General features: G+C 71.8%; 104 protein-coding genes (2 of these 104 cut by a window edge). 52 read left to right on the top strand and 52 right to left on the bottom strand.

What is annotated here, in order from left to right; translation table 11 throughout:
* Positions 1–1,805, top strand: partial view of a right-handed parallel beta-helix repeat-containing protein gene (locus BKA14_RS19880; protein WP_184952428.1) — the 3' portion only. It extends 163 nt beyond the left edge of the window; the window shows 1,805 of its 1,968 coding nt (coding positions 164–1,968); its start codon lies off the left edge, out of view; the stop codon is at positions 1,803–1,805.
* Between the two features lie 7 nt (positions 1,806–1,812).
* On the opposite strand, the gene BKA14_RS19875 is transcribed toward BKA14_RS19880, so the two are convergent.
* On the bottom strand, positions 1,813–2,337 hold the full coding sequence (locus tag BKA14_RS19875; protein ID WP_184952427.1) for a DUF4262 domain-containing protein: 525 nt from the start codon (positions 2,335–2,337) through the stop codon (positions 1,813–1,815).
* A gap of 128 nt (positions 2,338–2,465) precedes the next feature.
* A complete protein-coding gene (locus tag BKA14_RS19870; protein WP_184952426.1) occupies positions 2,466–3,131 on the bottom strand; it encodes a TetR/AcrR family transcriptional regulator in 666 nt (221 codons plus the stop codon).
* Positions 3,132–3,233: 102 nt separating this feature from the next.
* On the opposite strand from BKA14_RS19870, the gene BKA14_RS19865 reads away from it, so the two are divergent.
* Entirely contained in the window at positions 3,234–4,136 is a 903-nt protein-coding gene (locus tag BKA14_RS19865; protein WP_184952425.1) for an SDR family NAD(P)-dependent oxidoreductase, read from the top strand.
* Here BKA14_RS19865 and BKA14_RS19860 read toward each other — a convergent pair.
* Complete coding sequence (locus BKA14_RS19860) at positions 4,095–4,580, bottom strand: hypothetical protein (RefSeq protein WP_184952424.1); 486 nt, start codon at positions 4,578–4,580, stop codon at positions 4,095–4,097. The genes BKA14_RS19865 and BKA14_RS19860 overlap by 42 nt on opposite strands.
* Before the next feature lie 164 nt (positions 4,581–4,744).
* On the opposite strand from BKA14_RS19860, the gene BKA14_RS19855 reads away from it, so the two are divergent.
* The gene (locus tag BKA14_RS19855; RefSeq protein ID WP_184952423.1) at positions 4,745–6,085 is read left to right on the top strand and encodes an FAD-binding oxidoreductase; all 1,341 of its coding nucleotides are present in this window, start codon (positions 4,745–4,747) and stop codon (positions 6,083–6,085) included.
* A 23-nt stretch (positions 6,086–6,108) separates the two neighbouring features.
* Positions 6,109–7,701, top strand: a complete 1,593-nt coding sequence (locus tag BKA14_RS19850) for a Na+/H+ antiporter (protein ID WP_184952422.1) — start codon at positions 6,109–6,111, stop codon at positions 7,699–7,701.
* Here BKA14_RS19850 and BKA14_RS19845 read toward each other — a convergent pair.
* Positions 7,673–8,299 carry a TetR/AcrR family transcriptional regulator gene (locus BKA14_RS19845; RefSeq protein ID WP_184952421.1) on the bottom strand — a complete coding sequence of 209 codons (627 nt, stop codon included), beginning with the start codon at positions 8,297–8,299 and terminating at the stop codon, positions 7,673–7,675. The genes BKA14_RS19850 and BKA14_RS19845 overlap by 29 nt on opposite strands.
* Positions 8,300–8,373: 74 nt before the next feature.
* On the opposite strand from BKA14_RS19845, the gene BKA14_RS19840 reads away from it, so the two are divergent.
* Positions 8,374–9,678: a serine hydrolase domain-containing protein gene (locus BKA14_RS19840; RefSeq protein ID WP_184952420.1), complete on the top strand. Its 1,305-nt coding sequence runs from the start codon at positions 8,374–8,376 to the stop codon at positions 9,676–9,678.
* A gap of 13 nt (positions 9,679–9,691) precedes the next feature.
* Here BKA14_RS19840 and BKA14_RS19835 read toward each other — a convergent pair whose 3' ends face one another.
* The 6 genes from BKA14_RS19835 to BKA14_RS19810 all read right to left on the bottom strand — a co-directional run bounded on the left by BKA14_RS19835 (position 9,692) and on the right by BKA14_RS19810 (position 13,900).
* Entirely contained in the window at positions 9,692–10,366 is a 675-nt protein-coding gene (locus tag BKA14_RS19835; protein WP_184952419.1) for a DUF998 domain-containing protein, read from the bottom strand.
* A 113-nt stretch (positions 10,367–10,479) separates the two neighbouring features.
* On the bottom strand, positions 10,480–11,457 hold the full coding sequence (locus tag BKA14_RS19830; RefSeq protein ID WP_184952418.1) for a CU044_5270 family protein: 978 nt from the start codon (positions 11,455–11,457) through the stop codon (positions 10,480–10,482).
* Positions 11,457–12,050 (bottom strand): RNA polymerase sigma factor, encoded by a 594-nt coding sequence (locus BKA14_RS19825; protein WP_203722397.1) that lies wholly within the window; start codon positions 12,048–12,050, stop codon positions 11,457–11,459. Before BKA14_RS19825 ends, BKA14_RS19830 begins: the two co-directional genes overlap by 1 nt.
* Positions 12,051–12,228: 178 nt before the next feature.
* On the bottom strand, positions 12,229–12,453 hold the full coding sequence (locus BKA14_RS19820) for a hypothetical protein (RefSeq protein WP_184952417.1): 225 nt from the start codon (positions 12,451–12,453) through the stop codon (positions 12,229–12,231).
* A gap of 62 nt (positions 12,454–12,515) precedes the next feature.
* Complete coding sequence (locus BKA14_RS19815) at positions 12,516–13,055, bottom strand: hypothetical protein (protein ID WP_184952416.1); 540 nt, start codon at positions 13,053–13,055, stop codon at positions 12,516–12,518.
* 11 nt (positions 13,056–13,066) lie between these two features.
* Positions 13,067–13,900, bottom strand: a complete 834-nt coding sequence (locus tag BKA14_RS19810) for an aminoglycoside phosphotransferase family protein (protein ID WP_184952415.1) — start codon at positions 13,898–13,900, stop codon at positions 13,067–13,069.
* 56 nt (positions 13,901–13,956) lie between these two features.
* On the opposite strand from BKA14_RS19810, the gene BKA14_RS19805 reads away from it, so the two are divergent.
* The 5 genes from BKA14_RS19805 to BKA14_RS19785 all read left to right on the top strand — a co-directional run bounded on the left by BKA14_RS19805 (position 13,957) and on the right by BKA14_RS19785 (position 17,449).
* Positions 13,957–14,388: an SRPBCC family protein gene (locus BKA14_RS19805; protein WP_184952414.1), complete on the top strand. Its 432-nt coding sequence runs from the start codon at positions 13,957–13,959 to the stop codon at positions 14,386–14,388.
* Positions 14,381–14,707, top strand: a complete 327-nt coding sequence (locus BKA14_RS19800) for an ArsR/SmtB family transcription factor (RefSeq protein ID WP_184952413.1) — start codon at positions 14,381–14,383, stop codon at positions 14,705–14,707. Before BKA14_RS19805 ends, BKA14_RS19800 begins: the two co-directional genes overlap by 8 nt.
* Before the next feature lie 88 nt (positions 14,708–14,795).
* Positions 14,796–15,788, top strand: coding sequence for an alpha/beta hydrolase (locus tag BKA14_RS19795; protein ID WP_239092988.1), 993 nt, complete (start codon positions 14,796–14,798; stop codon positions 15,786–15,788).
* Positions 15,788–16,762 (top strand): helix-turn-helix domain-containing protein, encoded by a 975-nt coding sequence (locus tag BKA14_RS19790; protein ID WP_184952412.1) that lies wholly within the window; start codon positions 15,788–15,790, stop codon positions 16,760–16,762. The genes BKA14_RS19795 and BKA14_RS19790 overlap by 1 nt, the downstream gene beginning before the upstream one ends.
* Before the next feature lie 45 nt (positions 16,763–16,807).
* Positions 16,808–17,449, top strand: coding sequence for a hemerythrin domain-containing protein (locus BKA14_RS19785; protein WP_184952411.1), 642 nt, complete (start codon positions 16,808–16,810; stop codon positions 17,447–17,449).
* On the opposite strand, the gene BKA14_RS19780 is transcribed toward BKA14_RS19785, so the two are convergent.
* On the bottom strand, positions 17,409–21,041 hold the full coding sequence (locus tag BKA14_RS19780) for an ATP-binding protein (RefSeq protein ID WP_184952410.1): 3,633 nt from the start codon (positions 21,039–21,041) through the stop codon (positions 17,409–17,411). The genes BKA14_RS19785 and BKA14_RS19780 overlap by 41 nt on opposite strands.
* A 113-nt stretch (positions 21,042–21,154) precedes the next feature.
* The gene (locus BKA14_RS19775) at positions 21,155–22,978 is read right to left on the bottom strand and encodes a sensor domain-containing diguanylate cyclase (protein WP_184952409.1); all 1,824 of its coding nucleotides are present in this window, start codon (positions 22,976–22,978) and stop codon (positions 21,155–21,157) included.
* Between the two features lie 132 nt (positions 22,979–23,110).
* Here BKA14_RS19775 and BKA14_RS19770 point away from each other — a divergent pair, with 132 nt between their 5' ends.
* The gene (locus BKA14_RS19770; protein WP_184952408.1) at positions 23,111–25,399 is read left to right on the top strand and encodes a putative bifunctional diguanylate cyclase/phosphodiesterase; all 2,289 of its coding nucleotides are present in this window, start codon (positions 23,111–23,113) and stop codon (positions 25,397–25,399) included.
* 1,790 nt (positions 25,400–27,189) lie between these two features.
* Positions 27,190–28,452, top strand: a complete 1,263-nt coding sequence (locus BKA14_RS19765) for a putative bifunctional diguanylate cyclase/phosphodiesterase (protein WP_184952407.1) — start codon at positions 27,190–27,192, stop codon at positions 28,450–28,452.
* Between the two features lie 693 nt (positions 28,453–29,145).
* On the opposite strand, the gene BKA14_RS19760 is transcribed toward BKA14_RS19765, so the two are convergent.
* On the bottom strand, positions 29,146–29,820 hold the full coding sequence (locus BKA14_RS19760; protein ID WP_203722399.1) for an NUDIX domain-containing protein: 675 nt from the start codon (positions 29,818–29,820) through the stop codon (positions 29,146–29,148).
* Positions 29,821–29,865: 45 nt separating this feature from the next.
* On the opposite strand from BKA14_RS19760, the gene arfA reads away from it, so the two are divergent.
* On the top strand, positions 29,866–31,359 hold the full coding sequence (arfA, locus tag BKA14_RS19755) for an arabinosylfuranosidase ArfA (RefSeq protein WP_239092991.1): 1,494 nt from the start codon (positions 29,866–29,868) through the stop codon (positions 31,357–31,359).
* 268 nt (positions 31,360–31,627) lie between these two features.
* Here arfA and BKA14_RS19750 read toward each other — a convergent pair whose 3' ends face one another.
* Positions 31,628–32,218 carry an endonuclease domain-containing protein gene (locus BKA14_RS19750; protein WP_184952406.1) on the bottom strand — a complete coding sequence of 197 codons (591 nt, stop codon included), beginning with the start codon at positions 32,216–32,218 and terminating at the stop codon, positions 31,628–31,630.
* A 320-nt stretch (positions 32,219–32,538) separates the two neighbouring features.
* Here BKA14_RS19750 and BKA14_RS19745 point away from each other — a divergent pair, with 320 nt between their 5' ends.
* Positions 32,539–32,754 (top strand): hypothetical protein, encoded by a 216-nt coding sequence (locus BKA14_RS19745; protein ID WP_239092992.1) that lies wholly within the window; start codon positions 32,539–32,541, stop codon positions 32,752–32,754.
* Between the two features lie 130 nt (positions 32,755–32,884).
* On the top strand, positions 32,885–33,433 hold the full coding sequence (locus BKA14_RS19740) for a nucleotidyltransferase family protein (protein WP_184952405.1): 549 nt from the start codon (positions 32,885–32,887) through the stop codon (positions 33,431–33,433).
* Here BKA14_RS19740 and BKA14_RS19735 read toward each other — a convergent pair.
* Positions 33,430–36,411, bottom strand: a complete 2,982-nt coding sequence (locus BKA14_RS19735) for an MGH1-like glycoside hydrolase domain-containing protein (protein ID WP_239092994.1) — start codon at positions 36,409–36,411, stop codon at positions 33,430–33,432. The genes BKA14_RS19740 and BKA14_RS19735 overlap by 4 nt on opposite strands.
* A gap of 195 nt (positions 36,412–36,606) precedes the next feature.
* Between BKA14_RS19735 and BKA14_RS19730 the strand changes: the two genes are divergently transcribed.
* Entirely contained in the window at positions 36,607–37,029 is a 423-nt protein-coding gene (locus tag BKA14_RS19730) for a hypothetical protein (RefSeq protein ID WP_184952404.1), read from the top strand.
* A gap of 233 nt (positions 37,030–37,262) precedes the next feature.
* Here BKA14_RS19730 and BKA14_RS19725 read toward each other — a convergent pair whose 3' ends face one another.
* The 8 genes from BKA14_RS19725 to BKA14_RS19690 form a co-directional block, all read right to left on the bottom strand.
* The gene (locus BKA14_RS19725; RefSeq protein WP_184952403.1) at positions 37,263–38,513 is read right to left on the bottom strand and encodes a beta propeller repeat protein; all 1,251 of its coding nucleotides are present in this window, start codon (positions 38,511–38,513) and stop codon (positions 37,263–37,265) included.
* Positions 38,506–39,027 (bottom strand): sigma-70 family RNA polymerase sigma factor, encoded by a 522-nt coding sequence (locus BKA14_RS19720; RefSeq protein ID WP_184952402.1) that lies wholly within the window; start codon positions 39,025–39,027, stop codon positions 38,506–38,508. The genes BKA14_RS19725 and BKA14_RS19720 overlap by 8 nt, the downstream gene beginning before the upstream one ends.
* A gap of 97 nt (positions 39,028–39,124) precedes the next feature.
* A complete protein-coding gene (locus BKA14_RS19715; RefSeq protein WP_184952401.1) occupies positions 39,125–40,087 on the bottom strand; it encodes a LacI family DNA-binding transcriptional regulator in 963 nt (320 codons plus the stop codon).
* The gene (locus tag BKA14_RS19710; protein WP_184952400.1) at positions 40,084–40,233 is read right to left on the bottom strand and encodes a hypothetical protein; all 150 of its coding nucleotides are present in this window, start codon (positions 40,231–40,233) and stop codon (positions 40,084–40,086) included. Before BKA14_RS19710 ends, BKA14_RS19715 begins: the two co-directional genes overlap by 4 nt.
* A gap of 17 nt (positions 40,234–40,250) precedes the next feature.
* Positions 40,251–42,251, bottom strand: coding sequence for a glycoside hydrolase family 2 protein (locus tag BKA14_RS19705; RefSeq protein ID WP_184952399.1), 2,001 nt, complete (start codon positions 42,249–42,251; stop codon positions 40,251–40,253).
* A 19-nt stretch (positions 42,252–42,270) separates the two neighbouring features.
* On the bottom strand, positions 42,271–43,119 hold the full coding sequence (locus tag BKA14_RS19700) for a carbohydrate ABC transporter permease (protein ID WP_184952398.1): 849 nt from the start codon (positions 43,117–43,119) through the stop codon (positions 42,271–42,273).
* Entirely contained in the window at positions 43,112–43,981 is an 870-nt protein-coding gene (locus BKA14_RS19695) for a carbohydrate ABC transporter permease (protein WP_184952397.1), read from the bottom strand. Before BKA14_RS19695 ends, BKA14_RS19700 begins: the two co-directional genes overlap by 8 nt.
* Positions 43,981–45,318: an ABC transporter substrate-binding protein gene (locus tag BKA14_RS19690; protein ID WP_184952396.1), complete on the bottom strand. Its 1,338-nt coding sequence runs from the start codon at positions 45,316–45,318 to the stop codon at positions 43,981–43,983. The genes BKA14_RS19695 and BKA14_RS19690 overlap by 1 nt, the downstream gene beginning before the upstream one ends.
* 152 nt (positions 45,319–45,470) lie before the next feature.
* On the opposite strand from BKA14_RS19690, the gene BKA14_RS19685 reads away from it, so the two are divergent.
* Entirely contained in the window at positions 45,471–46,487 is a 1,017-nt protein-coding gene (locus BKA14_RS19685; RefSeq protein WP_184952395.1) for a LacI family DNA-binding transcriptional regulator, read from the top strand.
* Between the two features lie 192 nt (positions 46,488–46,679).
* A complete protein-coding gene (locus BKA14_RS19680) occupies positions 46,680–47,507 on the top strand; it encodes a glycoside hydrolase family 16 protein (protein WP_239092996.1) in 828 nt (275 codons plus the stop codon).
* Here BKA14_RS19680 and BKA14_RS19675 read toward each other — a convergent pair.
* Positions 47,497–48,276, bottom strand: a complete 780-nt coding sequence (locus BKA14_RS19675) for a class I SAM-dependent methyltransferase (RefSeq protein ID WP_184952394.1) — start codon at positions 48,274–48,276, stop codon at positions 47,497–47,499. The genes BKA14_RS19680 and BKA14_RS19675 overlap by 11 nt on opposite strands.
* Before the next feature lie 82 nt (positions 48,277–48,358).
* Here BKA14_RS19675 and BKA14_RS19670 point away from each other — a divergent pair, with 82 nt between their 5' ends.
* Both BKA14_RS19670 and BKA14_RS19665 read left to right on the top strand, forming a co-directional pair.
* Entirely contained in the window at positions 48,359–49,039 is a 681-nt protein-coding gene (locus tag BKA14_RS19670; protein ID WP_184952393.1) for a hypothetical protein, read from the top strand.
* Between the two features lie 120 nt (positions 49,040–49,159).
* On the top strand, positions 49,160–49,522 hold the full coding sequence (locus BKA14_RS19665) for a hypothetical protein (RefSeq protein WP_184952392.1): 363 nt from the start codon (positions 49,160–49,162) through the stop codon (positions 49,520–49,522).
* Between the two features lie 2 nt (positions 49,523–49,524).
* Here BKA14_RS19665 and BKA14_RS19660 read toward each other — a convergent pair whose 3' ends face one another.
* The gene (locus tag BKA14_RS19660; RefSeq protein ID WP_184952391.1) at positions 49,525–51,435 is read right to left on the bottom strand and encodes a putative bifunctional diguanylate cyclase/phosphodiesterase; all 1,911 of its coding nucleotides are present in this window, start codon (positions 51,433–51,435) and stop codon (positions 49,525–49,527) included.
* Between the two features lie 171 nt (positions 51,436–51,606).
* On the opposite strand from BKA14_RS19660, the gene BKA14_RS19655 reads away from it, so the two are divergent.
* Entirely contained in the window at positions 51,607–52,017 is a 411-nt protein-coding gene (locus BKA14_RS19655; RefSeq protein ID WP_184952390.1) for a hypothetical protein, read from the top strand.
* A 22-nt stretch (positions 52,018–52,039) separates the two neighbouring features.
* Here the strand turns inward: BKA14_RS19655 and BKA14_RS19650 are convergent, their stop codons facing one another.
* Together BKA14_RS19650 and BKA14_RS19645 are read right to left on the bottom strand one after the other, a co-directional pair.
* Positions 52,040–52,501: a GNAT family N-acetyltransferase gene (locus tag BKA14_RS19650; RefSeq protein ID WP_239092998.1), complete on the bottom strand. Its 462-nt coding sequence runs from the start codon at positions 52,499–52,501 to the stop codon at positions 52,040–52,042.
* Between the two features lie 56 nt (positions 52,502–52,557).
* Positions 52,558–53,556 (bottom strand): aldo/keto reductase, encoded by a 999-nt coding sequence (locus tag BKA14_RS19645; RefSeq protein ID WP_184952388.1) that lies wholly within the window; start codon positions 53,554–53,556, stop codon positions 52,558–52,560.
* A gap of 102 nt (positions 53,557–53,658) precedes the next feature.
* Here BKA14_RS19645 and BKA14_RS19640 point away from each other — a divergent pair, with 102 nt between their 5' ends.
* Both BKA14_RS19640 and BKA14_RS19635 read left to right on the top strand, forming a co-directional pair.
* On the top strand, positions 53,659–54,501 hold the full coding sequence (locus BKA14_RS19640; protein ID WP_184952387.1) for a helix-turn-helix transcriptional regulator: 843 nt from the start codon (positions 53,659–53,661) through the stop codon (positions 54,499–54,501).
* 29 nt (positions 54,502–54,530) lie between these two features.
* On the top strand, positions 54,531–55,256 hold the full coding sequence (locus tag BKA14_RS19635; RefSeq protein WP_184952386.1) for a CPBP family intramembrane glutamic endopeptidase: 726 nt from the start codon (positions 54,531–54,533) through the stop codon (positions 55,254–55,256).
* On the opposite strand, the gene BKA14_RS19630 is transcribed toward BKA14_RS19635, so the two are convergent.
* On the bottom strand, positions 55,253–59,230 hold the full coding sequence (locus BKA14_RS19630) for a WD40 repeat domain-containing protein (RefSeq protein WP_184952385.1): 3,978 nt from the start codon (positions 59,228–59,230) through the stop codon (positions 55,253–55,255). The genes BKA14_RS19635 and BKA14_RS19630 overlap by 4 nt on opposite strands.
* A gap of 374 nt (positions 59,231–59,604) precedes the next feature.
* Here BKA14_RS19630 and BKA14_RS19625 point away from each other — a divergent pair, with 374 nt between their 5' ends.
* The gene (locus tag BKA14_RS19625) at positions 59,605–60,279 is read left to right on the top strand and encodes a hypothetical protein (protein ID WP_184952384.1); all 675 of its coding nucleotides are present in this window, start codon (positions 59,605–59,607) and stop codon (positions 60,277–60,279) included.
* Positions 60,279–63,473: a helicase HerA domain-containing protein gene (locus tag BKA14_RS19620; protein ID WP_184952383.1), complete on the top strand. Its 3,195-nt coding sequence runs from the start codon at positions 60,279–60,281 to the stop codon at positions 63,471–63,473. Before BKA14_RS19625 ends, BKA14_RS19620 begins: the two co-directional genes overlap by 1 nt.
* 102 nt (positions 63,474–63,575) lie before the next feature.
* On the opposite strand, the gene BKA14_RS19615 is transcribed toward BKA14_RS19620, so the two are convergent.
* Positions 63,576–63,872 (bottom strand): hypothetical protein, encoded by a 297-nt coding sequence (locus tag BKA14_RS19615; protein ID WP_184952382.1) that lies wholly within the window; start codon positions 63,870–63,872, stop codon positions 63,576–63,578.
* Between the two features lie 55 nt (positions 63,873–63,927).
* Between BKA14_RS19615 and BKA14_RS19610 the strand changes: the two genes are divergently transcribed.
* Positions 63,928–65,208, top strand: a complete 1,281-nt coding sequence (locus BKA14_RS19610) for a cytochrome P450 (RefSeq protein WP_184952381.1) — start codon at positions 63,928–63,930, stop codon at positions 65,206–65,208.
* On the opposite strand, the gene BKA14_RS45140 is transcribed toward BKA14_RS19610, so the two are convergent.
* Positions 65,143–66,651: a GGDEF domain-containing protein gene (locus BKA14_RS45140; RefSeq protein ID WP_184952380.1), complete on the bottom strand. Its 1,509-nt coding sequence runs from the start codon at positions 66,649–66,651 to the stop codon at positions 65,143–65,145. The two genes, BKA14_RS19610 and BKA14_RS45140, sit on opposite strands and share 66 nt — an antisense overlap.
* A 405-nt stretch (positions 66,652–67,056) precedes the next feature.
* Here BKA14_RS45140 and BKA14_RS19600 point away from each other — a divergent pair, with 405 nt between their 5' ends.
* The 4 genes from BKA14_RS19600 (at position 67,057) to lexA (ending at position 70,004) form a co-directional block, all read left to right on the top strand.
* On the top strand, positions 67,057–67,620 hold the full coding sequence (locus BKA14_RS19600; protein WP_184952379.1) for an ANTAR domain-containing protein: 564 nt from the start codon (positions 67,057–67,059) through the stop codon (positions 67,618–67,620).
* Between the two features lie 185 nt (positions 67,621–67,805).
* Positions 67,806–68,600, top strand: coding sequence for a SigB/SigF/SigG family RNA polymerase sigma factor (locus BKA14_RS19595; protein ID WP_438861892.1), 795 nt, complete (start codon positions 67,806–67,808; stop codon positions 68,598–68,600).
* 19 nt (positions 68,601–68,619) lie between these two features.
* Positions 68,620–69,315: a GAF and ANTAR domain-containing protein gene (locus tag BKA14_RS19590; protein WP_184952378.1), complete on the top strand. Its 696-nt coding sequence runs from the start codon at positions 68,620–68,622 to the stop codon at positions 69,313–69,315.
* Positions 69,316–69,362: 47 nt separating this feature from the next.
* Entirely contained in the window at positions 69,363–70,004 is a 642-nt protein-coding gene (gene lexA, locus BKA14_RS19585) for a transcriptional repressor LexA (RefSeq protein ID WP_184952377.1), read from the top strand.
* A 10-nt stretch (positions 70,005–70,014) separates the two neighbouring features.
* Here lexA and BKA14_RS44160 read toward each other — a convergent pair whose 3' ends face one another.
* The 6 genes from BKA14_RS44160 to BKA14_RS19560 all read right to left on the bottom strand — a co-directional run bounded on the left by BKA14_RS44160 (position 70,015) and on the right by BKA14_RS19560 (position 77,069).
* Positions 70,015–70,143, bottom strand: coding sequence for a hypothetical protein (locus BKA14_RS44160; RefSeq protein WP_260416544.1), 129 nt, complete (start codon positions 70,141–70,143; stop codon positions 70,015–70,017).
* A gap of 168 nt (positions 70,144–70,311) precedes the next feature.
* Entirely contained in the window at positions 70,312–72,573 is a 2,262-nt protein-coding gene (locus BKA14_RS19580; protein ID WP_184952376.1) for a putative bifunctional diguanylate cyclase/phosphodiesterase, read from the bottom strand.
* On the bottom strand, positions 72,570–73,007 hold the full coding sequence (locus BKA14_RS19575) for a hypothetical protein (protein ID WP_184952375.1): 438 nt from the start codon (positions 73,005–73,007) through the stop codon (positions 72,570–72,572). Before BKA14_RS19575 ends, BKA14_RS19580 begins: the two co-directional genes overlap by 4 nt.
* A 123-nt stretch (positions 73,008–73,130) precedes the next feature.
* Positions 73,131–75,557, bottom strand: coding sequence for a transglycosylase domain-containing protein (locus BKA14_RS19570; protein WP_184952374.1), 2,427 nt, complete (start codon positions 75,555–75,557; stop codon positions 73,131–73,133).
* Between the two features lie 774 nt (positions 75,558–76,331).
* Positions 76,332–76,712, bottom strand: a complete 381-nt coding sequence (locus BKA14_RS19565; RefSeq protein ID WP_184952373.1) for an SRPBCC family protein — start codon at positions 76,710–76,712, stop codon at positions 76,332–76,334.
* Complete coding sequence (locus BKA14_RS19560; protein WP_184952372.1) at positions 76,713–77,069, bottom strand: hypothetical protein; 357 nt, start codon at positions 77,067–77,069, stop codon at positions 76,713–76,715.
* Positions 77,070–77,112: 43 nt separating this feature from the next.
* Between BKA14_RS19560 and BKA14_RS19555 the strand changes: the two genes are divergently transcribed.
* The gene (locus BKA14_RS19555) at positions 77,113–77,688 is read left to right on the top strand and encodes an NAD-dependent epimerase/dehydratase family protein (RefSeq protein WP_184952371.1); all 576 of its coding nucleotides are present in this window, start codon (positions 77,113–77,115) and stop codon (positions 77,686–77,688) included.
* Here the strand turns inward: BKA14_RS19555 and BKA14_RS19550 are convergent.
* Positions 77,678–78,178: a YbhB/YbcL family Raf kinase inhibitor-like protein gene (locus BKA14_RS19550; protein ID WP_184952370.1), complete on the bottom strand. Its 501-nt coding sequence runs from the start codon at positions 78,176–78,178 to the stop codon at positions 77,678–77,680. The genes BKA14_RS19555 and BKA14_RS19550 overlap by 11 nt on opposite strands.
* Before the next feature lie 79 nt (positions 78,179–78,257).
* Here BKA14_RS19550 and BKA14_RS19545 point away from each other — a divergent pair, with 79 nt between their 5' ends.
* From BKA14_RS19545 to BKA14_RS19525, 4 genes are all read left to right on the top strand, one after another.
* Entirely contained in the window at positions 78,258–78,896 is a 639-nt protein-coding gene (locus tag BKA14_RS19545) for a GntR family transcriptional regulator (protein ID WP_239093000.1), read from the top strand.
* 1,031 nt (positions 78,897–79,927) lie between these two features.
* Positions 79,928–81,082: a GAF domain-containing sensor histidine kinase gene (locus BKA14_RS19535; protein ID WP_184952367.1), complete on the top strand. Its 1,155-nt coding sequence runs from the start codon at positions 79,928–79,930 to the stop codon at positions 81,080–81,082.
* Between the two features lie 61 nt (positions 81,083–81,143).
* Positions 81,144–81,482, top strand: coding sequence for a PRC-barrel domain-containing protein (locus BKA14_RS19530; protein ID WP_239093016.1), 339 nt, complete (start codon positions 81,144–81,146; stop codon positions 81,480–81,482).
* 39 nt (positions 81,483–81,521) lie between these two features.
* Positions 81,522–81,797 (top strand): SCO0607 family lipoprotein, encoded by a 276-nt coding sequence (locus BKA14_RS19525; RefSeq protein WP_184952365.1) that lies wholly within the window; start codon positions 81,522–81,524, stop codon positions 81,795–81,797.
* A 15-nt stretch (positions 81,798–81,812) separates the two neighbouring features.
* Here the strand turns inward: BKA14_RS19525 and BKA14_RS19520 are convergent, their stop codons facing one another.
* From BKA14_RS19520 to BKA14_RS19510, 3 genes are read right to left on the bottom strand one after another with little or no spacing between them, the layout of a single operon-like run.
* Positions 81,813–83,261: a PEP/pyruvate-binding domain-containing protein gene (locus BKA14_RS19520; RefSeq protein ID WP_184952364.1), complete on the bottom strand. Its 1,449-nt coding sequence runs from the start codon at positions 83,259–83,261 to the stop codon at positions 81,813–81,815.
* The gene (locus tag BKA14_RS19515) at positions 83,258–83,800 is read right to left on the bottom strand and encodes a transcriptional regulator (RefSeq protein WP_184952363.1); all 543 of its coding nucleotides are present in this window, start codon (positions 83,798–83,800) and stop codon (positions 83,258–83,260) included. Before BKA14_RS19515 ends, BKA14_RS19520 begins: the two co-directional genes overlap by 4 nt.
* Positions 83,797–84,858 carry a TetR/AcrR family transcriptional regulator gene (locus BKA14_RS19510; RefSeq protein ID WP_184952362.1) on the bottom strand — a complete coding sequence of 354 codons (1,062 nt, stop codon included), beginning with the start codon at positions 84,856–84,858 and terminating at the stop codon, positions 83,797–83,799. The genes BKA14_RS19515 and BKA14_RS19510 overlap by 4 nt, the downstream gene beginning before the upstream one ends.
* 103 nt (positions 84,859–84,961) lie before the next feature.
* Between BKA14_RS19510 and BKA14_RS19505 the strand changes: the two genes are divergently transcribed.
* Complete coding sequence (locus tag BKA14_RS19505) at positions 84,962–87,175, top strand: putative bifunctional diguanylate cyclase/phosphodiesterase (RefSeq protein WP_184952361.1); 2,214 nt, start codon at positions 84,962–84,964, stop codon at positions 87,173–87,175.
* Between the two features lie 32 nt (positions 87,176–87,207).
* On the opposite strand, the gene BKA14_RS19500 is transcribed toward BKA14_RS19505, so the two are convergent.
* Together BKA14_RS19500 and BKA14_RS19495 are read right to left on the bottom strand one after the other, a co-directional pair.
* Entirely contained in the window at positions 87,208–87,360 is a 153-nt protein-coding gene (locus BKA14_RS19500) for a hypothetical protein (RefSeq protein ID WP_184952360.1), read from the bottom strand.
* A gap of 29 nt (positions 87,361–87,389) precedes the next feature.
* Entirely contained in the window at positions 87,390–88,205 is an 816-nt protein-coding gene (locus tag BKA14_RS19495) for an SAM-dependent methyltransferase (RefSeq protein ID WP_184952359.1), read from the bottom strand.
* A gap of 143 nt (positions 88,206–88,348) precedes the next feature.
* Between BKA14_RS19495 and BKA14_RS19490 the strand changes: the two genes are divergently transcribed.
* The 3 genes from BKA14_RS19490 (at position 88,349) to BKA14_RS19480 (ending at position 91,218) form a co-directional block, all read left to right on the top strand.
* Positions 88,349–89,026, top strand: a complete 678-nt coding sequence (locus BKA14_RS19490) for an SDR family oxidoreductase (RefSeq protein ID WP_184952358.1) — start codon at positions 88,349–88,351, stop codon at positions 89,024–89,026.
* A gap of 96 nt (positions 89,027–89,122) precedes the next feature.
* A complete protein-coding gene (locus BKA14_RS19485; RefSeq protein ID WP_184952357.1) occupies positions 89,123–90,952 on the top strand; it encodes a trypsin-like serine peptidase in 1,830 nt (609 codons plus the stop codon).
* On the top strand, positions 90,937–91,218 hold the full coding sequence (locus tag BKA14_RS19480) for a carboxypeptidase regulatory-like domain-containing protein (protein WP_184952356.1): 282 nt from the start codon (positions 90,937–90,939) through the stop codon (positions 91,216–91,218). The genes BKA14_RS19485 and BKA14_RS19480 overlap by 16 nt, the downstream gene beginning before the upstream one ends.
* On the opposite strand, the gene BKA14_RS19475 is transcribed toward BKA14_RS19480, so the two are convergent.
* The gene (locus BKA14_RS19475; protein ID WP_184952355.1) at positions 91,202–92,155 is read right to left on the bottom strand and encodes an RNA polymerase subunit sigma-70; all 954 of its coding nucleotides are present in this window, start codon (positions 92,153–92,155) and stop codon (positions 91,202–91,204) included. The genes BKA14_RS19480 and BKA14_RS19475 overlap by 17 nt on opposite strands.
* A gap of 77 nt (positions 92,156–92,232) precedes the next feature.
* On the opposite strand from BKA14_RS19475, the gene BKA14_RS19470 reads away from it, so the two are divergent.
* A complete protein-coding gene (locus BKA14_RS19470; RefSeq protein WP_184952354.1) occupies positions 92,233–92,862 on the top strand; it encodes a maleylpyruvate isomerase family mycothiol-dependent enzyme in 630 nt (209 codons plus the stop codon).
* Between the two features lie 407 nt (positions 92,863–93,269).
* Here BKA14_RS19470 and BKA14_RS19465 read toward each other — a convergent pair whose 3' ends face one another.
* Positions 93,270–94,121, bottom strand: a complete 852-nt coding sequence (locus tag BKA14_RS19465; protein ID WP_438861891.1) for a phosphatidylinositol-specific phospholipase C/glycerophosphodiester phosphodiesterase family protein — start codon at positions 94,119–94,121, stop codon at positions 93,270–93,272.
* A gap of 67 nt (positions 94,122–94,188) precedes the next feature.
* On the opposite strand from BKA14_RS19465, the gene BKA14_RS19460 reads away from it, so the two are divergent.
* Positions 94,189–94,749, top strand: a complete 561-nt coding sequence (locus BKA14_RS19460) for a hypothetical protein (RefSeq protein ID WP_184952353.1) — start codon at positions 94,189–94,191, stop codon at positions 94,747–94,749.
* On the opposite strand, the gene BKA14_RS19455 is transcribed toward BKA14_RS19460, so the two are convergent.
* Positions 94,727–95,545 (bottom strand): helix-turn-helix transcriptional regulator, encoded by an 819-nt coding sequence (locus BKA14_RS19455; RefSeq protein ID WP_184952352.1) that lies wholly within the window; start codon positions 95,543–95,545, stop codon positions 94,727–94,729. The two genes, BKA14_RS19460 and BKA14_RS19455, sit on opposite strands and share 23 nt — an antisense overlap.
* A 110-nt stretch (positions 95,546–95,655) precedes the next feature.
* Here BKA14_RS19455 and BKA14_RS19450 point away from each other — a divergent pair, with 110 nt between their 5' ends.
* The 8 genes from BKA14_RS19450 to BKA14_RS19415 all read left to right on the top strand — a co-directional run bounded on the left by BKA14_RS19450 (position 95,656) and on the right by BKA14_RS19415 (position 104,939).
* Positions 95,656–96,366, top strand: coding sequence for an SDR family oxidoreductase (locus BKA14_RS19450; RefSeq protein ID WP_184952351.1), 711 nt, complete (start codon positions 95,656–95,658; stop codon positions 96,364–96,366).
* 840 nt (positions 96,367–97,206) lie between these two features.
* On the top strand, positions 97,207–97,938 hold the full coding sequence (locus BKA14_RS19445) for an ATP-binding protein (RefSeq protein ID WP_184952350.1): 732 nt from the start codon (positions 97,207–97,209) through the stop codon (positions 97,936–97,938).
* Between the two features lie 75 nt (positions 97,939–98,013).
* The gene (locus tag BKA14_RS19440) at positions 98,014–98,508 is read left to right on the top strand and encodes a VOC family protein (RefSeq protein WP_184952349.1); all 495 of its coding nucleotides are present in this window, start codon (positions 98,014–98,016) and stop codon (positions 98,506–98,508) included.
* Complete coding sequence (locus BKA14_RS19435) at positions 98,475–99,116, top strand: alpha/beta hydrolase (protein WP_203722409.1); 642 nt, start codon at positions 98,475–98,477, stop codon at positions 99,114–99,116. Before BKA14_RS19440 ends, BKA14_RS19435 begins: the two co-directional genes overlap by 34 nt.
* 180 nt (positions 99,117–99,296) lie before the next feature.
* Positions 99,297–100,997 (top strand): AAA family ATPase, encoded by a 1,701-nt coding sequence (locus BKA14_RS45135; protein WP_184952348.1) that lies wholly within the window; start codon positions 99,297–99,299, stop codon positions 100,995–100,997.
* A 45-nt stretch (positions 100,998–101,042) separates the two neighbouring features.
* On the top strand, positions 101,043–101,669 hold the full coding sequence (locus BKA14_RS19425) for a TetR/AcrR family transcriptional regulator (RefSeq protein ID WP_184952347.1): 627 nt from the start codon (positions 101,043–101,045) through the stop codon (positions 101,667–101,669).
* A gap of 28 nt (positions 101,670–101,697) precedes the next feature.
* On the top strand, positions 101,698–104,049 hold the full coding sequence (locus BKA14_RS19420) for an MMPL family transporter (RefSeq protein WP_184952346.1): 2,352 nt from the start codon (positions 101,698–101,700) through the stop codon (positions 104,047–104,049).
* Positions 104,046–104,939, top strand: coding sequence for a DUF5996 family protein (locus BKA14_RS19415; protein WP_184952345.1), 894 nt, complete (start codon positions 104,046–104,048; stop codon positions 104,937–104,939). Before BKA14_RS19420 ends, BKA14_RS19415 begins: the two co-directional genes overlap by 4 nt.
* Positions 104,940–104,967: 28 nt before the next feature.
* Here BKA14_RS19415 and BKA14_RS19410 read toward each other — a convergent pair whose 3' ends face one another.
* From BKA14_RS19410 to BKA14_RS19385, 6 genes are all read right to left on the bottom strand, one after another.
* Positions 104,968–105,318 (bottom strand): hypothetical protein, encoded by a 351-nt coding sequence (locus BKA14_RS19410; protein ID WP_221477840.1) that lies wholly within the window; start codon positions 105,316–105,318, stop codon positions 104,968–104,970.
* A 219-nt stretch (positions 105,319–105,537) separates the two neighbouring features.
* Complete coding sequence (locus tag BKA14_RS19405) at positions 105,538–106,143, bottom strand: YdeI/OmpD-associated family protein (protein WP_184952343.1); 606 nt, start codon at positions 106,141–106,143, stop codon at positions 105,538–105,540.
* Positions 106,144–106,533: 390 nt separating this feature from the next.
* On the bottom strand, positions 106,534–106,995 hold the full coding sequence (locus BKA14_RS19400) for a hypothetical protein (RefSeq protein ID WP_184952342.1): 462 nt from the start codon (positions 106,993–106,995) through the stop codon (positions 106,534–106,536).
* A 9-nt stretch (positions 106,996–107,004) separates the two neighbouring features.
* A complete protein-coding gene (locus BKA14_RS19395; protein WP_184952341.1) occupies positions 107,005–107,679 on the bottom strand; it encodes a 2-phosphosulfolactate phosphatase in 675 nt (224 codons plus the stop codon).
* Positions 107,680–107,688: 9 nt separating this feature from the next.
* Positions 107,689–108,330, bottom strand: coding sequence for a hypothetical protein (locus BKA14_RS19390; protein ID WP_184952340.1), 642 nt, complete (start codon positions 108,328–108,330; stop codon positions 107,689–107,691).
* A 70-nt stretch (positions 108,331–108,400) separates the two neighbouring features.
* A complete protein-coding gene (locus tag BKA14_RS19385) occupies positions 108,401–109,054 on the bottom strand; it encodes a DUF3632 domain-containing protein (RefSeq protein ID WP_184952339.1) in 654 nt (217 codons plus the stop codon).
* 102 nt (positions 109,055–109,156) lie between these two features.
* On the opposite strand from BKA14_RS19385, the gene BKA14_RS19380 reads away from it, so the two are divergent.
* Together BKA14_RS19380 and BKA14_RS19375 are read left to right on the top strand one after the other, a co-directional pair.
* On the top strand, positions 109,157–110,956 hold the full coding sequence (locus tag BKA14_RS19380; protein ID WP_203722418.1) for an immune inhibitor A domain-containing protein: 1,800 nt from the start codon (positions 109,157–109,159) through the stop codon (positions 110,954–110,956).
* 76 nt (positions 110,957–111,032) lie between these two features.
* Positions 111,033–112,658 (top strand): hypothetical protein, encoded by a 1,626-nt coding sequence (locus BKA14_RS19375; RefSeq protein ID WP_184952338.1) that lies wholly within the window; start codon positions 111,033–111,035, stop codon positions 112,656–112,658.
* Here the strand turns inward: BKA14_RS19375 and BKA14_RS19370 are convergent, their stop codons facing one another.
* The gene (locus BKA14_RS19370) at positions 112,659–114,140 is read right to left on the bottom strand and encodes a gluconokinase (RefSeq protein WP_184952337.1); all 1,482 of its coding nucleotides are present in this window, start codon (positions 114,138–114,140) and stop codon (positions 112,659–112,661) included.
* On the opposite strand from BKA14_RS19370, the gene BKA14_RS19365 reads away from it, so the two are divergent.
* A protein-coding gene (locus BKA14_RS19365; RefSeq protein ID WP_184952336.1) for a hypothetical protein crosses the window boundary here: on the top strand, positions 114,139–114,422 show its beginning. Its footprint extends 697 nt past the window's final position; the window shows 284 of its 981 coding nt (coding positions 1–284); it begins with the start codon at positions 114,139–114,141; the stop codon falls past the right edge of the window. The two genes, BKA14_RS19370 and BKA14_RS19365, sit on opposite strands and share 2 nt — an antisense overlap.

Below are 114,422 nucleotides of genomic sequence, written 5' to 3'. Positions count from 1 at the left end.
GCGGGCTCAGCGACGCGCGCCGCATCACCTACCAGGCCGCCGAGGGCGAGCACGTCGTCATCAAGGGCTCCGAGCGCATCACCGGCTGGGTGCAGGAATCGGGAACGGTGTGGCGGGCCGAGGTGCCCAACTCGCTGTTCGGCGACTTCAACCCGTACGCGGAAGAGGTCGGCGGCGACTGGATCGTCTATCCGGAGGGTGCCGCGCACAAGCACCTGGGCGACGTCTACCTCAACGGCTTGAGCTTCTACGAGGCCGACTCGCCGGAAGCCGTCGCCGCCCCCGAGGCCCGTACGGAGGTCGTCGACAACTGGACCAGGACGACCGATCGGGTCCGCAACGTCGAGCAGACGAAGCTCGTGTGGCACGCGTCGGTCGGCGCGGACACGACCACGATCCGGGCCAACTTCCAAGGCGCCGACCCCAACGCCGAGCTGGTCGAGATCAACGTACGCCGGTCGGTCTTCTACCCCCTCGTGCCGCACCTCGACTACATCACCGTGCGCGGCTTCGAGCTCGCCCAGGCCGCCACGCCGTGGACGCCGCCGACCGCCGACCAGCCCGGCCTCATCGGGCCCAACTGGTCGAAGGGCTGGATCATCGAGGACAACGTCATCCACGACGCCAAGACCTCGGCCGTCTCGATCGGCAAGGAGGCCTCGACCGGCCACAACTACGCCACCGAGCGCGGTGACAAGCCGGGCTACCAATATCAGTTGGAGTCGGTCTTCTCGGCGCTGCAGATCGGGTGGGACAAGGAGCACATCGGCTCGCACGTGATCCGCCGCAACACCATCTTCGACTGCGGGCAGAACGGCATCGTCGGTCACCTGGGCTGCGTGTTCTCCACCATCGAGGACAACCACATCTACAACATCGCCCTCAAGCGCGAGTTCTACGGCTACGAGATCGGCGGCATCAAGCTGCACGCGGCGATCGACGTGGAGATCCGGCACAACCGCATCCACGACTGCTCGCTCGGCACCTGGCTGGACTGGCAGACGCAGGGCACCCGGATCTCGCGCAACGTCTTCTACAACAACAGCCGCGACATCTTCATCGAGGTCTCCCACGGGCCCTACCTGGTCGAGCACAACGTCTTCGCCTCGCCCGCCGCGATCGAGCTGTTCAGCCAGGGCGGCGCTTTCGTCAGCAACCTGATCGGCGGCACCGTCCGCGTCGAGGCCGTCATGGACCGGGCCACCCCGTACCACCGCCCGCACAGCACCCAGGTCGCCGGCTACGCGTACATCCGGGCCGGCGACGACCGCTGGGTCAGCAACCTGTTCGTCGGCGGTGACCCCGCCCGCGCGTACGGGCCCGGCGCCGAAGGCGAAGCCCCGGCGCTTCCGGGCACCTCGGCCTACGACGGCTACCCGTCCTCGTTCGAGGCCTACATCGAGCGCATCCAGTCCCAGCCGCCGGGCGACCACCAGCGCTACCTCGACGTGGTGCAGGCCGTCTACGCCCGGGGCAACGTCTACACGGCGGGCGCCCGCCCCTTCGACGGCGAGACCGACCCGCTCGTCACGGCCACGGCGACGGCCACCGTGACCGACGAGGGCGACGGCGTCTACCTGGTGACCGACCTGCCCCCGGAGTTCGACGACGCCCGCCTGGCCCCCGTCACGGGCCGCGACCTGGAACGGGTCCGCTTCGCCGACGCCGAGTTCGAGGAGCGCGACGGCACCCCCGCGATCATCGACGTCGACCTGCTGGGCGCGCGGAAGGCCGCCGACGGCCGGTTCACCGCGGGCCCGATCGCCACCCTGACGTCCGGCGAGTCCCGCACCCGCATCTGGTAGCCCGGGTCTACACGTCCTGGGTCCAGACGCCCGGGACGTGCTCGCCCGGCTCCAGCCACAGGTGGGGCTGGGCGAGGCTGCCGTTCTCCCACGGGAACGTGCCGTCGCGGTCCGGCCAGACCACTTCGAGGAACGGGATCGGCGGGCGGCGGTAGAACCAGATGCCGTGGCCGAAGAACGCCTTGTACCAGCCCGGCTGAACGGTCCGCAGCCGGACGGGATAGCCGTTGACGACGTCGTCGTGCGACTGGCCGTCGGCCAGGCCGTCGCGTTTGCCCAGGATGTTGAGGCAGGACTGCATGACGGCGAGGTCCCTGAGCCCGAACATGGCCAGCTCCGGCTCGCCCCGGCTGTGCCAGCGGCCGATCGTGTAGGCCCAGCCGGGGCCCTTGTCGTCGGCGGGCACACCGGTGACGCTCCACTCGAACGTCTCGACGTTGCCGAGCACACCCCGGTCGGCGGCGTCGTACTCGTCGCGGTCGCCGTAGTCGTGGCAGATGACGCAGCGGCAGATCCGCGAAGATTCGTACACGGGCCGAGCGTAAAGGGTCACCGCCGGGCGTCGTGGACCGGTGCTGCCATGGTCGAGGGCCGCCCGCTGCCGCCGGAGCAGACCGGGCCTTGCGGTCGGCGGCCCCCACCCGTACGGGTCAGCGCACGTCAGTCGCGGGGCAGCGCGCCCACCGTCGTCATCGTGACGGCGAGGTGCAGCGCCTCGTGCAGGGTGGCCCGCATGGCGGCCAGCTCCGGTTCGGCCTCGTAGACCGCGAGCACGCTCGGTGGCGCCGGAAGGTAGGCCGCCAGCGCGCCCGCCAGCACCAGCACCTGCAGGCAGTACGCCCGGGCGCTGTCGCCGAGCTCGGGCAGGTGCTTGCGGATCAGCGTGGTCGCGACGGCCAGGCTGTCGAGCGATTCCCGTTTGTGCTGCCGGACCACCTCGTACGAGACGTTCTGCTCCAGGACGCTGCCCTGCGCGTTGAACAGGCCGCACAGCACCGGCCGGTCGGCCAGGGAGCGGCTGAGGACGCCGGTCAGCAGGCGGGCCCGATCGGCGGCGGGCAGACGCGGGTCGACACCGGCCTCCAGCTCCTCGGCCAGCGCGGTCAGCCATTCCCGGATGAACCGGTTGAGCAGCTCGAGCAGCACCGCCTCGCGCGTCTCGAAATATCGCAGCACGTTCGACTTGGCCAGGCCGACGCGACGGCTCAGCTCGTTGAGGCTGATCTCGGCCACGGGCATCTCGTCGAGCATCGCCGCGGCGGTGTCCAGGATCGCGCGGCGGCGGATCTCCCGCTGCTCCTCGCTCCGGGCTCGTTGGAACGTCACGGTCGGATCCTACATTACGAACCACCGGTCTCTTGACATCAGACCGGCGGTCTCTTAGCGTTGGCGCAGTAAAAGACCGGCGGTACTTTAGAGGAGAGCGACATGAGCGAGAACTGGACCGAACGGAACATCCCCAGCCAGCGGGGGCGGGTCGCGGTGGTGACCGGCGCCAACACCGGGCTGGGCTACGAGACCGCCCGGGCGCTGGCCGAGCACGGAGCGACGGTGGTCATGGCCGTGCGCGACGTGGAGAAAGGCAAGCAGGCCGCGAACCGGATCGCCGGCGACGTGACCGTGCAGGAACTCGACCTGAGCTCGCTGGACTCGGTGCGCGCCGCCGCCGCCACGCTGCACGTCACCCACCCGCGCATCGACCTGCTGATCAACAACGCGGGTGTCATGTACACCCCGAAGCTGACCACCCGCGACGGCTTCGAGCTGCAGTTCGGCACCAACCACCTCGGCCACTTCGCGCTCACCGGCCTGCTGCTCGACCTGATCCTGCCCGTCCCCGGCGCGCGGGTGGTGACGGTCAGCAGCACCGGCCACCGCATCCAGGCCGCGATCCACTTCGACGACCTGCAGTGGGAGCGGTCGTACAGCCGGGCCGGCGCTTACGGGCAGTCCAAACTGGCCAACCTGATGTTCACGTACGAGCTGCAACGCCGCCTCGCGGCCCGCGGCACCACCCCGATCGCGGTCGCCGCGCACCCCGGCACGGCGAACACCGAGCTGGCCCGCAACACCCCCGCCTGGCTCCGCCTGCCGCTGGGCCTGCTCGCGCCGCTGCTCACCCAGCCACCCGCGATGGGCGCCCTGCCGACGCTGCGCGCCGCCACCGGCCCCGAGGTGCTCGGCGCTCAGTACTACGGCCCCGACGGCCGCGCCGAGGCACGCGGCTACCCGCGCCTCGTCGCCTCCAGCCCCGCCTCCCACGACACCGACGTCCAGCGACGCCTGTGGTCAGTCTCCGAAACCCTCACCGGCGTGACGTTCCCCGTCTGAGCGGCCCGGGCCGTCCACGCCGGCCATCGCCCGCCCGGCCCGCAACAGCAGCCGGGCGGTGTGGAGCAGCAGCAGAGCGAGCACCACCTCCAGGCCCAGGCCGGTGCCGACGCCCAGGGCCTCACCCAGCGAGAAGTCGGCGAAATGCGTCACGTGATAGGCGAAATGCGTGGCCGCGTAGACCAGATAGCCGGTCAGCGCGGCCAGGGCCACCCTGGTGTCGACCAGCCAGGCGGCGATCGCCAGCGTCGCGGCCAGGGCCAGCCCGAGCCCACCGACGTCGGTCAGAAGGTGCTCGTTGTACGGCGGGTCGAGCTTCACGGTCGGAAAGTCGTCGAAGAACGAGCGCGGCAGGAAGTACTGCCAGAGCGAGACAAACGTCTGCAGGGCGGCCAGCGTGTACAGGCCACCCCGCAACCACCGGCGGGCCGATTCGAGGTTCATGCCACAGTGACAGCCGGCCACGCCAGTTTGTGACAGCCCGGGTGGGCGCCGGCCGGACGGTTCGCGCGAGCCGGGAGTCGTGGGAGTCGTGCGGCAGGGCCGGCGGTCGGGGCGGGCGTAGGGTCGCTGGTACTGACCGACGCCGCGATCCTGGAGTTCCTCAAGTGAACGTCATCGACGACCCCGATGTGCTGGAGAGCCTCAGCCACGACGACGCGGAGTGGGCCCCGTACGGGCGGCCGGTCGGCGCGGTGCGCCCGCTGACCACGGCGGACGTGCAGGAGGTGGTGGCCCACTGCGCCGAGCGGGGCATCCCGATCGTGCCGCGTGGCGCCGGCACCGGGTTGTCGGGCGGGGCCAACGCGGTCGACGGGGCGATGATCCTCGACCTGTCGAAGATGAACCGGATCGTGGAGATCGACACCGAGAACCTGACCGCCACCGTGCAGCCGGGGGTGATCAACGACGATCTGAAGAAGGCCGTCGCCGCGCACGGGTTGTGGTATCCGCCCGACCCGGCCAGCGCGCCCTGGTCGACGATCGGCGGCAACGTGTCGACCAACGCGGGCGGCCTGTGCTGCCTCAAGTACGGCGTGACCCGTGACTACGTGCTCGGGCTGGAAGCCGTCGTGGGCGGGCCCGCCGGGGCGTACGGGACGGTGGTCAAGCTCGGCCGGCGGACCACCAAAGGCGTCGCGGGCTACGACCTGGCCGGTCTCTTCACCGGCTCGGAGGGCACGTTCGGGGTGATCACCGAGATCACCGTACGGCTGCGGCCCGCCCGCAAGGAGGCGCCGCGCACCGTGGTCGGCGCGTTCGGCAGCGTGGTGGCGGCGGGGGAGGCGGTCGCCGCGATCACCCGGGCCGGGTTGGTGCCGGCCGCGCTGGAGCTGCTCGACCGCACCTGTCTGCGGGCCGTCGAGGAGTGGAAGCACCTGGGTCTGGAGGCCGACGCCGCGGCGCTGCTGCTGGCCCAGCTCGACACCCCGGGCGACGAGGAGGCCACCGCGGTGGCCGAGGTGTTCCGGGCCGCGGGGGCGCTGTGGGCCGAGCAGTCCACCGACGAGGTCGAGGCGGAAGCGCTGTTCGCCGCGCGCCGCCTGGCCTACCCGGCCCTGGAGCGGTTGAGCCCGGTGCTGACCGAGGACATCTGTGTGCCCCGCTCGAAGGTGCCGCGGATGCTCGCGTCGATCGAGGAGATCGCGGCCCGGCACGGTTCGACGATCGCCACCATCGCGCACGCCGGCGACGGCAACCTGCACCCGCTGATCCTGGCCCCGGCCGGTGACGAACAGGCCAAGCGGGCCGCGCAGGCCGCCTTCGAGGACATGCTGAGCGCCGCCATCGCGCTCGGCGGCACGGTCACCGGCGAGCACGGTGTCGGCCTGCTCAAGCGGGCCGGCATGCGGCAGGAGCTGTCGCCCGCGGTGCTGGCCATGCAGGTCGCCGTGAAGCAGACGCTCGACCCGTTGAATCTGTTCAATCCGGGAAAGGTTATCGGCTGACCCGTACGGGGTAGCGTCGCCGCGTGCTCAGTCTGCTGCTCGCGGTCTCGGTCGGGGTCGCCGTCCTGGTCTGCACGAGCGTCGCCCGGCAGTTCCGGATCGCGCCGCCCGCGCTGCTGCTCCTGGCCGGGGTGCTGCTCGGCTTCATTCCGGCGCTGCGGTCGGCGCACCTGCCGCCCGAGGCCGTGCTGCTGCTGTTCCTGCCGGTGCTGCTCTACTGGGAGAGCTTCACGTCGTCGCTGCGCGAGATCCGCACCAACCTGCGCGCGATCCTGCTGCTCAGCACGGTGCTGGTGGCCGCCACGGCCGCCGTCGCCGCGACCGCCGCGCATCTGCTGGGCATGCCGTGGGGTCCGGCCTGGGTGCTGGGCGCGGCCGTCGCGCCGACCGACGCCACCGCCGTCGGGGTGCTGGGCCGCTCGCTGCCCCGCCGGATCGCCACCACGCTGCGGGCCGAGAGCCTGGTCAACGACGGCACGGCGCTGGTCATCTACGCGCTCGCGGTCGGTGTCACCCTGGGCGAGGAACACGTCGGGCTGGCCAGTGTGTCCGGCCGGTTCGTGCTGGCCTACGTGGGCGGCATCGCGATCGGGTTCGCGCTGGCCTGGCTCAGCGTGCAGGCCCGCAAGCGGCTCGACGACCCCTTCCAGCACAACATCGTCGCGCTGGCCACGCCCCTGGCCGCGTATCTGGTCGCCGAGGAGGCCGGGGCCTCGGGGGTGCTGGCCGTGGTGGTCAGCGGCCTGTGGGTGAGCCGGGCCTCGCCCCGCCTGTTCACGGCCGACGCCCGGCAGTACGTGCAGACCGTGATGGCCTTCCTGACCGCGCTGGCCAACGCGGCGCTGTTCGTGCTGGTCGGCCTGGAAGTGCAAGCCGCCGTACGGGATCTGAGCACGGTCGGCCTGGCGCAGGCGCTCGTGGCCGTGGTCGCGGTGTCGGCGGCGGTCATCGGGGTGCGCTTCGCCTGGCTGTTCACCAGCCCGTACGTGATCCGCCTGATCGACCGCAGGCCCCGGCAACGCGAGCTGCGGCTGGGCGCCCGGCCCCGTACGGTCGTGGCCTCGGCCGGTTTCCGGGGCGCGGTCTCGCTGGCCGCCGCGCTGGCCGTGCCGGAGAGCCTGCCCGGCCGCGACGTGATCGTCTTCGTGACCGCCGGGGTGATCGCGGTGACGCTGGTCGTGCAGGCGCCGCTGCTGCCGCGGATCGTGCGCTGGGCCCGGCTGGCCGACGACGGCGAGGCCGAGCGGGAACGGCACCGGGCCGAGATCACCGCGGGCGAGGAGGCCATGGCCGCGCTGCCCGAGCTGGCGGGTGAGGTCGGCGCGGACCGCGAGGTGGCCGACGAGTTGCGGCACGAGTTCAGCCGGCGGCTGGGCATCCTGCGCTCCGACGGGCCCGACAACGGCGACGGCGCGCGCCGCCGCGAGGAGCAGGACCGGCGGCTGCGGCTGGCCGCGATCGCGCACAAGCACGCCACCGTCGTCCGGCTGCGCGACGAGGGCGTCATCGACGACGAGGTGCTGCAGAGCATCCAGACCACGCTGGACTTCGAGGAGGTCCAGCTGCGCCACCACACCTTCGGCAGCATCAGTCCCGGTGATGACACTCGCCGGTGAACACGCGGGCCAGCTCGCCGGCCAGCGCGGCCCGGGCGGCGTCGGCGGTCATGGTCGCGGGCTCGGTGTAGGCGTGCAGTTTGAGCCCGTCGAGCACGGCCAGCGTACGGGCGGCCTCGGCCTGTTCGTCGGTGCTGGCCGGGACCTCGCCGCACTCCTTGCCGTTGCGGATCGCCCGGGCCAGCGTCGCCCGCAGGTGGGCGTTGCCCCGGCCGAGCGCCTCCGCGACCCGCGGGTTGTCCACCGCGCGCCCGGTGAAGGCCAGCTCGACCCGGCACTCGCGGCGGCGGCGGTCGTCCAGCGGCAGCAGCTCGGTCAGCGCGCCCAGCAGGATCTGCTCGATGCGCGCGCCGGCCTGGTCGGCCCGCTCGGCGTCGGCCAGCACCCGGCGCTCGGTGCGCTCGCGGACGTGCGTGAAGGCGTGCAGCAGCATGTCGTCCTTGCTGGGGAAGTAGTGCTGCACCAGCCCGACCGAGATGCCCGCGGCGGCCGCGGTCTTGGCCACGGTGACGGCGTCGTAGCCCTCGGACGCGACTAGACGCTCGACCGCCTCGGCCACTTGCTGCCGGCGGGCGTCGTGATCAGCGGTGCGTGCCATTGCATAACCATATCGCGATACGGTATACCTCGATAACCATACAGCCATACGATTATTGGGGTGATGATGTGCCGATGTTCCTGACGGCTCTCCTGGCGGCCTTCGCGCTGGTGCCGGCTCCACCCAGCGGGATCGAGGACTATCTCCGCCGCGAGCAGGCCGGACTGCGCATACCCGGGCTGGCGTATGCGGTGGTCAGCCCGCATGGGGTGATCGAGCAGGGTGCCTGGGGCGTCGGGACCGGCACGCCCTTCCTGATCGGGTCGGTGTCCAAGCCGATCACCGCGCAGGCGGTCATGCGGCTGGTCGAGTCGGGCCGGGTCGATCTCGACGATCCCGTACGGCGGCACGTGCCCTGGTTCGACCTGGCCGACGACGACGCCGCGGCCCGGATCACCGTGCGGCACCTGCTCACCCACACCAGCGGGCTGGCCCAGTGGGCGAGTCGCACCGACCGGTTCGACAACAGCGCCGACGGCCTGGCCCGATCGGTGCGCGACCTGGCCGGCGTCGAACCGGCCCGCCCGCCCGGCACGGCCCACGAGTACAGCGACGCGAACTACATGGTGCTGGGTGCGCTCGTGGAAACCGTGTCCGGGAAGCCGTACGGGGAATTCCTGCGCTCGGAGATCTTCCAGCCGCTCGGCATGACCCACGCCGCCGCCACCGAGGCCGACGCCGAGCGGGTGGGGCTGCCCGCCGGGCATCGCTACTGGTTCGGCCACCCGCGCCCCTTCGACCGTGGTTACGACACGTCCGGGGTCCCGTACGGCTATGTCGCGGCGAGCCTGGACGACATGGCCCGGTTCGCACGGGACCACCTGGGCGGACGGCACAGCGAGATGCACACCGGGCAGACCGCGGGCGGATACGGCCTGGGCTGGCGCGACACCCGGACGGACGGCACCCGAACGGTGTGGCATGCCGGCGCCACCCCCGGCTTCTTCGCGCACGTCGTGCTGCTGCCGGACGCCGACCTCGCCGTGGTGGTGCTGGCCGACAGCTACAGCCTGGCTCGGGACGGCGCGCTGACCGGCCTGGGCTTCAACGTGGCCCGGATGATCCAGGGCAAAGCCGTGCAACCGGCCGGTGGCGACCCCCTGTTCGGCCTCACGCTGCTCGTGCTGGTGGTGGTGGCCGTGCTGCTGGTGGCCCTCCTGGTGCGCCCGGTCGCGAGTGTCCTGGCCGTCGTCGGATGCCTCGGGCTGGCCGGCGCCGTCACGCTGGGGCTGCCCGTACTGCTCGGCGGTGACCTCGGCCTGGCCCTGCTGTGGGCGCCCGACCTCGGCTGGGCCGCTGTCGTCGTCGCGATCCTGGCGATCCTCGCCGCGGCTCGCATCGCGCACCACCGCGTGCGGCGGGCTGTCTCGCGGTCATGAACCAGGGCGGCCGCTACACCGCTCGGCTGCTTCGCGGCGCGGAACGGGCCGGCTCCCGGCGCAAGGCCGACCCCAGGAGGATGAAGCCGATCAGGAAGGGATAGATGATGCCGCGCTCGAACAGGCCGATGAGGACACCCGCGTCCGAGGCGAGGACGGCGCCGAAGGCGACCAGCGAGACCGGGCCGGCCGTGCCCAGCACCACCAGGGCCCGGCCGATTCCGGGCGAGACGTCGAGAAGCCGGTGCGCCCGGCCGAGCAGGGCGACGAGCACGTTGCCGGAGACGAAAGCCGCGAGGGCGCCGAATCCGTGATAGTCGGTGGTGCCGTCGTCGCCTGTTCCCGGGAAGAGCGCCACCAGGCCCATCCCGGCCGCCAGCACCAGCGCGGTCGCGACCAGCGGCCCTCGGCGGCGACCGGGCAACCCCCGCAGCAGGACCACGCCGGCCAGCGCGGCGAGACCCGACACCAGGAAGCCGAGGTTCATCACCCACGCCAGCGGCGAGAAGATGAACTGATCGAACACGGTGATCGGGCCGTGCACGCCGAGGTTGCTGATGAAGTGGTGGGTGTAGCTGTACGGCGGGTCCGTCCACGCCGCGGCCGCGATGAACTCGGCCACGAAGTAGACGGCACCGCTGGTGACCAGGGCCGCCCCGGCGCTGCGGGCCTGACGAATGGTGTTCAAGGTTCCTCCTGACGGTGGTGACCCGGCAAGACTCGCCCGGGTCACCGTCACCGCCCTGACACGGCGCTGACACGACCTCCCCGGTGATCGTGGCCTCGGCGTCGACAGTCGCGTCAGGAGGTCTCGCCCGGCTTGTCGACGATGACGGCCTTGCGATACATCACCTGCCGGAACAAGTCGCCCTCCTTCGTGTACGAGGTGCCGTCGTCGGCGCGGTTCACGTGGTCGGCCACCGCGATCATGCGCTCGCCGATCAGGGCGTAGGTCTGCTTGTCGAACAGCAGTTCCTGGGACAGGTAGCCCTCGAGGACCCGGCCCAGGCCGATCGCGGGCCGGCCGTCGAGGTTGGTGGCGTTCGCGTTGACCCTCATGCCGGGCTGCTGCGCGAGGTAGCGGAAGATCGCCGCCTGCACGGCCGGGGGCAGCACGTACTGGCCGGCCAGCGCGTCGACGTCCATGCCGACCGGCCCGCCGGGGTCGACGGTGAACTTCCGCACCGCCGCCGGAGTGGTCAACCCGGCGATCTGCGACCAGGTGAGCCGGCCCCAGTAACCTCCCCCGTCGCCCTGCTTCGCGACGACGAGCTTGCCGTTCTTGATGGTCCCCTGCACCTGGCCGTCGACCCGGTCCCACAGCTGGACCGTGCGGTATTTCGCCTTACCGGGAACCAGCGCGCCGTTGGGCCGGCGGTTCTCCACTGACGGCGGGTTGCGCAGTTCCCGCGTCTCGACATACATGAACTGCTCGGGCGTGGGGTCGGTCCACTGCTTCCGCTCGGCCGTCCACGCCGCGTTCTCGAAGTACTGCTGGGCGCTGACCGGCTTGAGGTAGGGCACCGCCGCCACTGGTTGCCGCGCTTGCGGCGGGGTGGTCACGTCGGGCCGGTCGGCGCCGTTGAGGCTGAACGCGGCGACGACGGCCGCCGCGGTGGCCACGCCGGCCCCGATCGGCACGGCCACCCGCCACCACCGGCGGCGTCCGGCCGGCGCAACGATCCGGCTCTGCAGGGCGGCGCGGGCGCGCTGCTGTGCTGCCGCCGGGGGCGCCTCGCCGGTCTCGAAGGTCTCCCGCAGCATGCTCATCTCGTCCATCACTCGTCCGCCTCGATCTCGAAGTCCAATGCCTGCCGCATCTCCTGTCGCGCGCGATGCAGCCGGGACCGGGCCGTGCCGGCCGGAATCCCCAGCGCCACCGCGGCCTCCTGCTGGTTCAGGCCCGCCCACGCCACGAGCAGCAGCACCGCCCGTACGGGCTCGGGCAGCCGCCGCAGCGCCTCGGCCAGCCGGCCCCGGACCGCGGCCGCGTCCAGCCGCCCCGCGACGGCGTCGGCATGGCCCGACTGCTCGTCCGGTTGCCCGCCGGCCCGGGCCAGCGCCCGGTACCGCCGCGTCTCCGCCCGCACGTGCCGCGCCGCCAGGTTCGACGCGATCCCGAACAGCCAGGGCCGCACCTCACCACGTGCCGGATCGAAGCTGCGCCGCCGGTCGAAGGCGACCAGGAAGGTCTCGGACGCCACGTCCTCGGCGAGGTCGGGCCCGAGCCGCTTCGCCACGTACGCGTAGATGTCCGGATAGTGGCGGTCGAAGATCGCCGCGAACCGCTCAGGCGCCCGCCGCGCCTGCTCGACGAGCTCGGCGTCGGTGACCAAGCCGGTTGTCGTGCCCGGCCTCATCCCAGGTTGCATCACATCGATACTTCGCCGCCCGCGCCCGAAGTGTTCGCTCCAGCTCCCGCGGGGAGGCGTCCAGCACCCGGTCGAGCTCGAGCACCGAGACGGCCCGCGCCCCACCATGGCCCACTCGTCTCGTTGATCAAGGAATCGGAAAATGACACAGCACGGCCGCAATGGCGGCCCGGCGGGGTCAGGAGCCGAAAGGGAAAGGGCTGTTGTAGCCCTCGATGTCGTATTTGCGGACGAAGAAGGCGACGCTCTCCCGGCGCTCGTCCCCGCGGCGGTCCTGGTAGCGGATGTCGTCCGCTGACTCGGCGCGGATGTTGGCCTCGCCGCCGGACTTCCAGTAGCGCTGGCCCCTCGTGACGGTGACCGATCGGCCGTTGGCTCCGGTCACCGTGATTCGCTCGTCCATGGTCGGGCCCCCGCCCCTCGATGGCATCACTGTTCGTCTTGACCGTACTGGCCGGGCGGGCGCTATTCGGACTGGACGACGGTGAAGGGCGGGCGGACGCCCTCGGTGAGCTCGGCCGCTGCTTCCAGGGCCAGCACGGCGCGGTCGTGGCTGTTGATCGGGGTCTTGGCCGTGGAGTGCAGTGAGCCCAGGGCGACCAGGTAGCCCGAGCCGACCGCGGCGTAACCCGAGATCGTGTGGCCGATCTGGTAGTCGTCGCCGATCACGTAGAGGCGGCCGTGGATGCCGACGAGGAACTGGCCGCCCTGTTCCTGGCCGTCCTCGGTGCGGGCGTAGCCGCCGTCGGAGAGGCATTGGCGGACGGCGTCGATGAACGTGGTGGCCATGAACCGGTCGACGTCCCACGTGTCGGGTTCGCCGACGTCGAGGGAGTAGCGCAGCAGCTGACCCATGCGGTAGCTGGTCGTGAAGCCCATCAGGTACGGCCCCACCTGGAAGACCTTGGAGTCGGAGCGGACTGCGACGTGCCACCCGTCGCTGCCCGCGGAGTCACCGCCGACGGTGACGGTCCGCCCGTCCGTGATCCCGACGATGCACGTCATGAGAATGCAACTTAGCCGAGGACGGTCTCGAGCCGCTCCTCGAGCCGGCGCCGGGCGGTGCGGTCGCTGATCTCCACTCCGGCGTCGCGCCACGGCTGGGCGACCTTGACCGGGTCGGGCAGGTAGCCCACGACGTCCATGACGCTCCAGTACCGGACCTCGGCCGTCCCGCAGGCCCGGGCGAACCGCTCGGCCGCCGGCACCCCGTGCAGCATCGCCAGGTACGTGGTGGCGTGCGCGACGTCGAGGGCCGCCGGTCCCCACGACGTCTCGACCCAGTCCACGACGCCGCTGATCCGGTCGCCCTCCCACAGCAGGTTGCCCAGGTGGTAGTCGCGGTGCAGGAAGACCCCTTCGTACGCCGGGGCGGGCGCGGCGAGCACGGCGAACGCCGCCTCCCACAATGCGGGCCGCGTCGTCCAGGGAGGCACGACCCGTTTGGCCGGTGGCGCCCAGGACTGGAACGCGCGGGGCCGGTCGGGGCCGGGGTCGAAGCGGTGGATCTCGGCCAGCATCCGCGCGGCGGGCGCCACGGGCGCGTCGTCGAGGCGGGGCCGGCCGGGCTGCCACGACATGAGGTGCGCGGGCGTGCCGGTCAGGTCGACGGCGAGGCTGCGGGGCGCGGGGACCGGCGAGCCGTGCAGCTGCCGCTGGACGGAGGCCTCGCGGGTGAGCAGGCCGGGCGCGTGGCGCCGCCACGGTTGCTTCGTCATCAGCCGCAGCACGGCCCGTTCGCCGTCGTCGGCGGTCAGGGCCAGCATCGTCGACGTGTAACCGCCGCGGAGTTCGCGCACCTCGGCGGGCGGGCGCCAGACGCGGGCCGCCCACGCCAGCTTGTCATCCATGACGTCTTACCGTACGGTAATGCATTACCAAGCGGTAAAGCGTCGAGGAGGCCACGATGCCGGAGGTTACCCGTTCCCTGGAGATTCCTGCCCCGCCCAGTGTCGTCTGGCGGTGGTTGTCCACGCAGGACGGGCTGCGGCGCTGGCTCTCACCCGACCTGGTGATCGACGCGAGAGTCGGCGGGGCCTACCGGATGCCGGGCGGCGACGGCGAGACCTGGATCAGCGGCGTCGTGCTGGAGCTGGTGCCCGAGGGCCGGCTCGTGCTGTCGTGGCTCGAGGAGGACGCGGGCTGGGTGCATCCCGGTCGCCTCGTCATCACGCTGGAGCCGGCCGCGCGGGGCACCCTGGTCCACCTGGTGCACGACGGCTTCGCGGGCATCGGCAAGCCGGGGTGGGAGCAGACCGCCGAGGCGTACGAGCGGGGCGCCGACCGGCACCAGGTGCTCCAGCGCCTGGCCGGCGTGGTGACGGCGGCCGGTGTCTGACGAGGACGCGCTGTTCCGGGCCCTGGCCGACCCCACCCGCCGGCGTGTCCTCGACCTGCTGGCCGAGCGGGGGCCGCTGACCGTGGGCGAGCTGGCCGCCTGTTTCCCGGAGCTGGTCGCCTCGGGCATCTCCAAGCACCTGATGGCGTTGCGCGCGGCCGGTCTGGTGACGGCGACCAAGCGGGGCCGTCACCAGCTCTACGAGCTCGACGCCGAGGCGATGTCCCGGGTCTTCGCCCCGTGGCTGGTCAAATATGAGGCGTACTGGTCGACGGCCCTGGCCCGCCTGCGAGGGCTGGCCCCGCCATCCGGCGGGTAAGTTCCGCCGTACGGCGCTCGGCTCGTGGCAGGCTGGGACAACAGAATGGGTCACACCGCCGAAATCTTCTTGTAACAAGGGGGTTCCCGTGACGAATGTGTTGCCCGAGACCGCTGCCGGCCCGCCGCCGCCGTTCGACCCCGAGCTGGGCGCCGCCCTCGCGGTCATCGGCGAGCAGATGCCGCCCGCACTGACCGCCGACATGATCCAGCCGATGCGCGAGGGTGCCCTGCTGGCCGACCTCACCGACGACGACCTGGCCCGCGCCGGCGCCTTCACCGTGACCCGCCGCCAGGTGCCCGGGCCGGCCGGCGACCCCGACGTCGAGCTGCTGATCCTGACCCCGACCGGCGCGACGACCCCGCTGCCGGCGATCTACCACACCCACGGCGGCGGCATGGTCGTCGGCAACAACCGTACGGGTGTCGAGGTGGTGCAGGACTGGGCGGCCGAGGTGCCGTCGGTGATCGTGTCGGTCGAGTACCGTCTCGCCCCCGAGCACCCGCACCCGGCGCCGGTCGAGGACTGCTACGCGGGCCTGGTCTGGACCGCCGAGCACGCCGCCGAGCTGGGCATCGACCCCGAGCGCATCGTCATCGCGGGCGCCAGCGCGGGTGGCGGCCTGGCCGCGGGCGTCGCGCTGATGGCCCGTGACCGCGGCGGCCCCGCCCTGCTCGGTCAGATGCTGCTCTGCCCGATGATCGACGACCGCAACGACACCGTGTCGGCGATCCAGATGGCCGGTCGCGGCGTCTGGGACCGGACGGCCAACGACACCGGCTGGACGGCCCTGCTCGGCGAGGCCCGCGGCGGCGCCGACGTCTCCCCGTACGCGGCTCCGGCCCGCGCCACGGACCTGTCCGGCCTGCCGCCCGCGTTCGTCGACGTCGGCTCGGCCGAGACGTTCCGCGACGAGGACGTGGCCTACGCGAGCGCGATCTGGCGGTCCGGCGGCCAGGCCGAGCTGCACGTGTGGCCCGGCGGCTTCCACGGCTTCGACATGATGGTGCCGCAGGCGGCCGTGTCGCAGGACGCGCGCGCGGCCCGGGTGCGCTGGCTTTCGAGGTTGATGGGGATGTAGTGAAGGATCTCGCCGTCCGCTTGGCGGCGCTGGACCCCGACGCCGGCGCCGCCCTGCACGTGATCGCGTATTTCGACCGGCTCGCCGAGGCGCGGGCCGGTCTGCACACGATCGTGCGCGGGGCGGCCGTGCTCTCGGGCTGTGCGGCCCGGCTGGTCGACGACGAACGCCGCGTCCGGATCCGTGTCGAACCGGACGGCGCGTCCACCCCGTCCGGCGTACGGGACAAGGATTGGATCTCGGCCGCGGCGGGCAGCGCGACGCTGTGGCTGGAACGGAGTGGGCCGCCCGGTCCGGTCGACGCGATGGTGCTCGAGCGGGCGGCGGCCGCGGCCCGGGCTGTGCTCGAACGCACCCGCGGGCATGCCGCGCAGGCCGACCCGGCGCTGGTCGAGCTGGTGATCGACGCGGGTGCGGCCGAACCGCTGCGCCTGCAGGCGGCCGCCCGGCTGGGCTTCAACCCCGACGATCCCGTACGGGTGGTCGCCCTCGGAAGCGGAGCGGTGCGCCTGCTGCCCGAGCCGGGCGGCCTCCCGGAAGGCCGGGCCGGAGTGGGCCCGGCCGGCCCGGTGGTGCGGCTGCCCGCCTCGTACGAGGGAGCGGTTCTGGCCTTGCGTTTCACCGCCGAGGGCACCGAATCCGACCCCGGTCCGCGCGTCGTGCACGCCGACGAGCTGGGCGGCCTGGCCCTGCTGGCGGCGGCCGTGGGACCCGGCACCGAACCCGTGCCCGACCAGCGCGCCCTCGACCGGGCCGCCGCCACCGCGCCCTGGGTGCTGGCCACGCTGGACGCCGTGGCCCGCTCGGCCAGCCTGCGCGCCGCCGCCACCGCCCTGCGCGTGCACCACTCCACCCTGCAGGACCGGCTCGCGCACACCCTGCCCGTGCTCGGCTGGGACGTCCGGGACCCGCAGGGCCGCCTGCGCCTGCACCTCGCCCTGGCCCTGCGCCGGTTGCACAACAACCAGCGTTAAGTGGGCTTTAGGTCGCTCGCAGGTGGTCACCGGCACGGTGTTCCCATGAACAACGAACCGAGCGGACTGCTCCTCGCCCACCGGGCCATGCTGCGCGACCTCGACCGCTGCGCCGGCCTCACCGCCGACCTGGCCCGCAACAGCCCGCGCCTCGACCGCAAGCGCGCCGCCGCCATCGCCGACTACCTGACCGACCTCTGCGACAGCATCCACCACCATCACAGCGCCGAGGACGACGTGTTGTGGCCGGTGCTCGAACGCTCCGCGGGCGCGCACGTCGACCTGACCGAGCTCACCGACGACCACGCCGTGCTCGACCCCAAACTGACCCGGATCCGCTCCGGCGCGGCCGCGCTCAAGGCCGGCCACATCGTGCCCGCCGAACTCGCCGCCGACCTGGCCGACCTGCGCGACACCCTGCACGAGCACATCGCCGACGAGGAACGCACGATCGTCCCGCTGATCAAGCAGTACGTCTCGGACGACGAGTGGAACCGCGTGGAGGCGGCGATCCGCAAGCGGGGCGCCAAGATGACCTTCGAGGTGCCGCGCATCCTGGCCGTGGCCACCGAGGCGGAGCTGGCCGAGACCCGTAAGGAGGGCGGCATCCCGGTCGCCATCATGATCAAACTGTTGCCGCTGCCGTTCAAGCGGCGGGAGAACCTGGTGTTCGGAGGCGCTCGGTGAGGGCGGCGGCCGATTTCCCGTACGCCTCGTCACCCGTCAGCGCGTACAGGGCCGCGTCGACCGGCCCGGCGTAAAGGGTGCCCGAGTCGAGCCCGGCGACCCGGCCGGCGAACGGCAGCAGCTCGGCGGCGATGAGCCGGCCCGTCTCCACGTCGCCGAGCCGGGCCGCCGCGTGCCCGCGCAGCGCGGTGAACCCCAGCCAGTAGTAGTTGCGTTCGACCGGCAACCGCCCCGCCCACACCCGTCGCGCCTCGGCCTCGTCACCCGCGTCGAGCAGGGCCAGCACGAGCGGATCGGTGACCCGGCCCGGATACGCCGCCTCCACCGCGGTCAGCTCGCCGAGCAGCGGCGCCCACTCGTCGCGGGCCATGGCCGCCCCGACCCGCCCCACGGTGGCCATCGCGGCCCCGTTGAGCGCGCCGTGCTCGGCCAGCCGGCGGCTCACGTCCGCGTACCGTTCCAGCGCGGCCTCGACCCGCCCGGCCAGCAGCTCCAGCAGCGCCTCGAAGATGCCGACCACGGCCAGCAGCCCGCTCAGCTGCCCCGTCGTCGAGCGGGCGACGGCCAGCCCCATCTCGGCCCGGGCCCGGTCCAGGTCGGTGCGGGCGGCCGACTCCAGGAACAGCAGCCAGTGCGCGACCGCCTCATGATCGATCTCGCCGTGCCCGGTCGCGCAGGCCAGATACTCCTCGGCGACCGCCCGGCGTTCGTCGCGCAGATCCGGACCGAGAGCCGCGTACGCCCGCACGTTGAGCGCCGCGCACAACAGCCGCGCGTCACCCGCCGTACGGGCCAGGGCCAGGGCCTCGGCGCTGACCCGCTGCGCCTCGGGCTCGTCGAAACCCTCCAGCTCCCGGAACAGCGCGAGCAGAAGCCGTACGCGGGACGGACCTGCGACGTCGGTCGCGAGGTGCCGCCGGATGGCCGCCACCGCCACGGCGGACGGCTCCCGCCCGTCCCGCGTCGTCCAGATCAACGGCGCGTCCCAGGCCGTCAGCACGGCGAGGTCCGCCCCGGCCGCCGCCTCCACGTAGATCCGCCGCGCCCGCATGATGTCGCCCGCGCGGGCGTGCGCGTTCACCGCCGGCGCCAGCAACTCGGCCGCCGCCCCGGTCGCACGGCTGCCGGCCAGCCCCCGCAGCCGCAACGCCTGCCGCCACTCACCGGCCGCCTCCCGCCACGACCCGGCCCGCTCAGCCGCGCGGGCGGCGGCCACCGCGTACGGGATCGCCTCCTGCGCCGTGGCCGGACCCGCCGCCGCGGCCGCGTGCCGGGCCAGCGTCGCCGCGTCAGCGTGCCCGTCCAGCACCTTCAGCGCCCGCGTGTGCAGCCGGGCCCGGCGCAGCAACGGCGTGTCCTCGTACAGCGTGTCCCGCACCAGCGCATGCGTGAACCGCACCTGCCCCGGCGCGGGCTCGTCCAGCAACCCCGCCAGCACCGCCGTCTCCACCGCGTCGACCAGGTCGTCCGGGTCACGCCCGGCCACCTCGGCCAGCGTGTCCAGGTCGGCCTCGCGCCCCAGCACGGCCAGCTGCCGCAACGTCGTCGCCGCCGCGTCCGGCAGCCGCGCCACCCGCCGCCGCAACACCTCCCGCACCCCCGCCGGCACCCCCGACCCCGCCGCGTGCGTCCCCTCGGCGGCGATGAGACGAGCCAGTTCCCGTACGAACAAAGGGTTGCCGTTGGTCCGCTCGGCCACCATCGTCAGCAGCTCCGGCCCCGCCTCGGCCAGCCCGTGCCGCCGGGCCAGCTCGGCCACCGCCGTGCCGTCCAGACCGCGCAGCTCGAGGTGCAACGCCGTCGAACCGAGCAGTGCCCCGATCGTCGCCTCCAGCTCGTCCCCGCGGTCACCGATGCGGTAGGTGACGACGACCAGCAGCGGGCGGCCGGCTTGCTGAGCCACCACTTGCCGGAGAAGCTGCAGCGTCAGGTCATCGGCCCGGTGCACGTCGTCGAGCAGCACCACCGTCGGGCCGCCGTCCAGACCCAGCGCGATGTCGCGGCCCAGCTCGAACGGGTTCAGCGTGCCGCCGCTCCTGCCCCTGCCGTCCTTACCTTTGCCGCCGTCCCGGCCGCTGCCGCTGCCGCCGTTCTCGTTGCCGTCCTGGCTCCTGGCGCTGCCGTTGCCGCCTCTTCCGCTTTCGCTGTCGTTGCTGCCCCTTCTGCTTTCGCTGTCGTTGCCGTCCCGGCGGCTTTCGCTGTCGTTGCCGCGTCTGCCGCCGACGTCGCCGACCGCTTCCGTCCACGCCCAGCCCGGTGGGGCGCCTTCCACTTCGGGGCAACGGCCACGCCGGGCCCGCCAGCCCTCGCCGGCCAGCCGCACCAGAGCGGCCTCGGCCAGGGTCGTCTTACCCACGCCGGGTTCCCCGCCGACCAGCACGACCCGGGCCCCCTCCCGGGCGGCCTCCTGCGCAGCCTTGGTGATCGCCGCCAGTTCCGTTTCCCGGCCCCAAGTCGTCGCCGAATGCCCGAATCCCACCCTCTGCCCGGGCCGCAGTCCGTTCTCGCCTGCGTCGCCGATCCTCGGCGCAGCACCCGCAGCACCCGCAGCACCCGCAGCACCCGCAGCACCCGCAGCACCCGCAGCACCCGCGGCACCCGCGGCACCCGTGGTACCTGCGGCACCCGCCGTACCGGCGGCACCCGCGGCACCGGTTGTTGGCGCAGTGTCGGGAGCCGCGTGGTTCGCGGATCTCGCCCCGGTTGTCGACGCGCGGCCCATGCTGACGACAGGCTCCGGGCCGGCAGTCGGTGCGGGGCCACCAGCGACGTCGGCTTCGGGGCGGCTTGCCGGCCCCGGGCCACCGACGAGCGCGGCCGGTCCCGCCGAAGCGGGACCGTCCAGCCCGGGCGACTGCGCCAGAATGTCCGCCTCCAAAGCGCGCAGCGCGGGCCCCGGATCAACCCCCAGCTCGTCGGCCAAATGCTCCCGGGTGCGACGCAACACCCCCAGAGCCTCACCCTGCCGACCGGCCCGGTAGAGGGCCAGCGCCAGCAGCCGCACCGCCCCCTCGCGTCCCGGGTGGTCGTGCAGATGACGTTCCAGGGCAGCCACCACGATCGGCGCCCGCCCCAGGTCGAGCCGGGCCTCGGCCAGCGACTCCACGGCCAGCAGGCGCAGTTCGGCCAGGCGGGCCACTTCGGGCACGGCCCACGGTTCGGCCGCGACTTCGGCGTACGCCTCACCCGACCAGCAAGCCAGCGCCTCGGTCAGCAACCGCTCCCGCGACGACGGGCCGGCGGCGGCGGCCCGGCGTACGAGGTCGTCGAAGTGCCAGGCGTCGACGCCGGACGAGGGCAGCCGCAGAGCGTAGCCGGGGGGCGCGCTGACCAGCACGGTCGCCGGGGTGCGGCGGGCCCGGCCCGGTTCGAGCGCGCGCCGCAGGTGGGAGACGTGCACCTGCAGCGTGGCCAGGGCTTTGGCGGGCACGTCGGCGTTGCCCCACAGGTCGTCGACGAGCCGGTCGGCCGAGACCACTTCGCCGCCCGCGACGGCCAGGCGGGCCAGCACCGCGCGCTGCCGGGGGCCGCCCAGGTCGGCCACCGAGCCCTGCACCGTGGCCCGGGTGGGGCCGAGAACAGAGATGTGCACGGTGCTCTTCCTGCAGGTGGGGCGAGGTTCCGGGCCGACGCTACCGGGGATCCGCGCGCCGCAGGGCCCTCCGAACGGGGGATTCAGGGCGTACGGCTGAGTCTTTCGGCAGTTCAGCGGACCGGGGCCAGCGCCGATCCGGTGCGGCGGGCCTTCCTGCGGTACATCGCGGCATCGGCGTCCTTGAGCAGCTGCGTCGCGTCGCCGGGGGCGCCCGTGGCCACGCCGACACTGGCGCCGACCGTCACCTCCCGGCCGTCCGGCAGCCGTACGGGTTCCGCCACGGCCAGCGCGATCTGCTCGGCCCGGTCAGCCGCCGCCGCACCGTCGGAACCGGGCAGCAGCACGGCGAACTCGTCACCACCGAGACGCACCGCCAGGCCGTGCCCGGGGGTCCATGTGGTGAGCCGCTCGGCCACGGCCATCAGCACCTGGTCGCCGGCGTGGTGGCCGTACCGGTCGTTGATCGGCTTGAACCCGTCGAGGTCGATCAGCAGCACGCTGACCTGGCCGTCGGGCAGCCCGGCGAGCCGCTGCTCGAGCAGGCTGCGGTCGGCCAGCCCGGTCAGCGCGTCGTGGGTGGCCTGGTGGCGCAGCTCGTCGTGCAGGGCCCGGGCCTCGGTGACGTCGCGGGCGTTGAAGACGATCGCGTTCACACGGGGGTTACCGGTGAGGTCGACGCCGACAACCTGCAACCACCGGTACGACCCGTCGGTGTGCCGCAGCCGCATCTGCGCGTCGGCCTCGGCGCCGGGCTGCGCGGCCAGCCGGGCCAGCAGCTCGCGCAGGGTCGGCACGTCGTCGGGGTGCACCAGGTCGGCCAGCGCCGTGCCGTAGAGCTCCGCGGACTCGATGCCCAGCACCTTGTGCACGGCCGGGGTGGTGAAGCCCACCGAACCGTCCCGGCCCACCGCGAGCGTGACGTCGGAGGAGTGCTGCAGCAGCGACCGGAACCATTCGCGGCTGCGGTCGATCTCGTCGGTCAGCCGTTCGATGTCGGTGAAGGCGGCGCTCTGCCGGCTCAGCACCAGCGCGGTGATGGCCACCGCGCCGATCGTGACGCCCCACATCTGCAGGTCGCCACCGCGGCCGGCCAGGGCGGCCAGCAGGAGCAGCTGGACGGCGGCGACGGCCACGTACGGGAGCCGGCTGGCCCGCCGCCCGGAGTCGCGGGCCTCGGCGCTGCGCCGGCGCATCCGCAGCTCCTGGTAGCGCATGCCGACCGGCATGAGCAGGCACGGCACGAGCTGGGCGGCGTAGATGACGCCGGGGTCGTCGGTGCCGGTGAGCAGGGTGACGGTGGAGGCCGCGACGGCCGTGCCGGCCACACCCAGGCTGGCCACGAGGCCGGGGCCGCGGTCGAACGGGGCGGTGCCGCTGAGCAGGAGCTTGAGCAGGCCGACGGTGATCAGCACCATGACCGCGGAGGTGGCGACCGCGCCGATCAGCTCGGTGGTGTCGCCGTCGGTCACGACCCGGGCCAGCACGAAGTACCAGAGGAAGACGATGACCGCGGTGAGCACGGTCGTCGCGTCGAGCCACAGCCGCAGACGCCGGCGTCCGGTGCCGCCGAGCGGGTGGAACAGCATCGTGAACACCACGGTGACCATCCCCAGCACGACCAGGCCGGTCTGGACGGGGCTGGGCTGGTGGTTCGCGCCGTGGACAACGGTGAGGACGGTCTGGTAGCCGTCGCCGAGCCCGCACGTCACGCCGGCGAACAGCACGGCCCGCCAGAACCGGCGCGCGTGCCGCTGACCGGCGGTGGCCCGGACCATCCGCCCCGCGAAGACCGCCATGAGCAGGTCGAGGCAGGTCTGCACCCCCCACGACGTGGTCGCGCCGCCGGGGCCGGCCAGGAACCAGAGCACGATGGCGACGCTGACCGCCGCGAGCCCGGCCAGGACGGGGTCGGACCTGCGGGCGAGGTCTCTCATACAGGCTCTCATCGGCAGCCTTCCCCCACAGGTGAGCCGACGAGGTTTGCAGGAAACTTTGCTGCAGGAACCCCCGCGCCGCGCCGATGAGGACTCTCGAACCACCGCCGTACGGGATCCGGAGGAACGACATTGGAGCAGGCGAGGCTGGGGCTGCGCCGGAACGCCCTCGGGGCGGCCGGTGCGCTGCTCGTGCTGGCCGGTGTCGCGTGGCTGCTCATCGGCCTCGGGCACGAATGGTCGGTGCCGATCCTGGGCTGGCTCCCGCCGGTGGCCAGCGCGGCCCTGGCCGCGTACGCGAGCTGGAAGGTCTCCGGTTCGGAAACCCTCGACGCCGGCACGCGCCGCTTCTGGCGGCATCTCGCCCTGGCCGCCTCGTTCTACGTCGGCGGCGTGGTCTCCAACGCTTTCGACGCGCTGGGCGGTCCGCAGCCGTCCCAGCGCATCGGGCTGGTCACGCTGAGCTGGTACCTGGCCACCATGGGCATGGTCATCTGGGCGCTGCTGCGGTTGCCGTCCTGGCAGCGGACCCGCGGCGACTGGGTGCGGTTCCTGCTCGACTCGTGCGTCGTGCTGGTGGCCGGGGGCGCGTTCGTCTGGCAGTTCTCGATCCGTGACCACCAGGAGTGGATCGCCGAGTCCCGGTCGGCCGAACCCGTACTGATCATGGTGTCGGTCGGGTTCGTCGCCGTGGTCACGCTGGTCAAGGTGGCGTTCGCCGGTGCGGGCCGGCTCGACCGCCGCGCCCTGCACGTGCTGTCGGCGGGCAGCGCCCTCAGCGGCGTGTTCGGCGGCCTGTCCCCGTTCCTGGCCGGCCATCCGTACCTGTCCTCCAGTTTCATCGCCATCCCGGTCGGCTCGCTGGGCCTGGTGCTCGCGGCCGAGATCCAGGCGCGGAGCCGGGCCCGGGCGCCGCGGCCCCGCCAGGCCCGGCGGATCAGCGTGGTGCCGTACATCGCCGTGGCCGCCATGGACGCGCTGCTGCTCTCGGCGGGCGACAGCACCGGCGTACGGATCAGCACGGCCGTCCTCACGGTGCTGGTCATGCTGCGCCAGCTGTACGCGCTGCGCGAGAACCGCCGCCTGTGGACCACCGTCGACACCAGCCTCAACCGTCTGCGTGAAACCCAGGACCAGCTTTCGTACCAGGCGACCCACGACCCGCTGACCGGTGTCGGCAACCGCGCGCTGTTCGAGGAGACCGTCGACGTGCTGCTGGCCACGCGGGCCGAGTTCCACGTGGCGCTGCTCGACATGGACGACTTCAAAAGCGTCAACGACCGGCTCGGCCACACCACCGGCGATGCGCTGCTGATGGTGGTCAGCCGCCGCCTGCGGGCCGCCGTGGGCAGCGAAGGCGTGGTGGCGCGGCTCGGCGGCGACGAGTTCACGATCGTGCTGCGCGACGTCACCGACCGCGGCGTCGACGAGATCCTCGACCGGGTGCTGACCGGCCTGCGCGAGTCGCCGCGGCTCGGCGCCGGGGTGCGCAGCGTGGCCAGCATCGGCGTGACCACCGCCCGCCCCGGCGACGAAGGTTCCGACCTGCTGCGCCGGGCCGACGTGGCCATGTACGAGGCGAAGGCCCGCGGCGGTGACCGGCGGCACTGGTTCGACGCCGAGATGGACGAGCAGGCCCAGCGGACCGCCCGGCTCAGCACCGACCTGCTGGGCGCCCTCGACCGCGACGAATTCTTCCTGCTGTTCCAGCCGATCGTGGAGCTGCCGCACGGCCGCGCCGCGGGCGTCGAGGTGCTGCTGCGCTGGCGTCACCCCGAGCACGGCCTGGTCTCGCCGGACGTCTTCATCCCGCTGGCCGAACGCAACGCCCGGATCGTCGAGATCGGCCGCTGGGTGCTCGAATCCGCCTGCCGTCAGGCCGCCGAGTGGCAGCGCCGCTTCGGGGCGCAGGCCCCCGCGAAGATCAGCATCAATGTCTCCGCCCGCCAGCTCGCCGAGCCCGGTTTCGTGGCCGAGGTCGAGGACATCCTGGCCCGTACGGGCGTGGACCGCGCCGCGCTGCTGCTGGAGGTCACCGAGACAGCCGTGCTGGAGGCCGGCGCCCCCCTCGAAGCAGTCCGCGAACTGCGCGAACGGGGCCTGCGGGTGGCGCTGGACGACTTCGGCACCGGCCAGTCGTCGCTCAGCCTGCTGCTCACGGTCCCCGTCGACGTCCTCAAGGTCGACAAGTCGTTCGTCAGCGGCGCCGCAGCCGACCACGCCGGCGCGGTGATCGTGGAACACCTGATCGGCTTCACCAACGGCCTGCGCATCGAAGCCGTCGCCGAAGGCGTCGAAACCGAGGACCAGGCCAACCGCCTGCACGCCGCCGGCTACTCCCTGGCCCAGGGCTACCTCTTCGGCCGCCCCGCCACCGCCACCGAGATCGAATCCCGCATGCTCCCGGCCCCGGTCGCCTGACCTGTTCAACTCCCGCCACCCGCCCCGCCGGCTCACCCCTCATTTCACGGCAGCCCAATGAATTTCTTTCTGTCCCGGCCTCGAGCACAGCACAATGAGTGGCGCTCATCCGCCTGTTCGCTTTCTTCATCTTCCGGGCCTCGACGCAGCGAAATGGCCTGCACTCCTCCACCCCATGGTCGCTTCTTCGTTCTTGCGGCCCTGATCAAAGCATGATGAGTTGCACCAGCCCGCCGCCTGACAAGGGCATCGAGTGCCACCTTGACCACCACGAAATCAAAACCCGCCGCGCGCAAGCTCCGAACACTGCGCGATCCGCCACGGGTTTGACCACCACGCTGCGCTGGCTGCGCGAACACCCCGCCACCGTCGAACACATGCCGCGAATGCAGCAGCGCCGAGTTGCGGCCCGTGGAGTCGTAGCCGATGGCGCTGCCGGTGCGTGCTGCGCCGCAGCTCCGGGGATGTGGGCTGAGCTGGAGCCGCTGCAGGTGCGGTCTGCCCCGGGGTTTCGGAAGACATGAGCTGGAGCTGTTGCAGGCGGCGCTGGAGTTTCGGGAGGAGCAACCCGCGCTGGAGCTGTTGCAGGCGTGGGCTGTGCTGAAGTTTGGGGAACCGCGACCCGCGCTGAATTGCTGCGGGCGTGGGCCGCGCTGGAGCTTCGGGAGGCGTGACTTGCGCTGGAACTGTTGCGGGCGTGGGCTGCGCTGGAGCTTCGGGAGGCGCGGGCTGCGCCGACTCCGAGGGCCATACCGGATCCGCGAGGTCAGTGAACGTGGCCCGGCCACTGCTCCGCACCCAACGCAGCTTCTCCTCATGGCGCCGCCGCAATCCCCACGCCCGGCGGCGCGCATGCTCACGCCGAAAATCGTCACTGCTCGGCGAATAGTTGCGCGCCTTGGTCCGATCTCGCATTTCCGCAATTTCGGCCCGGCCAAACAAAGACATCTGACGGCCCATGCAACGATTATCCCGCACCCCCTCAGCACAATGTCAGTAGTCGATCACGCTGATCTCCAGCCCTTCGTGGCGGCATTTGAAAAAGCCGTTCGATCATTCATGTTCGGCACTGAACGGCGGCCTTGATGCAATTGGTGTAGGCGCGTTCATTGGCGAGCGGGACGGCGTGGTGGTGGGCACGGATGGCGGGGGCGTAAAGCGGGTGGGGCCGACGGGGCGATGGCGGGATGGCGGCGAGGTGGCGGGGCGCGGCGTTAAGAGGGCGGGATGGCGGCGCGGTGGGCCGGGGTGCGCGTCAAGGGGGCGGGATGGTGGCGCGGTGGGTCGGGGGTGCGGCGTCAAGGGGGCGGGATGGTGGCGCGGTGGGTCGGGGGTGCGGCGTCAGGAGGGCGGGATGGTGGCGCGGTGGGTCGGGGGTGCGGCGTCAGGAGGGCGGGATGGCGGCGCGGTGGGCCGGGGGTGCGGCGGATGGCGGCGCGGTGGGTCGGGGGCGCGGCGTTAAGAGGGCGGGATGGTGGCGCGGTGGGTCGGCGGCGCGGCGGGATCGCGGCCCGGCAGGCCGGGGGCGCGGCGTTGACAGGGGCGGGATGGCGGCGCGGTGGGCCGAGGGTGCGGCGCGATGGTGGCGCGGCGGGCCGGGGGCACAGCGGGATGGTGGCGCGGCAGCCCGGGGCGCGGCGTGAGGGCGCGGTAGGCGGGGCGGGGCGAGGCGTCCAGGGGGCGGAATAGCGGAGCGTGGAGTGGTCGCGGGATGGTGGAGCGGCCGTGACGGCGGCGGGATCGGCCCGTTCCGGCCACCGGTGGCGGGGGAGCGGGCGATACTACGCGCTGTGGGAGACGAAAGCGTGCTCGGCCGCGTGGAGTTCATCCGTCGCCTGGACGAGGTCGCCGCCGGGTTCGAGCGGGGCCATCCGCCCGCCGTGCTCGTGGTCGACCTTCGCAACTTCAGCGGCGTCAACGACGTGCTCGGCTACGTCGTGGGCGACCGCATCCTGGCCGCTGTGGTGGGGACGCTGCGCGACAGTGTGCGCGAGGGTGACGTGGTCGGGCGGCTCGGCGGTGACCAGTTCGCAGTGCTCGCGCCCGAGATCGCCGGGTCCGCGCTGGAGGAGCTGGCCGACCGTGTCCAGGTCGCGCTGGACAGCCCGATCGACGTCGACGGCCGCCCGGTGTCGGCGCGGGCCGCGCTCGGTGTGGCCTGCGGGGTGCCCGGTGACACCGGTGGCGACCTGTTGAGCAAGGCCGACATGGCGGTGCGGGTGGCCAAGACGCGCGGCCGGGGCCGGCCGTCGCACTACGAGTCGGGCTTGAAGCGCCGCTTCGGCGACCAGGCGGCCCTGCTCGACGGGCTGCACGAAGCTGTCGAGGGTGGTCAGCTGGAGCTGGTCTACCAGCCCATCGTGCGCCTCGGTGAAAGAAGCCAGGGCGAGGGCAGCCTGACCGGTCTGGAGGCGCTCGCCCGCTGGCAGCACCCCGACCGGGGGCCGATCATGCCGGGCGATTTCATCCCGGTCGCCGAGCGCAGCGGGCTGATCGTGCCGCTGGGCCGCTGGATGCTGGCCGAGGCGTGCCGCCAGCAGGGCCCCGACTGGCCCGAGACGTACGTCAACGTCAGCGCCCACCAGCTGCGCGAGCCCGGTTTCGCCGACGAGGTGGCCCGTACGGTGCCCGAGCCGGACCGGCTGATCGTCGAGGTGACCGAGGACGCGCTGGCCGAGGCGACCGTGCTCGAGACGCTGCGCGCGGTGCGGGCCCAGGGCGTACGGGTGTCGCTCGACGATTTCGGCTCCGGTCCGGGGTCGCTGCCCGCGCTGGCGAACGCGCCGATCGACGTGATCAAGCTGCACGGCTCGATGACCGAGCAGATCATCACCTCGCCGCGGCAGGCCGCTGTGGCCCGGGCCGTCGCCGCGCTCGCCGCCGAGCTGGGCGTCGTGGCCGTGGCCAAGGCGGTGGAGAGCGCCGCGCAGGCCGAGAAGCTGCACGACCTCGGTTACCGGCAGGGCATGGGCTTCCACTACGCCGTCCCCCAGCCGGCCCGCGCGATCCCGCTGTTCCTCGCGAACGAGGCCCTGCTGACCCCGGCGGGCTGACGGCCGGCGCGGCGGGGGTCAGAAACCCCGGGCCTCACCTGCGCGAGACCGGCATGGATGGGGTCACGTTCGCCCATTCTCCGGATGTGCCGCGAACCGAGCGGCAGTGCCGGCGCCATCGCGGACCGGTCCTCAGATCACGGATGCGAGGAAGGCCCTGCGGCTCCGCCGTGGGTGGAGCCGGACGCCGGAACGGGCTCCATCACGTCGTCCCAGACGCGGTCCACCCAGGGGTTGCCCACGACGTTCAACCGTCCGGCCAGGACCTCATCCAGATCGAAGGGACGCTCGACCCCGACTGACCGCTCGGACCACCACAGCGAGTCGCACTCCGGACAAACGAAGAACCGCGAACCATCATCCTTGAAACGGAGAAGTCGAACCCAGTCCTGGCCGCACTCAGGGCACGACCGGCGAGGAGTCATGACTGAAACCTAGCGCGCGACTACACGGCCGGAGCGACCACAGCGCGATGCGTGTTGCCTCGTCACGACGGGTGAGCGGGGTCAGGGCTTCCCGCCTCGGTTGACGATGTGGTGCACGTGCAGCACACGGTCGCCAGCACGTCGTGAATGACCACATCACCGGCTGGCATCGCCGCGGAAGCACGGCTGGGCTGCACAGACCCCGCCGAGCGTTCGCCGCCGGCAACAGTCGACGTTCGCCGCCGTCACATGGCACGGGCTCGTCTTGCTAAGAGCTGATTCCCTGTACGGGGCGGCCGTCCTCCAGATAACGCACCCGCTTCGCCTTCCAGGCGGCACGTACCCGACGGCGGACGGGTCCGCTGAGCAGGGGCAGCGCCGCGTCGATCGGCAGGATCCGGCTTTCGGCAATCTCGATCGGCTGAATGACCACCGTGTCCAAGACGGCGTCGTCGAAGACGCCGCAGTCGAAGAGGAAGCGCATACCACCCGGACGGTGGGGCCGCGGCCAGAGGAAGTCGACGCACGTGAGCCGGCCCGCGGTGACGGTGAGGCCGCACTCCTCAGCGGTTTCGCGGCGACACGCGTCCCACGGTGACTCGCCGACCTCGACAACCCCACCCGGGATCGTCCAGCCGCCCTTGTATGTGGGCTTCAGAATGAGCAATCGGTTTTTGCGTCCTCGTACCAGAGCGCCGGCCGAGGCCGGGATGGCCGGGAGTGTGAACGTCAGTTCGGGTAGCTCACCGGCGTTGACGTCGTCCATGGAGATCATGCTAGATCCGGTGCGTGCGTCCTCGATCGGGTCCACCTTCTCCGGCTCGAAGCAGGCGACATCCACATCGGGGTCCGCGAGATATGGGGTGCCAAGGCAATCGTTGTGGAACCTCATCATCGTTGGTTCACTGGTGTCGATCGTGCCGCTGATCGTCGCCTTTCTCACCCTCCAGAGATACTGGCAGGGCGGACTCTCCGTCGGGAGCCTCAAGTGACCGTGCGTGCCTCGCTGCACCTCGACCCGGCCCGGGTCGTCGCCCCCGTTTCCCGCCGTACGTTCGGCTCCTTCGTCGAACACATGGGCCGATGCGTCTACGGCGGCCTCTACGAGCCGTCGCACCCGTCGGCCGGCACGGACGGTTTCCGGGAGGACGTGCTCTCCCTCGTACGGGAAATGGGGGTTTCACTCGTGCGCTATCCGGGCGGCAATTTCGTCTCCGGATACCGCTGGGAGGACGGTATCGGCCCGGTCGAGTCCCGGCCCGTGCGGCGCGACCTGGCCTGGCACAGCCTGGAGACCAACGAGGTCGGCATCGGCGAATTCATGCGCTGGGCGGACAAGGCCGGGGTCGAGGTCATGTACGCCCTCAACCTCGGCACCCGCGGGGTGCAGGAAGCCCTGGACGTCCACGAATATCTGAACCAGCCCGAGGGCACCCACCTGGCCGGGCTGCGCGGCGGAAAACCGTACGGGGTCAAGCTTTTCTGCCTGGGTAACGAGATGGACGGCCCGTGGCAGATCGGCCACAAGACCGCGCACGAATACGGCCGGCTCGCCGCCGAAACCGCCCGCGCGCTGCGAGCCGCCGAGCCCGGCCTGGAATTGGTCGCCTGCGGCAGTTCGGGTTCCACGATGCCCACGTTCGGTGCCTGGGAATCCGAGGTGCTGTCGCTCGCGTGGGATTCCGTCGACTACATCTCGGCCCACGCCTATTACGAACCCCTGGACGGCGACCTGGCGTCGTTTCTGGCCTCCGCCGTCGACATGGACCATTTCGTCACGAGCGTCACCGCCACCGCCGACAGCGTGGCTGCCCGCCTGAAGTCGAAGAAGCGCATCAACATCTCGTTCGACGAGTGGAACGTCTGGTATCTCAGCCGTCACCAGAACGCCCCCACGCCCACGGCATGGGAGATCGCCCCGCGCGTCATCGAGGACACCTACAACGTCACCGACGCCGTGGTGGTCGGCAGCCTGCTCATTTCCCTGCTGCGTCACAGCGATCGGGTCACCGCCGCGTGCCAGGCCCAGCTGGTCAACGTCATCGCCCCCATCCGGGCCGAATCGTCGGGCCCGGCGTGGCGCCAGACCACCTTCCATCCGTTCGCTCTCACGTCGCGCCTGGCCACCGGCGAGGTCCTCGACGTCAAGATCACTTCCCCCACGTACGCCACCACCCGCTACGGCGACGTCCCGGTGCTCGACGCGGTGGCCACTCACGAACCGGGCTCCCTGACCGTCTTCGCCGTCAACCGCAGCCAGGACGAGCCGGCCGAGGTGACCTTCTCCGTCGGCGCTTTCGCCGGCCCCGCCGGCCTGGCCGAGGCGTGGCTCCTGACCGACACCGACCTGACCGCGACCAACACGCAGGACAACCCGGATCGCGTGGTCCCGCAACCGCTCGAAGCCGTGTCCGTCGACGGCGACACGGTGCGCGTCACGCTGCCCCCGGTCTCATGGGCCGCTATCCGCCTCACCACGTGAAGGGGTTGCGCAGAACAGTCGCTGGTGCCACTTCGAGAAGTGCTGGGGGCGGCGCCGGGCCCCCTCACCCTGAACCTGCCGAACTACCAGACCAAGGGGGAAGAGGTGAAGTTCTTCGTCTACCTGCGGGACAACGGGGTCAACCAGAGCGCCACCTTCGCGACCAGCCGGACAAAATCCCGCATGGGCAGCGGCGGCGTTCGCCGAGACCCCGCCGGCCCGGTCGACCGGATCGTTTGCGATCCGCCGGCGGTAGGGAACCTGGAGGTCAGTCCCGCGCGGCCCGCAGCGCCCGGTAAGCCGCCAAGTAGGCGTCGACCCGCGCGGCCCGCTCCAGCCGCTGTTCGCTGCCGTGGTTACCCCGTTCCGGGGAGCGCTCGTACTGGGACACGAACTGGCCGCAGTTGCCGCACAGCAGCCCACGCACGCACAGCCCGCAGCTGCGCTTTGTGCAGCATGCGTGGTCGTGGTCAACCGCGAGCGGCACCGGCTCGCAGCACAGCCAGTTGAAGCCGTCCGGGCAGAGTGCGCACACGCCGCCCTGGGCCTTCAACATGTCCCGGTAGCGCTGGGCGGTCATTCGATGGGCGCGGATCGCCCGCAGCGGTAGAGCGTCCATGCACATGTCCGACCGGGGCCACCACTTCCGTTCCACCCGTATGCCGACGTCCACACGCACCAGGCGGTTCTTCGCCGGGCAGCTGAAATTGTGCTTGTCCTCGACCCGCTGCGGCGGCAGCACCGCACGGTTGCGCAGGTGCGCGCCCAACTGGGGAGGCGGCCGCGGCGGCAGTTGGCGCATCCACTCGTTGACCTGCTCTGCGCCTGCGCTCCACCCTGCGTAGGCGCCCTCTCTCATGCCCGAATGGTACAAAGAGATGCCATTGACGTGGCGGCCGTGGCCTGCGCGGTGACTATCACCTCGGACCCGGCAGGGCACGACGGTAGGCCTGTCCGACCGGGCTCGGCGTCGTGGCCGGTCTTTGCCGTGGAACGTGAGGCTCATGATCGCCACGACGCCACCGGCCGCTGACCGGACCACCCAGCAGGTTGTTCTGCCGCGCGCAGCCGACTGAGCCCGGCACCCGCTGTTGCCTGAGGCCGGTCACGGTTGCCCGCAACCTTCGGACAGCGGCCAATCCGGATGCGCCTGAACACGGCGTCCGACATGATGGCCATGTGCTGGAGGCGTGGGGGCTGACCTTGACGTTGGACATCGCACGGCAGGTAAGGCGGTGGCGGGTCGAGGACGAGTGCTCCTGGCGAGCGATCGCCGCACTGGCGGATGAGACCTGGGCTACCGATACCCGTGGTAACCAGCTGTTCGGCGAGGACCTGTGCAGGGAGAGCGCACGGATGCTGGGCGAGAACCCGAACGATGAAGTGTGGAACTGACAGGCGATCCAACCACTGTGCCCGCGCCCTGTGCCGGTGTTTCGGTCGGGCCGGTCGACAGCCGCTCATCAGCAGATCCGGACGTGTCTCCCGCCGATGCAGCACGCTTGTGGCCGACTATTGACGGGTGATGAGCGGACGGGATGTTGCGGGCCTGATCGAGTCGGACCCGGGGGCGATGAGGATTCTGCGCGCTGCGGCTGATCTCGGTTTGCCGGACTGGTGGATCGGTGCCGGTTTCGTACGCAACCGTGTGTGGGACGCGATCAGCAATCTTCCGGTTTCGCCGGAGCGTGATGTGGATGTCGCCTACTTCGATCCGGAGAAGGTGGATCCGCGCGAGGATGCACGTGCCGAGGCTCAAGCCCTGACGGTCATGCCTGGGGTGCCGTGGGAGATACGTAATCAAGCACGGATGCATCTGCGCAACGGCGATGAGCCTCACACGTCCGCGTTGGACGCGATCTCGCGCTGGCCCGAAACGGCAACGTGCGTCGCGGTGACTCTACGGGCCGGCTCTGTACACCTGGTGTGCTGTCACGGGACCGAAGATCTGGTGGGAATGGTTGTCCGCCCGTCCCCGGCCTTCGACAACGCAGCAGGCCGGGCGAAGGTACGAAGCCGCATGGAAGCCAAGGGATGGCTTGGCCGATGGGCCGGACTACGGCTGGAGATCTAACGCTCACGAGTCCGCATCGTCACCCGGTTGAGCGCGAGCGTGCCGTTGTCGAGGCGCAAGCCGAAGGCGGGGGAGCCGGACACCGTGGCCGGCGGCGCGGTGTGGATCAGGCTCCACGCCCCGTTGCGTTCGTGCCAGGTGGTGAGCGTGCCCGAGCGGGCCAGGACGGCGAACCTGTCCCCGGCCTGCCATTTCACGTTCGCGCAGCAGCCGCCGTCCGGCTGGGACGCGCCGTTGACCCGTACGTCGGCGCCGGACGTGCCGAAGTGGTGGTTGTACCAGGCGAGCGCGTTCGTGGCGTCACCCGACGACAGGCCCAGGAACAGGCTGTCCTCGGGGGCGGAGCCGGCGAACGCCGACGGCTCGACGATGACCGCGGTGCCGCCGGCCGAGGCCGCCACGGGCGCGGCCAGCACGGCGAACGCGCGGGAGGGGGCGGCGGCGGTCAGTGTGCCCCCGGCGACGGCCAGAGCGGGTGACGGCTCGGCGGCGGGGTGGTCGATCCGATACTGCGCCAGCCGGTCGGCGGAGAAGTCGTCGTCCCACAGCGTCACCGGATAGTCGTCCGGGGCGAACTGGTACGACGTGGGCAGCACGGCCCCGCTGACCCCGGACGCCGAGCGCGCCAGCACCCGTACGGGCAGGCCCGCGAGCGGGTCGGCGGTGGCCGGCACCGTCACGTCCCACGTCGTCGTCAGCGTGGCCCCGGCGGCGAGAACCGGGACCTGCGCAGCCGTACGGGGCCGGGCCGTCCACCCGCGCGGCAGTTCGAGCGACACCCGTACGTCCGGAATTGTCTTCGACGCGGTGACGCGCGTCTGTACCGTGGTCGTCGTGCCGGCGTCGACGGCCAGGGAATCGCTCGTGAATCGCGCGGCCAACCGGGGATCGGGCTGCCGCCATACCTGCAATGCCGTGATGCCGATCGCGCCGCCGCCGTTTCTGGCCGGCACCACGCGCAGCCGATCGGTGATGAGCGGCGGATCGACCACGATGCGGTTGACGGCCCGCCCGACCGGCGTCGCGGGGGAGCGTTGCTGGCCGGGAGCGTCGGCCCAGACCCCGGCGGAATTCTGATACTGCAACGCGTACGTATCCGGAGTGCGCACCCCGCCGCCGTCGTCGTAGAAGTCGATCCGTACGTCGGAAACGGTGGTCGGCGCTCCGAAGTCGACGGCCAGCCAGTCCGACGCGTTCGGCGACTGCCAGGTGGTCCAGCGCGTGCTCGGCACGTCGAGGTGGAAGTTCTGCCCGTCGATGGCGTTCGCGGCGCTGTCGGCCGACCAGGTGTACGACGCCGACGCCCGCGGAAAACCGGTTTCTCGTACGTTCGCAGCATCGTCGACGAGGTCCGGCTGACCGGCCGCCGCCGACGTCGCGCCGACCGCGACCCGCACATCCCCCAGCGTGGCCCGCGACAGTTTCTGCACGCCGTCGACCCAGACCCGCATTCCGGCGCCCCGGCCGTAGGCGCTGCCGTCCCGGTCCCACAGAATTGTCAGGTTGTGACCGTGATACGGCACGTTCTCGACCGCGAAATGGTTCCAGCCCGACGGCACGAGGGGCGCGATCCGTACGGTGTCGTCGGCTTGGGGCCGGATGCCGAGCAGGCCCGACAGCACCAGGTCGGCGAAGGTCGAATGGTTGTAGTCCTCGGAATGCCCGGCGCCGTCATAGATCCAGCGGTCCTCGTCCGGGTGGTGCGCCTCGGCTACGTAGGGCCGCCCGTTCTTGCGTTGTGTCAGCGCATAACCCCGCAGGATCGCGGTGTAGTCGTCCTTGTCCACATACGACTGGGCGGGGTAGTCGAGCAGCTGGTTGGCCAGCGCGGTCAGGGTCTGGCTGGTCGCGAACGGCCAGCTCGGCCCGTCCCAGCGGCAGCAGCCGTCGAGCGCCTCGTGCAGGAACCAGCGGCTGCGGCGTTCGGTGGTCGTCGGCCCGTACGGCGCGGCGAAGCCCTGCGGATCGGTCAGTTGCGCCCAGGCCACGGATTTGCCGGCCGCGGGCATGTGGAAATACCAGGGAACGAACCCGATCTGTTCGCGGTCGGCGATCCGGGTGTCCTGCCCCTTCATCACGTGCTTGTAGAACGATCCGTCCCACAGCACCCGGTCGGTGGCCGTCTTCAGTTGCGCGGCCTCGTTCTCGTAGCGCTGAGCGGCCGCGGTGTCGCCGGTCCTGCGCTTCAGCAGGGCCAGTGCGCGCGCATCACCGTACTGGTAGGCATTGAGGGTCGGCCGGTAACCGTCGCCGCCGTGATAGGGGTCGCTGCTCTGGTACGAGCTCGCGGTGAACTCCATCGCGTCCCACACCGGGGTCTGCCAGTAGACGCCGCGGGCCGCGTCGAAATGGGTGCGTTTCCAGCCCGCGTACTGTTTTTCGAGGGCGGCCAGGCGGTCGGTCAGGAACTTCCAGTCGCCGGTCACTTCGGCCCGCGCCACCGCCGCGTCGACCGCCCAGAACGAATACTGGTGGGCCCAGTCGGTCGTGTTCTTGTTCAGCTCCTCGGTGGCCGGTTTGGCCTCGGAACCGGAGCCGGTGAGCCAGTAGTCGACGTAGTCGTCGAGATAACGGCGGTCGCGCAGCCAGCGCCCCTCGTAGATGTGATGCCCGGCCGCGGCGTCGATCCCGCCGAACGGCGCCGCATAGCCGACCGGCCCGAGAAACTCGGAAACGATCCAGCCGTCCTGGGGACCCGTGTATTTGAGGGCTTCCTTGAAGGTGCGCCACCGGTAGTAATAGGTCTTCTCGATCTCGGCGTCGGGCAGGTCGACGAACGGGATGTTCGACTCGTACCAGTCCGGCTCCGGCGTGTCGCCGAGCAGTACGCGGTGGTCGAGAAAGCGGGTCGTCGGGCCCGCCGGCGGATAGAGCGGTGGTGCCGGAACGGCCGCCTCGGCGGGGGAGCCGGGCGTCAGCAGACCCCCGATCAGGCTCAGCACCGCGACAGCTCCGAGACGCTTCCGACCCATCACCATCGCACGCTCCCGGAGCCGAACGACCAAGAATGCCCAAAGTCAAACATCGACACTCATCAACGTCAAGACCGGCCGCGGATCATGAAGACGATGAACGGGTCCCCCCATCCGGCCGGCGGCGCTCGGCGGGGAGTGACGAGACCGGGTGGCTCCGCGTTGATGTTGTCGACAGCTCACCACCACAAGGAGTCACCAGTGCGAACCCTTGTCATCGCGCTCGCCGCGGTCGCCGGCCTGGGGGTCGCCGCGGCGCCCGCCTCGGCCGCCGGAAGCAATCAGTTCCGGCTCAGTGCCGGCAGCGTCGTCGGTTACGGCACGTACGACCACATGATGAGCATCCCGGAGCGGCCCGTGCCGCCGTTCCGCATCACCGGGACACTGGTCGGGCGCAGCCTGTTCCGGTGCGCCGTGATCCAGGTCGGGCAGAGCGGGCCGGCCGACGGGCTCGAGTGGCGCACCTTCGGCAAGCACTGCGGGCCGGGGCGCAGCAGCTTCAAGGTGCAGACGTCGTACCTGTTCCGCGGGGTCAAGCCGCCGGTCCGGCTGTGTGCGGGCGTGACGCCGGCGCAGGCCGAGCGGGGCCGCCAGTGCGACGAGTATCGGCCGTCGGCGGACTGACGCTCGGCGGGCCCGGCTTTTCGAGCCAGGCCGCGAACAGCCGGGCCGCCGCCACGCACAAGGGGACCGCCACGACAACCGTGATGCCGTACGCGGTCAGGCTGGTCCCGGTGTGGACCAGCGCGACGATCGGCACGCGGATCCAGCCCAGCCGCACCGGCCCGGTGCCGGCCGGGCAGCCAGGGAACGGCAGCAGCCGGCCCGAGGGCGCACGCCGTCCACCGGGCGGGTCGCTAGGGGAGGGGGAGCTGCCGCCAGGTCCGGCCGTCCGCGGAGACGTACGGACCGGTCGCCGACGTCACCAGATAGGGCTCGGCGGCCTGGCGCGAGGTGACCTGCAGGTGCGTGCTGAGATCCCCGGGATAACCGGGCAGGCCCGTCCGCGAGTAGGGGCCGGTGGCGCGAGCGGCGGCGAACCCGGTGCCTGTCATGACGATGTGCGAGCCGTCGGCGGCGACGAAACCGCCGTACTCGTCGGCGCCGCGGATCGTGTCGCCGGCCCGCCACGTCAGCCCGCCGTCGGAGGTGTGCTGCGTGACGGCCACGTTGTCCTCGCGATAGATCAGCACGTACGCGGTCGCGCCCGGGCCCGCGGCCACCCGCGGCAGATACTTCATGGGCGCCCAGCCGTTCTGGAACTCGGCCGCCACGCCGTCGGTGAAGACGTGGGTGCGCCACGTCCGGCCGGCGTCCGAGCTGGCGGCCACCGCGGGCTTCTTCGTGACCGGGTCCAGCCCCGGAACCCACAGGCGCCCGTCGGCCGGCACGGTGATCAGGTCGCCCCACCCGGGCTCGACGGTGATGCCGGTGGGCTGATGGGCCAGTGGGGCGAACCGGCCGGTGGCCGGGTCGACGGCGCCGACCGTGCAGGTCGTGACCCGGAAGAGCACGCAGTCGACCGGGTGGGTGCCCGCCGGTACGGCGGCCAGCGGCTCCGTGCCGACCTCGGCGCGCTGCCAGCTCATGCCGCCGTTGGTCGTGGTCCACAACCGGCCGCTGTCCCGCGCGGAGGCCGCGCCGGCCGCCTCGTCGAAGGGGATGACCCGGCCGTCGCTCCAGGCCAGGATGCCCGGGGCCAGCGGGGTGAGGGTGGCCATGCGGGGGTCACCGGCGTCCTCGGGCTCGGGCGGTTCGGTGCGCCGCTGCCACGCGTTGCCGCCGTCGGAGGACACCCACAGCTGTGAGCCGCAGCCGGCACAGTCCACGACAACGCTGTAAAGGTCCCGCCCGGTGGCGGCGGCCGTGGTCACGCGGGACCACCCGGCCTCGGAAGGGGTGGCGGCGGGCAGGCCCGTGTCGCCCGAGCCGCCCCGTACGGCCGGACCCAGCCCGGCCACGGTCAGGACGGTGGCCAGGGCCGCGCTCGACGTGACGAGACGACGGCGGCGGACACGAGCGGACCTCCGCCGTACGGAATCGAAATCGGGTTGGCGAACCGCGTCCCCGGCCTCGGCGCGCAGCCGGTCGAACTGCTGCTCAAGCATGCCGGACCCCCTCGGTCAGCGGGACGGGCTCCTCGTCGGACAGGTAGCGGGCCAGCGTGGCGCGGCCCCGGGCCAGCCGGGCCTTGACCGTGCCCACCGGCACCCCGAGCGTCTCGGCGACCTCGGTCACCGGCAGATCGGCCAGGTGGTGCAGCACGATCACCTCCCGGGTCGGCGGGGCCAGCCGGCGCAGCGCGGCCAGCAACGCCACCCGGTCCCCGGACACCCCCGGCACCGCGGCCGGGCTCGCCTCGACCCGCCCCGACCGCACCAGCCGGTCGAACAGCCACCGCCGCCGGTACCGCGTGCGGGCCACGTTGAGCGCGGCCACCCGCAGCCACCGCTCGGCGTCGCCGGCCCGCAGAAACGACCGCGGCGAGGCCAGCACCCGCGCGAACGCCTCGTGCACGGCGTCCTCGGCCTCGGTCAGATCACCGACCAGCCCGTACACCTGTGTCACGAGCCGCCGGAAATAGGCCTCGTACGCCTGCCGCACCGCGTCCTCGGCCGCCACACACCCTCCCGCCGCTCACCCACCTGACCCTCAAAGGACCAACAGCCCACCCGCACGGTTGCAGCCGGGTCCGGGTTTTTTCCGGGCGATCGGCCCCTCAGCTCGACCCGCGCACGGTCAGCGTCGTCGGCAGGCGGGGCGGGGCGGGCCGAGCCGGGTCGAGCAGATGCTCCACGGCCGCCGCGGCCTCGTCCTCCACCGGCATGTAGACCGAGGTCAGGTCGGCCGCCTCGGCCAGCGCGCTGCCGTCGAAGCCGACCACTGCCACGTCGTCGGCCACCCGGCGGCCCGTCTCGCGCAGGGCCCGCAGCACGGCCATGGCGGTGACGTCGCAGGCGGCGAAGACGGCGTCCAGGTGCGGGTCGCGTTCCAGCAGCTCGCGGGCTGCCTCGTACGCCCGGTCGTAGGTGAAATCGCCGTCGGCGGCGGTCACGGGCTGGGCCGCGCCGGAGAACACCCGCAGGAAGCCGTCCCGGCGTTCCTGCGCGCACGGCGTGGGCGGGCCGAACACCGCGCCGACCCGTTTGCGGCCTGTCTTGACCAGGTGGACCGCGGCCTGATGCCCACCACCGTCGTTGTCGGGGGCTACGAACGCGACGCCCGGCGCCGACCGGCCCAGCGCGACCACCCGGCCCCGGTGGGCATAGGCCGACCCGGCCGCTCCGGGCACGTTGATCAAGAGCCGCCCGTACGGCGGGTCGTCGTCCGGCGCGGGCAGGGTGACCACCCGCCGCACCTCGAGCGCGATGTCCCGGTCGCCCAGCGCCCGCAGCGCGCCGGTCAGCACCCGCCCGTAGAACGGCTTGACGCTCAGCGCGGCCGGATCCGGGTCGACGATCAGCACCTCCACACGTTCCCGCCGCCCCGCACTGGCCCGGCCGCTGGCCAGGGCCTGCGCCACCGCGTGCGGCTCGTACCCCAGCTCGGCCGCGACCGCGCGCACCCGCTGCCGCACGGCCTCGGACGTCCCGTAGGCACCGTTGATCGCCCGCGAGGCGGTCGCCCGCGACACCCCGGCGACCCGGGCGACATCGGCGAGCGTGGGTCGCTGATCCGTCATGCCGCGAGGTTAGCCGCCCCCAGCACGCACACCCCGGCCACCGCCACGACCAGGCCGGCCACCAGGAACCCGGCGGTGTGCGCCGCGCACCACCGGGCGCGGCGCCGCACCTGGGCGGGCACGTCCTGGGCCCGGACCAGCCGCACGGCCACCACCCCGGTGGTCAGGCCAGTTTGTCGTCGCCGATGTGCGGGGCCGTGCTGCGGTCCACGTCGACCGTCGCGCGGGCGGCCACCCGGCCGTCGGGGGTCAGGGCGGTCACGTGCAGCCGGCCGGCCGGCCAGCCGCCGGGCAGGGTGGCGTCGACGGTGACGGCGGGGCTCAGCTCGTACGGCTTGGCCTCGACCGCCGGGCCGTCGACCGCGGGCAGCAGCGGGGCCGCCGAGTAGACCGGACCCCAGGCCCAGGTCAGCCGCCCGGTGAACAGGTCGGGGCCGTGGTGTGAGAGGTGCGCTCCGAAGGACGCCGTCGGGCCGAGGATGTCGCGGCTGGGGGCTACGGGCAGCACGTCGAGCACCAGCGTGGTGGTGGCGTTGGCGTCGGCGGGGGAAGCGCCGCCCAGGTCTTTGCGTTGCCGGTCGAAGGTGAGCAGGCCGGCCGACTCGTGTTCGATGTCGTAGAGCTCGGTGTAGACGTAGCCCGACAGCCGGTCGTGGCGGCGTAGTTCCTGGGTCTGCCAGCGCAGGTGCCAGCCGCGTTCGACGGCGGTGAAGCCCCCGCCGTATTCGCTGTTGAGGTTGGGCAGGCCCCGCACGGGCTGCGACGGCACGGCGAGCGCTTTGTCGACGACGAAATCGGGGCCCAGCTTGACCGGGAAGTCGTCGCGCCGGCCCTCGACCAGGGCGTGCAGGGTGCGGGCCCAGCCGATCGCGCTCTCGTCGTAGTAGTGCCAGTCGAGCAGGTCGGTGCGAACGTGGGTCCACCCGGAGTTGTCGACGATCGGGCGGCTCCGGTCGAGTGCGGCCAGTTTCCCGTACGCGGAGACGACCGCTTGCTGCTTGGCCTCGTCACCGGGGATGTCCCAGTCGAGGCCCCATTCCTCGTTGTAGAGCCCCCAGATCACGATCGCGGGGGAGTTGCCGTCGCGGCGCACCATCGGCTCGATCTGCGCCTCGAACGCGGCCGTCGACGCCGCCGTGAACGTGCCGGTCGACGCGGGCTCGCACCACAGCAGCAGGCCCAGCTTGTCGGCCAGGTGCACGAATCGCGGGTCCTCGAGTTTCAGGTGCTTCCGTACGAGGGTGTAGCCCAGCTCGCGGGCCAGTTCGAGGTCGCGGATCATGGCTTCGTCGCCGGGCGGGGTGATGCCGGTCTCGGGCCAGTAGCCCTGGTCGAGCACGCCCTTGACGTAGAGACGCTCGCCGTTGAGCAGGATCTCCTCGCCGCGCACCTCGACGCTGCGCAGCCCGGTGTAGCCGTGGACCCGGTCGATGCCGTCGGCGGTCTCGAGTTCGACCTCGACGTGGTAGAGGTGCGGGTCGGCGGGGCTCCACAGTCGCGGCTCGGCGATGTCCAGGACGGTTTCGGAGGTGTCCGAGGTGACAGCGGGGGAGCCGGCGAGGGCGACTCGGAGTGTCGCGCCGCCGGTGTTCGGGCCTGCGGCCTGCACCCGTACGACGATGCCGTCCAGGTTTTCGGTCGGGCGCAACGACAACGACGCGATGTGGGTGGCGGGTCGCGATTCGAGCCAGACGGACTGCCAGATTCCTGAGCTGGGAGTGAAGCAGACGCCGTCGTAGTCCGTACGGGGAACGCTTCTTTGTTTGCCGTGGGCGATTTCGCGTTTGTCGGCGGGCGCGTCGACTCGCACGACGAGTTCGTTGGTGGCGGAGAGCGCGTCGGTGATGTCGGCCTCGAACGGCGTGTAACCGCCTTCGTGTCTGACGACCTCGATACCGTTGACCCACACTGTGGTCAGGTGGTGGGCGGCCCCGAAATGCAGGACGACGCGCTGCCCGTCCCAGTCGGAGGGCACGTCGAGCGAGCGCCGATACCAGCCGACCGGCTGCCAGTACTGCGCGAGGCCCGAGGCGCGCGTCTCCCAGGCGTACGGGACCTGGATCTGCTTGTCGAAAACGGGTTCGCCGAAGGAGAAGTCCCAGGCGCCGTTGAGGCTGAGCCAGCTGTGCGAGCGGTCGAAATGCGGCCGCGGGTATTCGGTCATGTGTTGCTCCTAAGGACTTTCAGCCTTTGACGCTGCCGGCGAGGATGCCGTTGATGAAGTGGCGTTGCAGGAGAATGAAGACGAGCAGCAGCGGGATCATCGCGATGCTGCTGGCCGCGAGGAGTTCGCTCCAGACGGTGGCGAAGTCGGCGCCGATCCGGTTGCCGCTGATGTTCTGGGCCAGCGTCGACAGCACCACCTGCAAGGTCTGGTGCTTCTCGTCGTTGACGGCGACCACCGGCCAGACGAAGTCGTTGTAGACGTTCATCATGGTGAGCACGGCCAGCCCGGCCAGTCCGGGCCTGATGACGGGCACGACGATCCGCCGGAACACCCCGAATTCCGAGGCCCCGTCGACCCTTCCGGCGTCGAGCAGCTCGTCGGGGACGGCCGCGATGACCTGCCGCATCCAGAAGATGCTGAACGCGTCGATGCTGCCCGGCAGGATCAGTGCCTTGTACGTGTTGACCCAGCCCAGCGCGCTCATTTCGAGCAGCAGCGGAATGATGAGCACGAGGGTGGGCAGCATCAGGGTCAGCAGCACGATGCCGAAGAGGACGTCCTGGCCGGGAAACTTGTATTTGGCGAACGCGTAACCGGCCAGGGGGCAGAAGAACAGCGTCATGCCGCCCTTGATGGCGAGCACCAAAGCCGTGTTGGCGAAGCCGGTTCCGATGGGCACGTCGGCCAACATGGCCCGATAGCCGTCGAGTGTGGCGTCGCCCAGGTTGAAGCCGAGCGGGTCGCTGATGATTTCCGCGGCCGGCTTGATCGAGGAGCTGATCGCCCACCAGATGGGGTAGAGGAAAAGCAACGCCAGGACGCCCAGGAGTGCGTACGTGGGAATGCCGGGTCTTTTGTCATTCATCGCGCGCTCGCAGGAGCCGGACGGAGATCAGGGACAACGCGAACACCAGGATCACCAGCAGGAACGAGTTGGCCGCCCCGGTGCCGAGGTCGGACGCCGTGATGTGGTCGTAGAGGTAGAGCCCGGCGGTGGTCGTCGAGCCGTACGGGCCGCCCTGGGTCACCACGAACGGCTCGGCGAACATCTGGAACACCGCGAGCGTCTGGATGACCAGCAGGAACGACAGACTGCGGCGCATCAGCGGGACCGTCATCGACCAGAACTGCCGCGCGCGGGAGGCGCCGTCGAGGTCGGCCGCCTCGTACACGTGGCCGGGAACCGACTGCAGACCCGCGAGCAGGATGATGATCGCGAACCCGGTCGTCTTCCACAGGAACAGCAGCGCCAGCGTCGGCTTGGACCAGGCGGTGCTGGTCAGCCAGCCCACGTCGGGCAGCCCGGCCAGGTTGAGCGCGTGGTTGACCAGGCCGTAATCGCGGTCGAAGACGACGATCCAGACCTGGGCCATGGCGACCAGCGGGGTCACGAACGGGGCGATGAACGCGACCCGGAACACCCCGCGCAGCCGCAGCTTCGCGTTGGACAGCAGCACCGCGGCGCCCAGACCGGCGACGAGCTGGACCGGCACCACGAGCAGCCACATGATCGAGCTGTTGCCCAGCGAGGCCCAGAACTCGGGGTTGGTCAGCAGGTACGTGTAGTTGCCGAGGCCGATCCAGCGGGCCTCGCCGGCCCCGGTCCACCGGGTGAAGCTCAACCGCAGCGCATACGCCAGGGGGTACGCGCCGAAGGCGGCGAAGACGAGAAAGAAGGGCAGCACGAAGACGTACGGCGCTGCCCTCCTTTGCAGGAGCGCGGACATCAGGCGCGGTCCACCAGCCGCTGGATCTGCTGGGTCGACTCGGCGATCACGTCGTCCGGCGACATCTGGCCCTGGATCAGGCGCTGCAGGTTGTTGCCGAGATAGTCGACGGACTTGGCCCACCACGCCGGGATGGGCGCGGCGGCCGGGATCGTCTTGCTGGCCTCGACGGCCACCTTCCACAGGTCCTGACCACCGAGCGCCTCAACCGGCTGGAACAGCGGCGCCGCGGCGTCGAGGGCGGGCAGGAACGCGGGGACCGAGGTGTTGAGCCCACCCGGATAGGTGTCGCTGGGGCCGTACACGGCCTTGATGCCTTCGTCGCTGACGGTCAGGTACTCGTACAGGCGCCAGGCCAGCTCGGGGTTCTTGGCCTTGGCCGGGATGACGAAGCTGCTGCCGCCCATCGCGCCGCTGCGGGCGCCGCCCGGGGTCCAGGCCGGCAGCGGGGCCGCGCGCCACTTGCCCTTGGTCTTGCTGAGCAGGGTCTGCGGGGCGAAGTCGAACCAGATGGCCCACGGCACGAAGGCCTGCGTGCCGTCCTCCAGTGCGGCGATGTCGGCCGGCTTGAGGTACGGGGTGTGGGTGACCAGCTGGTCGTCCACCGCCGACTTGATCCAGGTGAGGATGCGGCGGTACTCCTCGGAGTCCAGGCGCAGTTTGCCCTGGTCGTCGCTGAGGCTGGTGCCCTGCTGGTTGGCCAGCATCTCGAGCCAGAGCTGGCCCAGGAACGGGTCGGCGTCGAGGTGGATCGGCTTGGCCTTGGCATTGCGTTCCCGCAGCTTGCGGCTCGCGGTGAGCAGATCGTCGTACGTGGCCAGGCCGGCCGGGTCGATGCTCGCGTCCTGCAGCAGGTCCTCGCGGTAGTAGAGCAGGCCCGGGTTGAGGTCCCAGGGCACGCCGTAGACCTTGCCGCCGACCGTGTTCACGCTCAGCTTCTGCGGGGCGATCTTGTCGCGGTACGGGGCGATGAGCGCGGTCAGGTCGTACAGGTGCTCGGCCTGGCCGGCGATCTTGGCGTCGTCCCAGAACGAGCCGTCGGGCACACCGGCCCCGGAGATTAGCGTGTTGGCCAGCTTGGCGTCGATATCGACGGCCTGGTGGTCGACGGTCACGCCGGGGTTGGCCGCGGTGAACTTCTTGATGGCGGCGTCGAAGACCTTGAACAGGTCGCCCGAACGGCTCCAGATCGTCAGGGATCCGCTGAGCGGGCCGGCGGAGGACGACGCGGTCAGCGGCTGGGAGGTCGTGGTGTCGTCGCCGCCGCCGCAGGCGGCCAGGGCGGTCAGGGCTCCGGCGCCGGCCGCGCCGGCGAGGAGGGAACGTCGAGTTGTCATATCTGCTCCTTCGAGCTGGTCGCAGCTCTGCTGGCGGCTGCTCGTAATCGCTCTGCAACGATGCAGACATCCTGCACGTAGCTCTGCAACGATGCAAGACCTAGGATGGGCGCGTTGCATTAGGCTGTCGGTCGACTCATGGGGAGGTCGGAATGCGCGAGGCCACGCTGCGGGATGTGGCGACCCGGGCCGGGGTGTCGATCCGTACGGTGTCGAACGTCGTGAACGGCTACGCCCCGGTCTCCGACACCCTGCGGGCCAAGGTGGAGACGGCGCTGAGCGAGCTCGACTACCGGCCCAACCTGATCGCCCGCAACCTCAAGCAGGGCCGCAGCGGCATGCTCTGCCTGGTCGTGCCCGAACTCGACGTGCCCTACTTCGCCGAACTGGCGCGGGCGGTCATCGCGGCCGGCCGCCGGCACGGTTACGCGGTCATGGTCGACCAGACCGACGCCGACCCCGTACGGGAGAGAGAACTGCTCACCCGCAACTCGCGGCTCACCCTGTTCGACGGCCTGATCCTCAGCCCGCTCACGCTCAGCGCCCAGGAGCTGCGCGAACGCGGCAACAAGACCCCGGTCGTGCTGCTCGGCGAGCACATCTTCGACGGCAGCTTCTCGCACGTGGCGATCGACAACGTGGCCGCCGCCCGCGACGCCACCGCGCATCTGATCAGCCTCGGCCGCACCCGCATCGCCGCCGTCGGCGACCAGCCCTACCGTACGGGCGAGACCGCCCAGCTGCGCACGGCCGGTTACCGGCAGGCCCTGGAACGGGCCGGCCTCCCGTACGATCCCGCGCTCGTGCGGCCGACCGAACGCTTCCACCGCCGCCTCGGCGCCACCGCCGCCACGGCCCTGATGGCGCTCGACTCCCCACCCGACGCGATCTTCTGCTACAACGACCTGCTCGCCCTGGGCGCCGTCCGCGGCCTGCTCACCGCCGGGGTGCGGGTGCCCGACGACGTGGCCGTGATCGGCATCGACGGCATCGAGGAGGGCGAGTTCGCCACGCCCAGCCTCAGCACGATCGTCCCCGACAAACAAGCGATCGCGACACTGGCCGTCGAAAGCCTGGTCGCCCTGATCGAGGGGGGCGTGGCCCCGGCCCCGGCCGAGGTGCGGGCCGCCCACACGCTGCTGCCCCGCGAAAGCACCATCGGCCGCTGACTCAGCCCGGCGGGCGCGTTGCTGCCCGGAAGGGGGCGATCGGTGCCCGATCGGGCCGACCCCGGCTGCCCGGTTGCGCCCCATCCGGCCATCACGCACGGTGAAGTGAGCGGTCGGGGTTGCGCCGGCCGAAAGAGGCGGGTCTATGTTGGGGATTGATCGGTTTTGTCCCTCTCCCCCGGAGGATTCCCCATGCGCAAGTCACGGTTTCTGATCGCGGCCACCGCCCTCACGGTGACCCTGGGCGCGGGCCTCGCGGTCGGCTCCCGCAACGACACCGCCGAGGCCGCAGTGGTCTGGAACGAGGATTTCAACGGTCCCGCGGGCGCCGGGGTCGACACCTCGAAGTGGAACTTCGACGTCGGCGGCCACGGCTGGGGCAACCAGGAGTTGCAGTACTACACCGACGGCACGAGCAACGTGGCCATGGACGGCGAAGGCCACCTGGTGATTACCGCCCGTAAGGGCAGCGGCGGTCACAACGACTGCTGGAACGGGGCCTGCCAGTTCACCTCGGGCCGCATCCAGACCTCCGGCAAGTTCACCCAGCAGTACGGCCGGGTCGAGGCGCGGATCAAGGTGCCGGACGGCTCCGGTCTCTGGCCCGCGTTCTGGATGCTGGGCGGCGGCAACTGGCCTGCCGACGGCGAGATCGACATCATGGAGGTCGTCGGCCGCGAACCCAACCAGCTGTTCGGCACGCTGCACGGCCCCGGCTACTCGGGCGGCGCGTCCTACGGCAACCAGATCGTCTCGGGCACCCCGTGGCACCAGGACTTCCACACGTACGCCGTGGACTGGTCACCCAACCTGATCGTCTGGACCGTGGACGGCAACGAGTTCTTCCGGGCCACCCCGGAGTCGCTGCGGGCCGCCAAGGGCAACGTCGACTGGGTGTTCGAGCACCCCTACTTCATCATCCTCAACCTGGCCGTGGGCGGGAACTTCGGTCAGGGCAACCCGGCCGGCCTGCCCGGCGAGAGCCGCATGCTGATCGACTACGTGCACGTCAGCGCGTAGCCGTCACGACCATGCGGTGGTGATCCGCGGTCAACGGCTCGCCGTCCTCGCCGTAGCCGCCGACCGCGGTGAAGCCGGCCGCGAGCAGCCAGTCGCGCAGCTCGGGCAGGGCGAACAGCCGTTTCACGAACGTCAGGCGGCGGGCCCGGCCGTCGCGGATCACCGTCCGTTCCACCTCGAACCGCATGGTCAGCGGGTCGAGGTGGTGCCGGTCGACCAGCATGTCGCCGTTCTCGCGGGTCGCCGTGATCCGCGACGGCGGGCACGACGCCAGGAAGCGCGGCAGGTTGTCCACGTCCATGGCGAGCCGGCCGCCGGGCCGCAGCACCCGCGCGATCTCGGTCAGGACCGTACGGTTGGTCGCGTCGTCGAAGTACCCGTACGCGGTGGTCCAGTTGATCACGCGATCGAACCGGCCCGCCCAGTCCGGCAGCGCCCGCATGTCCCCGGCCACGAAATCGACGTCGAGCCCGGCCTTCGCCGCGTCGGCCCGGGCCCGCTCCAGGAAGACCGCCGACGAGTCGAGGCCGGTGACCCGGCAGCCACGCGCGGCCAGCGAGTTGGCCATCGTGCCGTGACCGCAGCCGAGGTCGAGCACCGCCAGCCCCGGCGCCAGGTCGAGCAGGCGCCAGATCAGCTCGACGGCCGCATCCTCCCGATACGCGGTGCCCACCAGGGGGCCGTGGGTCGGTGCCTCGCTCCCACCGGCGAAGAAGTACAGATAGTCCTCTTCGTACATGGCCGTCGCGTCGAACAGATCCGCCGTCATGGCTCCGACCGTAGAAACGAGCGCCGGAACCGGCAACCGGATTGCCGCGGCCCCGCTTGCCGGCGGGGGCCATAGTGGTGCTGTGTTCAAACGTCCGGCCGGACCCAGCGGCCTGCTCCGGCGCCTGCCCGCTCCGGCAGCCCTCGTCCTGGCCGCTCTGTGCCTGCTCCTGCCGTTCATGAGCGCCTCCTGCAGCACCGACGAGCCGCCCCGGACGCAGATGCGCGTCACCTACACCGGCTCGGACGTCCTGACCGGCGGCACCCCCGCCATCCACTACACCGACGACGCCGGTCGCAAGCCGATCCACCGCCTCGACGACGCCGAAGCCGAAGCCCTGCTCGGCCCCCAGCCGCTGTCCCTGCCGGCGCAGCCCGTGGCCTGGCTGGCCGTAGCCCTCATGCTGCTGGCGCTGGCCGCCACCGGGCTGCCCTCACGCCTCTGGCGGGCCACGTCCCTCGGTGGCCTGGCCCTGGCCGCGGCCATCGTCCTGTTCGGCTCGACGGTGCTGGCCCGCCGCGACGCGACGGACGTCGTGGCCGGCATCTTCCTGCGGTCCGGCGGATCCTCCACCGATCCCGCACCGGCGGTGGCGGAAGTGCGCGCGTGGGACAGCTACGACCAGGTCGCCGCCACGTTCCGCTACGGCTACGGCCTCTGGGTGGCCGTCGCCGTGCTGGCGGTCGTCGGGGTGGCGGCCACCGTCGAAGCGCTGCGTTCCACGCCCGCCGAACCGGCCGGCCCGGACATCCGCAGTGGCTGATCGGTCAAGACCCCGGCGTGTCGTGCCGCTCGAACGAGGCGCGGACGATCTCAGGGCCCGGCCACCCGGCGGGCCCCTGTTCGGATGCGGCCGGTATCGCCGGAGGCTAGGGTGCGGACCGTGACGGGCGCGGTGCGTAACTCGGAGCTGCTGGGCATCCTGGTCGCGATCGTCCAGGGCCCCCAGGGCCGGCTGCAGGCCGTGGAGCTGGCCGGACGCGGGTTGGCCGCCGCGGCCCGATGCGATCTGGCCGTCATGGCCGACAAGCACTCGGTGTACACCGAGCCCGAGCCGGTTCTGATCGAGCGAAGCCTCGCCTTCGCCGATCGGGCGGTCGAGCTGGGCGAGATCATCGACGGCCTGGCGGATCTGTGGCGGAGCCGGCGCACCGGCGAGATCGGCGACCCGGCCTTCGAGGCGGCGCTGGGCGATCTCGTCCGGCGCATCGAGGAATGGCCGGGGCGGGCCTTCCCCGGTTTGTGAGGTCAGCCGCGCGGACCGGCGTCCGCCAGTTCGCGATCGGTGAGGCGGGCCGTCAGAGCCTCGGCGGGCAGCGGCTTGGCGAAGTGGTAGCCCTGAGCGGTGTCGCAGCCGATCTCGCGCAGGGCCGCGGCGGCGGCCTCGTCCTCCACGCCCTCGGCGACCACGGTCAGGCCCAGGCGGTGGCCCAGTTCGACGGTGGAGGCCACCAGCGCGCGGCTGCTGTTGTTCTCCGCGAGGTCCAGGACGAAGGAACGGTCGATCTTCAGCTCGGCGATCGGCAGGACCTTCAGGTAGGTCATCGACGAGTAGCCGGTGCCGTAGTCGTCGATCGAGGACTTGACGCCGGCCGCGCGCAGCCGGTTCAGCGCCTCGATCGCGGTCTCCGGGTCGCTCATCAGGGCGTACTCGGTCACCTCGATCGACAGCAGGTCCCCGGGCACGCCGGTCTCGGCCAGCAGGGCCGCCACCCGCGCCGGGAAGTCGGGGTCGAGCAGGCTGCGCGTCGACACGTTGACGGCGACCGGCACGCGATGCCCGGCGTCGAGCCAGGCCCGGGTCTGCCGCAGCGCCAGCATCAGCACGTGCTCGGTGAAGCGGTGCATGAGGTTGGTGACCTCGAGAACGGGGATGAAGTCGGCCGGCGAGATCGGGCCGCGGGTGGGGTGGGTCCAGCGGGCCAGGGCCTCCACACCGACCAGAGCGCCGGTCTCGACCGCGATCTTCGGCTGGTAGTTGAGGGTGAGCTGACCCGGGTCGTCCAGGGCCCGGCGCAGGTCGCCCAGCAGCGACAGGCGCGCCGCCACGTCCTGGCGGGGCTCCTCGCGGAAACGGTGGAAGCCGGCCCGATGCTGCTTGGCGTCGTGCATGGCGGTGTCGGCGTGGCGCAGCACGGTGACGACGTCCTCGCCGTCGCGGGCGGTGTGCGCGCCGATGCTCACCTCGAGGTCGACGGTCACCTCGTCGAGCACGAACGAGCTGTCGAAGGCCTCGGTGAGCCGGGCCGCGATGCTCTCGCCGATCTGCGGGTCGTCGCCGTGCAGGAGGACGGCGAACTCGTCGCCGCCCAGCCGGGCCACCACGTCGTCGCCCGAGCGCACCAGCGACGCCAGACGCCGGCCCGCCTCGACCAGCAGCAGGTCGCCGATGCGGTGCCCGAGCTGCTCGTTGACGTCGCGGAACCCGTCCACGTTGATGATCAGCACGGTGGGCCGGCCGGTCTCCACGGCCACGCCGGCGCGGGTGGTGAAGGCGGTGCGGTTGAGCAGGCCGGTCAGCGGGTCGGTGGCGGCCATCGCCTCGACCTGGCGGCGCAGCGCGCGGCGGGACAGGCCGAGGCCGCCCAGCGCGGCGAGGCCGAGCACGAACACGACGATCACCGCGATGACCGAGTCGCGGGAGTCACGCAGGGACTCGCCCTCCTGGCGGTCGTAGTCGGCCAGGTGGTGTTCCTGCTCGTGCAGCAGGGTCCGCATCATGACCGTGTATTCGGGCTCCAGCACGTCCTCGATGGTGGCCCGGGCCGCGCCGTCGTCGCCGCGGTCGACCTGGGCCAGGAAACCGACGATGACCATGTGCAGTTTGCGGTGGTGCTCGGCCAGTTCGCCGGCGGTTTCGCGGTGCTCCTCGTCCACCGCGGCCATGCGGACCATCGCGGCTTGGGTCTCCCGGTTGGCGTCGAGCAGCTCGACGTGTTCCTCGCCGTCGGGCTCGATCATCGTGCCCTGCAGCATCGCCATCTCGGTGGTGAGCGCGAAGGCGGCTTCCTGGTACGCGTCGGAGTCGCCACCAGCCGCCGCGACGGACCGCACGCGCTGGGCCTGCTGCCAGTTCGCCAGCACGGCGTAGCCGGCCAGGGCAGCCAGCAGGACCGCCAGCACCCAGGTCACGGTGCGGGGCGCGCGCAGGAACGACACCAGCAACCCTCCCGTTCGTCGTGGTCGCGGGCCGGGGAGCCCGTTGATCCGAGCATCGGACGCGCGGGTTCCCGGATGACGGGCGTTCGGGTTGCGAAATGGGTGCAGGTCACCTGGCGAACACGTCGTACCGGAGGAACGCGTTCAGCCGAGCATGATTCGCTCGCAGATGTGATCACTTCTGAGACTGCTCTGCTGGCGTCGGCCGCGGCCCATTTCGGCTTCCAGGCGACCGTTACAGCAGTGGTGTATCCGGCCCTGGCGAGGGTTCCCGCGGCGCAGTGGCCGGCCGCGCACCGAGCTCATTCCCGGGCGATCACCAGGCTCGTCGTCGTCATCTACGGCGCGCTGGTCGTGACCGGGGTCTGGGCGCTCTGGTCGGGCTTCCAGGCCGGGAAGCTGGTGGCGCTGGCGGCGACGGCGGTGGCCTTCACCGTCACCGCGGCGGCGGCGGCGCCGGCTCATGCGCGGCTGGGCGCCGGGCACGATCCGGGCCGGATCGCCACCCTCCTGCGCGTCGACCGCATCCGCGCGGGGGCGTCAGCGGTCGCGTTGGTGGCAGCGGCCGCCGCGTTGTGGTGAGACCCCTGGCGGGGCGCGTTGCCTAGCGGACGTAGTGCCGCAACCGCACGGCCTCCCCGCGTGGACCGGTCCCGTCAGCGGTCGTCGTGCGCGTGTATCGCCATCCTGTGCTCTCGTAGAACGCGACCGCAGGGGAACCCGGCTTGTCCACGACGCTGAGGATGAGCCGGCCGCCGGCCCAGATGCTCACATGGTTGAGCATGGCACTGGCCACACCCAGGCGGCGGGCCGCGGGCGTGACGAACAACCGCGTGACCTCCCGGCCGTTCTGCACGGCCACGTGGCCGACGAGCAGGCCGGGCTTGCTCTCGGCCACCCACGCCTGATCGAACTCGGGCCGGTCCAGCCAGGCCCCCGGATCCGACGGCCATTTCGCCGGGTAGCCGTTGACCAGGCGCACCTGACGCAGAACGTCGACGCACTGGTCGAGGTCCTCGGGCCGCCGAAGTCGGATGGTGAGGGGCCACACAGCTACATCAGTCACCCCACCATCATGAAGGCCGGCGCGAAGCCGTCGCGCCGGCCCGGACAAGTGGTCGATCAGTGGCTCGTCCCCAGGGTGCCCATCATCGCCGTCGGGTAGCGGTCGCCGCGGGCCGCGCCCGCCGGCACCGCTTTCTCGATCTCGGTCAGGTCGTCCGCGGTCAAGGTCACCTCCACGGCCGGCAGCGCCTCGGACAGGCGCTCGCGGGTGCGGGCCCCCACCAGCGGCACGATGTCGGCGCCCTGAGCGGCCACCCACGCGATCGCCAGCTGGGCGACGGTGCAGCCCTTGGCCGCGGCCACCCGGCGCAGGGCCTCGACCAGGTTCAGGTTGTGCTCGAGGTTGTCGCCGGAGAACCGGGGGCTCATGCCGCGGAAGTCACCGGCCTCGCCCCCGCGCGACGCGGTCCAGTGCCCCGAGATCAAACCCCGGCTGAGGACCCCGTACGCGGTCAGCCCGATCCCGAGTTCCCGCAGCGTGGGCAGAATCTCGCCCTCCACGGCCCGCGAGATCAGCGAGTACTCGATCTGCAGGTCGGCGATCGGGTGCACGGCGTGGGCCCGACGGATCGTGTCCGCGCCCACCTCGGACAGCCCGGCGTGCCGGACGAACCCGGCGTCGATCATCTCCTTGATCGCGCCCACCGTGTCCTCGATCGGGACCGCCGGGTCGAGCCGCGCCGGCCGGTAGACGTCGATGTAGTCGGTGCCCAGCCGGTTCAGCGAGTACGCCAGGAAGTTCTTCACGGCCGCGGGCCGCCCGTCGTTGCCGCCCCACGAGTGGTCGGGGCCGCGCAGCGCGCCGAACTTGACGCTGAGCTGGTAGCTGTCGCGGGGCCGGCCGCGCAACGCCTCGGCCAGCAGCAGCTCGTTGTGGCCCATGCCGTAGAAGTCGCCGGTGTCGATCAGGGTGACGCCCGCGTCCAGTGCGGCGTGCACCGTGGCGATGCTCTCGTCGCGCTCCGAGGCGCCGTAGACGCCGTGCGACATGCCCATCGCGCCGAGGCCGAGGGCGGAGACGGTGGGGCCGGTCCGGCCCAGGTTTCGTGTCTGCATGGGAACCACCGTGCGCCGTTGCCGGTGGCGGCGGAAGCGGAGCGCTTATCGTGGGAGAGCCGCTCCCTGGATAGCCCGGCACGGGCGGGCGAGGATGGATTCATGCAGCGTGCCGAGTTGGCCGACTTCCTGCGCCGCCGCCGCGAGGCGATCCGGCCGGCCGAGGCGGGCCTGGCCGAGGGGCCGCGCCGCCGCACCGCCGGTTTGCGCCGCGAGGAGGTGGCGATGCTGGCCGGCATGTCGAGCGACTACGTCGTACGGCTGGAACAGGGCCGCAGCAGCCAGCCGTCGACCCAGATGCTGGGGGCGCTGGCCCGCGCCCTGCGGCTCTCCGACGACGAACGCGACCACCTGTTCCACCTGGCCGGGCACCAGCCCCCGCCGGCCGAGGGCACCGCCCGCCTGGCCCGCGCGGGCCTGCTGCGCATGCTGGACCTGCTCGGCGACACGCCCGCCATGGTGCTCAGCGACCTCGGCGAGACCTTGGCCCAGAACAGGGGCTCGCTGCTGCTGGGCGGTGATCAGACCCGGTACACGGGGGACAGGCGTTTCCACGTGTACCGCTGGTTCACCGATCCCGCCGTCCCCGGCATGCACCCGCCCGAGGAACGCGACCACCTGGCCCGCGCGACCGTGTCGGATCTGCGCGCGGTGGCGGGCCGCCGGCATGACGACCCTTCCCTCGTACGGCTGATCGCCCGGTTGTCCGCCGAAAGCGACGAATTCCGCGTCCGCTGGGCCGAGCACGAGGTCGGGGTGCGGCGCGCGGACCGCAAGACGTTCGTCGACGCCCGCGTGGGTCCCCTGGTCATGAACTGCGAGACCCTCATGACCCCCGATCAGCAGCAGCTTCTGCTCGTGCTCACCCCGGCCGACGCGCCGTCCCGCGAGCGCTACGAGCTGTTGCGGGTGCTGGGTCTGCAGGAGTTCGCGACCGGAGTATGACGGCCGGATCCGGGTACGCTTCCCCGGTCATGCCTGCCACCCCGCCGTCCCGTCGCCGCCTGTTTCTCCTGCTCGGCGCGGTCGTTCCCATCCTGGCCGCGGTCAACGTGGCCGACAAGTTCGGCCCCCGGCACACCGGCCTGGTCGCGGGCCCCCTCGTCGCGGCGGTCCTGGTGCTGCTGGCCCGCCGAGCCGGCCTCACCTGGCACGACTTGGGACTTTCCCGCCGTACGCTGGTGCCCGGCCTGAAGTACGCGATCGGCGCGATCCTGGCCGTCGCGCTCGTCTACGCCATCGGCGTCGCCCTGCCGTGGACCCGCCCCGCCTTCCACGACGTCCGCTACCACCTGCACCCCGGCGCGGCCCTGCTGGCGGCCTTCATCATCGTCCCGCTGGGCACGGTGCTGCTCGAGGAGATCGCCTTCCGCGGCGTCCTGATGGGCCTGGTCAACCGGCACCGCGGCGCCGTCTGGGCCAGCATCACGTCATCGGTCCTGTTCGGCCTGTGGCACATCCTCCCGTCCCTGCGCCTCAACTCAGCCAACCAGGCCGTGGGCGACGCGGTCGGCGCCGGCACCACAGGCCGCGTTCTGGCCGTCCTGGGCGCGGTCACGTTCACGGCCGTGGCCGGGTTGCTCCTGTGCGAGTTGCGCCGCCGCAGCGGCAGCCTGCTGGCCGCAGCCGCCCTCCACTGGGCCACCAACGGCCTGGGCCTGCTGGTCGCAGCCGCCTTGGCCACCACGAGCTTCGCTTAGATCGCGTCCAGGGTCAGGGCCAGCAGGCCGCGGTCGAGGCCCACGATCAGGTGGTCGTCGATCTGGCGGACGGCCAGTGCCCGGTGGTGGACCGGGATCACCAGCAGTGACTTGCCGAGGCGGGGGTCCCACACCCGTACGGTGCGGTCCAGACCGCACGACACCAGCACCGTGCGGCCGCCGAGCACGGCCGGGGTGATGCCGGTGACCTCGGCCGTGTGGCCGGTGAGGACGCGCACCGGGCGGCCGTCGGCGAGGTCCCACAGGCGGATCGTGCGGTCGATCCCGGCCGACACGACCACTTGCCGGTCGGGCAGGGGCAGCGCGCAGAGCGCGTTCACGCCGTCGTTGTGGTGGTTCTGCTCCCACAGGCGCCGGCCCGCCTCGTCCCAGAGCCGCACGACACCGTTCTTGTCGGCCGACGCGAGCACCGGGCGGCCGTCGCGTTCGGCCGTCGTCAGTGACGTCACCCAGTTGCGGTGGCCGATCAGCCCGTCGACCGGGCGGGCCGTGGCCGGTTCCCACAGCCGTACGGTCATGTCGTCACCGGCCGACACCATGAGCGGCTCACCGTGCCGGTCGAGCACGCGGACCGCCTTGACCGGCTCCTCGTGCGCCTGGAACGGCTCGGGCGGCTCGTGCCCGCCGACGTCCCACAGCTGGACGTGCCCGTCCTCGCCCGCCGAGGCCAGCCACGACTCGACCGGGCAGAGCGCGTTGACCGGCCCGAAGTGCGATCCCAGCTCGCCGCGGGCCCCGCCGGTGGCCAGGTCCCAGAGCCGGATCGAGCCGTCGCCCCCGGCCGTCGCCACCAGCGTCCCGTCGCTCCGCCGGACCGCGGCAACGTCGGCCACCAGCCCCGGCAGCTCGCTCTCGCGGACCGCTTTGGGCAGGTCACCGCGGGGATCCCAGACCCGTACGGTGCCGTCGTCGCCCGCCGTGGCCAGCAGGTTGCGCCCGCTCACCGGCAGCTCGCAGACGGCCCGGATCCAGCTGGCGTGCCCGCGCAGCCCGCGCCGTTCGACCCCGGTCTCGGCGTCCCACAGCCGCACCGTGCCGTCCTCCCCGGTCACGGCCAGGATGCAGCCCTGCTCGGAGCGGATCGTGCAGATGTCGGTGATCGGCCCGGCGCCCGGGTCCAGCGACGCGAACTCCTGCCCGCTGACCGGGTCCCAGAGCCGTACGGTGCCGTCGTAGCCGCCCGAGGCGAGCAGCGTCCATCGCTCGGTGACGACCGGATAGAGCGTGGTCACCCAGCCCTCGTGCCCGCTCAGCACGCGCAGGCAGGTGCCGCTGAGTGGATCCCACACCCGCACGTCCCCGTCGAAACCGGTCGAGGCCAGGACCCCGTACGACCGGGGAACCGGCACATGGGTCACCGCGGTGACCCACCCGGTGTGCCCGCGCAACGTGCGCGCCGGCATCCCGGAGGCGACGTCCCAGATCCGTACGCTCCGGTCGTCCCCGGCCGAGACGAGCAGGTCGCCGGCGGGCATCGGGATGGAGCAGAGGTTGCGGACCCAGTCGTCGTGCCCCACCAGCGTGTGCCGGCGGGTTCCCGAGCGCGGATCCCAGACGCCGATGGTGCCGTCGTGGCTCGCCGTCGCGAGCAGCGTGACCCCGCCCGCGGTGACGGCGCTCAAACCGCGGATGCAGTCGTCGTGACAGGCGAACGACCGTACGGTCTGGTTGGTGATCGGATCCCAGAGCCGGACCGTGCCGTCCTCGCCGCCCGACGCGAGCAGGCTGCGCCCGTCCACGACGATCGCGCACACGTCGTGCACCGCCAGCGAATGTCCTTCCAGCACCGTCCGTTCGAGCCGCGGCGGGGTGTGGGCCCAGGACGCGCGGTAGCGGGCGCCGGACGTGCCGACCTGGGCGCCGAGGTCGTCGAGCCGGTCCACGACCGAGAACTGCGCGGCCCGTTCCTCCGGACCGGCCGTGACCGCCGCCGGGGCCCGTTGCAGCAGCAGTTTGCGGGCCCGTCCGGTGTCGGTGCGGGCGGCTTCGGCGTACGGGAGAAGGCGTTCCAGGCGGGCGTGGAGCAGGTAGCCGTCGTCGGCCAGCAGGTCGTCGATCAGGCCGGTCCGCGCCGCGTGCGCCGGCAGTGAGCGCAGCAGATATTCCGGCGCCTCGTCCCACCCGTCGGCGCGACCCAGCCCGAGCCAGGCCGTCACCAGCCGCCGCTCGTCGTCGTGGCGCCGACCGGCCTCCTCCCGGCTGCCCAGCAGCGCGTCGTTGAGGGCCTGATGGAAGAGCCGGTACGTCGGGCGGTCCGGATCGCCGCTCTCGACCAGGAAGTTCGCCGCGGACGAGCGCGCGAAGTCGTGCAGCTGGCCGGCCGTCACCTCCGCGCCCAGGGCCCGTACGGCCAGTTGCCACAGGCTCATGGGCAGGCCGGGCGTTTCCGCGTACGCCAGGGCCGTGAGCGCCAGTATCGGCGGCGCGCCGCCCGCCGCGGGCAGGTCGTGCACGAACTCGTTGAGGGCGTCGCCGACCGTGGCCGTGAACGAGACCCGGGCCGGTTCGACCGCCTCGACGTCGCGCAGCGCCCGGGTCCGGGCCACCAGGCCGGCGATCAGGAAGTTGCGGCCGGCCAGCTCGGCGATCCGGCGGGCCACGGGCTCGGCCACGGCCGGATCGGCGTACGTGCTCCCGCCCGCGAGCTGCAGGGTGGCCTGCGCGTAACCAGCGAGGTCCTCGGCCGAGAAGAACGCGGGGGCGTCCAGATCGATCAGCTCGGCGTCGGCGCCGAACCCGCCCAGCAGGTCGCCGGAGTCGTCGGCCCGGCGGGTGCCCACGACCACCTGCGCGCCCAGCTCGGCGCAGTCGCGGGCCAGCGGCACCAGCACGTCCTCGATCAGGGCGCGGGCGTCGGCCGGGGTGACCACCTCGTCCAGGGCGTCGACCACCAGGTTGAACCGGCGGGGACGGGCCGCGAGGCGGGCTCGCAACGCCGGCACGAGGTCGACGGGGGCCTGGGGCAGCCGGACCCCGGCCCCGCGGGCGATCTCCTCGGCGATCTCCAGCGCCGACTTGCCCTTCGCGTGCACCGCGCACGCCACCGACCCGGCCGTGGCCCGTTCGGCGGTGTCCTCCGGCGGCAGCGCGGCGACCACACCGGGATCGGCGGTCGTCACGATCCGGCCCAGCACCGCCGACTTGCCGACGCCCGGGGAACCCGTCACCACCAGCGGCCGGCCCGCCGCCTCGGCCCGATCGAGGAAGTGGCGCAGGTGCCGGAGCGCGGCGGCGCGGCCCCGGAACCGCGAACCCTTCTCGGCCCCACTGGCCACCCCGCGGGCCCGCGGCAGCCAGTGCCGGCCGGCCTCACCGTCGGCGGACAGGGCCCAGCCCCACGCGGCCAGCGTGGGCTCGTCGGCGTCCTCGAGCCGCCAGTCGTCGAGCGTGGACAGTTTGAGGCCGGGCAGATGCTCGTCGGCGTAGGCCAGCATGAGGGCCTGCCCGGACTCCGCGCCGACGACCAGCCCGACCACCGCCTGATAGTCGGGGGACCAGAGGGCCGCCCCGCCGAAGCCGCGCGTCACCCCGGTGTCGCCGGCCGGCGTGGTCAGCCGCATCAGGCCGTACCCGCCGCTGTCACCGATCGTGCCCGCGGCCCGTAGGCCACCGCCGGTGCCGGCCGGGAAACCGTAGGCCCGCCACTGCCGGCCGATCAGTCCCTGCGCCGTGGGCAGCTTCAACCGGGCCGGGGCGACCGAGGCCGGCACCGGCTCCTCGAGTTCGAGCAGGACGATGTCCAGGCGGTGCTCGGGGCGGCCGTTGAACCGGCAGGCCCGCACCCGGCGCCGCACGGTGGGCGGGACGTGCTGGGCCAGCGGGAAGGCCACCCACAGCTCGCGGAGCTCACCGTCGGCGAAGGCCACGCGCTCGCTGGAGAGCACCAGCGTCTGATCCACCACGAAGCCGGCGCCCAGCGGCGTCTCGTCGTGAGCGGTGGCATGCAGCGCCACCGCCCAGGGCTCGACCTTCGCACCTATCGGAATCACGGCGCCGCGCGGACGGACGGCATGGACATCGAACCCCCATCGGGTCGCGAGGGCGGGCACGCTCAGCGGCAATGCTGCACGGTGATTAGCCGGATCGCAACGCCCGATCGGCTGATCAAAATACCGCTCCGAATCGATCATTCCATTAACCGCGAGGAGCTGCGAATACGGAGATCAACATTGCACTTTGTCGGATTTTGGTGGCTTCTTCGGATGGCTTGCGCAGGCCGTTCTCCGTCGGCACAATCGGGCCGAACTGGCTGTTCCCATGATCCGTATCCAGCCCCGGCCGCAGCGTGCCGGGGCGGCACGGTCGCGCGTTTCAGGAGGTCGGCGCCATGCCGGAAAGAGAACTCACCAACGCGCAGCGAGCTCTCTTGCTGGCCTTGATGGTCAAGGCGGGGCCGGTGGAGAATCGGTATCTGACCCGCGCGAAGATCAATCTGAAGAAAGCGCCTTACCGGGATCAGCTGGTCGACTGGAAATTGATCACGCTGAGGGAAAAACCGGAGGTGCCCTACCTCACCCTCGAACTCACCGAGAAGGGCTGGGGGCGGGCCCTCGAGGAATTGTCGGCGGAGGTTCCGGCGCTGGCCGGCTCGCTCGGCGGAACGCTTTATCTGCTGCTCGACGTGCTGCGGCAGCACTTCGAGAAGCAGAACGTCTCCGCGGCCGAGTTCTTCTCCGCCTACGCGGGTCAGACCGGCGAGACCGCGGGTCCGGCGCCGCGCGCCCAGCGGGTCGCGCCCAGCGACGACCTGGAGTCACGCATCCGCAAGGCCTACGCGGACCTGGCCGCCGAACCCGGCGCCTGGGTCACGCTCGAGGACGTCCGGCGCGCCCTGGGTGACGGGTCCAAGCCGGCCGTCGATCACGCCCTGCTGCGTCTCGACCGCGAACCCGACGTGTCGCTGATCCCGGAGTCGAACCAGAAGACGCTCACGGCTGGTCAGCGTTCCGCGGCCGTCCGCATCGGCAACCAGGACATGCACCTCCTCGCCGTCGGTCGCTGATGGACTCCGATCAGCAGCGCGCGCTGGCCGGGCTGAGGTTCAACTGGGCCCCGACACCCGACGACGTGTGGCGCCCGGCCCCGTTCCACGTGGACGGGCTGCACCACAACGTGGTGCACATGGTGCTCGACGGGGTGAACGAGGCCGAGCGCAGCAGCGAGTCCAGCCCGATCGGTGTCGCGATCCTCGGTCAGCGTGGCAGTGGCAAGACGCATCTGCTGGGTGCGGTCCGCGCCCGGGTGCAGGACGCGGGCGGCTACTTCTTCCTGATCAGCCTGCTCGAGACGAGCGCGTTCTGGCGCAGTGCGGCGCTGTCGATCCTGGACGGCTTCGCCCGCCCCACGGCCTCGGGCGAAAGTCAACTGACGACGTTCCTGCGGCGGCTCGGCACCACCGTCGGAGCGACCCGCGGCGTGCACCGGGCCGTCGCCGGCGACAGCGAACTGACCCGGCCCGCGCTCGACGCGTTCGTCGACCTCCTCCGCAAGCATCACCGCCAGATCGGGATGGAGAGCCAGGACACCGCGCGCGCCCTGGTCCTGTTCGCCGGGGGCGATCCCGCGGCCCAGGACGTGGGGTATCAGTTCCTCTGCTCCAACGACGAGGAGGAGCCGGGCCAGCGGGCCGCCTGGGGGATGCGACGGGGCAAGCGGTCGGCGCAGGAGGTCGTGCGGGACGTGTCGCGCCTGCTCGCCCTCACCGGTCCCACGGTGATCGCCGTCGACCAGATCGACCTGCTGGTCGCCCAGTCCACCAAGGCGACCAACGCGCAGAGCGACCGGGCGGTCGAGTGGCAGCACGCGTTGCTGCTGGAACAGGTCGCGGGTGGTCTCATGTCGCTGCGCGAGACGACCCGGCGATCCCTGTCCGTCGTGACGTGCCTGCCGCACACCTGGACCGAGATCACCACCCAGGCGACCGACACGGTGCAGGACAGGTTCCGCGAAGCCGTGCAGCTGCGCCGGATCCCGACGGCGGAGATCGGCCGGGAGCTGATCGAGAAGCGGTTCGCGCAGCCGTTCGAGGACGCCGGCTTCACCCCGCCGTACCCGACCTGGCCGGTCCATCCCGCGGCCTTCGAGGACGCGCCGCAATACACCCCCCGCGAACTGCTGCGCGTCATCGACGCCCACGTGCGGGCCTGCTTGCGCGCCGATGCCGTCACCGAGATGCGGACCCTGGATCCGCGGGCCGAGCCGCCCGTGCGGGTGGTGGAGCCGGCGCTCGGGCCCGAGCCCGCGGCGGAGAACCTCGCGCCGTTCGACGAGCAGTACGCCGAGTTCCTGCAGCAGGCCGACCCCCGGCCCGCGCATGATCAGGCCACCGAGGACCTCGAAGTGCCGGTGCTGCTCACGGCCGGGCTCACGGCGTGGATCGGGGAGCGCGGCGCGGCCGGCGACGCGTTCAGCATCGACCCGCACGCCGGGGGCAAACCGGCCCTGCACGCGCGGCTGCGGTTGAGCCTGACCGGCGACGGTCAGGACGCGGAGTCCGAGGACGAGGAGCACTGGGCGTTCCGGGGCATGGGCGCGACCCACCACATCGCCGTGCTCAACCGGATCCGTAACGCTGTCACCACGGCCGGGCTGACCGCGGGCATCACCAAGCGGCGGCTGTTCCTGCTGCGCAACCTGGACGCGCAGCCGTGGTCGCAGGGCGCCCGCACCCGCGAGGTGGTCAAGGACTTCACCGAGGCCGGCGGCATCGTGCTGCCCTTCACCGACGACGACATCAAGCGGCTGCGGGCCCTGGCCGACCTGATCGACAAGTACGGCTCCGAACGGCTCCTGCCTTGGTTCCGCGCGCGGCGGCCGACCGCCGAGATCAGGGTCCTCCGGGAGGCCCTGGCGACGGTTCCCACCCCGGCCCCGCCCGCGGAGCAGGCCGTGCCGCCGCCGGCGAGCCCGAAGCCGGCCGTGGCGCCGGCCCGTGACCACGCCCCGGCCCCGGCCGGGGGTGCCGTGCCGCTCGGCACCCCGATGGACGGCGGCGCGCCGGTCACGATCGACCTGGAGGCCATGCGGCGGCACACGGCGATCTTCGCCGGGTCCGGTTCGGGCAAGACGGTGCTGATCCGCCGGATCGTCGAGGAGTGCGCGCTGCGCGGGGTGTCGACGATCGTGCTCGACCCCAACAACGACCTGGCCCGGCTGGGTGACCCCTGGCCCACCCGGCCGGAGTCGTGGGACGACGCGGAGGCCGCCCGCGCCGCGGACTATCTGCGGTCGACCGAGGTCGTGGTGTGGACGCCCAACCGGGACAGCGGACGCCCGATCAGTTTTCAGCCGCTGCCCGAGTTCGCCGACATCCTGGACGACGCGGACGCGTTCGCGGCCGGCATCGACTCCGCGGTGGCCGCCCTCGCGCCGCACGCCCGGGTCGACGGCCGTACGGACAAGGCGGTGCTGGGGCGGGCCGTGCTGCGCGAGGCCATGCTGAGCTACGCGCGGTCCGGCGGCAGCGACCTGCGCGGCTTCATCGGCCTGCTCAATGCCCTGCCCGAAGGGGTCAGCCTGCTCGACGAGGCGACCCGGCTGGCCGGCAACATGGCTCAGCTGCTCACCGCGGCCATGGTCAACGACCCGATGTTCGGCGGCCGCGGCGCACCCATGGACCCGGGGGAACTGCTCACCCCGTCCGGCGGCCACCGCGCGCGGGTCTCCGTGATCAGCTTCGTGGGCCTGCCCGACGACCAGCAGCGGCAGAACTTCGTCAACCAGCTGCAGATCGCGCTGTTCGCCTGGATCAAACGCAACCCGGCGGGCGACCGCCCGCTGGGCGGCCTGTTCGTGATGGACGAGGCGCAGACGCTGGCCCCGTCGGGCACGATGACCGCCTGCACCCAGAGCACCCTCGCCCTGGCCTCCCAGGCCCGCAAGTACGGCCTCGGCCTGATCTTCGCCACCCAGGCCCCCAAGGGTCTGCACAACCGCATCCCCGGCAACGCTGCCACCCAGTTCTTCGGCCTGCTCAACAGCCCCGCCCAGATCGCCGCGGCGCAGGACATGGCCCGCGCCAAGGGCAGCACCATCGCCGACGTCGCCCGCCTGAAGGCCGGCCAGTTCTACGCGACAGTCGAGGGTGGCCCGTTCGTCAAGCTGACGGCGCCGCTGTGCCTGAGCCACCACCCGCGCAGCCCTCTCACCACCGAGGAGGTGCTGGAGCGGGCGGCCGCCACGCGCCCGGCAACGTGACCCCGCGCCGCGGGCCCGGTTTTCCTCCGCAGCGGTCTGTTCCTCGTTGCGGGCCGGCCGGCATCGCAACGGGAGGAGCGCCCGCAATGCGCGTCTGACGGGTCAGCGGCGGTCGGCGGTGGCGTAGGTGATGGCGGCGGTAGCGGCCGAGACGGCCAGCACGGCGGGCCAGGAGCCGATCTTCTTGGCCAGGGGGTGGGACAGGCCGAAGGCCCCGACGTAGGTGGCGACCAGGGCCGTCGTGACGGCGGGAGTCGTGCGGCGGGACCATTCGCGGCCCGCGACGAGGCCGCCCGCGGCCAGGACCGCGCCGCCCAGGGGGCGGATGCCGGTGCGCCGGGCCAGTTGCCAGCCGCCGATGAGGGAGCCTGCGGTGATCGCCGCCGTGGGGATACGCATGGTTGCCAGGTTACCGAGCGTTCCTTTCGGGGCGGCGGGACCGTACGGTGGATCGATGGACGTGGTTCTTCCGGACGGGCCCAGCAGTCCACGCCTCGTCCAGGTGCTCCAGTTCGCGGCGTCGCGACGCGGGACGTTGCGGCGGCTGCGGGACCGGTACGGCTCGGCGTTCACCGTGCAGTCGTTGAACCTGGGGCGGACGGTGATGTTGTCCGACCCGCAGGAGGTGCGGGAGCTGCTGCAGGCGGCGCCGGAGCTCGCCGACACCCCGGACGCCAATCTGGGCTCGGTGCTGGGGCCGGGCTCGATGTTCGCGATCGCGGGGGAGGAGCATCGCCGGCAGCGCAAACTGCTCACGCCGCCCTTCCACGGGCGCCGGCTGCGGGCGTACGAGGGGATCGTCGAGGAGGAGACGCGGCGGGAAACAGCCTCGTGGCCGATCGGGCGGGAGTTCCCGGTCATGCCGTCGACCATGCGGATCACCTTGAACGTGATCCTGCGCGCGGTCTTCGGGGCCGACGGGGCCGAGCTCGACGAGTTGCGGGTGCTGCTGCCCCAGGCGGTCAAGCTGGGTTCGGTGCTGGCCGTGGTGCCGGCGCTGCGGCTCGATCTGGGCGGGCGGGGGCCGGGGGCCCGGTTCGCGCGGCACCGGCGGCGTTACGACGAGATCGTGGACGTGCTCGTGGACCGGGCGCAGGCCGATCCGCGGCTGGCCGAGCGCGACGACGTGCTGGCCATGCTGGTGCAGTCGCGCTACGACGACGGGTCGGCGATGAGCCGCGGTCAGATCGCCGATCAGCTGCTGACCCTGCTCGCGGCGGGGCACGAGACCACGGCGACCACGCTGGCCTGGGCGGTGGAGCGGCTGCGGCGGCATCCGGAGGTGCTGGCGAGGCTGGCCGGGGCCGGGGACGACCTGTTCGACGCGACGATCACCGAGGTGCAGCGGGTGCGCCCGGTGATCGAGATGACCTCGCGTCAGGTGCGGGCGGAGTCGCTGCGGATCGGCCGCTGGACGTTGCCCCGCGGCACGGTGGTCACCGCGTCGATCGCCCTGCTGCACGACGACGCGACGCTCTTTCCCGAGCCGGAGCGTTTCGACCCGGACCGGTACGCCGGGGCGCGCGCCGACACGTACGGCTGGATCCCGTTCGGCGGGGGTGTGCGGCGTTGTCTCGGGGCCGCGTTCGCGTCGCTCGAGATGCGCGTCGTGCTGCGGACGATCCTGCGCGACTTCGTGCTCGAACCGGCCACCGGCGCGCCCGAGCGCTCACACAACCGGGGCATCGCCGTGGCCCCGGCCCGGGGCGGACTGGCGGTCGTGCGCCGCCGATAGATCATCGTGGTGGACGCGGTTGCGGCCGGCGTTCTTGGCCGTGTACATCGCCGTGTCGGCGCGGCGCAGCTCCGTCTCGGGGTTGGCGCCCGAGCGGGCGGTGATCACGCCGATGCTGGCGCCGATGTAGACGGGGCGGGCCGGGGTGTCGAACGGCTCGGACAGCGCCGCCACGATCCGGCCGGCCACCTTCGTGGCCGTCTCGTCGTCGGTCCAGGGCAGGATCACCGCGAACTCGTCGCCGCCCAGCCGGGCCACGACATCTCCCGTACGGACGATGCTGTTGACCCGCTCCGCCACGGCGACCAGCACCGCGTCGCCCGCCTCGTGGCCGCACGTGTCGTTGACCGGCTTGAAACCGTCGAGGTCGATGTAGAGCAGCGCGGTCGGGCCGACCGATTGGCCCAGCGCCGACGCCCACCGGTCGTGGAACCGGCGGCGGTTGGCCAGGCCGGTCAGCTGGTCGGTGGTGGCCTGCTCCTCGACGGCCCGCAGCGCGCCCGCCAGCAGCCGCACCAGGCCGTCGAGACGCGCGATGACCAGCAGGAACAGGACCGTGCAGCCGGCCACGATGACCGGGACGTCGATCGGCATGCCGCGCAGCCACTCGATGGCCAGCACGGCCGGGGCCATCAGGCTGGCCACGGCCAGGGCGGCCACCCGGCGCCGGGGGGCCGGGCCCTCGGCGGTCTCGGGGCTGCGCCGGGCCAGCGTGGGCATCGAGGGGTGCAGGGCGGCCGCCCCGCCCAGCGCCTGCATGGCGATCCAGCCCAGGTCGACGATGTTGCCCGCGGTGTAGCCGATGCTCAGTTCGAGCAGTGCGTAGCCGATGTCGGCGTACAGCAGCGCGGCGATGCTCGCGACGAGCAGCCGGAAGGCCGGCGGGCGGTCGCCCTTGCCGGTGACCAGGCGGGACAGCACCGCCAGGACGAGCAGGTCGGAGATGGGGTAGGCCAGCGAGACGGCGCGGGCCATCGGGCTCAGGTCCTCGGCCCGCACGTACGGCACGATCAGGAACACCCAGGCCAGCATCGCCGCGCCGGTCGACAGCACCAGCGCGTCGAGCAGGCCGGGCAGGTCACGTCCGGGGCGGCGGGCCCGCACCAGCCCGACGACCGAGATCGCCAGCAGCACCGCGAAACTCAGGTAGAGCAGATCCACGTACGAGGGGAAGACGTCGCCGCCGGTGGTGAAGTGCTGGATCCAGTACGCCACCTCGGCCAGGGCGAAACAGGCCCGCGCGGCCGCCATGAGATACCACGGCCACCGTACGGCGGGCCGGTGGCGCCGCACGCCCACCATGATCGCCACGGCGGCCGACATCCCGACGCCGGCCACGATGGCGGCCTGCACACCCTCGGCGGGGAACACGTAGTAGACGACCGCCGCGGCGGCACACACGGCCAGGTACACCTGCCAGGCAGCGAACCGCCACCTATCCACCGCGTACCCCCTGCCGGTTGTCTCGACCAGCTCATGATCGACCGGCCGGGGGCGGGTCGGAGCCGAACTCAGAATTCACCCGCTGCGTCAGGCCGTTCTTCACCCGTTGCCCCGCGGCGCGGTCGTCCCAGGCCAAGAACGCCGCGGCGTCGATCGGCACCACGTGTGGGCCATGCGGCTGAGACGGGAAGCGCTTTCTCTCAAGCGATGGACCGGAGGTTGGCGCGCGACCGTTCGGATCCGGTGGGTAATATCGTTCTCCTGCGGTCGGCCTCCTTCGAGGACCGGCCGTCTCGCGTCAAGCAGCGGCGCGGGAGCGGGCATTTCAGGCATTCCTGGGCCCGTCCACCCGCCCGTCCCGGCCGCCGTCGCGGCCCCGACCGCTGCAAGGACTGTTCGACATCCATGACGCACGACCCGAATGCCGTCGCGGCGCTGGGGCGGATCCGGCTCGCCGAGACGACCCTGGCCGGCTTTCTCGACCGGGTGGCCGCACTGGCCTGCGAAGCAGTGCCTGGCGCGGAGGCGATCGCGATCACCCTGGAGGGTGACTCCGGCCCGTACCTCGCGGCGTCCCTCGGGGAGCCGTCCGAGTCGGCCACGGTGCTGGCGCTGAAACTGCCCGTGTCGGCCGAGCAGACCGGTGTGCTGACCATCTTCGGGCGCCCGGCGCGCAGGTTCAGCGACGAGGACACCGTACGGGCGGAAGCTTTCGCGGATCACGCGGCCGTCGCCGTGGCCAATGCGCACCTGTTCTACAGCGCTGTGCTGCTGGCCTCGCAGCTGCAGGCGGCCATGGGCAGCCGCGCGGTCATCGAGCAGGCCAAGGGCGTGATCATGGCACAGCGGCGGTGCACGGCCGACGAGGCATTCGCCTATCTGACCAAGGCCTCGCAGGACGCCAACCGCAAGGTGCGCGACGTGGCCGCGGCCCTCGTGACCGACCTCGGCCGGCACACGGTCGGCTGATCAGTCGAACGAGACTCATACTTTCGGTTGGCACACACCCGGATGTTCGGGTAGCGTCCTGGCTATCGGTCAAGAAGGCGCCGACCCTCGACGTGCGATTTTTCGCTGTCGCGGTTCGACGCGCCGTACCCGGTGTCTGCCGCACGTCGCGGGACCACACACGTAAGTGCTGTGAAGGAGACACCGTGACCGTCATTACCCGCCCGGCCCGACGACGCACGTTCGAGGTCACGGACGAGGACCGGCAGGCCACCGCGCTGATCGAGGCGCTGGCCGCGATGCCCGCCGAGCACCCCGACCGGCCCGCCCTGCGCCGGCGCACCATCGAGGCCTGGATGCCCATGGCCCACCGGCTCACCCGTCGCTACGTCGGTCGCGGCGAGCCGTTCGACGACCTGCTGCAGACGGCCACCGTCGGCCTGATCAAGGCGGTCGACGGGTTCGACGCCGGCCGCGGGGTCGATTTCACCGGGTACGCCATCCCGACTGTGCTCGGCGAGATCAAGCGCTACTTCCGGGACCGCTCGTGGACGCTGCGGATCCCGCGCCGGCTGCAGGAACTGCGGATGGCCATCGGCCACGCCCGCACCGAACTCGAGCACACGCTGACCCGCGCCCCCACGGTCGCCGACATCTCGGCCCACCTGGGCGTGGGCGAGGAGGAGATCCTGGAGGCGCTGGAGGCGGGCCACGCCTACCGTCCCGACTCGCTGAGTTCCCCCGTACGGGACGGCGAGGACCTGACGCTGGGCGACACGCTCGGTGGTGAGGACAACGGGTTCGCGCTGGCCGAGTTCGGCGCCTCACTGCCGCCCGCCCTGGCCACGCTGACCGACCGCGAACGCACCATCGTGGCCTTGCGGTTCTACGGCGAGCTGACCCAGTCCGCTATCGCCGAACGGATCGGCATCTCCCAGATGCACGTGTCGCGGCTGCTCACCCAGGCGTTGGCCAAGCTCCGGGATCAGATGGACGGCTAGGGCGCGATAAGTTGGGCGCATGACCGACCCGCAGGGCGCGCTGGCCGAACTGGGCCGCATCCGGCTGAGTGAGACATCGCTCGACGACGTGCTGCTGCGGGTGGCCACGCTCGCCCGTGACACCGTCGAGGGAGCCGGCGAGGCGTCGGTGACCCTCGTCGGCGTGCGGTCGGCGGGCAGTGCCGCCACCACCGGCGACCTGGCCAAGACGCTCGACGAATGGCAGTACGAGAACCAGGGCGGTCCCTGCCTGGAGGCCGCGGCCACGACCGCCACGGTTCTGGTGCCCGACGTGGCCCGGGAGACCCGGTGGCCGCGCTACATCCACCGGGCCGCCGAGGCCGGGCTGGCCAGCGCGCTGTCGGTGGGCCTGCCGGTGCAGGAGGCGGTGACCGGCGCGCTCAACCTCTACTCGCGGCGTGTGGACGCGTTCGACGACCACGCGGTCACGGTCGTGCAGAGCTTCGCCGGCTACGCCGCGGTCGCCCTGGCCAACGCCCAGTCCTTCGACTCCACGGCCACCCTGGCCCGGCAGATGCGCGAGGCGATGGCCCACCGCGCCACCATCGAGCAGGCCAAGGGCATCATCATGGCCGAGCAGCGGTGCTCGCCGGACGAGGCGTTCGCCCGCCTCAGCAAGCTTTCCCAGCACGCCAACCGCAAGCTGCGAGACGTCGCCGCGGCCCTGGTCGAGCAGGCCTCGCGCCCCCGCTGACGGCGCGCCTGCGTGACCCGTCGCGGGCGATTCGGCAAGATCATTGAATGCTGATGGACGAGGACTACTACGACACGTCGACGCTGACCGAGCGGCAGCGGCAGATCCTCACCGTCATCCAGCAGTGGGCCCAGCGGTACGGGTACTCGCCGTCCACCCGCGAGATCGCCGACGCCGTCGGGCTCGCGTCCCCCTCGTCGGTCGGGCGGCACCTGCGCGCGCTGGAGGACGCCGGCTTCCTGCGCCGGGGGCGGGCCACGAGGCCGATCGACGTCCGCATGTTCCTGCAGCCCGTGCCGCGGCAGCGCACCGAGGCCACCATCGGGGTGCCGGTGCTGGGCGACATCGCGGCCGGTTCGCCGATCCTGGCCGAGCAGCACACCGACGAGGTGCTGCCGCTGCCGCGCGACCTGGTCGGGCGGGGCACCCTGTTCGGCCTGCGGGTGCGGGGCGACTCGATGATCGACGCGGCCATCTGCGACGGCGACATCGTCGTGGTCAAGCAGGGGCACGAGGCGTTCAACGGCGACATCGTGGCCGCCATGATCGACGACGAGGCGACAGTGAAGGTCTACCGCCGCCGCGGCGGGCACGTCGTGCTGGAACCGCGCAACCCGGCGTACGAGAACATCGACGGCGACCGGGCCGTGGTGCTGGGCAAGGTCGTCTCCGTGCTGCGCCGCACCTAGCAGGGCTTTGTCATGGTCCTCTTTCCACGCGCTGTAAGCGTTGCGGGAAGCCGGCGGTGACGGTGAGCGCGTCGACCACGGCCGCCCGGTCGGTGCGCCGCCGCGACTGCCTGATCATCAGGGCCAGGCCGGTCGCCATGGCCGGATAGAACCCCAGGAACAGCGGGTCGGCCAGGTCCGGCCCGTCGTCGGCCAGCCAGTCGGCGCCGACCTGCAGCGGCAGCGTGGCCAGGGTCGTGCCGAGCAGCCCCAGCGCGAAGCACAGCCACGGCGCCCGATCGCCCGCCGGGCGGCCAGGCCCGCCGGATCACCGCGGGACCGGCAGGCCGGCCCGGCGCAGCAGGGCGGTCAGCTCGTCCCCGGGCTGCGGCCGGTGGTAGAGGTAGCCCTGCGCGTAGCGGCAGCCCATCTCGATCAGGCGGTCCGCCTGCGCGGTGGTCTCCACGCCTTCGGCCACCACGTGCATGCCGAAGGCCGCGCCCAGCCCGACCACGGCCTGCGCCACCGCGTAGGCCCGCGGGTCGTCGTCGATGCCCGTGACATAGGACCGGTCGACCTTGAGCACGGTCACCGGCAGCAGCCGCAGGTAGTTGATCGCCGCGTGGCCGGTGCCGAAGTCGTCGACCGCGATGTTGACGCCCATCGCGCACAGGGAGTTCAGGCGGTCCAGGGTCGCCTCGTCGGGTTCCAGCACGATGCCCTCGGTCAGCTCGAGCACGAGCCGGCCGGGCGGGAACCCGGTCTCGTCCAGGATCCCGGTGACGACCTCCACCAGCCCGCTCTGCTTCACCTGCAGGGGCGAGAGGTTCACGTTGAGGTAGATCTCCGCGGCGGCCGGGACCTCCGCGCGCCACCGGACGGCCTGCCGGCACGCCTCGCGGAGCACCCACTCGCCGACCGGCACGATCGCGCCGGTCTCCTCGGCGAGGTCGATGAAGGCGCCCGGCAGCAGCAGGCCGCGCTCGGGATGGTCCCAGCGCACCAGCGCCTCCACGGCCACGACGGTGCCGTCGCGCAGGTCGACCGAGGGCTGGAAGTGCAGCACCAGCTGACCGTCGGCGACGGCGTGCCGCAGCTCGGCGTCGCGGGCCCGGGTGTCCAGCTCGGGCGTGTAGACCTGATAGCGGCCGCGGCCCGCGCGCTTGGCCGCGTACATGGCGGTGTCGGCCCTGGCGAGCAGGTCCTCGACCGTGTCGGCGCCGTCCTCCCGGAACGCGACGCCGATGCTGGCGGCCACGGTGAGCAGGACGTCGCCGAAGACCACCGGGGTGTCCAGGGCGTCGACGATGCGCCGGGCGATCTGCCCGGCGGCGTCCCGGCCGGGCAGCCCGGTCAGCACGACGGCGAACTCGTCGCCGCCGAGACGTCCCGCGGTGTCGCCGGAGCGGATCACCGAGGTGAGCACGCCGGCCACGGCCAGCAGCACGGCGTCGCCCGCCTTGTGCCCGTACAGGTCGTTGATCGGCTTGAACCGGTCGAGGTCCATCAGCAGCACCGCGCCGTGCCGGTCGTCGCGTGGCGGCTGCGCGGCCAGCTCGGCCAGGCGCTCGCCGACCAGGGTGCGGTTGGCCAGGCCGGTCAGCGGGTCGGTCACGGCCAGCCGGCGGTTCTCGCTCAGGGCGTACATCTGGCGGGCCATGACCAGCGAGGTGAGCACGATGGCCCCGATGATCATGCCGCCGAGCGGGTAGAGGTTCTGCTCGCGGGCCAGGTAGCCGAGCAGGCCGTACGCGATGGCGCTGGCCCCGTACGGGAGCAGGCTGATCCGCCGCCGGCCGGTGCGCTCGGCGCCCGCGGTGACACCTTCGGCATGGCGGCGGCGGGTGGCCAGCACGAACAGGTAGCAGCCGGTCAGCCAGAACAGGTCGGGCCAGGTGCCGCCGACGAACCGGTCGTTCAGCGTGATCCAGCTGTACGCGAAGTCGGCGACCACGTAGGTCGCGACCGCGGCCGCGAGCAGCAGGGTGGCGTCGTGGCGCCCGCGGCGGCGCAGCAGCACGGAGGCCAGCGCCAGCACCAGTAGCAGGTCCCCCACGGGCAGCGCGGCCGACATCGCGATCTGCAGCCCGGTGGCGTCCTCGACCCGCAGCGCCGGGCCGATCACCAGATACCAGGCGACCATGAAGGTGCCGGTGCCGACGATCAGCGAGTCGATCACCAGCTTCGTCCGCTCGGCCCGGGTGCGCCTGGTACCCGAGATGAGCAGCAGACCGGCGAACAGGAACGGCACGAAGGCCAGGAACCAGTAGTCGGCGGCCGCCGGGTATCCCGGCCCGCCGAGGAAGTTGTCCTCGACGAACCAGGTGGTATGCGCGACGAGCTGGCAGACGAACGCGAGGGTGATCAGGGTCCAGGCCCGGCGGCCGCGCTGGTCGAGCCTGCCCCGGCGGACCAGGTGCACGCCCGCCACGACGGCCAGCGTGGCCACCGGCAGGTAGACGCCGTCGGTGACGAGCTGCCGCAGTTCGTCCTCGCCCCAGCCGCCGAGATAGAAGACACCGAAGGCCGCGAGCAGGATCCCGCAACCTGTGACGGCGGCGTCGAGGAGCCGCTCGGCCCGGCCGGTCACGGCGTGTACAGGCCCAGGGCCACGAAGACGACCATGTAGAGGGCGCAGCCGAGCGCGAAACTGACCGCAGTGGTGATGCCGAAGGCCATCCAGTACGGGGTGGGGGCCAGCCCCATCCGGCCCGCCTTGTTCCCCCGATTGATCACCGAGATGATCGCGAGCGGCCCGAACAGGAACGTCCAGACGGCCACCGGCCAGGCGCTCGGCGCCGGCGCGCTGGGCGCCGCGAACAAGTCGCCCGGCGCCGGCTGGCGGCCCGGGTAGGCCGAGGTGGGCGGGGCCCCGAACGGACGCGACGCGGGACGTTCGGCCGCCTGGTACCGCTCCGCCAGCCCTTGGCGGCTGCCCTGCAGCGGCGCCTGGTGGACCTGGCGGGCGGCGGCCGGCGTGGAGGGGCTGAGCCAGGGCTGGCTGGTGCGCGGTTCGGCCGTCACCTGAGGCCTCCGTCCGTGGAAGTGGTCGCCAACGTCGTCGCGGATCACTTCGGCAGGGGGGACGGATCTATGAGGTTTCGGTCACTCTCCGAACTTGCTCAGTCGCCATAGGTGAAGATCGGCTCAGTTGTTGTTGCGCCCGTTGCCGTTGCCATTGCCGTTGCCGGCCCCGTTGCCGCCCCCGTCCGGCAGCCCGGTGCCCGGGTTGCCGGGGCCGTTGACCGGCGGGGTGACGGTGCCGCCCGGGTTGTTCGGGTCGGTGCCGGGCGGGCAGATGGTGCCGCCGAGGATGCAGCCGTTGGTCGGGGCCTCGGGCAGCGGGTCGAGGCCGTTGCCCTTCTTGTTCGGGTCACCGACCTTCACGTCCGGCGGGAACGGGGTCTTCTCGGCGTCCAGGGCCTTGTTGGCCAGGTCCATGAAGACCTTCCAGGTGTCGCCCGGGGTGGAACCGCCCGTCATGCCCTTCTTGCTGTTCGGCTTGTAGATCGGCAGCAGCTGCATCTGGTCCTTGACCTGCTTCTCGCGGCCGATCCAGACCGTGGCGGCCAGATGCGGGGTGGCGCCGACCCACCAGGCGTCGCCGTTCTGGCCGCTCTTGCCGTCCTTGTACTCCCAGGTGCCGGACTTGCCGATCGCGTCGTAGCCGTTGCGCAGGTTCTGCCCGTTCTTGCCGGGGATCTTCTCCAGCACGTTGTCGATGGCGGCCACCACGCCCGGGTCGAAGGACGGGTTGAACACGACCCGCTCGGAGTGGATCGTCTTGAACTTGCCGGTCTTCTCGTCGCGCTCGGCCACCGACTTGACGAAGTGGGCCCGGGTGAAGCGGCCCTCGTTGGCCAGCGTGGCCACGCCGTTCGCGTGGTCGAGCGCGGTGATCGCGTACTGGCCGTAGCCGATCTCGTTGCCGTACTGCTTGAGCGCGTCGCCCTTGGTCTTGGTGAGGTCGACCCGGGCGCCGATCTTGGTCGGGCTGGAGATGTACTGGATACCGGCCTTGTAAGCCGCCTCCGCCACCTTGTCGGGGCCGAGCGCCGCGGCCAGGTGGTAGAAGGGGAAGTTGTAGGACTGGATGGTGGCCTCGTCGAGCGGGCAGCGCCGCTTGTCACAGCTGAAGTTCGTGCGGCTCGAGTTGTTGATCGCGTCGCCGCCGACCTTCTTGGCCTCCGAGTCCCACGTCGTGTCGAAGCCGTACCCGTCGCTCAGCGCGGCCAGCAGCGTGTAGATCTTGAAGGACGAGCCGGGCGGCCGGCCGCCGCCGATGAAGTCGCCGTCGCTGTTGTAGTTCGGGCCGGCGTAGTCCCAGCCCACGCCGTCCGGACCGCCGTAGTAGGCCATCACGTGGCCGTTGGTCGGGTCCACGGCGACGAGTGCCGTCTTGTACGTCGCGTCGAGCTTGCGCAGCGGCGACTTGTCGCTGGTGCGCATGGCCGCGGTCTCGGCCGCCTTCTGCACGCCCGGGTTGATCGTCGTGGTGATCCGCAGGCCACCGCTCTTCTGCCGGGCGTCGTTGATGCCCATGGCCCGCAGCTCCTGCTTGACGTACTTCACGATCTTGCCGGTGGCCTTGTCGTTGCCGCAGGAGGTGCGGCAGGCGTCCGGGTTGAACTTCGCGACGGTGGGGTACTTGGCCGGCGCGGTCTTGATCCAGCCCTTCTCGAGCATGTTGTTGATCGTGTACTGCCAGCGGATCTTGGCATCCGTCGGATTGTTCTGCGGGTCGTAGCCCTGATGCGTCTTCGACGGCTCGGGCTGCTTGATCACCGAGGCGATGACGGCGGCCTCGGCGGCGGTGATCGCACCCTTGGTGCCGGGCTTGGTCAGCACCGAGCGGTTCGGGCCGAAGTACGCCTTCACGGCCGCCTCGATCCCGTACGCGCCGCGGCCGAAATACACCGAGTTCAGGTAGCGGCCCAGGATCTCGCCCTTGGAGTACTGGTCCTCCATCTTGCGGGCGATCACGGCCTCGCGCAGCTTGCGGTTGTAGCTGATCTCCTTGAGTTCGGCGGCGTGCCGCGCGTACTGCTGGGTGATCGTCGACGCCCCCTGCTGGTCGCCGCCGGTGAAGTTGTTCCAGGCGGCGCGGGCGATGCCCTTCATGTCGATGCCGTTGTGGTCGAGGAAGTTCTTGTCCTCGGCCGCCATGACCGCCTGGCCGATGACCGGGTTGATGCTGGCGTACGGCACCTGCTGGCGGGTCGAGTTGCCGATGGTCGCGATCTGCGTCTTGTTGTCGGCCGCGAAGATCTGCGTGACCTGATCCTCGGACTTGGGCTCGGTGAACTTCACGTCGTCGAAGAAGTAGGCCCCGCCGACCACGCCGGCGCCCAGCACGATGACGAGCACGGCCGCGGCCACGGTCAGCAGGTTGGTGCGGCGGCGCTTCTTGGCCGCCTTCTTCGTGGCCTTGGGGTCCTTGGGGCCGGCCGGGGACTGCTCACCCGGCGGCTTGGGGCGCACCGCGGCGCGGGCCACCGAGGCCGAGCCGACCGACGCGCGGCCGCCCACCGGCGCCGCGCCCACCGAGGCCGACCCGACCGGGGCTGCTCCCACCGAGGCCGAACCGACTGAGGCGCGGCCGCCCACCGAAGCCGAACCGACGGAGGCCGATCCGACGGAGGCCGAACCCACCGAGGCCGAACCCACCGAGGCCCGTCCGCTGGACGCGCCACCTGCGGGAGCCGGGCTGCTGCTGCCCCGCACAGGGGCAGAACCGGAACCGGGCCCGCCGGCCCGGGCGCTCGCGGAGTGCGGATCGCCGTAGGGGTTCATCTGTCCTCGTCGTCGCTGAAGTGGATCTCTTTACTACACGACTTTGTCAAGACCGGACAATAAGTCGCGCGCCTGATGATGCCGAGCTTCGGGAAGACATGGTAAGGGTGTGCACCGGCTGCGCGGGGGAGGAGATTCACCCCCTTGGTTTTCCGCGGCGGTGGTCGCCGGGCCGGTCAGGGGTGGTTCCGGGGGCCTCCGGGCGGTTTTCCCGCCGTACGGGCAGGGTTCGCTCCCCGTTCGTGCCGTGATGCCCAGCGCTCGTGGCCACAGCGCGCTGGCCTGCGGGTTCGTGGATCGGCGGCGGGGGTTGCGGGCGGGCTCGGGCATAGGGAGTGGTAAGCGCCACACCGGCCTCCCGGTGCTCCGTTTACCCCGTCGATCGCCCCTAAAAACGGTCTAAACGGACTAAAAGGTTCGAACCGAAAAGCCCTGGGCTTCCGGCGCGTCGCCGGTATGTCCGCGTATGCGAGTGGTTACGGGCGGTCGCCACTGGTTCGGGAAAAAGGAAGTACCGGGCTTTGGCCTGCAAAAGGGTGCGTACTGTGCGGCAGGTCAATCGCTGACAAGCCGGCGCAGGGCCAGGCGGGCCAGTGGCACGTACGGCAGCACCAGCGGGCCGGGGCCCCGGATCGTCAGCGTGGTCCTTGTCCCCTCCGCCACCGGTTCGACCCGGTGCGACAACTCGACGGCGGCGCCCGCGACGAACACATCCCACAACCACGATTGCGGCGGAGAGACCCGCGCGACGAAGAACCGCGCCCGTACGCCGAACGGCCCGTGCACGACCCCTCCGGTCCGCTCCCGCAGCTCGGGCTCCGCGTAGTCGACCGACCGGATCTGCGGCGACCACTCGGCCCAGCGCGCCGGCCGCACGTACCGGTCCCAGACATCGGCGGCGTCCCGAGGCCCGCACACTTCCAGATGGCGTCGCACCTACTTGATGCCCGCCTTGGCGTCGAGCTCCTGCAGCAGATCGTGTGCGGCCAGCTCGATGTCCTTGTGCCGCCACTCCGAGGCCCGATAGACGCAGGCGATCAGGCCCGTACGGTGCAGCCGTCGCAGATCGCCGTAGACGAACGCGTACCGGGCCTTGGTCTCCTCGGCCGCGCCGTCGGTCAGCCCCAGATGCCAGGCGGAGTAGTCGGCCCACGAATGCCTGCCGAGAAACGTGTTCTCGGCGTCGGCCCGCGGCTGCACGCTGCCCCAGTCGCTGTCCAGGACGTACTGCTTGGACGCGATGAGCTCGCGGGCCCGCCGCACGGCCGCGTCGTTGACCTCGTACTTGGCCATGCGGTTCCCCTACCCCGCCCGGGCGCGCACTACTCTGCCCGGAATGAGGATCTTCCTGGCCGGCGCGTCGGGCGTTATCGGCCGGCGACTCGTACCGCTGCTCGTCGCGGCGGGTCACACTGTCGGCGGCATGACCCGCTCGCAGGCCGCGCGGGTCGCGTCGCTCGGCGCCGAGCCGATCGTGTGCGACGTCTTCGACCGCGCGGCCGTCATCGAGGCCGTACGGGCGTTCGCCCCCGACCTGATCCTCAACGAGCTGACCGACCTGCCCGACGACGCCGCCCGGATCGCCGAGCACCAGGCCCGGAACGGCCGCATCCGCACCGAGGGCACCGGCAACCTGATCGCCGCGGCCCGGCAGGCCGGTTCCCCGCGCCTGCTGTCCCAGTCGATCGCGTGGCCGGCCGCCCCGGGGCCCGGGGCCGACGGGGTGGCCGCGCTGGAACGCGAGACGCTGGCGTACGGGGGAGTGGTTCTCCGCTACGGCCAGTTCTACGGGCCGGGCACGTTCCACGAGGACGCACCGCCCGGCCCGCCACAGATCGCCATTGAGAAAGCCGCCTCCCGTACGGTCGAACTGCTCGGCGCCCCGGCCGGAGTCCTGGAGATCACGGACTGACGGTCTCCGCCGTCCCCACGATCGTGGCGCGGCCGAGGATGTGGCCCGCCATCGTGAAGCCGAGGATCGCCGGGGTGGCGTCGGCAGGCACCCCGATGTCCTCGACGTCGAGGGCGTGCACGGTGATGAAGTAGCGGTGCGGGCCGTGGCCGGCCGGCGGGGCGGCGCCGATGAACTGGGCCAGCCGCGCGTCGTTGGGCAGCTGGTAGGCCGGGGCGGGCAGGTCCTGCACGCCCTCGGCCAGCGAGGTGACCGAGGCGGGGAGGTTGGCCACCGCCCAGTGCCAGAAACCGGAGCCGGTGGGGGCGTCCGGGTCGTAGACGGTCACGGCGTAGCTCGTCGTGCCGTCCGGAGCGCCGGACCAGCTCAGTTGGGGCGACCGGTCCTGACCCGAGAGCTGCGCGGCCGTAAGAGGCTCGCCGTCCTTGACCGACGTGCTGGTCAGGGTGAAGGCCGGAACCTCGGGAAGTCGTTCGAACGGGTTGTTCATCTCTTTCTCCTCCGTCTCTCTTCGCCGTCGCTATCGATTAAACTACAGATAATCGATTATCTGCGGTAGAGTGATGAGCGTGACACCGTCCGAGAGGGTTTACGCGGCCCTGCGCACAGCCGTGCTGCGCGGCGAATTCCGTCCGCAGCAGGCGCTGAAACCGCAGGAACTGGCCACCGCGCACGGCGTAAGCCTGGCCGTCGCCCGCGAAGCATTGCTGCGCCTGGTCGGGGAAGGACTGGCCGATCGGCTGCCCAACCGCGGCTTCGCCGTGCCCGCCGCCACCGCCGAACGCTGGCAGCAGATCGCCGAAGCCCGCGCGATAGTCGAACCCGCGACGCTGCGCCTGTCCCTGGCCCGCGGCGACCTGGAATGGGAAGCTGCCGTACGGGCCGCCCACCACCGGCTGGCCGGCACCCCGCACTTCGACCGCGAAGGCGACACCCACCTGAGCGACGCCTGGTCCGAAGCACACCGCCTGTTCCACCGCACACTGCTGTCCGCCTGCGGCAACCAGGTCCTGCTGGAAAGCTTCGACCGCCTCTGGACAGCCAGCGAACTGACCCGCCGCTGGTCCGCCCACGGCGACCTCGGACGTGACGCCGCGGCCGAACACGCGGCCCTCGAAGCGGCGGCCCTGTCCCGCGACGCCGACCAGGCCGCCGACCTGCTCCGCCGCCACGTCCTCCGCACAGCCGAGTCTCTGCCCAAAACCTGACCGGGCCGGCGATCAGCGCGCAGGTCCCGCCCTGCCCAGTTCGGCCCCGCCCACTTCGGCCAGGCCCCGGCCTGCCCGCCTCGCTCAACTCCGGCTGGCTCGGCTCACCCAGCCCGGCGGGGCTCACCCAGCCCGGCTCGGCTCACCATGCCCCGCTCGGCTTCACCTCTGCCAATTCGGCTTCCCCCTGCCCGGCTCGGTTTCCCTGCCCGGTACGGCTCGCCCTGCCCGGCTCACCCGGCTCCGCCCTGCCCTGCCCGGCTCACCCGGCTCCGCCTGTCCGGTTCGGCTCACCCGGCTTCGCCCGGTCTGGCTTCGCCCGGTCTGGCTTCGCCCGGTCTGGCTTCGCCCGGTCTGGCTTCGCCCGGTCTGGCTTCGCCCGGTCTGGCTTCGCCCGGTCCGGCTTCGCCCGGTCCGGCTTCGCCCGGTCCGGCTCCGCCCTGCCTTGTCCGGCTGGCCAGGTTCGCCGGGTCCAAGCCCTCCAGGGCCGGCTCCCTCAGCCTCACCCCACCTGCGACACGTATCAGCTCGGCCGTTGTCCAATCCTAGCCTCCTAGGATGCCCAGCGGGCTGTGGGGGCCGCAACGGCAAGCGGTGCCGTTGGCGGACGGACGGTAAGCAAGAACCGCGCGACAGTGGACAAGAAATGTGCTGCGAGAGAACGACGCGCCGAAAGCGCGCGACGCTGGCGCACGGCGGCCTACGAACAACCCCGAGACCCCCGCGACGGCGAGTGAGCAGCGTGCGTGAGAGGAACAACGCTCCGAGAACCGCCCGCCGGCCAGAGGGGCCGCCTGCGGAGGACAACGCCCCGAGACCCGCGCGTCAGCAAGCGAGCAGCGTGCTGTGAGAGGAGCAGAGCCGCTCAACGGCGAGCGGCAGCCGGCCGCCCACGGCGAGGGAAGGCACGACGGGCAACCGGGCCGCAGAAGGGACGCTCCCGGGCTGCACCGGGCGAGCTTCTGCAGTAGGGAGCGGGGCTGCCGATCGACTGTTCCGTACGGGAAACGGAGTCGGCGGGAGGGAAAGTCATGGTGGCGTCTGGCGGTGAACTGCGGCACGTGGCGGCGGGGAGTTACCGGGCCGCAGTGTCGGATGTGCCGGAGATCCTTGAGCTCGTGGCCGACGTGTGTCAGGCCCCCATGGTGGCCTTGAAGGTGGCCGACGAGGCGCACGCGCACTTCGCGGCGACGCTGGGGATGCCGATGGCGGTCGACGTGCCCAAGTCGCGGTCGTTGTGTGACATTGTGGCCGGGCGTAACGACACGATGGTGGTCGATGACGCCTCGCACGACCCGCGGCTGGCCGATCATCCGCTGGTGTCGGGGGCGGCGCACGTCAACTTCATCGCGGCTGCGCCGTTGCGGCACGACGGGCACATCGTGGGGGCTTTGTGCGTGTTCGACAACGGCCGGCGGGATCTCGACGGCGAGACCACCCGGCGTTACCTGGAGCGGCTGGCCCGCCGGGTCGATGCCGAGACGGGCCTGCGCCACCTGCTGGACAACCGGTCGCCGCTCGAACTGGCCGGGCAGGAGGACATGCTGGCGACGATGTCGCACGAGTTCCGGACGCCGCTGACCGCGATCCAGGGCTACGTCGAACTGCTCACCGATGTGCCGGGGGCCATCCCGCCCGTGTTCGCCCGGCAGCTCGACGCGATCGGCCGCAACGCCGGTCGTCTTGGCCGTACGGTCGACACCCTGCTGCGCGCCGCCCAGCAGCACCACCGGGAGCCGGTCGGTGATCGCCGCACGGTCGACCTGTCCCGTCTGATCGCGTCGGTGGCGGGGTCGCTGGGCCCGGCCGCGTCGCGGATCGTGGTGGACGGCCCTGGCCGCCCGGTTCCCGTGCACGCCGACCCGCAGCTGCTCGAGGTGGCGATCGGTCACTTGCTGAGCAACGCCTTGGGGTACAGCCGCGCCGATCACCCGGTGGTCGTGTCGGTCGCCGCCGGTTTGCAGCCGGTGGTGGAGATCCGCGACTTCGGGCCGGGTCTCGGTGAGCAGGAGCTGACCCAGCTGGGGCTGCCGTTCTTCCGCGGTGCCGAGGCCCGGCGCAACGAAGCTCCCGGCATGGGCCTGGGGCTGGCCGTGACCCGCCGGATCGTCGCGGCTCAGGGCGCGGACCTGACGTTCGCCAGCCCGTTCGACGGCGGCCTGGTCGCGCGCATCGTTTTCGGCTGAGCGACACGGTTTTGCGGTGGCCGGGGCAGGGCATCTGAGGTGCATGTTTGCGGCTGAGAATTTGCGTGACTGGCGTGGCGAGAAGGTCATCGACCCCGACGGCGACAAGATCGGTGAGCTGGAGGCGGTGTATGTGGACACCGCCACCGACGAGCCGGCCTTCGCGACAGTGAAAGTCGGCTTCATCGGCCGGCACCGGCTGGCTTTCGTGCCGCTGGGCGGGGCCACGGTCCGGCCCGACGCCGTACGGGTGCGTTACGGCAAGAAGCTCATCGGCGACGCCCCCACGATCGAGATCGACGGCGAGCTGACCGCCGCGGACGAGCCGGGCGTTTTCGCGCACTACAACCTGCCTTACCAGACGGGTTTGGCCGGGGAACGCCGCCTGGCCCGCCGCTGAGCTGTTTCGCCGGGTCTCGTGACCGGGAACAATCGGCGCATGAGATTGCGCCGGCCCGTCGTGCTCACCATGGTTGCCGCCAGTGTGGCTCTGCTGCTCGGCGGCTGCACGAAGGACGCCATCTGCGGGTCCGGCGATTACCCGGTGCTGCAGACCGGCGGTAGCGGCCGGCAGTGCGTGCCCGAGGATGAGGAGCCGCCGTCCGGGTTCACGCGTTTCCCGGACGGGCAGGTGCCGGAGCACGTCGACGACGAGTGGGACGTCTATTGGCGCAGCCACACGATCGACAGTTCGGGCCGGACGATCAGCTCCTGATATTCGTGCCCGCGATCAGAGAAGTGCTCGGGCGGCGGCCAGACGGGCCTCGGCGGGGCGCGGGGAGTGGTCGCCGGAGATCGTGTCGGCCCAGGCGAGCAGGCGCGCGATGTGGGGGTCGGCGGCCGCTGTGGTGAACGGTTGAGCGCCCAGGGCGATCTCGCCGCTACTGCCGTCGATCGTGATCTCGGTGCCCTCGGCCAGTGCGTGCAGGCCGGAAGCGCCGACCACCGCCGGTTTGCGCAAGGCCCGCGCAACGACCGCGGCGTGACTGGCCAGTCCGCCCCGGGCGGTCACGACACCGACGGCCGTGGCCAGCCCGTGCATGTCCAGCGGCGAGGTCTCGGGTCGCACCAGCACGACCGGCCCCCGCATGCGAACGGCTGCCTCGGCCGTGAGCGCAACGCGTCCCGTGACCACGCCGGGAGAAGCGCCCCGCCCGCGCGCCACCAACCCGGCCGGGCCGGCGAAAGCGTGCGGTGACTCGACTGCACCGGCAGGAGCCGGCCGTTCGTGGAGCGGCGGTTGAGGCGCGCCGGCAGGAGCCGGCCGTTCGTGGAGCGGCGGTTGAGGCGCGCCGGCAGGAGCCGGCCGTCCGTGGGGCGGTGCAGTGGCCCGTTCGGGAGGTGACGGGGCGTCGGGGGAGCGGATGACCATGTGGGGGGTGGCGGCGGCGCGGAGCTGGGACGGGGTGATGCGGCGGACGGCTTCCCGGCGGTCGATGAGGCCTTCGTCGGCCAGGTCGACGGTGACGCGGACGAGGGCGCGCGGGGTGAGGCCGCCGGGGCGGACCTGGAGCAACCAGAGGTGGCCCGACTCGTACGTGAATTCGACGTGGCAGGCGTCGCGGTAGTGCTGTTCGAGGGTGGTCAGCGCCGCGGTCAAGGTGGACCAGACGGCGGGTTCGCGCGAGGCGAGGACGGCCGGCGGTGACGTGTTGAACGCGCCGGAGACCACCGCGTCGCCACGGTGGCGGGGCAGGACGTCGCCGTACGGGGTGGGGTGGCCGGTGCCGGGGTCGCGGCTGAAGGCAACGCCGCTGCCGCTGTGGTCGTCGCGGTCGCCGTGCACCATCGTCTGGACGATCACGGCGGTGCCCGCGTCGTGGGGGATGCCGTGCAGTGCGCGGTAGGTGACGGCGCGGGGCGTGTGCCAGGAGGCGAAGACGTCGCGGACGGCGGGGGCGATCGGGCCCCGCACGTCGAGGACAGTGTTCATCATGCCGGGCATCGACACGGCGGCCCCGGAGCGCACCGACACCGATGCCGCGCCGAGCCGGTCGGTCGCGGCGTCGAGCCCGTCGGGGAGCCGGCCGTCGCGCAGGTAGGCGCGGCACGCCGGGGTGCCGATCACGAAGGCGGGCGGCACCGGCAGGCCGAGGCGCAGCAGCTGGACGAGCCCGTGCGCCTTGGCCCCGATCATGTCGGCGGGCTCGTCGAGCGCGGCCTTCACCTCGAAGATCATGTGCGCGGGATGCCCAGGGTGAGCAGCAGGTCTTCGTGGAGCTGGAACCAGACCACGTGGTAGGAGGTCAGGGAGTCGGTCAGTTCCTCCAGGGCGCCGGCGCGGGCGCTTCGCAGGGCCGCGTCGAGCCGTTGGCGGTAGCGGCCGAGGCGGGGGAGGGCTTCGAGCACCGGTTGGACGCGCCGGTTGAGGTCGGTGAAGCGGTCGAGCACGCGGGCCGGGTCGATGGTGTCGTCACGCAGCTGCCACAGGGAGCACAGGTCGAGCAGTTCCGGGTTGAGCTTGAGAAACGTCTCGTACGCCGTGGTGACCGTGGCCCGCGCGCCGAGGGCGTCGAGTTCGGCGGCCGTGGCTTCTCCGGCGGCTGCCCGGCCCGCCTCGGTCAGCCCCCAGGTCCCCATCGAGCGGGTGGCCAGCCCGTCGACGGCCAGGTCGATCAGGTCGGACTCGACGTCGGTTTCCGGCCGGCCGGCGGTGGCGGCGATCCGGCTCAGGTCGGCGTGCCCGATGCAGCGCAGCGTGTGCAGCACGTCGTTCATGACGATGCCTCGGCCGCGGCGTGGCCGGCTCCGCGGCCGTCGGCGCGGGCCACGATCCGGCCGGCGTGGATCCGTACGGCGGATTCGGTGGTGTCGGCCGCCGGGGCGCCGATGGCCGTGGCCAGGACGCCCCGATCGTCGAGGACCACGCGCAGGGCGGGCCGGACGGCGGGGCCGAAGACGCGGCGCAGGCTGGTGGTCAGGTCGGTCAGGCGCAGCCGGACGAGGGCGCCGGTCTCGGCCGGGTCGCTGGTGACGTGCGCGACGGTGACCGTGTCGCCGGGGCGGGCCGCGCGCACGGCTTCCTCGGTGGCCGCGAGGCGGTCGGTGCCGAGCACGACGAGCACGCCGTCGTCGCCGAGACCGGCCGGGCGGCCGCTGAGCACGTCGGTGAGGCGCTCCGGGACATCCCACGGCTCGCGGACCGGGCGGGCCGGCGCGACGAACGGCAGGTGGGGTGGCGGCCAGTCGTCGGTCAGGGGCAGCGCGGTCAGGTGACGGCAGGCCAGGGCGATGTCGAAGGGGTCGCCGAAACCGGGCGTGGTCTCGGCCAGGTGGGCCGCGCCCTGCAGCATCGTGAGGATCAGCTCGGCCGCGCGGACCCGGCGGCCGGTGCCGGGGGCCGGGGCCGATTCGAGGGCCAGGGCCAGCAGCAGCGCCTCGACCCGGGTGATCTGGGCCAGGGCGGCGCGGCTCCGGTCGTCATCGACCACCCCGGTCAGGGAGCGCGCGGCGAGCCGGCCGGCGTCGGTCTCGTCGGCGGCGAGCGGCAGCCGTTCGAGCCAGACGCGGGCGAAGCTTTCCGCGGCGGAGGCGACGTCAGCCGGTGCGGAGCGTGGGCCGGGTACGGGCCGGGAGGCCGCGGCCAGCAGGACGGCCAAGTAGAGCGACCGTTTGCTGGGGAAGTTCGAGTAGACGGCGCCGCGGGTGAGGTCGGCTCGTTCGGCGATCCGGTCGATTTTGGCCGCCGCGTAGCCGAAGTGCGTGAACTCCCATGCGGCGGCGGACAGCACGGCTTCCTTGGTCCGTTCCTGCTGCTGCGCCCGGGTCAACCTCATACGCGGAAAGATACACCCACCATCCCGATGATCGGAACATCTGAGGTCGGCTCAGCGCGGCCGCGGCCCGTCCGATGGGTATGACGTGGCCTCGTTGTCCCGGATGAGCAGATGGCGGCCGGTCTCGCGGCCCGCGGTCGTGCTGGTGTCGCTGGTGGTCGCCACACAGCTGCTGTCGCTGACCGAGCCCGCCGTGCGCCGCCCGATCCTGTACGGCTCGGTGCTGCTGCTCGACATGGCCGGCGTCTGGTTCAGCTTCCGGGCCGTGCGGCACAGCCCGTACCCGTGGAGCTGGCGGTTGATCGGCCTGGCCCGCGCCAGCGCTGTGGCCGCCTTCTTCGTGCTGCTCTGGTATCTGCAGGCGGGCCCCAGTGCCGCCTACTGGGCCGGCATCGGCCTGCGCGGGATGATGTTCGTGCTGCTCGCCGCGGCCGCGCTGGCCTACCGGCTGCCCGACATCCGCGGGCGCAGCCGATGGGCGTACCTGTCCGAGATCGTCATCGTGATGTCGGCGGGCGCGATGGCGGCCTGGTATTTCGTGATCGGCAAGGCGTTCGTCAGCGACACCCCGGCGATGGAGCTCAGCCGGATCCTCGGCTACGTCGTGGGTGACCTGCTCGTGCTCGCGGCCACCTGCGCGCTTCTGCTCGGCGGCGCGCTGCCGTACCTGTCGCACCCGACCACGCCGCTGGTCGCCGGGCTCGTGCTGCTGATGGTCACCGACATCGCCTGGAACGCCACCGACCTGCACAGCGACGCCCAGGCCGACGTGTGGCTGATCGGCCTGGGCATGGTCGGGGCGAGCCTGCTGCTCACGTTGTCGCCGATCGCCTCGGTCACCCGGAGCCGGCCCCGGGTGCCGCTGCACCGGCGGCCCGCCTGGTCGCAGCGGCTGGTGACGGCGTCGCTGCTGACCGGGGCGATGATGCTGATCGCGGTGACGGTCACCGAGAACGACATGTACCCGTGGGGTGGCCTGGTCATCTGCTTGCTGCTGATGGTGGCGGCCGTGATGGTGCACATGACCGTGTCGCTGCGCCAGACCCAGGACCTGGTCGTGGCCGACCCGCTGACCGGGCTGGCCAACCGCACCGGGCTGGAGGACGCGATCGCGATCGCCGCCCGCCGGGGCGAACCGGGGGCGCTGCTGCTGATCGACCTGGACGACTTCAAGCTGATCAACGACGCGTACGGGCACGCGGCCGGCGACACGGTGCTGACGGAATTCGGGCATCAGCTGCGGTCGGTCGTGCGGGCCAAGGACACGTGCGCGCGGATCGGCGGCGACGAATTCGCGGTTCTGCTCCCGGGCGATTCCGTGCCCGAGGTGGTGGCGCAGCGCATCCTGGCCTCGGTGGCGGACCATCCCGTACGGCTGGGGGAGGACACGGTCGTGATCCACGCCAGCATCGGCCTGACCGACGGGCAGCCCGGCGACACCACGAAGGAGCTGATGCGCCGGGCCGACCTGGCCATGTACGCGGCCAAGCGGGCCGGCGCGCACTCGTGGATGCGGCACGACCCGTCGATGGTGGACCGCCGGGCCATGGACGCGGCACTGGCCGACGACCTGACCGGCGCGGCCGCGCGCGGCGAGCTGTTCGTGCTCTACCAGCCGATCGTCACCATCGAGGGCGGGGCCGCGGCCGGGTACGAGGCGCTGGTGCGCTGGCGGCACCCCGTACGGGGAACGGTGGCGCCGCTGGACTTCATCCCGGTGGCCGAACGCACCGGCCTGATCTACGACATCGGGTTGCACGTGCTGGAACGCGCCTGCACCGACATGGCCGGCGTGCCCGGAAGCCCGTACGTGTCGGTCAATCTCTCGCCCCGCCAGCTGCAGACACCGTCGCTGGTGCACGACGTGCTGACGGTCGTGCGGCGGTCCGGACTCGCGCCGGACCGGCTCGTGCTGGAGGTGACCGAGTCGGCGATCGTGGACGAGCAGAGCGGCCTCGCCACCCTGCACGAACTGCGCTCGCACGGCATCCGTATCGCCGTCGACGACTTCGGCACCGGCTACTCGTCGCTGCACTACCTGACCCGGCTGCCGGTCGACATCCTCAAGATCGACCGGAGTTTCGTGGCCGAGCTCGACGGCACCCCGACCGGTGCCGCCATCGCCGAGGCCGTGATCCGGCTGGCCCAGGTGCTGCGGCTGCGCACGATCGCCGAGGGCATCGAGACCGCCGAGCAGGCCCGGGAACTGCTCGCCCTGGGCTGCCACACCGGGCAGGGCTACCTGTACTCGCCGCCGCGGCCGCTGGCGGAGGCGCTGACCGCAGAGACGCGTCGCCGCCAGGATCAGCCCGGCTAGCGGCCGCGACCGGTTGTGCGGCGGCCACGCGATCACGGTGGTGACCAGCGGGGCGTCGAGCAGGGTACGGTCACGATGTCGTCGCCGACCCGGCACAGCACCACGTCGACGGGCACCGCGCCCGGTTCGGCGGCGTACGCGCCCTCGAAGTCGTTCCTGAACGCGATCACGATCCAGTACGCCAAGGAGCGACAGGCCGATCGCCTGGTAGACGTCAGGGTTTGCGGCCGACCGCCGTCCAGATGTTGATGTCGGAACGCTCGGGGATGACCGCATCCGGTTCGGGCCGCCACTCGCTGGCCGGCACCACCCCCGGCTCCACCAGCTCGAGCCCGTCGAACAGGGCGGTGAACTCCTCGAGGGGCCGGGTCCACACGTCGGACTTGCCCTGCTCGACGAGTTGACGATAGATCGCCTGCTGCTCCGGGGTGCCGAAGTCGCTGGTGGCGTGCGTGGCGACCAGGTAGCTGCCCGAGGGCAGGGCGTCGAGCAGTTCGCGCACGATCGGCTGGGCCGCGCCGTCGCCGTGGATGAAATGCAGCACCGCGATCAGCATCAGCCCGACCGGCTGGCCGAGGTCGAGGGTCTCACGCAGCGCCGGGTTCTCCAGGATCGCCCGCGGGCTGTTCAGGTCGGCCTCGATATAAGCCGTACGGCCCTCGGGGCTGCTGTTGAGCAAGGCCCGCGCGTGCACCATGACCAGCGGATCGTTGTCGACGTAGACGATCCGCGCGTCGGGGATGATCCGCTGCGCCACCTCGTGGGTGTTGTCGGCCGTGGGCAGCCCGGTGCCGATGTCGAGGAACTGGCTGATGCCGGCCTCGGCGGCCAGGAACCGGGTGGCCCGCTGCAGCAGCGCGCGGTTGGCCAGCGCACCGTCGCGGACCTTGGGGAACAGCTTCTCGAGGGCGTCACCCGAGGCCCGGTCGGCGGCGAAATTGTCCTTGCCGCCCAGCCAGTAGTTGTATCGCCGCGCCGGGTGCGGCACGTTGGGGTCGAGACCGGCCGGGGCGGGGCTGCTGTGATCCACAGCGGAACAATAGCGCCGACTACCCAGCGTCGTCACGCACGTCCATAGTAGAGCGACGGACGGGCCTCCACCCCGCGGTGGCGCCCCCAGCAGGACGACCCCCGCATCTCGACGTGGTGTGCGGCGTCGCGATCAAATAGGGCATGACACGAACGGCCGTCATCACCGGCGGCATGAGCGGGCTGGGCGCCGCCGCGGCCGCCCGCCTGACCGCCGACGGCATCCGGGTGCTCACCCTCGACCTCGCCGACGGCGCTGACCTGCACGCCGACGTGGCCGACCCCGAGGCCGTACGGGCCGCCGCGGCCACCACCGGGCCGGTCGACATCCTGGTCAACTCGGCCGGCATCGTCGGCCCCAACGCCCCGCTGTGGCAGGTGCCGGCCGACGGCTGGGCGCGCACGTTCGCGGTCAACGTGACCGGCACCTTCAACACCTGCCGGGCCTGGGTGCCCGGCATGATCGAACGCGGCTGGGGCCGGATCGTCAACCTGGCCAGCATCGCCGGCAAGGACGGCAACCCGAACATGTCGCCCTACTCGGCGTCCAAGGCCGCGGTCATCGCGCTCACCAAATCCCTGGGCAAGGAACTGGCCACCACCGGCGTGCTGGCCAACGCGATCGCCCCCGCCGTCATCGCCACCCCCATGAACGCCGACACCGACCCGGCCGCCCTCGGCCACATCACCGGCCTGATCCCGATGCGCCGGGTCGGCCGGGCCGAGGAAGTGGCCGAACTGATCGCCTGGCTCGCCTCCGACAAGGTCAGTTTCTCGACCGGCGCCGTCTACGACATCAGCGGCGGCCGCGCCGTCTACTGAACGATTGTGCGAAACCGTCCGCCGCTTATCGCTTTTCCGACGCGACGCTGTAACGGTCTTGTTCGCGGTGCTGTGATGACCCCCGAGGAGGTCCTTATGGCACCCACGATTATTTACGTTCATGGCAACGGCAACCAGATCGCGGCCGACCGGCTGCGCTCGGAATGGGATCACGCGCTTTTCGGCCGGGATCTCGGGACGGCCTCGCGGATGGCCTACTGGGCCCGGCTGCGCTACGCCGCACCCCGCGGCGAGGCGGCCGGGCTCGAAGCGGCCGCCGCGGCCGACCCAGCGCAGATGTTCCTCAGCCCCGAAGCTTTCGCCGACGACGTGCTGGGCGAGGCCCGGCAGGACCAGGGCCTCGCCGCGGAGGCCGCCGGCGACGACCAGCAGCTCAAGAAATGGCTGCTCAGGATGGTCTACACCGCCGACGCGCTGGCCAACGGCGAGGCCGGCGGCCCGGTCACCGAGGCGCTGCCGCTGCCCCGCCGGCTGCGCCTCGCCGCGTTCCGGGCCCTGGTCAAGAACGCGTTCACCGACGTGTACGCGTACTTCTTCGGCGGCATGCGCGACCCCATGCGCACGGTCGTCGAGGACGCCCTGAAGAACGCGGGCGCCCCGCTCGTGGTCGTCGGGCACAGCCTCGGCACCATCGTGGCCTACGAGGCATTGCGCAGAGTCGGTTCGCAGGCCGACGTCAGACTTTTCGTCACCGCCGGATCGCCGCTCGGCGTCCGGGAAGTACAAGACCTTCTGCAAGAACCGCTGCGCGTTCCCGACGGCGTACGGGAATGGCGAAACGTGAATGACGCGCTCGATCTCGTCGCTCTCGATCACCGGATCCGGCCCGAATACGCACCGGCCGAACGATGCACCGATTTCATTGTGAGCAACGGCAGCGACAACCATCACGGCATCGGCGAATATCTGGCCACCGCGCCCATCCGCGACGCGATCCGGCCGGTCTTCACCGGTGAGACGGCGCCGATCACCACCGGCGGCGGGCTGCGCTCGGTCAGCAAACCGGTCACGCCGGTCGTCGTGCCGGAAGCCGGGCCCGCGGCCGAGGCGCCGGTCGCCACCACGGGCAGCACCGGCACCGAGCCGGACGAGCCGTCACGCTCGGCGGCAGTCCTGGTCGGCAAGGGTAAAAGCGCACCACTGCGCCGGGCGGCGATCGCGGAGACGGTGATCGGCCCCACCGACGAACGGGTCCGCATCTTCGACACGCACCTGTCGCCGTGGCGGATGATCTGCTCGCTGCGGCTGACCGGCCCCAGCGGCGCGGGCGCGATCGGCACCGGCTGGTTCATCGGCCCGCGCACCGTGCTCACCGCCGGGCACTGCGTCTTCAGCAACCACTTCTTCGGCGGCTGGGCCAGCCAGATCCAGGTCATCCCCGGCCGCAACGGCCCCGGCGACTCCCCGATCTCGACCCCGTTCGGCCGGGTCAGCAGCACCAACTTCTCGTCGGTGAGTCAATGGGTCGAGACCGAGGACCCCGACTACGACATCGGCTGCGTGCACCTGGCCGAAGACCAGGACCTGGGGAATCAGGTCGGCTGGTTCTCGCTGGCCGCGCCGTCCGCCGACGACCTCGCCGGGTTCCTGGTGAACATCTCCGGCTACCCGGCCGACCGCGGCGCCGGACAGGAACAGTACTTCGCCCGCAACCGGGTGCTGCGGGTCACCGAACGCCGGATCTTCTACGAGGTCGACACGTTCGGCGGGCAGAGCGGGGCGCCGGTCTGGATCCACGAGGACGAGAACGCGCCGCCGCGGGCAGTCGGCGTGCACGCGTACGGTACGGGAGGGACGCCCACGGATCTGGGCATCACCGCGAACTCGGCGCCCCGCATCACCCCCGAGGTGCTGGAGACGCTGGCCGAGTGGGTACGACAGGACGGCGGATGGCCGCAGACATAACTCCCTACACGGGGCGCGTCGTCGACGCCGGCGGCGCGCCCGTGGCCCACGCCGCGGTCGTCGTCGTGTCAGCCACCGTCCCGATCCCGGAGCTGGCCCTGCTCAGCGGGCCCGACGGGCGGTTCACGCTGCGCCTGCCCCCGGGCCGCTTCACGCTGCGCGCCCAAGGCGAACCCGGCAGCGGCGAAGCGAGCCTCGACACCACCGGGGCGGCGAACCTCGGCACCACCGGGGCCGCCGCTGACGTGGTCATCCAGGTCGGCTGATCGGTGGCAGGCCGAACAGCGGGAACAGGCCGGGGTCGAGAAACGACGTGATCGCGGCGACCCGGCCGCCCCGCGGCTCCAGCAAGGTGATCGACCACGCCTCGTGCACCGCCCCGGCCGTCTCGCCCAGATAGAACGCGACCGCCGGGACGCCGTTGGCCGTCACCAGCCGCCACTGCCAGCTCGGGCAGAGCGTCATCGGCACCGCCTGCGCGAACGCGGTGACGGCCCCGACACCGGCGTACCAGTGGGCCAGCGGCGGCATCGCCCACGTGACGTCGCGGGTCAGCAACGCCACGAACCCGTCCAGATCGCCCGCCGCCAGCGTGGCGGCGAACCGACCGGCGAGCCGCCGCGCCTGCGGGTCGTTGACCGGCGCACCCCCACGGGCGACGACCCGGCGGGCCCGCGCCAGCGCCGAATTCACCGACGTGACCGAGGTGCGCATCATCCCGGCGATCTCGGCCGCGCTGAAACCGAGCACCTCGAACAGCAGCAGCGCCGCCCGCTGATTGCCCGGCAGACGCTGCAGCGCGGCCACGAACGCCAGCTCGACGGCTTCCCGCTGCTCCGCCACCGCGTACGGGGTCAGCCACGCGACCTCGGCCCGCGGCGGCGAGTCCAGCACCGGATGATCACTGGCCGGACCCAGGTCGGCCGGCAACGCGCGCCGCCCCCGCGCCTCCGACAGGTCGAGACAGACCCGGGTCGCCACCGCGTACAGCCAGGCCCGCAGCGAACCGCGGCCGGCGAACCCGCCCAGCCCGCGCCACGCCTTGACCAGCGTCTCCTGCAGAGCGTCATCGGCGTCGTGAACCGAACCCAGCATCCGGTAGCAGTGCGCGTGCAGCTCACGGCGCACCGGCTCGACCAGCCGGGCGAACGCCTGCTCGTCACCGTCGCGGGCCAGGATCAGGTCGTCGGAGATTTGCGGCACAGCGACGATTCTGGCCCGGCCCGGCCGTCACATCCACCGAACCCGTCCTGTGCCGACAACCCCGGGAGCCGTACGAGATGAGCCGCACCGACAAATGGGCGCCGCTACGCGCCGAATACGCCGCCCTGGCCGGCGACCTGGCCGCACTGGACGACGCCCAATGGGCAAAACAGTCACTGTGCGGCGAATGGACCGTCGAAGAGGTGACCGCGCACCTGACCGCCGCCTGCAGCCTGAGCCTGGCCCGCTGGCTGGGCAGCATGATCGGCGCCCGCTTCGACGCCGACGAACACAACCGGCGCCGGTTGGCCGAGTTCCGCGGCACCACACCCACCGCGACCCTGACCCGCTTCCGAACGGCCGGCGCGCAGGCCAAAGGCCCAAGCGGACACGTCGACGCCTGGCTGGGCGAGGTCGTGGTGCACGGACAGGACATCCGGCGGCCGCTCGGACTGGGCCGCACCCCGGACGGTGCGGTCGTCGAACGGGTGGCCCGCTTCTACGCAAGCCGCAACTTCGCCGTACCCACCAAGACGGCCGCCGCCGGCCTGCGCCTGAAGGCAACCGACGGCCCGTTCGCAGTAGGCGACGGCCCACTGGCCACCGGGACGACCCTGGCGCTGACCATGGCCATGGCGGGGCGGGCCACCTACTGCGACGACCTCACCGGGCCGGGCGCTGAGATCCTGCGCTCCCGCATCACCTGACCAACGTCACGCGGCGGCCACCACTGCCTCCCCGCGACCACCGCGTGGCCAGCTTCGCGCAGCCGTCGTGCGGCCGCCGTGCGGGGCTGTGTCAACGTGGCCGCCCGGTGCGCAGCTTCGCGCGTCTTATGCGCATTGGTCGCGCAGTCACTTGCGCGCGGGGGTGTGCGTTGGTCGCGCGGTGGTACTTCTCGCGTCCACCGCGTGGCCGGCTCTGCGCGGCCACCGTGGGGCTGGGTCGATGTGGCCGCCCGTAGCGCATCTCCGCCCGTCTTCGCCCGTTCTTGCATCTTCGCGCGTTGGGTGCTTGGTGTGTTGTGCGAGGGTGCGCATTGGTGTGTGTCGGTCGCGCGGTCGCTTGTGGGTGGGGTTGTGTGGCGGCCGCGTGATCGGGTGTGCGCAGTGTTTTACGCGGCGGCTCGGTGTGGGCGGGTGCGCAGGAACGACTCCAGGCCGGCCAGGTCGTCGGTGTTGATGTGGTCGACGTTGGCTGCTACCAGTTCGCGCCAGATGGCGTTGCGGGCCGGGCTGGGCACGTCGGGTGTTGCCCAGAAGCGGACTCGCTGGTGGTTCGCGTGGGCGTCGCGGACGAAAGCGCGCAGCTTCGCGCGTTCGGCTGCCGGGAACTCGCCGATGCCCTGCCAGGTGAACAAGTTCGTCCAGTTGTCGCTGATCAGCGGGATGAACGACGCCGGGGCGCCCGAGTTGAGGTCGGCCGCGCGGCCGTCGTAGAACGCGTACCGGCGGGTCTGCGACTGCATCAGCTCGCGCGGGCGGTCACCGCTGACGACCACCGTGACCGCGTCCTTCGCGACCTTGCCCCGGGCGTACGTGGAAAGCATTTCCTTGTAGCGGCGCAGCACCCGGTCCAGCTCGGTGTAGGTGGCGGCGCCGGTGTTCTTGATGTCCACGAGCAGCTGCAGGGAGATGTCGCTGCCCCGGTAGACCCGGCCGTGGTTGGCTCGCACCCGCTGGGCCAGCGGGTCCAGGTAGAGGCTCTGCAGTGTGCGGCCGGGCACGACGTCTTCGGGGTCGTGTGCGACCAGCAGTTCGCCGCCGACCAGATAGATGTCGGCCTCGACGCTGGTGAAGCCGTGCGACAGCGCGTCGAGGAGGGGACGCTCGTGCTCGTAGTCGTTGTGGGCGTGCGCGCGGGCCAGCGGGCGGACCCCGTGGCGGTCACCGGCCTGAGCGGCGGACGGCGCGAGAACCAGCATCGCGCACACGGCGGCGATGAGGGCGAGGGCTCGTCGAGTCATGCGCCCGACCCTAGGAGCAAATCGTAAATCGTCAATGAATCGGGGCCGAACGCTAAGCTCGCGGACCATGGCGACGAACGCGCGCATCAAACCCGTCGAGAAGGCCACGAACCGTACGTGGGACGAATGGTTGGCCTTCATGGACGGCATCGGCGCCCGCGAGCTCGACCACAAGCAGATCGCGCTGGCCGTCCATCACGAGCTCGACGGCACGGGGGTGGAGCCGCTGGGCTGGTGGACGCAGGCCGTGACGGTCGCCTACGAGCAGTTCATCGGGCGGCGCATCCCCGGGCAGCGGCCCGACGGCACCTTCCAGATGAGCGTCAGCAAGTCGACCACGATGGGCATGCAGGAGCTGATGAACGCGTGGGCCGCCTATGCGCCGGCCGACCCCTACGTGACCGGGCTGCTCGCCGCCGACGCCACCCCGAGGATCAGCGGCACCGACCGCCGGATCACGTGGCGGGTCAATGCCGCCGACGGCTCCCAGATCATCGTGACCAGCGAACCCAAACCGAACGGGACGGCCTCGATCGTCGCGGCTCAGCTGGGCTTGGCCACCCCCAAGCTCAACGACCAGGCCCGGGCGGGCTGGGCGGCCGTCGTCAAGCGTTTCCTGACGTCGTGAGCATGCCGAGCAGAGCCACCGCGTCGGCGCTGGGGGAATCGGGCTCGGGGGAGTAGACCGCCAGCTCCTGACCGTCGGTCCCCCGTACGGAGAAGGTCTGCACCCGCAGCGTGAGCCGGCCCACCTCGGGGTGGTGCAACGTCTTGAGGTCGAGGCTTTTGCCCCGCGCGTCGTGCCGGCGCCACAACTCGGCGAACTCCTCGCTGCCCTCCAGCAGCTCGGACAGCACGGCCCGGACGCGCGGATGGTCAGGCGCCTTGCCCAGTTGCATGCGGAACCCGGCCACCGAGTTGGCGGCCACCGTCGGCCAGTCGGCGTAGAACTCGCGCGCCCGCGGCTCGGTGAAGACGGCCAGCATCAGATTGCGCGGCAGCCCGGCGAACAACGCCTCGCCCAGCGGGTTGGCGGCCAGGATGTCGTAGGCCCGGTTGTAGACCAGGGCAGGAGTCGCCGGCCAGGCCGCCATCAGCTGCACCAGGGCCGGATCGACGCGGTCGGCGCCGTAAGCCGCGCGGGCCGTCGGGGCCAGCCCGGCCAGCCGGAACAGGTGGGCCCGCCCGTCGTCGTCGAGCCGCAGAGCCACGGCCAGGGTCTCGGCCACCTGCGCCGACGGGTTGCGCTCGCGACCCTGCTCGAGTCGCACGTAATAGTCGACGCTGACCCCGGCCAGCTGCGCCACCTCTTCGCGGCGCAGCCCGGCCACGCGACGATCGCCGTGCTCGGGCAGCCCGACCTGCGCGGGTCGCACGGCGGCGCGGCGTTTGCGGAGGAAGTCTCCGAGCTCGGTGGTGGGCATGCGTCCACGGTAGGCCGGGGGCGGCCGGTCTGCCTGGTCCTGTCATGCCCACCCAGGGTGGTTGCATTGCACCCTTCCTGACCGGGACGCTTCCGCGCACGGTCGAAGACATGACCGACACCCAGAAAATCATCCTGATCACCGGCGCCAGCAGCGGCATCGGCGCGGCCACCGCCCAGCGCCTGGCCGCAGCGGGCCACATCGTCGTGGCCGGGGCCCGCCGCCCGATTGAGCCGGCCGAACGCCTGGAACCGGCTCGCCTCGACGTCACCGACCGCGCCTCGGCCACCGCCTTCGTCCAAGACGCCGTCGACCGCCACGGCCGCGTCGACGTGCTGATCGCCAACGCGGGCGTGATGCCGCTGTCCCGCCTGGACGCGCTGCTGGTCGACGAGTGGGACCGCATGATCGACGTCAACGTGCGCGGCCTGCTCCACAGCATCGCCGCCGCTCTGCCGGTGTTCCGCCGCCAGGGCAGCGGCCACCTGATCACCACCGCCTCGGTCGGCGCGCACGAGGTCGTCCCCACGTCGGCGATCTATTCGGCCACCAAGCACGCCGCGTGGGCGATCACCGAGGGCCTGCGCCAGGAGTCGGACCCGGGCCTGCGGGTCACCACGATCACCCCGGGCGTCACCGAGAGCGAGCTGGCCGGGCAGATCAGCGACCCGTACGCCCGTGACGCCATGGTCGAATACCGCCGCGACACCATCCCGGCCGACGCGATCGCCCGCGCCATCCAGTTCGCGATCGACCAGCCCGCCGACGTCGACGTCAACGAGATCATCGTCCGGCCCACACGCCAGCGCCCACCGGCGTGACCGGCCGGCCGGAGGATGCGGCGCACTGATCGCCCGTGCCCGCCGCGCGTTCCTGTGGGGTGGCCGGCCACGGTCGCTCACAGAGGCCCCGCGTCTGGTGCCGGCGGCAATCGGACCCGGACGGTAGGTTCCTAGCCTCCTAGGATGTAGAGGACCAGCGCACCTGGCCTGCGTGCACGGCAAGACGACGCCGGCACGGTTCGGGGCGGCCTGCGGCCGAGCCGGCAACGCGCGGCGGCCTCGGATAACAGGCGGCGGTCTCGGACAACAGGCGGCGGCCTCGGACAGGCGGCGGGCTCGGACAACGCGCGGCGGCCTCGGACAGGCGGCGGGCTCGGACAACGCGCGGCGGGCTCGGACAACAGGCGGCGGGCTCGGACAGGAGGCGGGCTCGGACAACGCGCGGCGGGCTCGGACAACGCGCGGCGGGCTCGGACAACGCGCGGCAGGCTCGGACAACAGGCGGCAGGCGCGGGCGCGAGGCGGCGGGCCTGGGCACGAGGCGGCGGACCTGAGGACGAGGCGGCGGGCACGGGCGCGAGGCGGCGGGCACAGGCACGGTGCGGCGGGCTCGGACGCAAGACGGTGAGCTCGGGCACGGGGCGGCGAGCTCGGGCACGGGGCGGCGAGCTCGGACGCGAGGCGGCGGGCACGTGATCGAGACGCCGACCCCGTTCTCCATAGGGGGAAAGTCGGACAAATCACTCCGTCCTCGCCGTTCGTTGCGGTAGCGTTTTTCCGCCCATCGGGCGATAGGCGCGCGACCAGGGATTGCGCCGGGGTGGGCGTCGGGCGTTACGTGAGCGCTACGGACGGGGAGGTGCGAGCAGAGGGCTGCGGATGTTGAAGACAGTGATCGCCCGGAACCTCGACACCGGGATCACGACGGTACGTCTGGGCGGCGAACTGTCGGTGGCCACGGTTCCGGAGGTGGGCACCGCGATCGCCAAGGTCGCCGCGGAGTGCCCGGCCGCTGTGATCGTCGACCTGGCCGGGCTCCGGCACGAGGCCGATGCGCTGCTCGGTGTGTTCGCCACGATGACGCATGACGCCCAGCTGCATTGGGGTGTGCCGGTGCTGCTGTGTGGGGCGGCTCCCGGCGTACGGGATGGTCTCGGCGCCTTCCGCACCTATGTGGCGCTCTATGAGGACAGCTCCCAGGCGGCGCTCGCGGTGAACGCCAACGTGCCCCGCTGGGTGCGCCGCCATCTGCTGCCCGAGCCGGCCAGTGCGGCCGCCGCCCGCAACGTCACCGGTGAGGCCTGTCTGACCTGGGGTCTGCCGCATCTGCGGGGCCCGGCCCGGCTGATCGCCAATGAGCTGGCGGCCAACGCGATCGTGCACGCGGCGTGCGAGTTCGACTTGACCGTCGTCCACACCGGGCGTTATTTGCGGGTCGGCGTGCAGGACGCGGTCGCGGCGATGCCCCGGCCGCCCGGGGGACCGCCCGTGACCAGCACGCTGATGCGGCCGGGGTCGGGGCGCGGGCTGCGCATCGTGGGTGCGGCGGCCACGCACTGGGGTGCCACGCCTGTGCCCGGCGGCAAGGTCGTCTGGGCGCTGATCGAGTAGGACGCTCTTCACAGTTGTTGCTACAAGCCGAGGCGTCGTGCGATTGTTGTAGCTTCAACTAATGGAGGGATCGTCATGGGCATCGGACCGGTGCGGCTCAACCACGCCGTGCTCTTCGTGGCCGACCTGGCGCGCGCCGAGCAGTTCTACACCGACGTGTTCGGCATGGTCGTCGCCGCCCGCGAACCGCGCGCCAACGCCGCGTTCCTGCGCCTGCCCCGCTCGGGCAACCACCACGACCTGGGCCTGTTCGGCGTCGGCCCGACCGCCCCGCCCAAGCAGCGCGGCGGCGTCGGCCTGTACCACCTGGCCTGGCAGGTCGACACGATCGACGAGCTCGAACAGGCCCGCCGGACCCTGGCCGAGGCGGGCGCCTACAGCGGCGAGTCCAGCCACGGCGCCACCAAGAGCGTCTACGGCGCCGACCCCGACGGCAACGAGTTCGAGATCATGTGGATGCTGCCCCGCGCCGACTGGGGCGAATACGAGAACGCGGCCCCCGTCGACCGTCTCGACCTGGCCGCCGAGGTCGCCCGGTGGAGCGGCGTCAGCACGGCCGGTTCGCGGTGAACCCGCCCGTCGTCGCCCTCGCGGGCTCCTCCGATCCCGCGGCCCCGCTGGTCGTCCTGCTGCACGGCCGCGGCTCCCACGAGCAGGAGATCCTCACCCTGAGCGAGCATCTTCCGCTTGCTTTCTCGTACGCTGCGGTCCGCGCACCCATCGCCGAAGGCGGCGGCTTCGCCTGGTTCGCCAACCGCGGCATCGGCCGTCCCGTGGCGGCCTCGCTGCGCTCCACCATGGACTGGTTCCGGACCTGGCTCGACTCGTACGCCCCCGGGGGCCGGCCCGTGATCCTGGCCGGGTTCAGCGGCGGGGCCGCCTTCGCGGGCGGTCTGCTGCTCGACGACCCCGCCCGGTACGCCGGGGCGGCCATCCTCTACGGCACGCTGCCGTTCGACGCGGGCGTGCCGGTGGTGGCCGATCGGCTGGCCGGGGTGCCGGTGCTGGTCGCGCAGGGGACGCGGGACACGGTCATCCCGCGTGAACTGCTCGACCGTACGTGGGACTACGTGCACGACGAGTCCGGCGCCGTGGTGACCGCCCGCCGCGACCCGGCCGGGCACGGGCTAACCGCGCCGGTGGTGCGGGCTCTCGGCGACTGGCTCGCGACCGTCTGACCGCGAAGTCGCCGTCGGCTATGGTGACGGCATGGGTTGCTTCGCCTGCATGCAGATTCGCTCCGCCGCCTGACGGCGGTCCCGCGGTCGTTCTGATCGCGGTCTCGTACCGCCGGATCGGTGTCCGCCGGCAGCCTCGTCGCGCTGCCGGGTCATCCCGCGTGATCCGGGGAGCCAACTGTGTCGCAGCATCACCCGTCCAACCCCTCGTCGACCTTCCTCGAACAAGGGGTGCCTGTTTCCGGGCGCCTGGCGATGTCCGTCCGGGCGGCGGGAGCTGCCGGCCGGGAATGGCTGGCCGAGCTGCCCGCCCTGCTGGACGGTCTGGCCGCCGACTGGGCGATCACCGTCGGAGCCCGGCTCGACGGGGGACGAGCCGCCTACGTCGCCGAGGTGATGACCCGTGACGGCGTACCGGCCGTTCTCAAGGTGGCGATCCCGCCCGTCGGCGAGCGCGAGCTGACTGCCCTGCAGCTTGCGGGTGGGGACCCGTACGTGGGTCTGCTCCGGCACGACGCCGCCCGCGGGGCGCTGCTGCTGGAACGGCTCGGCCCGCCGCTGGCCGCCCTCGGCTGGCCGGCGGCGCGTCAGTTGGAGCTGCTGGCACGCACCGCGGCTCGGGGCTGGCGGCCGGCCCGGGGGCTTCCGACCTGGACCGAAGCGGCCCGCTGGCACGCGGACTTCGTCCCGGCCACGTGGGAGAAACTCGGGCGGCCGTGCTCGGCGGCGGCCGTCGACCTGGCCGTTCGTTGCGCGCACCTGCGGGAGGCCGCCTTCGACCCGGCCCGCGCGGGGCTCGTGCACGGGGATGTGCACGCCCTCAACGCCTTGCAGCGGGTGCCCGGCGGCGGGGATCTCCGGCTGGTCGACCCGCTCGGGCTCGTCTCGGAGCCGGCACACGACCTGGGCGTCATCCTGGCTCGCGGCGTGCCGGAGTGGCGCGACGAATTCGTGGCCGACGAGCCGGGGCGGGCGCTGCTCGAGGTGATCGGCAGCTGCCGCCGGTTCGGCCGGCTCACCGGGGTGGAACCGGAGGCTGTGTGGCAGTGGGCGTCTGTCGAGCTGGTATCGACCGGTCTGCACGTCCTCAGCCTCGGCGACCGGGGGGAGGGGCAGGCTTTCCTCACAGTGGCCGACAAGCTGACCGGAGCTGGAGCTGGAGCTGGAGCCGGAGCTGGAGCCGGAGCCGGAGCCAGGGCCGCGGCCGGAGCCGGAGCCGCGGCCGGAGTCGTAGCCGGAGCCAGAGCCGCAGCCGAAGCCGCAGCCGGGATCACAGCCGCAGCCGCGGCCGGAGTCGGCGGCGGGGTTGCGCACGTGTCCGAGTCGGCGCCGCCGCCCGCCGGGGAGCCCGGTCCCGGTCCCCGGCCGCGGCTTTTTCTGATGGTGGGGTTGCCGGCCGCGGGCAAGACCACCCGGGCCAAGGAGCTGGCCGCCGAGCATCGGGCGCTGCGGCTGACGCCCGACGAGTGGATGGTCGCGCTGTTCGACGGGGTGCAGCCCGACGGCAAGCGGGACCTGGTGGAGGGCCGGCTCATCACGGTGGCCCTGCAGGCGCTGCGGCTGGGCACCAGCGTCGTGCTCGACTTCGGACTGTGGTCGCGTGACGAACGGGAGGCCCTGCGCCGTTTGGGGGAGGAGGCGGGTGCGGTGTGCGAAGTGGTTTATCTGCCCGTCGACCGGGCAACCCAGCGCGCCCGGGCCGCCCACCGCCAGGCTACGGCGCCGCACACCACATTTCCGATGACGGAGGCCGACCTGGATCATTGGCGCACCCTGTTCGAGGCGCCGGGAGAGGCGCCGGGAGAGGCGCCGGGAGAGGCGCGGGAGCTGCCGCCGGGGTGGGCTCAGGCCCGCTGGCCGTCACTGGAGGTGACCGCATGACGACCAATTTGCACGGAGTGCAACGCTGCATTTAGTGTAATTAATATGGTGGTCAACGCGGATCGGCGGGCGGCGCTGAAGGCTCGGCACCGCCGGGCGATTCTCGACGCGGCCAAGGCCCTCATCGACGAGGGTGGCGCCGCGCGGTTCAGTGTGGACCAGCTGGCCGAGCGGGCCGACGTGTCCCGGCGGACGATCTTCAACCACTTCGCCTCGATCGACGACGTGGTGACCACCGCCTGCACCGAGGTGCTCGGCGTGGTCATCGACGCCTTCCGCCGGCAGGTCAGCGCGAGCGCCGCCGAAGCCGGCAGCCGGGCCGAGATGTTCGAGGTCGTGTCGGCGGCCCTGCGCGCGACCGACGTGCCGGGCATCATCGCGTTCCTGTGGCAGGCGCTCGGCGGGTTCAGCTCCGACGATCCGCGGCCGCAGCAGATCTTCCAAGCGACCTTCTCCCGTACGACGGAAGAACTCGCCCGGGAACTCGCGGAGCGGCACGCCGGTCGGGACCCGCTGGAGGCCGAACTGCTGGTCAGCTCGCTGATGCACGGCACCGAAGTGATCGCTCACCACTGGCTGGCCGACACCGGCGCCACCGTCGACGAGAGATCTCGCGCTCACTGGCACGACCTGCTCGATCGTTTGATCGACAGCATCCGTACCGGTTACTGACAGCCCCCCGAACGAGAAGACCGGATCAATGGCTGAACTGCTGTACCGCCTGGGCCGCTTCTGCGCCCGCCGCGCCTGGACCGTCCTGATCGCCTGGCTCGTCATCCTGGGCCTGTCCGTCACCGGCTACTTCGCGTTCGGCGGGGTGCTGTCGTCGCAGGTGACCATTCCGGGCACCGCCACCGAGGAGGTCTCGGGCAAGCTGGCCGAACGGTTCCCGAGCGCGAGCGGCGGCACCGGCGCGGTCGTGTTCCACACCACCGACGGCTCGCCGTTCACGGCCGAGCAGCGTACGGGCATCACCGAGGTCCTTGTCAGCACGCGCGACCTGGACGGGGTGGCCACCACTGTGGACCCGTTCGCCACCGCGGGGCAGCTGGCCGAGCAGCGCGCGCAGATCGACGACGGCCGCAAGAAACTCGACGCCGGCCGCGAACAGGTCGCCGCCCTGCCCGCCGCGCAACGGGAGGTGGCCGAGCGGCAGCTGGCGGCGCAGGCCACCACCCTCGACCAGTCGCAGCAGCTCATCGACATGTCGGCCCAGGTCCGTACGGTCTCGGAGGACAACACGGCCGCCGTCGCGCAGGTCGTCTTCACCGAGGCCCGGCTCGACGTCACCCCCGAGACCAAGGAGAGCGTGGTCGCACACGTCGGCGCGGGCGTGCCGGCGGGGGTCGAGGCCGAGTTCTCCAACGACCTCACGCAAGGTGTGCCCGAGATCCTCGGCGTGGGCGAGGTGGCCGGCGTGGTGATCGCGGCCATCACCCTGATGATCATGCTGGGGGCGATCGTCGCGGCCGCCCTGCCGATCGTCAGTGCCCTGGTCGGGGTGGGTATCGGCGTCACCGCGGCGCTGTCGCTGAGCGGCGTCGTGGAGATGCTCTCGATCACCCCGGTGCTGGGCGTCATGCTCGGGCTGGCCGTCGGCATCGACTACTGCCTGTTCATCCTCAATCGGCACCGGCGGCAGCTGCTCGACGGCGTGGAGCTGCACGAATCGATCGGGCTGGCCAACGGCACCTCCGGCAACGCGGTCGTCTTCGCCGGCTCGACCGTGCTGGTGGCCCTGCTCGCGCTCAACGTCACCGGCATCGGCTTCCTGGGCCTGATGGGCACGGTCGGCGCGATCTGCGTCGCCGTCTCGGTGCTGCTGGCCGTCAGTTTCACCCCGGCCCTGCTGTCGCTGCTGGGCACCCGGATCCTGAGCCGCAAGGCCCGCGGGACCATCGGGCACACCCGTCACCGCCTGGGCCCCAACGCGCCGATGAGCACCGGCCGGGCGGTCCTGACCGTGATCGGCGGCCTGGCCGTCCTGCTGGTGATCGCCGTGCCCGCCCTGTCGATGCGGCTGGGCCTGCCCGACGGCAGCTCCGAGGCGATGAGTTCGACGCAGTACCAGGCGTACAAGGTGATCGAGGACAAGTTCGGCGCGGGCGTCAACGGGCCGCTGCTCGTGGTGGCCGACAACCCGCAGCCCGTCACGGAGCAGGCCCGCGTGGTCGGCGAGCAGGTGCGCATCGCCGACGTGCTGCTCGCGCAGGAGGGCGTGGTCGCGGTCGCGCCGATCGGGCAGTCCGAGGACAAGACGCTGTTCGCGTTCCAAGTGATCCCCGAGGACGGGCCGTCCAGCTCGTCGACCGAGCAGCTCGTGCGTGACCTGCGCGATCTGTCGCCGCTGCCCACCGACGTACGGCTCGGGGTGGCCGGCAGCGCCAGCGGCAACATCGACATCTCCGAGCAGCTGGCCGACGCCCTGCCCCGCTATCTCGGGCTGGTGCTGGGCCTGTCGCTGATCATTCTGATCTTCGTGTTCCGGTCGATACTGGTGCCGCTGACCGCCACGCTGGGCTTCATCCTGTCGCTGTTCGCCACGTTCGGCGGCCTCACCGCGATCTTCCAGTGGGGCTGGCTGGGCGGCATCTTCGGCGTGCACGACCCCAACCCGGTGCTCAGCTTCCTGCCCACGATCCTGATCGGCATCCTGTTCGGGCTGGCCATGGACTATCAGCTGTTCCTGGTGTCGGGCATGCGCGAGGCGTACGCCCACGGCGCGCCGGCCCGGCTCGCCGTGCGGCAGGGTGTGCACGCCGGCCGTACGGTGGTCGTCGCGGCCGCCATCATCATGATCGCGGTGTTCGGCGGGTTCATCTTCTCCAACACGGCGATCATCCGGTCGCTCGGTTTCGGGCTGGCCTTCGGCGTGCTGACCGATGCTTTCCTCGTACGGATGTTGCTCATCCCGGCCGTCATGCACCTGCTCGGCCGGTCGGCGTGGTGGATCCCGCGCTGGCTGGACCGGGTGCTGCCCGACGTCGACGTGGAGGGCGCCGCGCTCGAACGCAACCACCCGGCCGCCGCGCCTGGCACTCTTGACCGGTGAGCACCTCGACCTGGCCCCGGCTGCGCGTGGCCGACTGGACCGACACGCGCGACACGCTGCACATGTGGACGCAGATCGTCGGCAAGGTGCGGATGGCGTACGCGCCGCCGGTGAACCACTGGTGGCACGTCACGCTGTATCCGACCGCGCGCGGTTTGAGCACGTCGGCCGTCCCGTACGAGGAAGGAACTTTCGACATCGAGTTCGACCTCGTCGAGCATCGGCTGCGCATCCGGACCAGTGACGGCCGGGCCGCCGCCGTGCCGCTGGCCCCCGTATCGGTGGCGGCCTTCCACGCCGAGACCATGAAGGCGCTGGCCACGCTCGGTCTCGAGCCGAGCATTCACGCCGTGCCGAACGAGGTCGAGTCGGCCATCCCGTTCGCGGAGGACGAGACCCACTGCTCGTACGACGGTGAGGCCGCGCAGCTGTTCTGGCGGCAGCTGCTGCAGGCGCAGCGGGTGTTCGAGCGCTTCCGGTCCGAGTTCGTGGGCAAGGCCAGCCCGGTGCACTTCTTCTGGGGTGCGATGGACCTGGCCTACACGCGCTTCTCCGGGCGGCAGGCCCCGACACATCCCGGCGGCGCGCCCAACTGCCCGCCGTGGGTGATGCAGGAGGGCTACTCGCACGAGCTGGCCAGTTTCGGTTTCTGGCCGGGCGGTGGCGACGAGGGCGCTTTTTACGCGTACGCGTATCCGGAGCCCGCGGGTTACGCCGAGCGCACCGCCGCCTACTACGATCCGGACCTGCGCGAATGCGTGCTGCCCTACGAGACCGTGGCCGGCTCCGCCGACCCCGACGAGACCCTGCTGACGTTCCTGCGCTCGACGTACCTGGCCGCCGCCGACCTGGCCGACTGGGACCGGCCCCAGCTGGAAGCCCTGCGGTAGACGACCCGGACCACCGGCTTTCCCGGCGTCAGTCCGGGGTGACCAGTCCCTGCAGGCCGACCACGATGGCGATCAGGCCGAAAACGGCGAGCAGCAGGGCGGGTGGCTCGCGGCGTTCGGTCAGCCGGTCCCACAGCAGCGCCACGCCGACGAGGATGCCGACCACCTCGAAGTGAAAGACGCGGGGCCCGTCGAAGAGGTGCACAAGCAGGTAGAAGCCACCCGCCACGAGCGCCACCACGCCGACGACCCACCCGAACGGCGCCACCCGGTCGGCGGCGCGGCCCAGGCTGTCGCCGGCTCGTGGCACGCGGCGCAGCAGCGAGATGGCGAGCAGGAACCCGCCGACGATAGTGGCGAGGTCGAGAAGCAAGGCCATGATCACGCCGCTCGATATACCCGGGAGCGCTCCCAACGGAAACCCCGCGGGCGCGCGGCTACTTCGAGACCACGTACCGGGCGTGAACGGCGTCCGGGGAGCGGTAGACCTTGACCACCTCGACGTTGGTCCCACCCCAGGCGCCGGCCGCGTCGTCCATGCCCCGGCCGACGACACCCGGCCCCGATCGTCGCGACCAACCGGGCGGGGAGCCCGACCTCATCGCCCGGGCTCGGGTTTGGCCTTCTGGGGATAGAACGTCTCGTGCCGGGCCAGCATGGCGACGAACTCGCCGATCTTGCGTTCGCGGGTCTCGGCCCGTTTGACGGCGTTGAGGCGATAGATCATCGCGAAGCGGTTGGTCTTGGTCAGCACGTCGAACATGGCCTGCGCGGCCGGGACGGCGGCGATCGCGGCCAGCAGGTCGTCGGGCACCTCGGCCACCGACGGCGGGGCGTAGGCCGCTGCCCACCGCCCGTCCGCCTTCGCCGCCTCCACGGCGGCGCGGCCCGCGGGCAGCATCCGCCCCTCCGTCTCGAGCCGGGCCACGTGTGAGACGTTGCGCTGCGACCACGCGCCCCGGGGCCGGCGGGGCGTCAGCCGGATCCACGAGATCGATTCGTCGCCCTTGCGAGCCTGACCGTCGATCCACCCGACGCACAGCGCCTCGTCGACGGCCTGCTGCCAGGTCAGCGTGGTGACCGTTCCGCCCTTGCGGCCCAGCGCGAGCCACACCCCGGGGGAAGTCTCGTGGTTTTCCACCAACCACACCCGCAACGCCTCGGCGTCGGCTACCACCAATTCGTCCAACTCACGACCGGCCATGACGGGAGGCTAACCGGGCCCCCTGACATTTCCGTCCTCGGCCTGCTCCGGCCGGAGGCAGCGGTCACCGGCCTTCCGGGACAAGTCCTCCACGGATCCTCTGGAGGACGAAGCCCGGCAAGTCCCGGGTCGGCAAGTCGACCGGAAGACGTACGCCGGTGAGCCGCTCGGCCAGGGCGAGCCCGGCCGCCTGATAGTCGGCGTCGTCGCGGCCGAACGGCAGGTCCTCGAGGTAAGCGTCGCAGCAACGAGCAGCACGGCCGGGACCTCGTGATGCCGGGACCGGCTGAGCCGCTCGTAGAAGTCGGGCGTCGGGTCGGACCAGGCGCGGTCGGCCGGGCTCCCTGGGTCGCGACGACCGAGCCCGCGCCCGCCGCCAGGAACGACTGGCTACTCGCCCGGGGCGGAGCCGATGATCACGAAGGTGGCGCCGGTCTTGAGGCGCATCATGGTCAGGGTTACCTGGCGGGGCCACCAGCGGGTCGGCTCGCGCCAGGCGCATTCGACGATCGTGGACTCGGGGTTGTCGGTGCAGGGGCCGAGCTGCTCCCAGTGGTCGAGCTGGGTGGCCACGATCTTCCGGGACTGCAGCCACGGCGAGCCGGTTGGCACGGTGTACGTGCGTACGGTGGCCTCGCCGCGGTCGTTGCGCATGCTGCGCGAGATGATGGCGGCCCGGTCGGCCACGTCTTTCTCGTAGTCCGGCGGCGTGGCCGCCCCGGCGGGCGGGCTGATCACCCGCGCCTCGCCCGCGGCCCGCCACCGGACGAGGCCGAGCGCGGCCACCACCACGACCGTGACCAGCACCAGCCCGGCTGCCGCGGCCACCAGCCGCCGTCTTCCGATCCGCACATGCGGAGTCTAGGCAGCGCGCACCACCACGTGGTCCGGCCGGATCTCGCCCACCATCGCGAACCCGGCGCGGTCCACGTCGCAGCAGAGCGGCAGGTCGGGGGTGAGGTCGACGCGTTCGGGCGGCGGGTAGCGCAGTGATTTGCGGGCGTGTTCGGCGGCGCCTTGCCGGATGCCGGCGATCAGGTCGGCCCGGTCCGGTGCGGCGCCGTCGAGAAGTTGGCTCAGGTGGCGCGCGCAGGCCCAGTCCTCGGCGGTCCGGCCGGTGCACAGAACGGTCCACGGGTGGCCGGGGTGGTTGGCCTTGATCCAGCGGGCGGTGGCCGCGACGTTGACCGCGGCCGCCGCGAGCAGCGCCGCCGGCTGCGGGCAGCGGGCCAGCCCGCGCGTGCCGTTGGAGGTGGCCTGGATCAGCCGCCGCCCGTCGACGTGGGCCGCCGCCATGTCGGCCGGGGAGTTGCCGAGGTCGAAATCGGGGGGTTTGAGCCCGCCGACCTCACCGATCAGCAGCCGGTCGGGGTGCCGGCCCCGCAGCTCGCGCCCGGCCTCGGCCGTCGCCGCGCACGCGATCTCCGCGGCCCCGCGTTCGAGCGCGAGCGCGGCGGTGGTGAAGGCCCGGATCACGTCGATGACGACGACAACCCGGCCGGCCGGGATCTCCGCATCCATACCCACGATCGACACGACCCGATGCTAGGCCACCCACCACCAGCCGTCGCCCAGCCGGCGCCGGGGGTAGCCGAAGTCCCCCGACGCGGTGGTGATCCTCGTTTCCGCGGTGGGTGGTTGGGTCAGGTAGGCCAGTCCGGTTCCTGCTTCGGCGCGCCAGTTCTGCCACAGCTGCACGAAGAGGACGGTGTCGCCGGCGTACGCGTAACCGCTCGGGGACAGGGCGCGCAGGTCGGGTGGGAGGGTCAGCCCGTCGTCCTCGAGGCGTCCGGCTCGGTAGTCCTGGGCCAGCGAGGCCAGGGCGGTCCGATGCTTGCGGAACTGGTAGTCGACGTAGCCGGTTTCGTAGTCACGCGGGACGGCAGCGATCCCGGCCACGACGGCCAGCAGCAGGCTCACCGCGGCGACGCCCCATGCGCTGCGCGCGCAGGCGAACAGGATGACCGCGGTCGACACCAGGGCGGCCACGACGAAGGCGCCCAGGAAAATCGCCAGTCCGACGTACGGGCCGCCGAGCGCGGACGTCTCGACGAGCCGCCGGAGCGGGAGCAGCAGCAGCCAGCCGGTGCCGCCGAGGGCGATCCGGAGCAGGCCGCGCCGGCTCCACAGCCGTACGCGTGGTGCGGGAATCTCCGGCTGGCCGGCCGTCTCCCACAGGAATGTCATGCGGAGATCGTGCGCTTACGGCCGTCGTCCCCGGAAGGCGCGACACAGAACCTCCACACGATCTCCCTACTCAGGTCAATAGCTGCGGGCCGACCTTTCGGATGGCGTGCAGCCCGCGCCGGGCCACCGGGTCGCCGGTTGCGGCCAGCCCTTCGAGGCGGCTGCGCCAGAACGTCCAGCGGGGCAGGTTGTAGCCACCTTCGGAGAGGCCCTCGCGTTCGGCCAGTTCGTGCAGCCGGCCCGGTCCGGGCCCGAAGGTGCGCCGGTGCCGGGTGGCGGTGGCCAGTTCGGGGCCGCAGTGCTCGAACCATGCGACGGCCGCGGGCAGGTGCTCCGACGGCTTCGCGAACGTCTCCAGCGCCGTTCCGATCGACCACAACCCGAACAGCGAGAAGTCGATCCCGGCCGCGGTCAGCCGGGCCGCGAACTCGTTGAGCCGGGTCCACGCCTCGACGCTGCGATCATCCGGCGGCACCAGATTCCACGCCTCGCGCATCTGCGCCCCGAACACCGGCAGATCACCGAAGAGCCGCCGCCCACCGATCTTGACGCCTTCCACTGCGGTTTCCCGTACGCCCGTGACCAGCGCAACCAGCTCGTCGAGGGGTTGCTCGCCGGTTGCGGCGGCGTCCACGACGTCGCCCCACAGCTCCCACAGCAGGCCCTCGATCGTCTGCTCGGACGCGCCCGCGGCGGCCGCCCGGACGATGTTGGTTATCGACATATCCAAATGCATGAGATTTTATGAATCCGACCCGAGCCGGAAATCGATCTCGACCAACGTGCTCACCGTCCGGCTTACCTCTGAGGGTTTGAGGAGTGCTCCTTGAAACAACGTACCGTCGTGCTGGCCGCCGTCTCCGCGATCGCGGTGACCGCCGGCTTCACGGCTACCCCGGCGGCCGCCTTTGAATCACCAAGCGGCGGCGCTCCGGGCGCCATCGAGAACGCGCTCGGCGAGGACAACCTGCCGCACCCGCTGGGCGACCAGCGCGAGGCCGAACGCACCGAGGCCCTCGAGAAGCTCATCGCGGGCGAGGTCACGAGTGAGAGCCGTACGGGCTCCGAAGTGATCAAACTGGGCCAGGGCCGCTTCGTCGAATATCGGAAGAAAGCGACGAAGACCGACCCGATCCTGACGTTCCTTGTCGAATTCGGCGACACCGTCGACCCGGCCGCGGGTGGCACGCCCGGACCGTTGCACAACCAGATCGCCCAGCCCGACCGGGCCAACGACAACTCGACGATCTGGGCGCCCGACTTCAGCCCGTCGTATTACAAGAAACTCCTGTTCGACAAGAAGCAGGAGTCGATGACGACGTTCTACTCGAAGCAGTCGGGCGGGCGGTACACGGTCGGCGGCGACGTCTCCGAGTGGGTCAAGCTGCCCTACAACGCGGCCCGCTACGGCAGCAACGAGCTGTCCGAGGAAGACACGTACTGGAACTTCGTCAAGGACAGCGCCACCTCCTGGTACGAGTCGCAGGTCGCCGCGGGCAAGACGCCCGAGCAGATCAAGGCGTACCTGAAGACCTTCGACGTCTGGGACCGCGACGACTACGACAACGACGGCGACTTCAACGAGCCCGACGGCTACATCGACCACTTCCAGGCCATCCACTCCGGCGAGGGTGAGGAGGCCGGCGGCGGCGCGCAGGGCACCGACGCGATCTGGTCGCACCGCTGGTACGCGTTCTCCGATCTGGAGGGCACCGCGGGCCCGGCGAACAACCTGGCCGGCGGCGTGCAGATCGGCGACAGCGGGTTCTGGATCGGCGACTACACCACCGAGCCGGAGAACGGCGGCCTCGGCGTGTTCGCCCACGAGTACGCCCACGACCTGGGCCTGCCCGACCTGTACGACACGGCCGGCGGCGACAACGGCACCGGCTTCTGGACCCTGATGTCGGCCGGTTCGTGGCTGGGCCGCGGCGCCCCGACGATCGGCTCCACGCCCGGCTACATGGGCGCCTGGGAGAAGATCTGGCTGGGCTGGTCCACCTTCGTGACCGTGAAGCCCGGCCAGGCCAAGTACGTCACCCTGGGCACGGCCGCCAACGGTCAGGGCGTGCTGCCCCAGGCCGTGGTGGTGCCGCTGGCCGACGGCTCGTACTACGCGGCGGAGTACCGGACGTACACCGGCTACGACGAGGTGCTCAAGACCGGCCCGTACAACTGGGGCTGGCAGAACACCCGGCCCGACTGGGCGGAACGGTTCCCGTACCAGGACGGTCTGGTTGTCTGGTACGTGAACCCGGCCGCCGGCAACAACAACACGAGCCGCCACCCCGGCACGGGTCTGGCCCTGCCGGTGGACGCGCGCCCGGCCCCGATCGTCTTCCCGGACGGGGCGCTGCTCGGCAACCGCCGCCAGCCCTTCGACGCCTCGTTCGGCCTGCAGAAGACCGACCCGGTGACGTTCCACCGCAACGGCACCCCGGTCGCGGTCCCGCGCCAGCCGGCGATCCCGACGTTCGACGACTCCGACCCGCTGCGCTACTGGAACGCGGCCAACCCGCAGAACTCGGTCAAGGTGGCCGGCGCGGGCGTCAAGATCGAGGTCAAGACCCAGATCACGGGCCTGATCCCGCTGATGACCCTGAAGGTGACCCCGCCCAAGGCGTGACCTCCGGCCGGGCCCCGTACGTGGTACGGGGCCCGGCCCGGTCCGAAGGGGACGACACCGTACCGTCGTCTATGGCATGATCTCCGCGCCTCACCACTTCTCCGCCGCAGGGATCGCCATGTTCTCGTTCGTCAAGCGGGCTCGTCCGGTCCGCCTCCTGGCCGCCGCCGTGGTTCCGGCCCTGCTGCTGGGGGTCGGAGGCGCCGCCGCGGCCGCCACCCACACGCTCACCGTCACCGTGATCAACCGCAACGGGGTCAAGGTCAAGGCGGGGATCAAGCTGGTCGACGTGGTCAGCAGCTCGACCTACTCGGCGACCTCGGGCGCCGCCAAGAAACTGCCCAAGGGCACGTACGCCGTGCTGACCTCGGTGACCACCGGCGCCACCATCACGCTGTCCGGCAAGGCCGTGAAGGTGTCCGGCTCGACCAAGCTGACGATCGACGCCCGCCAGGGCAAAGGCGTCGGGCTGGCGGTGAGCCCCGCCCCCACCGGTCTCGAGCGCACGATCACCATGCGCATCTGCACCCGCACCAGCGCGAGCGACGGGGTCGAGGCGTCGGCTTCCCCCGGCACGAAGCTGTTCATCGTCCCGTTCGCCTCGAAGTATCTCGGCTTCGCCGCGCTCGGATCGTGGAGCGACCACTCCGGCACCTCGAACAGCTACGCGGTGCTGCACCACACCAACGGCGTGCCGGGTGGGCTGGGCCGCACCTTCAGCAAGGGCCAGCTGGCCGCCATCAAGGTGGTGCAGAAACGCGGACCGTCCGGCTCGATCTACTCCGACCTGGCGATGCAGGCGATCGGGGGCGGCTGCGGCGACAGCCTGTACGCCGGTCTGGGCGGCACGGACCGGCCGACCGCCACCACCGTGTTCGCCTCGCCCGGCACGTGGGACGTCCGGGTCAGCTCGTCGGCGCCCACCAAGACCGGCGAGACGTGGAACATCGGCAGCTACTTCGCGCAGCGCAAGGTCGCGGCCGGGAAGTCGTACGGGCTGAACTTCTTCAACTCCGCCTGGGGGCCCAGCGCGCAGCTGCCGGTCACCATCCGGGGCCGGATCTCGTTCGGCCTCAACGAGATGTTCGCCGACCCGGGGTTCCCGCGCGACGGCTCGGTCGAGGGCGGCGACAAGGCCGTGGCGACGCTCGACTTCGGTGGCAAGCGGGTGGCCGGTAAGCAGGACAAGGGCTGGGAGCCCGAGATGACCTACCTGTACTACACGGTCAAGAAGGCCGGCTGGTACACGCTTACCACCACCGCCACCCGCTACTACCCGGAGATCACCTTCCCGGCCGGGATGATGTCGACGACCAGCCGGGTGACGTACCGGTTCCAGTCCAAGCCGAACGCGAGCGCACTGGCCGGCGTCTACTCCGCGCACCTGCTGCCGACCGGTCTCAGCCTGACCAACAAAGCCAAGGCGGGCAGCACCACCAAGGTCGCGATCCGGTTGTACCGCACCTCGGGCGACCCCGACGCCAAGCGCGGCACCGACCCCAAGCTGAGCAAGCTGACCGCGCAGATGTCGCCGGACAGCGGCCAGACGTGGCGCACCGTGCCGGTGCAGAAGGTCAACGGCACCTGGTACGCGACGGTCACCAACCCGAAGACCAGTGCGGTCGCCCTCAAGGTCCGGGCCACGGTGGCCGGGGGCGCCTACACCGAGGCCACCGTGTTCCGGGCGTACGGGATCGGCTGATCACGTCCCCGTCACGGGCGTGTCGTACAGCTCGGTGAACCGGGCGCGGCGCTGCGCGTAGTGGTCGGCGTGCGCGGCCACCGGCTCGTACGTGGTGCCGGTGGCCCGGGGCGCGCGCGGCGTGTCCGGGGCCAGCACGTCGAGGGCGAGCAGCGCCGAGCCCCGCTGGGTGGAGCGCCGCCGCGTCACGTGCGTGACCGGGCGGCCGAGCACGTCCGCCAGCACCTGCAGCCACTCGGGCCGATCGTTGCTGACCCGGCCCGCCGCCGCCACTTCGAGCACCTGCGGGGCGGCCGGGTGCAGCTCGTCGGCGACCCGCGCGTACGTCAGGGCCACCCCCTCGACGATCGCGCGGAACAGCGTGTCGGCGTCCGTGGCGGCCGAGACGCCGGTCAGGGCGGCGCGGGCCCCGCCGGCCCAGCCCGGGGCGCGTTCCCCGGTGAAATACGGCAGCACCAGCGGCGTGGCGTCGCTCGGCGGCGCGCTCAGCACCCCGGCGCTGTCCGCGCTCAGCCGCAACGTGTTCTCGGCCCAGCTCACGGCGCGGCCGACGTCGTTGATGGCCCCGCCCAGCAGGGTCCGCCGCGCGTCGACCCGGTAGTTCCACAACCCGAACGGCAACGGGTCGGCCGGACCGTCGAGCAGCACCCGCAACGCGCCGCTGGTGGCGGTGGCCGCGGTGAGCACGGTGGCGTCGGTCGCCCCGGAGCCGACGTTGCTGGCGAAGCCGTCGGTGATGACGGGGAACCAGCGGGCCCGGGCCAGGGCGGGCCGGCCCTGCGGGCCGGCCGCCACCGGATCGGTCAGGTCGCGCGGCGGGGCGAACTGCCCGGGCTCGGCCCCGGCCGCCGCGAGCAGTTCGGCGTCGAGCTCGCCGGTGCGGCGGTCGAGCAGGCCGGTCCACGCGACGGTCGACGTGCCGGCCAGCGGCTCGCCGATCAGCTGGGCCCAGACGTATTCGCCCAGGGACCACCAGCGCGTGGCCGCGGCCACCACCCGCGGCTGGGTGGCGGCCAGCCAGCGCAGACGCGGGGCGTGGTAGCTGGTGTGCAGCCGCGTGCCGGTGCGCTGCTGCACCGCGTGCTCGTCCAGTTCCCGGCGCAGCCCCGCGACCTCGCCCGCGCTGCGCGAATCGGCGTACGTGAGGCACGGGGTGAGCGCCCGCCCGGCCGCGTCCACCCCGATCAACGAGGCGGCGAACGTGTCCATGACGACCCCGGCGATGCGGGTGCCCAGGCGCGGGTCACCGGTCACCGCGTCCAGCACCTGCCCGACCTCGGCGGTCACCTGATCGGGGTCGATGACGGAGGTGCCGTCGGGCGCGACAGTGAAGGCGTGCGGCACCTTGTGCTGCAGGCCGTGCACCGGCCGGCCCGACGCGTCGTGCACCCCGCCGCGGGTGGCGGTGGAACCGATGTCCAACGCCAGAACGAGCGGGTCCAGCGCGGCCTTGAGCTCGATGTGGTCGTCGATCCGGGTCATGGCAGTCCTTGTCGTCCTCGGCGGCGCGGACCACCCGCAGCCCCGACTCGACATTGCCCCGGCCCGGCGGGAAATATGCCCTACGGCGCTGATCACCCGATCGGACCTGGAAGAGTCGAAGGACGTGCGGTCCTTCACCCTGGCGGCTGCCACCTATGGCGTCGCCGCTGTTGTCTCAGCGGTCAGCGCGGGCTTCGACACGGCGACCGGACTGCAGCACGGCGCCGAAGCGGTGGCCCTGCTGGCCCTCGCCGCGTGCGTCGTCCTGGCCGGCTCCGCGGC

The sequence above is a fragment of the Paractinoplanes abujensis genome (genome assembly GCF_014204895.1).
Lineage (GTDB): Bacteria > Actinomycetota > Actinomycetes > Mycobacteriales > Micromonosporaceae > Actinoplanes > Actinoplanes abujensis.
This window is presented reverse-complemented; position numbering and strand designations above follow the sequence as displayed.

Coding starts and splice junctions, on each gene's coding strand:
- BKA14_RS19865 (WP_184952425.1), top strand. CDS start 3,234: ATGAGCGAGAACTGGACCGAACGGAACATCCCCAGCCAGCGGGGGCGG.
- BKA14_RS19860 (WP_184952424.1), bottom strand. CDS start 4,580: ATGAACCTCGAATCGGCCCGCCGGTGGTTGCGGGGTGGCCTGTACACG.
- BKA14_RS19845 (WP_184952421.1), bottom strand. CDS start 8,299: ATGGCACGCACCGCTGATCACGACGCCCGCCGGCAGCAAGTGGCCGAG.
- BKA14_RS19840 (WP_184952420.1), top strand. CDS start 8,374: ATGTTCCTGACGGCTCTCCTGGCGGCCTTCGCGCTGGTGCCGGCTCCA.
- BKA14_RS19830 (WP_184952418.1), bottom strand. CDS start 11,457: ATGGACGAGATGAGCATGCTGCGGGAGACCTTCGAGACCGGCGAGGCG.
- BKA14_RS19825 (WP_203722397.1), bottom strand. CDS start 12,050: ATGCAACCTGGGATGAGGCCGGGCACGACAACCGGCTTGGTCACCGAC.
- BKA14_RS19820 (WP_184952417.1), bottom strand. CDS start 12,453: ATGGACGAGCGAATCACGGTGACCGGAGCCAACGGCCGATCGGTCACC.
- BKA14_RS19815 (WP_184952416.1), bottom strand. CDS start 13,055: ATGACGTGCATCGTCGGGATCACGGACGGGCGGACCGTCACCGTCGGC.
- BKA14_RS19810 (WP_184952415.1), bottom strand. CDS start 13,900: ATGGATGACAAGCTGGCGTGGGCGGCCCGCGTCTGGCGCCCGCCCGCC.
- BKA14_RS19805 (WP_184952414.1), top strand. CDS start 13,957: ATGCCGGAGGTTACCCGTTCCCTGGAGATTCCTGCCCCGCCCAGTGTC.
- BKA14_RS19785 (WP_184952411.1), top strand. CDS start 16,808: ATGAACAACGAACCGAGCGGACTGCTCCTCGCCCACCGGGCCATGCTG.
- BKA14_RS19775 (WP_184952409.1), bottom strand. CDS start 22,978: ATGAGAGACCTCGCCCGCAGGTCCGACCCCGTCCTGGCCGGGCTCGCG.
- BKA14_RS19750 (WP_184952406.1), bottom strand. CDS start 32,218: ATGAGAGAGGGCGCCTACGCAGGGTGGAGCGCAGGCGCAGAGCAGGTC.
- BKA14_RS19740 (WP_184952405.1), top strand. CDS start 32,885: ATGAGCGGACGGGATGTTGCGGGCCTGATCGAGTCGGACCCGGGGGCG.
- BKA14_RS19735 (WP_239092994.1), bottom strand. CDS start 36,411: ATGGTGATGGGTCGGAAGCGTCTCGGAGCTGTCGCGGTGCTGAGCCTG.
- BKA14_RS19725 (WP_184952403.1), bottom strand. CDS start 38,513: ATGCTTGAGCAGCAGTTCGACCGGCTGCGCGCCGAGGCCGGGGACGCG.
- BKA14_RS19715 (WP_184952401.1), bottom strand. CDS start 40,087: ATGACGGATCAGCGACCCACGCTCGCCGATGTCGCCCGGGTCGCCGGG.
- BKA14_RS19705 (WP_184952399.1), bottom strand. CDS start 42,251: ATGACCGAATACCCGCGGCCGCATTTCGACCGCTCGCACAGCTGGCTC.
- BKA14_RS19700 (WP_184952398.1), bottom strand. CDS start 43,119: ATGAATGACAAAAGACCCGGCATTCCCACGTACGCACTCCTGGGCGTC.
- BKA14_RS19695 (WP_184952397.1), bottom strand. CDS start 43,981: ATGTCCGCGCTCCTGCAAAGGAGGGCAGCGCCGTACGTCTTCGTGCTG.
- BKA14_RS19690 (WP_184952396.1), bottom strand. CDS start 45,318: ATGACAACTCGACGTTCCCTCCTCGCCGGCGCGGCCGGCGCCGGAGCC.
- BKA14_RS19685 (WP_184952395.1), top strand. CDS start 45,471: ATGCGCGAGGCCACGCTGCGGGATGTGGCGACCCGGGCCGGGGTGTCG.
- BKA14_RS19680 (WP_239092996.1), top strand. CDS start 46,680: ATGCGCAAGTCACGGTTTCTGATCGCGGCCACCGCCCTCACGGTGACC.
- BKA14_RS19675 (WP_184952394.1), bottom strand. CDS start 48,276: ATGACGGCGGATCTGTTCGACGCGACGGCCATGTACGAAGAGGACTAT.
- BKA14_RS19645 (WP_184952388.1), bottom strand. CDS start 53,556: ATGCAGACACGAAACCTGGGCCGGACCGGCCCCACCGTCTCCGCCCTC.
- BKA14_RS19640 (WP_184952387.1), top strand. CDS start 53,659: ATGCAGCGTGCCGAGTTGGCCGACTTCCTGCGCCGCCGCCGCGAGGCG.
- BKA14_RS19635 (WP_184952386.1), top strand. CDS start 54,531: ATGCCTGCCACCCCGCCGTCCCGTCGCCGCCTGTTTCTCCTGCTCGGC.
- BKA14_RS19625 (WP_184952384.1), top strand. CDS start 59,605: ATGCCGGAAAGAGAACTCACCAACGCGCAGCGAGCTCTCTTGCTGGCC.
- BKA14_RS19620 (WP_184952383.1), top strand. CDS start 60,279: ATGGACTCCGATCAGCAGCGCGCGCTGGCCGGGCTGAGGTTCAACTGG.
- BKA14_RS19615 (WP_184952382.1), bottom strand. CDS start 63,872: ATGCGTATCCCCACGGCGGCGATCACCGCAGGCTCCCTCATCGGCGGC.
- BKA14_RS19610 (WP_184952381.1), top strand. CDS start 63,928: ATGGACGTGGTTCTTCCGGACGGGCCCAGCAGTCCACGCCTCGTCCAG.
- BKA14_RS19600 (WP_184952379.1), top strand. CDS start 67,057: ATGACGCACGACCCGAATGCCGTCGCGGCGCTGGGGCGGATCCGGCTC.
- BKA14_RS19590 (WP_184952378.1), top strand. CDS start 68,620: ATGACCGACCCGCAGGGCGCGCTGGCCGAACTGGGCCGCATCCGGCTG.
- lexA (WP_184952377.1), top strand. CDS start 69,363: ATGCTGATGGACGAGGACTACTACGACACGTCGACGCTGACCGAGCGG.
- BKA14_RS44160 (WP_260416544.1), bottom strand. CDS start 70,143: ATGGCGACCGGCCTGGCCCTGATGATCAGGCAGTCGCGGCGGCGCACC.
- BKA14_RS19560 (WP_184952372.1), bottom strand. CDS start 77,069: ATGGCCAAGTACGAGGTCAACGACGCGGCCGTGCGGCGGGCCCGCGAG.
- BKA14_RS19555 (WP_184952371.1), top strand. CDS start 77,113: ATGAGGATCTTCCTGGCCGGCGCGTCGGGCGTTATCGGCCGGCGACTC.
- BKA14_RS19550 (WP_184952370.1), bottom strand. CDS start 78,178: ATGAACAACCCGTTCGAACGACTTCCCGAGGTTCCGGCCTTCACCCTG.
- BKA14_RS19535 (WP_184952367.1), top strand. CDS start 79,928: ATGGTGGCGTCTGGCGGTGAACTGCGGCACGTGGCGGCGGGGAGTTAC.
- BKA14_RS19525 (WP_184952365.1), top strand. CDS start 81,522: ATGAGATTGCGCCGGCCCGTCGTGCTCACCATGGTTGCCGCCAGTGTG.
- BKA14_RS19520 (WP_184952364.1), bottom strand. CDS start 83,261: ATGATCTTCGAGGTGAAGGCCGCGCTCGACGAGCCCGCCGACATGATC.
- BKA14_RS19515 (WP_184952363.1), bottom strand. CDS start 83,800: ATGAACGACGTGCTGCACACGCTGCGCTGCATCGGGCACGCCGACCTG.
- BKA14_RS19510 (WP_184952362.1), bottom strand. CDS start 84,858: ATGAGGTTGACCCGGGCGCAGCAGCAGGAACGGACCAAGGAAGCCGTG.
- BKA14_RS19505 (WP_184952361.1), top strand. CDS start 84,962: ATGAGCAGATGGCGGCCGGTCTCGCGGCCCGCGGTCGTGCTGGTGTCG.
- BKA14_RS19490 (WP_184952358.1), top strand. CDS start 88,349: ATGACACGAACGGCCGTCATCACCGGCGGCATGAGCGGGCTGGGCGCC.
- BKA14_RS19485 (WP_184952357.1), top strand. CDS start 89,123: ATGGCACCCACGATTATTTACGTTCATGGCAACGGCAACCAGATCGCG.
- BKA14_RS19480 (WP_184952356.1), top strand. CDS start 90,937: ATGGCCGCAGACATAACTCCCTACACGGGGCGCGTCGTCGACGCCGGC.
- BKA14_RS19470 (WP_184952354.1), top strand. CDS start 92,233: ATGAGCCGCACCGACAAATGGGCGCCGCTACGCGCCGAATACGCCGCC.
- BKA14_RS19465 (WP_438861891.1), bottom strand. CDS start 94,121: ATGACTCGACGAGCCCTCGCCCTCATCGCCGCCGTGTGCGCGATGCTG.
- BKA14_RS19460 (WP_184952353.1), top strand. CDS start 94,189: ATGGCGACGAACGCGCGCATCAAACCCGTCGAGAAGGCCACGAACCGT.
- BKA14_RS19455 (WP_184952352.1), bottom strand. CDS start 95,545: ATGCCCACCACCGAGCTCGGAGACTTCCTCCGCAAACGCCGCGCCGCC.
- BKA14_RS19450 (WP_184952351.1), top strand. CDS start 95,656: ATGACCGACACCCAGAAAATCATCCTGATCACCGGCGCCAGCAGCGGC.
- BKA14_RS19445 (WP_184952350.1), top strand. CDS start 97,207: ATGTTGAAGACAGTGATCGCCCGGAACCTCGACACCGGGATCACGACG.
- BKA14_RS19440 (WP_184952349.1), top strand. CDS start 98,014: ATGGGCATCGGACCGGTGCGGCTCAACCACGCCGTGCTCTTCGTGGCC.
- BKA14_RS19425 (WP_184952347.1), top strand. CDS start 101,043: ATGGTGGTCAACGCGGATCGGCGGGCGGCGCTGAAGGCTCGGCACCGC.
- BKA14_RS19420 (WP_184952346.1), top strand. CDS start 101,698: ATGGCTGAACTGCTGTACCGCCTGGGCCGCTTCTGCGCCCGCCGCGCC.
- BKA14_RS19410 (WP_221477840.1), bottom strand. CDS start 105,318: ATGGCCTTGCTTCTCGACCTCGCCACTATCGTCGGCGGGTTCCTGCTC.
- BKA14_RS19405 (WP_184952343.1), bottom strand. CDS start 106,143: ATGGCCGGTCGTGAGTTGGACGAATTGGTGGTAGCCGACGCCGAGGCG.
- BKA14_RS19390 (WP_184952340.1), bottom strand. CDS start 108,330: ATGACATTCCTGTGGGAGACGGCCGGCCAGCCGGAGATTCCCGCACCA.
- BKA14_RS19385 (WP_184952339.1), bottom strand. CDS start 109,054: ATGTCGATAACCAACATCGTCCGGGCGGCCGCCGCGGGCGCGTCCGAG.
- BKA14_RS19375 (WP_184952338.1), top strand. CDS start 111,033: ATGATCTCCGCGCCTCACCACTTCTCCGCCGCAGGGATCGCCATGTTC.
- BKA14_RS19370 (WP_184952337.1), bottom strand. CDS start 114,140: ATGACCCGGATCGACGACCACATCGAGCTCAAGGCCGCGCTGGACCCG.